General features: G+C 59.1%; 113 protein-coding genes and 3 pseudogenes (1 of these 116 only partly in view). 47 read left to right on the top strand and 69 right to left on the bottom strand.

The genetic code is table 11. From position 1 onward, the window contains the following. Nucleotides 1-237 precede the first annotated feature (237 nt). Together KGB25_RS08215 and KGB25_RS08220 are read left to right on the top strand one after the other, a co-directional pair. Entirely contained in the window at nt 238-1212 is a 975-nt protein-coding gene (locus KGB25_RS08215; RefSeq protein ID WP_008041788.1) for a 2-hydroxyacid dehydrogenase, read from the top strand. A 171-nt stretch (nt 1213-1383) separates the two neighbouring features. Next, nucleotides 1384-1893, top strand: coding sequence for a DUF2165 family protein (locus KGB25_RS08220; RefSeq protein WP_223434756.1), 510 nt, complete (start codon nt 1384-1386; stop codon nt 1891-1893). A gap of 28 nt (nt 1894-1921) precedes the next feature. Here the strand turns inward: KGB25_RS08220 and KGB25_RS08225 are convergent, their stop codons facing one another. Then, nucleotides 1922-2824 carry a DMT family transporter gene (locus tag KGB25_RS08225; protein ID WP_223434757.1) on the bottom strand — a complete coding sequence of 301 codons (903 nt, stop codon included), beginning with the start codon at nt 2822-2824 and terminating at the stop codon, nt 1922-1924. Nucleotides 2825-2960: 136 nt separating this feature from the next. On the opposite strand from KGB25_RS08225, the gene KGB25_RS08230 reads away from it, so the two are divergent. Continuing rightward, complete coding sequence (locus KGB25_RS08230) at nt 2961-3836, top strand: helix-turn-helix domain-containing protein (protein WP_207285247.1); 876 nt, start codon at nt 2961-2963, stop codon at nt 3834-3836. 126 nt (nt 3837-3962) lie between these two features. Here the strand turns inward: KGB25_RS08230 and KGB25_RS08235 are convergent, their stop codons facing one another. The 6 genes from KGB25_RS08235 to KGB25_RS08260 form a co-directional block, all read right to left on the bottom strand. Beyond that, the gene (locus KGB25_RS08235) at nt 3963-6392 is read right to left on the bottom strand and encodes a TonB-dependent siderophore receptor (RefSeq protein ID WP_192227769.1); all 2430 of its coding nucleotides are present in this window, start codon (nt 6390-6392) and stop codon (nt 3963-3965) included. 215 nt (nt 6393-6607) lie between these two features. Then, nucleotides 6608-7594 carry a FecR family protein gene (locus KGB25_RS08240; RefSeq protein WP_223434758.1) on the bottom strand — a complete coding sequence of 329 codons (987 nt, stop codon included), beginning with the start codon at nt 7592-7594 and terminating at the stop codon, nt 6608-6610. Beyond that, on the bottom strand, nt 7591-8154 hold the full coding sequence (locus tag KGB25_RS08245; protein ID WP_223434759.1) for an RNA polymerase sigma factor: 564 nt from the start codon (nt 8152-8154) through the stop codon (nt 7591-7593). Before KGB25_RS08245 ends, KGB25_RS08240 begins: the two co-directional genes overlap by 4 nt. A gap of 4 nt (nt 8155-8158) precedes the next feature. Further along, on the bottom strand, nt 8159-8485 hold the full coding sequence (locus KGB25_RS08250; RefSeq protein ID WP_119922357.1) for a DUF3325 domain-containing protein: 327 nt from the start codon (nt 8483-8485) through the stop codon (nt 8159-8161). Further along, on the bottom strand, nt 8486-10066 hold the full coding sequence (locus KGB25_RS08255; RefSeq protein WP_223434760.1) for a PepSY-associated TM helix domain-containing protein: 1581 nt from the start codon (nt 10064-10066) through the stop codon (nt 8486-8488). Next, nucleotides 10063-10356, bottom strand: coding sequence for a DUF3649 domain-containing protein (locus KGB25_RS08260; protein WP_008041811.1), 294 nt, complete (start codon nt 10354-10356; stop codon nt 10063-10065). The genes KGB25_RS08255 and KGB25_RS08260 overlap by 4 nt, the downstream gene beginning before the upstream one ends. Nucleotides 10357-10538: 182 nt before the next feature. Between KGB25_RS08260 and KGB25_RS08265 the strand changes: the two genes are divergently transcribed. The 3 genes from KGB25_RS08265 to fecA all read left to right on the top strand — a co-directional run bounded on the left by KGB25_RS08265 (nt 10539) and on the right by fecA (nt 14541). Continuing rightward, complete coding sequence (locus KGB25_RS08265; RefSeq protein ID WP_192227764.1) at nt 10539-11027, top strand: sigma-70 family RNA polymerase sigma factor; 489 nt, start codon at nt 10539-10541, stop codon at nt 11025-11027. Further along, nucleotides 11024-11962, top strand: coding sequence for a FecR domain-containing protein (locus KGB25_RS08270; protein ID WP_223434761.1), 939 nt, complete (start codon nt 11024-11026; stop codon nt 11960-11962). The genes KGB25_RS08265 and KGB25_RS08270 overlap by 4 nt, the downstream gene beginning before the upstream one ends. A gap of 245 nt (nt 11963-12207) precedes the next feature. Further along, nucleotides 12208-14541, top strand: coding sequence for a TonB-dependent Fe(3+) dicitrate receptor FecA (gene fecA / locus KGB25_RS08275; RefSeq protein ID WP_223434762.1), 2334 nt, complete (start codon nt 12208-12210; stop codon nt 14539-14541). Between the two features lie 211 nt (nt 14542-14752). Here the strand turns inward: fecA and KGB25_RS08280 are convergent, their stop codons facing one another. Further along, nucleotides 14753-15160: an HPF/RaiA family ribosome-associated protein gene (locus tag KGB25_RS08280; protein WP_008025327.1), complete on the bottom strand. Its 408-nt coding sequence runs from the start codon at nt 15158-15160 to the stop codon at nt 14753-14755. 213 nt (nt 15161-15373) lie between these two features. After that, nucleotides 15374-16321, bottom strand: coding sequence for a LysR substrate-binding domain-containing protein (locus tag KGB25_RS08285; protein ID WP_008025326.1), 948 nt, complete (start codon nt 16319-16321; stop codon nt 15374-15376). 135 nt (nt 16322-16456) lie between these two features. Here KGB25_RS08285 and KGB25_RS08290 point away from each other — a divergent pair, with 135 nt between their 5' ends. The 3 genes from KGB25_RS08290 (at nt 16457) to KGB25_RS08300 (ending at nt 19791) form a co-directional block, all read left to right on the top strand. Continuing rightward, nucleotides 16457-17833 (top strand): L-serine ammonia-lyase, encoded by a 1377-nt coding sequence (locus tag KGB25_RS08290; protein ID WP_223434763.1) that lies wholly within the window; start codon nt 16457-16459, stop codon nt 17831-17833. 63 nt (nt 17834-17896) lie between these two features. Then, nucleotides 17897-19198: an HAAAP family serine/threonine permease gene (locus KGB25_RS08295; protein ID WP_223434764.1), complete on the top strand. Its 1302-nt coding sequence runs from the start codon at nt 17897-17899 to the stop codon at nt 19196-19198. A gap of 275 nt (nt 19199-19473) precedes the next feature. After that, nucleotides 19474-19791 carry a DUF3509 domain-containing protein gene (locus KGB25_RS08300; protein ID WP_008025323.1) on the top strand — a complete coding sequence of 106 codons (318 nt, stop codon included), beginning with the start codon at nt 19474-19476 and terminating at the stop codon, nt 19789-19791. Here the strand turns inward: KGB25_RS08300 and KGB25_RS08305 are convergent. Then, a pseudogene (locus KGB25_RS08305) lies at nt 19788-20057 on the bottom strand (phosphate-starvation-inducible protein PsiE); the annotation flags it as partial. The gene KGB25_RS08300 and the pseudogene KGB25_RS08305 sit on opposite strands and share 4 nt — an antisense overlap. 155 nt (nt 20058-20212) lie before the next feature. Between KGB25_RS08305 and KGB25_RS08310 the strand changes: the two are divergent. From KGB25_RS08310 to KGB25_RS08320, 3 genes are all read left to right on the top strand, one after another. Then, nucleotides 20213-21409: a hypothetical protein gene (locus KGB25_RS08310; RefSeq protein WP_223434765.1), complete on the top strand. Its 1197-nt coding sequence runs from the start codon at nt 20213-20215 to the stop codon at nt 21407-21409. Nucleotides 21410-21537: 128 nt separating this feature from the next. After that, nucleotides 21538-21900 carry a hypothetical protein gene (locus tag KGB25_RS08315; protein WP_223434766.1) on the top strand — a complete coding sequence of 121 codons (363 nt, stop codon included), beginning with the start codon at nt 21538-21540 and terminating at the stop codon, nt 21898-21900. A 40-nt stretch (nt 21901-21940) separates the two neighbouring features. Beyond that, nucleotides 21941-22870, top strand: a complete 930-nt coding sequence (locus tag KGB25_RS08320; protein ID WP_223434767.1) for a hypothetical protein — start codon at nt 21941-21943, stop codon at nt 22868-22870. Between the two features lie 83 nt (nt 22871-22953). Here the strand turns inward: KGB25_RS08320 and KGB25_RS08325 are convergent, their stop codons facing one another. Together KGB25_RS08325 and KGB25_RS08330 are read right to left on the bottom strand one after the other, a co-directional pair. After that, complete coding sequence (locus KGB25_RS08325; protein ID WP_223434768.1) at nt 22954-23415, bottom strand: phosphate-starvation-inducible protein PsiE; 462 nt, start codon at nt 23413-23415, stop codon at nt 22954-22956. A 115-nt stretch (nt 23416-23530) separates the two neighbouring features. After that, nucleotides 23531-23779 (bottom strand): annotated as a pseudogene (locus tag KGB25_RS08330) (phosphate-starvation-inducible PsiE family protein); the annotation flags it as partial. A gap of 358 nt (nt 23780-24137) precedes the next feature. Here KGB25_RS08330 and KGB25_RS08335 point away from each other — a divergent pair. Further along, nucleotides 24138-24377: pseudogene (locus KGB25_RS08335) on the top strand (YebG family protein); the annotation flags it as partial. A 164-nt stretch (nt 24378-24541) separates the two neighbouring features. Here KGB25_RS08335 and KGB25_RS08340 read toward each other — a convergent pair. The 3 genes from KGB25_RS08340 to KGB25_RS08350 all read right to left on the bottom strand — a co-directional run bounded on the left by KGB25_RS08340 (nt 24542) and on the right by KGB25_RS08350 (nt 26922). Next, complete coding sequence (locus KGB25_RS08340) at nt 24542-24973, bottom strand: hypothetical protein (RefSeq protein WP_223434769.1); 432 nt, start codon at nt 24971-24973, stop codon at nt 24542-24544. Next, the gene (locus KGB25_RS08345) at nt 24970-25743 is read right to left on the bottom strand and encodes a hypothetical protein (protein WP_223434770.1); all 774 of its coding nucleotides are present in this window, start codon (nt 25741-25743) and stop codon (nt 24970-24972) included. Before KGB25_RS08345 ends, KGB25_RS08340 begins: the two co-directional genes overlap by 4 nt. Before the next feature lie 159 nt (nt 25744-25902). After that, nucleotides 25903-26922: a Glu/Leu/Phe/Val dehydrogenase family protein gene (locus KGB25_RS08350; protein ID WP_008025318.1), complete on the bottom strand. Its 1020-nt coding sequence runs from the start codon at nt 26920-26922 to the stop codon at nt 25903-25905. Between the two features lie 172 nt (nt 26923-27094). On the opposite strand from KGB25_RS08350, the gene KGB25_RS08355 reads away from it, so the two are divergent. Continuing rightward, nucleotides 27095-27898, top strand: a complete 804-nt coding sequence (locus KGB25_RS08355; RefSeq protein ID WP_008025317.1) for a SirB1 family protein — start codon at nt 27095-27097, stop codon at nt 27896-27898. Nucleotides 27899-28038: 140 nt separating this feature from the next. Here the strand turns inward: KGB25_RS08355 and KGB25_RS08360 are convergent, their stop codons facing one another. The 4 genes from KGB25_RS08360 to hmgA form a co-directional block, all read right to left on the bottom strand. Further along, complete coding sequence (locus KGB25_RS08360) at nt 28039-28200, bottom strand: hypothetical protein (protein ID WP_223434771.1); 162 nt, start codon at nt 28198-28200, stop codon at nt 28039-28041. Nucleotides 28201-28677: 477 nt separating this feature from the next. Next, the gene (maiA, locus tag KGB25_RS08365) at nt 28678-29313 is read right to left on the bottom strand and encodes a maleylacetoacetate isomerase (protein ID WP_223434772.1); all 636 of its coding nucleotides are present in this window, start codon (nt 29311-29313) and stop codon (nt 28678-28680) included. 12 nt (nt 29314-29325) lie between these two features. Continuing rightward, complete coding sequence (gene fahA / locus KGB25_RS08370; protein ID WP_008027000.1) at nt 29326-30630, bottom strand: fumarylacetoacetase; 1305 nt, start codon at nt 30628-30630, stop codon at nt 29326-29328. 3 nt (nt 30631-30633) lie between these two features. Next, nucleotides 30634-31938 (bottom strand): homogentisate 1,2-dioxygenase, encoded by a 1305-nt coding sequence (hmgA, locus tag KGB25_RS08375; RefSeq protein ID WP_008026999.1) that lies wholly within the window; start codon nt 31936-31938, stop codon nt 30634-30636. A 165-nt stretch (nt 31939-32103) separates the two neighbouring features. Between hmgA and KGB25_RS08380 the strand changes: the two genes are divergently transcribed. Beyond that, nucleotides 32104-32898 (top strand): IclR family transcriptional regulator, encoded by a 795-nt coding sequence (locus tag KGB25_RS08380; protein WP_008037322.1) that lies wholly within the window; start codon nt 32104-32106, stop codon nt 32896-32898. On the opposite strand, the gene KGB25_RS08385 is transcribed toward KGB25_RS08380, so the two are convergent. The 8 genes from KGB25_RS08385 to KGB25_RS08420 form a co-directional block, all read right to left on the bottom strand. Next, a complete protein-coding gene (locus KGB25_RS08385; RefSeq protein WP_223434773.1) occupies nt 32899-33261 on the bottom strand; it encodes a hypothetical protein in 363 nt (120 codons plus the stop codon). It abuts the gene before it with no gap. Nucleotides 33262-33401: 140 nt separating this feature from the next. Continuing rightward, a complete protein-coding gene (locus KGB25_RS08390; RefSeq protein ID WP_223434774.1) occupies nt 33402-35957 on the bottom strand; it encodes a LuxR C-terminal-related transcriptional regulator in 2556 nt (851 codons plus the stop codon). Between the two features lie 140 nt (nt 35958-36097). Further along, nucleotides 36098-37465 carry a DUF1329 domain-containing protein gene (locus tag KGB25_RS08395; RefSeq protein WP_223434775.1) on the bottom strand — a complete coding sequence of 456 codons (1368 nt, stop codon included), beginning with the start codon at nt 37463-37465 and terminating at the stop codon, nt 36098-36100. Between the two features lie 23 nt (nt 37466-37488). Continuing rightward, nucleotides 37489-39282 carry a DUF1302 domain-containing protein gene (locus KGB25_RS08400; RefSeq protein WP_223434776.1) on the bottom strand — a complete coding sequence of 598 codons (1794 nt, stop codon included), beginning with the start codon at nt 39280-39282 and terminating at the stop codon, nt 37489-37491. 494 nt (nt 39283-39776) lie between these two features. Beyond that, nucleotides 39777-40688 (bottom strand): SDR family oxidoreductase, encoded by a 912-nt coding sequence (locus tag KGB25_RS08405; RefSeq protein ID WP_008026988.1) that lies wholly within the window; start codon nt 40686-40688, stop codon nt 39777-39779. Nucleotides 40689-41088: 400 nt separating this feature from the next. Further along, complete coding sequence (locus KGB25_RS08410) at nt 41089-41991, bottom strand: alpha/beta fold hydrolase (protein WP_223434777.1); 903 nt, start codon at nt 41989-41991, stop codon at nt 41089-41091. Further along, complete coding sequence (locus KGB25_RS08415; RefSeq protein WP_207285263.1) at nt 41991-42773, bottom strand: class II aldolase/adducin family protein; 783 nt, start codon at nt 42771-42773, stop codon at nt 41991-41993. The genes KGB25_RS08410 and KGB25_RS08415 overlap by 1 nt, the downstream gene beginning before the upstream one ends. 223 nt (nt 42774-42996) lie before the next feature. Then, on the bottom strand, nt 42997-43452 hold the full coding sequence (locus KGB25_RS08420; RefSeq protein WP_008037332.1) for a flavodoxin: 456 nt from the start codon (nt 43450-43452) through the stop codon (nt 42997-42999). Between the two features lie 143 nt (nt 43453-43595). On the opposite strand from KGB25_RS08420, the gene KGB25_RS08425 reads away from it, so the two are divergent. Together KGB25_RS08425 and KGB25_RS08430 are read left to right on the top strand one after the other, a co-directional pair. Continuing rightward, nucleotides 43596-44072 carry a PAS domain-containing protein gene (locus KGB25_RS08425; RefSeq protein ID WP_008037334.1) on the top strand — a complete coding sequence of 159 codons (477 nt, stop codon included), beginning with the start codon at nt 43596-43598 and terminating at the stop codon, nt 44070-44072. 54 nt (nt 44073-44126) lie between these two features. Further along, nucleotides 44127-44732 (top strand): hypothetical protein, encoded by a 606-nt coding sequence (locus tag KGB25_RS08430; RefSeq protein WP_192227748.1) that lies wholly within the window; start codon nt 44127-44129, stop codon nt 44730-44732. 1 nt (nt 44733) lies between these two features. Here the strand turns inward: KGB25_RS08430 and KGB25_RS08435 are convergent, their stop codons facing one another. Continuing rightward, nucleotides 44734-45729 (bottom strand): MerR family transcriptional regulator, encoded by a 996-nt coding sequence (locus KGB25_RS08435; protein WP_207285264.1) that lies wholly within the window; start codon nt 45727-45729, stop codon nt 44734-44736. Nucleotides 45730-45904: 175 nt separating this feature from the next. Between KGB25_RS08435 and KGB25_RS08440 the strand changes: the two genes are divergently transcribed. From KGB25_RS08440 to KGB25_RS08470, 7 genes are all read left to right on the top strand, one after another. Further along, nucleotides 45905-46474 (top strand): antibiotic biosynthesis monooxygenase, encoded by a 570-nt coding sequence (locus KGB25_RS08440; RefSeq protein ID WP_223434779.1) that lies wholly within the window; start codon nt 45905-45907, stop codon nt 46472-46474. Nucleotides 46475-46643: 169 nt separating this feature from the next. Then, entirely contained in the window at nt 46644-47354 is a 711-nt protein-coding gene (gene folM / locus KGB25_RS08445; protein ID WP_223434780.1) for a dihydromonapterin reductase, read from the top strand. A gap of 21 nt (nt 47355-47375) precedes the next feature. Further along, entirely contained in the window at nt 47376-47951 is a 576-nt protein-coding gene (gene folE, locus KGB25_RS08450) for a GTP cyclohydrolase I FolE (protein WP_008026971.1), read from the top strand. A gap of 2 nt (nt 47952-47953) precedes the next feature. Further along, complete coding sequence (gene folX / locus KGB25_RS08455) at nt 47954-48325, top strand: dihydroneopterin triphosphate 2'-epimerase (protein ID WP_008026970.1); 372 nt, start codon at nt 47954-47956, stop codon at nt 48323-48325. Nucleotides 48326-48393: 68 nt separating this feature from the next. After that, nucleotides 48394-48690, top strand: coding sequence for a DUF1244 domain-containing protein (locus tag KGB25_RS08460; RefSeq protein ID WP_008026968.1), 297 nt, complete (start codon nt 48394-48396; stop codon nt 48688-48690). Next, entirely contained in the window at nt 48683-49021 is a 339-nt protein-coding gene (locus tag KGB25_RS08465) for a HopJ type III effector protein (protein WP_008037347.1), read from the top strand. The genes KGB25_RS08460 and KGB25_RS08465 overlap by 8 nt, the downstream gene beginning before the upstream one ends. A 256-nt stretch (nt 49022-49277) precedes the next feature. Further along, a complete protein-coding gene (locus KGB25_RS08470) occupies nt 49278-50528 on the top strand; it encodes an aspartate aminotransferase family protein (protein WP_223434781.1) in 1251 nt (416 codons plus the stop codon). Nucleotides 50529-50681: 153 nt separating this feature from the next. Here the strand turns inward: KGB25_RS08470 and trxB are convergent, their stop codons facing one another. Next, the gene (trxB, locus tag KGB25_RS08475) at nt 50682-51644 is read right to left on the bottom strand and encodes a thioredoxin-disulfide reductase (protein ID WP_008026963.1); all 963 of its coding nucleotides are present in this window, start codon (nt 51642-51644) and stop codon (nt 50682-50684) included. A gap of 315 nt (nt 51645-51959) precedes the next feature. Here trxB and cysZ point away from each other — a divergent pair, with 315 nt between their 5' ends. Then, nucleotides 51960-52715: a sulfate transporter CysZ gene (gene cysZ, locus KGB25_RS08480; protein ID WP_192230120.1), complete on the top strand. Its 756-nt coding sequence runs from the start codon at nt 51960-51962 to the stop codon at nt 52713-52715. Between the two features lie 17 nt (nt 52716-52732). On the opposite strand, the gene KGB25_RS08485 is transcribed toward cysZ, so the two are convergent. From KGB25_RS08485 to KGB25_RS08510, 6 genes are read right to left on the bottom strand one after another with little or no spacing between them, the layout of a single operon-like run. After that, nucleotides 52733-53107 carry an EamA family transporter gene (locus KGB25_RS08485; RefSeq protein ID WP_192227743.1) on the bottom strand — a complete coding sequence of 125 codons (375 nt, stop codon included), beginning with the start codon at nt 53105-53107 and terminating at the stop codon, nt 52733-52735. Next, entirely contained in the window at nt 53107-54030 is a 924-nt protein-coding gene (locus KGB25_RS08490) for a hypothetical protein (protein ID WP_008037351.1), read from the bottom strand. The genes KGB25_RS08485 and KGB25_RS08490 overlap by 1 nt, the downstream gene beginning before the upstream one ends. Further along, on the bottom strand, nt 54027-54692 hold the full coding sequence (locus KGB25_RS08495; RefSeq protein ID WP_008037353.1) for an acetyltransferase: 666 nt from the start codon (nt 54690-54692) through the stop codon (nt 54027-54029). Before KGB25_RS08495 ends, KGB25_RS08490 begins: the two co-directional genes overlap by 4 nt. Further along, nucleotides 54692-55324 carry a class I SAM-dependent methyltransferase gene (locus KGB25_RS08500; protein WP_192417362.1) on the bottom strand — a complete coding sequence of 211 codons (633 nt, stop codon included), beginning with the start codon at nt 55322-55324 and terminating at the stop codon, nt 54692-54694. Before KGB25_RS08500 ends, KGB25_RS08495 begins: the two co-directional genes overlap by 1 nt. Further along, on the bottom strand, nt 55305-56234 hold the full coding sequence (locus KGB25_RS08505) for a glycosyltransferase family 2 protein (protein ID WP_223434782.1): 930 nt from the start codon (nt 56232-56234) through the stop codon (nt 55305-55307). The genes KGB25_RS08500 and KGB25_RS08505 overlap by 20 nt, the downstream gene beginning before the upstream one ends. Continuing rightward, complete coding sequence (locus KGB25_RS08510; RefSeq protein ID WP_032832353.1) at nt 56231-56926, bottom strand: WbqC family protein; 696 nt, start codon at nt 56924-56926, stop codon at nt 56231-56233. The genes KGB25_RS08505 and KGB25_RS08510 overlap by 4 nt, the downstream gene beginning before the upstream one ends. Before the next feature lie 288 nt (nt 56927-57214). Between KGB25_RS08510 and KGB25_RS08515 the strand changes: the two genes are divergently transcribed. Continuing rightward, the gene (locus tag KGB25_RS08515; protein ID WP_223434783.1) at nt 57215-58414 is read left to right on the top strand and encodes a glycosyltransferase family 4 protein; all 1200 of its coding nucleotides are present in this window, start codon (nt 57215-57217) and stop codon (nt 58412-58414) included. A 99-nt stretch (nt 58415-58513) separates the two neighbouring features. On the opposite strand, the gene KGB25_RS08520 is transcribed toward KGB25_RS08515, so the two are convergent. From KGB25_RS08520 to KGB25_RS08530, 3 genes are all read right to left on the bottom strand, one after another. Further along, nucleotides 58514-59617 (bottom strand): NADH:flavin oxidoreductase, encoded by a 1104-nt coding sequence (locus tag KGB25_RS08520; protein WP_207285270.1) that lies wholly within the window; start codon nt 59615-59617, stop codon nt 58514-58516. Between the two features lie 220 nt (nt 59618-59837). After that, nucleotides 59838-60320: a glutathione peroxidase gene (locus KGB25_RS08525; protein ID WP_008037360.1), complete on the bottom strand. Its 483-nt coding sequence runs from the start codon at nt 60318-60320 to the stop codon at nt 59838-59840. Nucleotides 60321-60442: 122 nt separating this feature from the next. Next, nucleotides 60443-60928: a peptidylprolyl isomerase gene (locus tag KGB25_RS08530; RefSeq protein WP_008026954.1), complete on the bottom strand. Its 486-nt coding sequence runs from the start codon at nt 60926-60928 to the stop codon at nt 60443-60445. Between KGB25_RS08530 and KGB25_RS08535 the strand changes: the two genes are divergently transcribed. From KGB25_RS08535 to KGB25_RS08545, 3 genes are read left to right on the top strand one after another with little or no spacing between them, the layout of a single operon-like run. Further along, nucleotides 60897-61235, top strand: a complete 339-nt coding sequence (locus tag KGB25_RS08535) for a DUF3565 domain-containing protein (protein ID WP_081500182.1) — start codon at nt 60897-60899, stop codon at nt 61233-61235. The genes KGB25_RS08530 and KGB25_RS08535 overlap by 32 nt on opposite strands. 60 nt (nt 61236-61295) lie before the next feature. Then, a complete protein-coding gene (gene pta / locus KGB25_RS08540) occupies nt 61296-63395 on the top strand; it encodes a phosphate acetyltransferase (protein WP_008026952.1) in 2100 nt (699 codons plus the stop codon). Beyond that, on the top strand, nt 63396-64301 hold the full coding sequence (locus KGB25_RS08545) for an acyltransferase (RefSeq protein WP_008037361.1): 906 nt from the start codon (nt 63396-63398) through the stop codon (nt 64299-64301). It abuts the gene before it with no gap. Nucleotides 64302-64469: 168 nt separating this feature from the next. Here KGB25_RS08545 and cysN read toward each other — a convergent pair whose 3' ends face one another. The 3 genes from cysN to KGB25_RS08560 all read right to left on the bottom strand — a co-directional run bounded on the left by cysN (nt 64470) and on the right by KGB25_RS08560 (nt 68293). Continuing rightward, entirely contained in the window at nt 64470-66368 is a 1899-nt protein-coding gene (gene cysN, locus KGB25_RS08550; RefSeq protein WP_223415026.1) for a sulfate adenylyltransferase subunit CysN, read from the bottom strand. A 9-nt stretch (nt 66369-66377) separates the two neighbouring features. Next, nucleotides 66378-67295: a sulfate adenylyltransferase subunit CysD gene (cysD, locus tag KGB25_RS08555; RefSeq protein ID WP_008026947.1), complete on the bottom strand. Its 918-nt coding sequence runs from the start codon at nt 67293-67295 to the stop codon at nt 66378-66380. A gap of 239 nt (nt 67296-67534) precedes the next feature. Further along, entirely contained in the window at nt 67535-68293 is a 759-nt protein-coding gene (locus tag KGB25_RS08560; protein WP_008037366.1) for a Nif3-like dinuclear metal center hexameric protein, read from the bottom strand. A 102-nt stretch (nt 68294-68395) separates the two neighbouring features. Here KGB25_RS08560 and algW point away from each other — a divergent pair, with 102 nt between their 5' ends. Continuing rightward, nucleotides 68396-69556 carry a Do family serine endopeptidase AlgW gene (gene algW, locus KGB25_RS08565; RefSeq protein WP_008026944.1) on the top strand — a complete coding sequence of 387 codons (1161 nt, stop codon included), beginning with the start codon at nt 68396-68398 and terminating at the stop codon, nt 69554-69556. 124 nt (nt 69557-69680) lie between these two features. Here the strand turns inward: algW and hisC are convergent, their stop codons facing one another. From hisC to KGB25_RS08615, 10 genes are all read right to left on the bottom strand, one after another. Next, on the bottom strand, nt 69681-70733 hold the full coding sequence (gene hisC / locus KGB25_RS08570; RefSeq protein ID WP_207285272.1) for a histidinol-phosphate transaminase: 1053 nt from the start codon (nt 70731-70733) through the stop codon (nt 69681-69683). 1 nt (nt 70734) lies between these two features. Further along, a complete protein-coding gene (gene hisD, locus KGB25_RS08575; RefSeq protein ID WP_008026941.1) occupies nt 70735-72060 on the bottom strand; it encodes a histidinol dehydrogenase in 1326 nt (441 codons plus the stop codon). A gap of 125 nt (nt 72061-72185) precedes the next feature. After that, nucleotides 72186-72821 carry an ATP phosphoribosyltransferase gene (gene hisG, locus KGB25_RS08580; protein ID WP_008026940.1) on the bottom strand — a complete coding sequence of 212 codons (636 nt, stop codon included), beginning with the start codon at nt 72819-72821 and terminating at the stop codon, nt 72186-72188. A 127-nt stretch (nt 72822-72948) separates the two neighbouring features. Beyond that, on the bottom strand, nt 72949-74214 hold the full coding sequence (murA, locus tag KGB25_RS08585) for a UDP-N-acetylglucosamine 1-carboxyvinyltransferase (protein ID WP_008026938.1): 1266 nt from the start codon (nt 74212-74214) through the stop codon (nt 72949-72951). 22 nt (nt 74215-74236) lie between these two features. Further along, on the bottom strand, nt 74237-74476 hold the full coding sequence (locus KGB25_RS08590; RefSeq protein ID WP_007901566.1) for a BolA family protein: 240 nt from the start codon (nt 74474-74476) through the stop codon (nt 74237-74239). A 113-nt stretch (nt 74477-74589) separates the two neighbouring features. Beyond that, a complete protein-coding gene (locus KGB25_RS08595) occupies nt 74590-74895 on the bottom strand; it encodes a lipid asymmetry maintenance protein MlaB (RefSeq protein WP_008026936.1) in 306 nt (101 codons plus the stop codon). Next, complete coding sequence (locus KGB25_RS08600) at nt 74892-75548, bottom strand: phospholipid-binding protein MlaC (protein ID WP_192417373.1); 657 nt, start codon at nt 75546-75548, stop codon at nt 74892-74894. The genes KGB25_RS08595 and KGB25_RS08600 overlap by 4 nt, the downstream gene beginning before the upstream one ends. An 11-nt stretch (nt 75549-75559) precedes the next feature. Continuing rightward, nucleotides 75560-76027, bottom strand: coding sequence for an outer membrane lipid asymmetry maintenance protein MlaD (gene mlaD / locus KGB25_RS08605; protein ID WP_008026930.1), 468 nt, complete (start codon nt 76025-76027; stop codon nt 75560-75562). Continuing rightward, nucleotides 76027-76824 (bottom strand): lipid asymmetry maintenance ABC transporter permease subunit MlaE, encoded by a 798-nt coding sequence (mlaE, locus tag KGB25_RS08610; protein ID WP_008026928.1) that lies wholly within the window; start codon nt 76822-76824, stop codon nt 76027-76029. The genes mlaD and mlaE overlap by 1 nt, the downstream gene beginning before the upstream one ends. Further along, on the bottom strand, nt 76824-77633 hold the full coding sequence (locus KGB25_RS08615; protein WP_008026926.1) for an ATP-binding cassette domain-containing protein: 810 nt from the start codon (nt 77631-77633) through the stop codon (nt 76824-76826). Before KGB25_RS08615 ends, mlaE begins: the two co-directional genes overlap by 1 nt. A gap of 276 nt (nt 77634-77909) precedes the next feature. Between KGB25_RS08615 and KGB25_RS08620 the strand changes: the two genes are divergently transcribed. From KGB25_RS08620 to KGB25_RS08665, 10 genes are all read left to right on the top strand, one after another. Beyond that, nucleotides 77910-78884: a KpsF/GutQ family sugar-phosphate isomerase gene (locus tag KGB25_RS08620; protein WP_008026924.1), complete on the top strand. Its 975-nt coding sequence runs from the start codon at nt 77910-77912 to the stop codon at nt 78882-78884. Next, nucleotides 78884-79408, top strand: a complete 525-nt coding sequence (locus KGB25_RS08625) for a KdsC family phosphatase (RefSeq protein WP_008037377.1) — start codon at nt 78884-78886, stop codon at nt 79406-79408. The genes KGB25_RS08620 and KGB25_RS08625 overlap by 1 nt, the downstream gene beginning before the upstream one ends. Before the next feature lie 7 nt (nt 79409-79415). Beyond that, nucleotides 79416-79988: an LPS export ABC transporter periplasmic protein LptC gene (gene lptC / locus KGB25_RS08630; protein WP_008026921.1), complete on the top strand. Its 573-nt coding sequence runs from the start codon at nt 79416-79418 to the stop codon at nt 79986-79988. Continuing rightward, the gene (lptA, locus tag KGB25_RS08635; RefSeq protein ID WP_008026920.1) at nt 79975-80523 is read left to right on the top strand and encodes a lipopolysaccharide transport periplasmic protein LptA; all 549 of its coding nucleotides are present in this window, start codon (nt 79975-79977) and stop codon (nt 80521-80523) included. Before lptC ends, lptA begins: the two co-directional genes overlap by 14 nt. Continuing rightward, nucleotides 80523-81248, top strand: a complete 726-nt coding sequence (lptB, locus tag KGB25_RS08640; protein ID WP_008026918.1) for an LPS export ABC transporter ATP-binding protein — start codon at nt 80523-80525, stop codon at nt 81246-81248. Before lptA ends, lptB begins: the two co-directional genes overlap by 1 nt. A gap of 184 nt (nt 81249-81432) precedes the next feature. Next, on the top strand, nt 81433-82926 hold the full coding sequence (locus KGB25_RS08645) for an RNA polymerase factor sigma-54 (RefSeq protein WP_032828652.1): 1494 nt from the start codon (nt 81433-81435) through the stop codon (nt 82924-82926). A gap of 74 nt (nt 82927-83000) precedes the next feature. Further along, the gene (hpf, locus tag KGB25_RS08650; RefSeq protein WP_007941242.1) at nt 83001-83309 is read left to right on the top strand and encodes a ribosome hibernation-promoting factor, HPF/YfiA family; all 309 of its coding nucleotides are present in this window, start codon (nt 83001-83003) and stop codon (nt 83307-83309) included. 12 nt (nt 83310-83321) lie between these two features. Further along, nucleotides 83322-83786 (top strand): PTS IIA-like nitrogen regulatory protein PtsN, encoded by a 465-nt coding sequence (gene ptsN, locus KGB25_RS08655; protein ID WP_008026914.1) that lies wholly within the window; start codon nt 83322-83324, stop codon nt 83784-83786. 2 nt (nt 83787-83788) lie between these two features. After that, nucleotides 83789-84646: an RNase adapter RapZ gene (gene rapZ, locus KGB25_RS08660; RefSeq protein ID WP_008037390.1), complete on the top strand. Its 858-nt coding sequence runs from the start codon at nt 83789-83791 to the stop codon at nt 84644-84646. A gap of 15 nt (nt 84647-84661) precedes the next feature. Then, complete coding sequence (locus KGB25_RS08665; protein WP_008037392.1) at nt 84662-84937, top strand: HPr family phosphocarrier protein; 276 nt, start codon at nt 84662-84664, stop codon at nt 84935-84937. 7 nt (nt 84938-84944) lie between these two features. On the opposite strand, the gene KGB25_RS08670 is transcribed toward KGB25_RS08665, so the two are convergent. From KGB25_RS08670 to pmbA, 6 genes are all read right to left on the bottom strand, one after another. After that, on the bottom strand, nt 84945-85838 hold the full coding sequence (locus tag KGB25_RS08670) for a ZIP family metal transporter (RefSeq protein ID WP_223434784.1): 894 nt from the start codon (nt 85836-85838) through the stop codon (nt 84945-84947). 30 nt (nt 85839-85868) lie between these two features. Further along, nucleotides 85869-86480, bottom strand: a complete 612-nt coding sequence (locus KGB25_RS08675) for a superoxide dismutase (RefSeq protein WP_008026904.1) — start codon at nt 86478-86480, stop codon at nt 85869-85871. A 1-nt stretch (nt 86481) separates the two neighbouring features. Continuing rightward, nucleotides 86482-86913 (bottom strand): hypothetical protein, encoded by a 432-nt coding sequence (locus KGB25_RS08680; RefSeq protein ID WP_008037399.1) that lies wholly within the window; start codon nt 86911-86913, stop codon nt 86482-86484. Nucleotides 86914-86940: 27 nt separating this feature from the next. Further along, nucleotides 86941-88317, bottom strand: a complete 1377-nt coding sequence (locus KGB25_RS08685; RefSeq protein WP_223434785.1) for a class II fumarate hydratase — start codon at nt 88315-88317, stop codon at nt 86941-86943. Beyond that, nucleotides 88298-88705 (bottom strand): hypothetical protein, encoded by a 408-nt coding sequence (locus tag KGB25_RS08690; protein ID WP_008026896.1) that lies wholly within the window; start codon nt 88703-88705, stop codon nt 88298-88300. Before KGB25_RS08690 ends, KGB25_RS08685 begins: the two co-directional genes overlap by 20 nt. A 238-nt stretch (nt 88706-88943) precedes the next feature. After that, entirely contained in the window at nt 88944-90290 is a 1347-nt protein-coding gene (pmbA, locus tag KGB25_RS08695; protein WP_207285276.1) for a metalloprotease PmbA, read from the bottom strand. A 108-nt stretch (nt 90291-90398) separates the two neighbouring features. On the opposite strand from pmbA, the gene yjgA reads away from it, so the two are divergent. After that, nucleotides 90399-90923: a ribosome biogenesis factor YjgA gene (gene yjgA, locus KGB25_RS08700; RefSeq protein ID WP_192227729.1), complete on the top strand. Its 525-nt coding sequence runs from the start codon at nt 90399-90401 to the stop codon at nt 90921-90923. 48 nt (nt 90924-90971) lie between these two features. On the opposite strand, the gene tldD is transcribed toward yjgA, so the two are convergent. The 8 genes from tldD to mreB all read right to left on the bottom strand — a co-directional run bounded on the left by tldD (nt 90972) and on the right by mreB (nt 102330). Beyond that, entirely contained in the window at nt 90972-92414 is a 1443-nt protein-coding gene (gene tldD, locus KGB25_RS08705) for a metalloprotease TldD (RefSeq protein ID WP_008037402.1), read from the bottom strand. Nucleotides 92415-92432: 18 nt separating this feature from the next. Then, nucleotides 92433-93281 carry a carbon-nitrogen hydrolase family protein gene (locus tag KGB25_RS08710; RefSeq protein ID WP_008037403.1) on the bottom strand — a complete coding sequence of 283 codons (849 nt, stop codon included), beginning with the start codon at nt 93279-93281 and terminating at the stop codon, nt 92433-92435. A gap of 195 nt (nt 93282-93476) precedes the next feature. Continuing rightward, nucleotides 93477-97280, bottom strand: a complete 3804-nt coding sequence (locus KGB25_RS08715) for a YhdP family protein (protein ID WP_008037404.1) — start codon at nt 97278-97280, stop codon at nt 93477-93479. A gap of 75 nt (nt 97281-97355) precedes the next feature. Continuing rightward, on the bottom strand, nt 97356-98813 hold the full coding sequence (gene rng, locus KGB25_RS08720; RefSeq protein WP_008026884.1) for a ribonuclease G: 1458 nt from the start codon (nt 98811-98813) through the stop codon (nt 97356-97358). Nucleotides 98814-98870: 57 nt separating this feature from the next. Next, nucleotides 98871-99467, bottom strand: coding sequence for a Maf family protein (locus KGB25_RS08725; protein WP_008037408.1), 597 nt, complete (start codon nt 99465-99467; stop codon nt 98871-98873). 44 nt (nt 99468-99511) lie between these two features. Further along, nucleotides 99512-100003, bottom strand: a complete 492-nt coding sequence (gene mreD, locus KGB25_RS08730; protein WP_008037410.1) for a rod shape-determining protein MreD — start codon at nt 100001-100003, stop codon at nt 99512-99514. After that, nucleotides 100003-101154, bottom strand: a complete 1152-nt coding sequence (mreC, locus tag KGB25_RS08735; RefSeq protein ID WP_081500181.1) for a rod shape-determining protein MreC — start codon at nt 101152-101154, stop codon at nt 100003-100005. Before mreC ends, mreD begins: the two co-directional genes overlap by 1 nt. A 138-nt stretch (nt 101155-101292) precedes the next feature. Beyond that, nucleotides 101293-102330, bottom strand: a complete 1038-nt coding sequence (gene mreB / locus KGB25_RS08740; protein WP_002555108.1) for a rod shape-determining protein MreB — start codon at nt 102328-102330, stop codon at nt 101293-101295. Nucleotides 102331-102544: 214 nt separating this feature from the next. Between mreB and gatC the strand changes: the two genes are divergently transcribed. The 6 genes from gatC (at nt 102545) to KGB25_RS08770 (ending at nt 107759) form a co-directional block, all read left to right on the top strand. Next, the gene (gene gatC, locus KGB25_RS08745) at nt 102545-102832 is read left to right on the top strand and encodes an Asp-tRNA(Asn)/Glu-tRNA(Gln) amidotransferase subunit GatC (RefSeq protein ID WP_008026876.1); all 288 of its coding nucleotides are present in this window, start codon (nt 102545-102547) and stop codon (nt 102830-102832) included. A 16-nt stretch (nt 102833-102848) separates the two neighbouring features. Then, nucleotides 102849-104300: an Asp-tRNA(Asn)/Glu-tRNA(Gln) amidotransferase subunit GatA gene (gene gatA, locus KGB25_RS08750; protein WP_008026874.1), complete on the top strand. Its 1452-nt coding sequence runs from the start codon at nt 102849-102851 to the stop codon at nt 104298-104300. Nucleotides 104301-104310: 10 nt separating this feature from the next. Then, nucleotides 104311-105756: an Asp-tRNA(Asn)/Glu-tRNA(Gln) amidotransferase subunit GatB gene (gene gatB, locus KGB25_RS08755; RefSeq protein WP_008026871.1), complete on the top strand. Its 1446-nt coding sequence runs from the start codon at nt 104311-104313 to the stop codon at nt 105754-105756. A gap of 142 nt (nt 105757-105898) precedes the next feature. Continuing rightward, on the top strand, nt 105899-106270 hold the full coding sequence (locus KGB25_RS08760; protein WP_008026869.1) for a septal ring lytic transglycosylase RlpA family protein: 372 nt from the start codon (nt 105899-105901) through the stop codon (nt 106268-106270). A 50-nt stretch (nt 106271-106320) separates the two neighbouring features. Beyond that, nucleotides 106321-107382, top strand: coding sequence for a calcium/sodium antiporter (locus tag KGB25_RS08765; protein WP_008037426.1), 1062 nt, complete (start codon nt 106321-106323; stop codon nt 107380-107382). Further along, nucleotides 107379-107759 (top strand): carboxymuconolactone decarboxylase family protein, encoded by a 381-nt coding sequence (locus KGB25_RS08770; protein ID WP_008037429.1) that lies wholly within the window; start codon nt 107379-107381, stop codon nt 107757-107759. The genes KGB25_RS08765 and KGB25_RS08770 overlap by 4 nt, the downstream gene beginning before the upstream one ends. Nucleotides 107760-107882: 123 nt before the next feature. Here the strand turns inward: KGB25_RS08770 and KGB25_RS08775 are convergent, their stop codons facing one another. From KGB25_RS08775 to KGB25_RS08790, 4 genes are all read right to left on the bottom strand, one after another. After that, nucleotides 107883-108824: an AEC family transporter gene (locus KGB25_RS08775; RefSeq protein WP_008026863.1), complete on the bottom strand. Its 942-nt coding sequence runs from the start codon at nt 108822-108824 to the stop codon at nt 107883-107885. Nucleotides 108825-108983: 159 nt separating this feature from the next. Further along, nucleotides 108984-110537, bottom strand: coding sequence for a galactarate dehydratase (gene garD, locus KGB25_RS08780; RefSeq protein ID WP_008037432.1), 1554 nt, complete (start codon nt 110535-110537; stop codon nt 108984-108986). Between the two features lie 11 nt (nt 110538-110548). Then, entirely contained in the window at nt 110549-112009 is a 1461-nt protein-coding gene (locus tag KGB25_RS08785; protein WP_192227815.1) for an MFS transporter, read from the bottom strand. Nucleotides 112010-112069: 60 nt separating this feature from the next. Then, a protein-coding gene (locus KGB25_RS08790) for an aldehyde dehydrogenase family protein (protein WP_008026857.1) crosses the window boundary here: on the bottom strand, nt 112070-113163 show its 3' portion. The gene runs 352 nt beyond the window's last position; 1094 of the gene's 1446 nt are visible here — the last part of the coding sequence; the start codon falls outside the window, past its right edge — the gene reads right to left on this strand; its stop codon occupies nt 112070-112072.

The raw sequence follows: 113163 nt of genomic DNA on the forward strand, positions 1-113163 counted from the left end.
CCCATCACCTGTAGGAGCCGGCTTGCTGGCGATCCAGGCGACGCGGTGCATCAGGCGGACCGAGGTGCCTGGATCGCCAGCAAGCCGGCTCCTACAAATTTGCGTACGAAGTACCTTTTGCGCATCACCCATCCAACAGGGGAAATGCGTGCATCCGAACCATCCGGGCACTCGCACAAAAGCGCGGAAGAATGTTAGCGTGCTTGGCATTCTCCACGCCCGACGAGCCCGCCTCCCATGAAAAAGACCGTCCTCGCTTTCAGCCGCGTCACTCCCGCCATGATCGAACGCCTCCAGCAGGATTTCGACGTCATCGTGCCTGACCCGAAAAAAGGCGACATCAACGCCCAATTCAACGAGGCCCTGCCCCATGCCCACGGTTTGATTGGCGTGGGTCGCAAGCTCGGTCGCGCACAACTGGAGAACGCGAGCAGCCTGGAGGTGGTGTCCAGCGTCTCGGTGGGCTACGACAACTACGACGTCGCGTACTTCAACGAACGCGGGATCATGCTGACCAACACGCCGGATGTGCTGACCGAAAGCACCGCCGACCTGGCCTTCTCCCTGATCATGAGCAGCGCCCGCCGCGTCGCCGAACTCGATGCCTGGACCAAGGCCGGTCAATGGCAAGCCACTGTCGGCGCCCCGCTGTTCGGCACCGATGTCTATGGCAAGACCCTGGGCATCGTCGGCATGGGTAACATCGGCGCGGCCATCGCCCGGCGCGGTCGGCTCGGTTTCAACATGCCGATTATCTACAGTGGCAACAGCCGCAAAACTGCACTTGAGCAAGAGCTCGGTGCGCAGTTCCGTAGCCTCGATGAGTTGCTGGCCGAAGCCGATTTCGTCTGCCTGGTGGTGCCGCTCAGCGAAAAGACCAAACACCTGATCAGCCGCCGTGAACTGGCGCTGATGAAGTCGGACGCGATTCTGATCAACATCGCACGCGGCCCGGTGGTGGACGAGCCCGCGCTGATCGAAGCGCTGCAAAACAACCAGATCCGTGGCGCCGGGCTGGATGTCTACGAGAAAGAACCGCTGGCTGAATCGCCGCTGTTCCAACTGAAAAACGCAGTGACTTTGCCGCACATCGGCTCCGCCACCCATGAAACCCGTGAAGCGATGGCCAATCGCGCCTTGGCCAACCTGCGCAGCGCCTTGTTGGGTGAACGACCGCAGGACCTGGTGAACCCGCAAGTCTGGAAAGGCTGAAAAAAACGGGCAGGCGATTAAAGCGCCTGCCCGTCTACAACTAAACCTCACACGTTACAAAACAACAAATACACAACTTGTAATTTAGTCCACCCCTCAACAAATACACTTCGCTATAGACTCTCCTTACTTACCCGCTCTGACGGGAACCCGTTCTGGAGAACTATTACCTTGAACCACTTGACGACCGAGCAAACAATTAGAATCAGCAAAGCCACATTGATGCTATTTATAAGCTTCTTTGGTTTTTTAATGTTGTTTAGCAACTTCACCGACTACCCTTCCAACTACGAATACATCGCCCACATCCTCAGCATGGACACCACGCACGAGGGCGAGAAATACAGCTATCGCGCCATTACCTCCCCCATGGCCCATCACAGGATTTACTGGCTGATCATTACACTCGAAGTCCTCTTCACCGCCTTTTGCATGATGGGCACTTACCAACTATTCAAGAATATAAACACCAGCGCCAAAAAGTTTCACGAGGCAAAGAAATATGCACTGATTGGCTTACTGATTGCCGTATTTATCTACTACGTGTGTTTTCAGGTTGTGGGTGTCGAATGGTTCAACATGGATGAATCACAACAATGGAACTATAAAGACTGGGCCCGACATATCGTTGATTTCATCATGCCGTTAATGATCTATGTGGCCATCCGGATCGAGCGCTGAGTGCACACGCACCCGATCCGCAACATCTTCAAGCCAGCTTGCCGCTCCCCTGCACCATCGGTGCCTTGGGTTTGCGGAACACCAGCACGTTGCCCAGCATCACCAACACCAGGCCCATCAGCGCCGGTGCGGTCCATTGGTAGCCTTCGGCAAACGCCGAGACATTGAGCGCCACCACCGGGAACAGCACCGTGCAATAGGCTGCGCGCTCCGGGCCCATGCGCCCGACCAGCGTCAGGTAGGCGGTGAAGCCGATCACCGAACCCGGAATGACCAGGTACAGCAGCGAGCCGATGTAACGCGCATTCCATTCCATCTCGAACGGAATGCCTTTGACCAGGCACCACACCGACAGCATCGCCGCGCCATAGGCCATGCCCCAGGCATTGGTTGTCAGCGGCTTGAGCCCGGCCTTCTGTTGCAGGCTGGACAGCATGTTGCCCGCCGAGAAGCACAGCGTGCCCAACAAGGCCAGGCCCAGGCCCAGCAAGGTTTCCGGGCTGGCGGTGTGGCCGGCCAACTCCGGCCAGAACAGCAACCCCAGCCCGAACAAACCGAGCGCGCCACCCAACAGGACGTTGCGGGCGATTCTCTGGCCGAAGAACACCCGCGCATTCAGGGCATTCCACAGCGTGGCAGTGGAAAACACCACGGCTACCAGGCCACTGGGGATCCATTGGCTGGCCGTCAGGAAGCACATGAAGTTGATGCAAAACAGGCAAAGGCCCTGCGCCAGGCAGATCAGGTGTCCGCGACGGTTCATCACTTGCAGCTTGCGGCTGAGCAACAGCATCACGAACAGCACCAGCGCGGCGAGGCCGAAGCGATAGACGATCGACACCGGAATGGCCACCACGCCCAGTTGCCATTTCAAGGCAATCCAGGTGGTGCCCCAGATCAGCACGGTCAGCAAATACAGCGAAAGGTTCATGGTGAAGGCTCCTCAATAGGTGCCCAGTGTCCTGCGCCAAGCTTTTTCGCACTTGCATAAACTTGCGCTTTTGTCGGTGCAGAGGCTGGCAGGCCAACGTCTACGGAGTAGGATGCGAAGCGTTGGAGAAACGATCATGCCCGCACTGGAATCACTGCAAGTCTTTCAAGCCCTCAACCGCTCGCCCAATGCTCGCCTCGAGCACAGCGCCGAGCTCGGTGACGGCATGGCTGCAGCCCTGTGGAGCAATCATCACGACGCCCAGGACTACGAAGCGCCGAGCCATCACACGTTGTCCTGTTACATCGCGGGCGGCACCGGCACTTTTCGCCGCGATCAGCCCGGTACCAAGGGTGGTCCGGACAAACTGTGCATTCTGCCGGCCGACCATCAGTCAGGCTGGGTAATCAATGGCGACATTCGCCTGGCCCATCTGTATTTCAGCCCGGAACAATTCGCCCTCGGTTGCGTCACGCTGCTGGACCGCGAACCTCGCGAATTGCAGTTGCGTGAAGGGACTTTTCTCGACGACCCGCAGCAAGCCCGGCGCTTTCGCCAGATGCTCACGCTCAACTGGAATGAACCCGGCGAACGCCTGCTGACCAGCAGCCTGGCCCATGAAATGCTCAGCCACGTGTTACTCGGCCAGGTCGGCATGCGCGACGGCTTGCGGCTCAAGGGCGGATTGGCGGCGCACCAGCGGCGGCAACTGGTCGAGTTCATCGACAATCAGTTGGCCGAAGCCATCAGCCTCGGGCAGTTGGCGGGGTTGTGTGCGCTGTCGGAGTATCACTTTGCGCGGATGTTCCGGGAGAGCTTCGGCTTGCCGCCGCATCAGTATGTGTTGGCAAGGCGACTGAGTCGGGCGCGGGAGTTGTTGCGTTCGACATCGCAGCCGTTGGGGGAGATTGCATTGGCGTGTGGGTTTGCCAGTGCGAGTCACTTCACCAATCGGTTTCGGCAGGTTCTCGGTGGGACGCCTGGCGAGTATCGGCAGGCGTTTTTGCGCTGACCCGGAAGCCGCCTTCGCGGGCAAGCCTCGCTCCTACAGGGATGTGTGTTGATCGCGAAAATTGGACTCGACACGATTCCTGTAGGAGCGAGGCTTGCCCGCGAAGAACGATAACGCGGTCTGTGATCAGAACTCCAAGGTGCTGGACAACGAAACCTGCCGCGAATCCCCCATCGACACAAAGAACCGGCTCGCCGCCGAGGTGTAGTAAGTGCGGTCAAACAGGTTCTTCACGTTAAGCTGGAACTTGACCTTCTGCCCCTCGACCTTGGTGTCGTAGGTGGCGAATGCATCGGCCACGGTGTAGCTCGGCAGATCAAAATCGTTCACCGCGTTACCCGCCCGCTCACCGACATACCGCGCGCCCGCGCCGACCCGCAATTGATCGCCACCAACAATGGTGCCGAAGTCATAGACCGCCGACAGCGAGCCGGTGTTCTTCGCCACGTTTTGCAGTTTTTTGCCTTTGTAGTCCGGGTCTTCGGTGACTTCGGCATCGGTGTAGGCATAGCTGCCGATCATGCTCCAGCGATCGCTGAGCTGACCGCTCAGGTCCACTTCCAGACCACGGGAACGCACTTCGCCGGCGGCGCTGTAAAGGGTCACCGGACCTTCGGCATTGGCCACCAGCACGTTGCGTTTCTTGATGTCGAACAGGGCAACGTTACCCGTCACACGCCCCGGAATATCCAGCTTCGCGCCGACTTCCCAGGACTTGGCTTCTTCTGGCGCGATGCTGCCGTCGAGCACGGTGCTGCTGCCGCTCAACGGGGCGATGGTCGAGTTCGGTTTGAACGATTCGGTGTAGCTGCCGTAGAACGACAACGCGTCGGTGTACTTGTAGACCAGGCCGGCACGCGGCACCCATTTTTGCCCGTTGCTGTCGGTGTTGGCCTTGAACGGCACGCCTTTGCCGGCGTACTGGTCGTACTCCTGGAAACGGCCGCCGGCCACCAGAATCCACTGGTCGGTGAGGTGGATCGAGTCCTGCAGAAACAGCGAATCGCTGCGCAGCAGATCGGTCTGCGCGCTGTCCGCCGGGCTGACGGTGGTGCCGGCGACTTCACGGCCATAGACCGGGTTGAGGTAGCTGAAAGTGGTCAGGCTTTTCTGGCGGATCAGATCTTCGCGGTAGATCTTGCGGTACTCGTCATCGACGCCGAACACCAGGTCATGTTGCATGCCCAGCGCATTCACTTTGCCTTCGAGGCTGGCCGTGGTGAAGCGGTCGGTGCTGATCGCGTTTTGCGTGCCGTCCATGCTGCGGGTCAGCGTGCCTTTTTTGGTGTCGATGGCGGTAACGCGTACTTGGCTGGCGTCGTAGGTTTCACGGTTCCAGCTGTAGCCAAAGTGCGCTTTCCAGTTGTCGTTGAGCTCGTGGTCGGCCTCGAAGTGATAGAGGTCCGAGCGCCCTTCCATGTTGTTGAACGGCTCGTCCAGGCGACGCTCGCGGGAGATGTCCAGCGGATGGTTGTCCCGTGGGTCGATCAGCGTGCCACGGTCGAACGGGGTGAGGAATTCACGGTGTTCGTAGGCGAACAACAGCTTGGTGCTTTCACCGAACCAGGCCAGGGACGGCGCCACCAGAGTCTCGCGGTGGGTGCCGAAATTGCGCCAGTAATCTTCGTCTTCGTGGTCGAGCACCATGCGGTAGGCCAGCCCGGAATCACCGAGCGCGCCGGTGCTGTCGAAGCTGCCGCCGCTGCCGTTTTTGCCGTCGCCGTACGTCGAGCCACGCACGGTCAACGCGTTGTACTGTTCCAGTTCAGGTTTCTTGCTGACCATGTTGACCACGCCGCCCGGGTCCTGGATGCCGTAGAGCAACGAGGCCGGGCCCTTGAGCACTTCGACCCGATCGACCGTGGCGTTGAGGCCACGGCCCTGCACCACCGGCATGCCGTCGCGCATGATCGAGCCGTTGCGGTTGTCGCCGAAGCCGCGGGTCATCACCGAATCCTGGGTACTGCCCAGCGTGTTGCCCTGGGTGATGCCGCTGACGTTGGCCAGCGCGTCGTCGAGGTTGCGCGGTGCCTGATCGCGAATGACCTGGGCCGGGATGACGTTGACGGTCTGGGGGATTTCCTGGAGCAAGGCCGAAGAGCGCATCACCGAACTGGTCGGCGGCGGCTGGTAGCTCATGGATTGATCCATCACCGAGGTGATGGTGGTGGCGCCGAGGTTCAAGGCGCCTTCGGTGGGCTGCGGTTCCAGCGCCATGGTGTGCGCATCGGTGCGACGGAAGGTCAAACCGGAACCGCTGAGCAAACGCTGGATCGCCTGTTCGGCGCTCATCTGCCCGCTGACCGCTGGCGCGGTCATGCCGTACGGCGCTTCATCGGTGTAGACCACGCTGATGCCGGTGATCCGGCTGAAGTCGCTCAGGGCCTGGGGCAGCGGTTTGGCGGCCATCGCGAAGCTGAACTGCGTGCGCTGCTGCGTCGTGCCCGCTTCAGCGGCCAATGCCACGCTCAATGGCAGCAATGCCAATGCCGAAATGCTCAGCGCCGAAGCGCCCAACCACTGTTTGACCGAACCCGATTTTGCCCTGGACTTCATTGCTCATGACCTGTGTAGAACCGCTACGGATGCGAATGACTCGCAGTTTCAGTCACTACACGGATGGGGCTTGGGTTTACCTCATCATCATTTTGAAAATATTTTAATTTGGGGGATGTGTTGTTTGATAGGACGCCATCGCCGGCAAGCCGGCTCCTACAGGGGAATGCGTTTCAACTGTAGGAGCTGGCTTGCCGGCGAAGAGGCCGGACGCCTCAACGCAAAATAATCAAATGCCCCACAGCCTGCTGCTCAAACCCCATCACCCCCTGCAACGAACTCAACACCGCCTGCGGATCCTTGCTCGGGAAACTGCCACTGACCCGCCGCGCCGCCAGCTCATCGTTGAGCAGCACAATCCGCCCCGGGTAGTAACGTCGCAAATCCTGCACCACGTCAGCCAGTGGCGCCTTGTAGTAATTGAGCCAACCCTGACGCCACGCCAACTGCGCTTCGCTGTCCACGGCATGGAGTTTTTCCGCCGTGCCTTCGCCGTAAGCCACTTGCTGGCCGGCGGTCAGAATCTGCTGCTCGGCATGCTTGTCCGCCGTCACGCCAACCCGGCCGGACAACACCGTCACTTGCGCGCCGTGAGGTTGCAAACGCACTTCAAACTGCGTCCCCAGCACCCGCGCCTGGCCCTTTTCAGCCTCAACCACAAACGGCTCGCCGGTGTGCGTCACGCTGAAAAAACCAGCGCCACGACGCAACTGAATGTGACGCTCACCGCGACTGAAATCCACCGCGATGGCGCTGTCGGCATCCAGCGTGACCTGCGATTGATCCGCCAGCGTGACGGTGCGAACTTCCCCCGGCGCCGACACATAGTCAGCACCCAGATCATCCACCCAGCGCATCGGCTGCCAGCCTGAACCGAGGCTGACCATCAACAACAGGCACGCAGCCATTGCCAGCGCTCCGGACCAGCGCCGAACGCTGCTGCGCCGCGAGCGATTCATCGCATTGAGGTAACCCTGCAAGGCAAACGCGTCTTCGTTGGCCAGCGTCCGCGCCGGGCCTTCGCTCAGTTCCCACACCACTTGCGCCTGGGCATAGGCCTCGGCGTGCGCGGGATCGGCCTGCAGCCAATGGCTGAAAGTGGCCTGATCACCGCTGCTCGGCTGGTCATGCAGCAGACTCAGCCAGGCGAAAGCGGCCTGTTCCTGAGCGGGCGTCGGGGTGACGCGTTCGATGTGATTCACGGTGCTTTCCCTGGCGTGCGCGGTTCGGGGTCCCGCAGGCTGGCCTTGCAGGCTTCGAGGGCGCGCATCATATGTTTTTCCACGGCGCTTTGGGACAAACCCATGGCCTTGGCGATCTCGGCGTATTTGCGGCCATGGATGCGATTGAGCAAAAAGATCTGCCGCGTGCGCTCGGGCAACGCACGCAACGCCGCTTCGACATGGCGCAAATCGTTGCCGGCTTCCAGCGCGGCTTGCGGCTCACTGCCGCGGCTGTCCGGTTGATCCGGTTGCCAGCCTTCAGTGACCCGCACCCGCGTGCCTTCGCTGCGCAAGTGGTCAATGGCAATGTTGCCGGCGCAACGCAACAGGTAGGTGCTGAGCTCTTCGACCTGCACCAGCGGCCGACGCCAGAAGCGCAAAAACAAATCCTGCACCAGGTCCGCCGCCGTTGCCCGGCAGCCGACACGACGGTTCACCAGCGCTTCCATCTGCGAACGCTGGGACAGGAACACTTGCAGGAAATGCGCACGTGCTCCGCGAGGTTCGTCGTCATGGGAATCCGGAGGGCTAGTCATCATCGGGTCAGTACTGCGCAAACGCGGCAACGGGGCTGACGAGCAGGCTCAATGCAGCCATCGACAGCGCCAGGCGCGGGCGATACGGCATCAACAGCACCAGCAGCAACGCGCTGAGCATCAACACCGCACACCATTCCACCAGGCCAAGTCCCCAGCCGGTCGAAGACACCGCCGCCCACAGAGACAAGACCAGCAACAGCCAGCCACCCAGTTTCAATAAACGACGACGACGGGCCGTCGGCTTGCCGCCCAACAGTTCGGCGTGATGCCGATCCATCGATAAACACAGTGCGGTGAAACCGCCGTAACAGAGCAACAGCGACAGCAACATTCAGTTCGCCTCTCGCTCAAGGGTAATCGGTTGTGCATGCTGCCGGATGACGATCCTGGCCTGTCCCGAACGCTGCATTTTCCACGCAGCCCAGGCGAAAAACACACCGCTGCCCAGGCACGTCAGATCGAAACCGGCCATCGCCCAATCGCCCTGCGCCAACGTCACGCCCAAGTGATACGGCGTGGTCATGGCGTTCAGCAGCGGCATCGCGCCAAACAGCAATGCCACCAGTGCCAATTGCTCGATCCACGCCGTGCGGCCCCGGCGGACCATGGCATGCAGCACACTCAAACCCCAGACGATGAAGAAGCTGTTCACCTCCCAATCCGCACGTCCGGCCATGTCGACCGGCAACACCCGATTGGCCCAAAAGAACGCCGCCACCGCCACCATCAACCCGGACATGCTGGCGATATTCAGCACTTCCACCAGTCGCAATTCGAACGGCATCACGGCGCTTTTCGCGTGTTTGAGCTGACGCTTGCCGAGCCAGATCACCAGCCCGGTGCCAATCATCGCCGTGCCGGCCAACCCGCAAATGAAGTACAACCAGCGCAGCACGGGGCCGGCGAAATGGCCCATGTGCAAACCATAGAAACTGCCGGCAATCGCCCTCGGCAGCGATTGCTCCGGGGTCGTGCCGAGCAATTGCCCGGTCACGCCGTTGAAGGTCACCGCGCTGCCGAAGTCGTGAACTACACGGTCCGCGCCATCACGCACGAGCACCACCGAGGCATTCGCGTCGCCCGGATTGTTCACCGTCAGCCGCCCGACGCGCCCTCCCGACCACTGCTCGCGCGCCTTTTCCAGCAGCGGTGCCAGCGGCGCCAACTGCGCTGGTTTGTCCGCACGTTCCGGTGCCGTGGAGGCCGGGAACACCTCATCGTAAAACGCCCGCGCATCACCGTTGTACGCGGCAAGAATGCTCGCCGGCATCACCATCGACATGAAAATCACCAGGCTGCTGTAGGTGATCATCAGGTGAAACGGCAGCACCAGCACACCCACCGCATTGTGCCCGTCGAGCCAGGAACGCTGGCCCTTGCGCGGGCGGAAGGTGAAGAAGTCCTTGAAGATTTTCTTGTGGGTGATGATCCCGCTGATCAGCGCGACGAACATCACCATGGCGGCGATGGTCGACAACCAGCGGCCCCACGGATACGGCATTTGCAGCTGAAAGTGGAAGCGGTAGAAAAACTCGCCGCCGGTGGTTGCCCGGCCCTGCACTTCGGCGCCGGTTTGCGGGTCGAGGAGTTTTTCTGTGAACTGGCCGCGTTCGCCACGTTTGGCCGGGGTCTGCTGCCAGCGTACCGACAGGCCGGGTTCGCGGGCATCGGGCAGGTCGATGAGCCAGCGCGAGGCTCCCGGGGCGTGTTGCTGAAGGTAGTTTTGCGCCACGGTCAGGCTGGCTTCGGAAGTCACCGAACGCGCAGGGATTTCCGGCTGCATCCAGTGGCTGATCTCATCCTTGAAATACGCGAGTGTGCCGGTGAGGAAAATCGCAAACAGCAACCAGCCGAAGATCAACCCGGCCCAGGTGTGCAACCAGGCCATGGCCTGACGAAAACCCTCTTTCATGTGCGGCCCATCCAGTACGCGAGGCCCGAAATCGCCGCCAGCACCAGGCTTGGCACGATCAACCCGAGCCAGGCCCGCCATGCGCTGCGGCAGGCGAAGCACCAGATCACTGCGCCGAGGTAGGCCAGAAACGAGGTCATCATCCCGGTCACCACGGCGTCGGCACGGGCCATGGGCACCCACAGCGTCAGGCTGACACTCGCCAGCGCCGCAACGATGTAGCCACCCAGCACGGCGGCCAGCACCCGGGAGGTGACGGCCAATCGATAGGACACGGGGATTACTTTCATGTTTCGACCTTGAAACCGGTGAGGCCTGAGGAAAATCACGAGGCCAGGGTCGCAATATTAATGATAAATATTCTCATACGCAAAAGAGATACGATCAGCGCCGATTGCCGGAGCGGGTTCTCGCCTCTACAATGCGAACAATTCTTGTTCTCTAACGCATTAAACCGCGCTCGGAGTTACCGTTGCAGCCAGCCCACACCGTCGAAGTCCTCTATCACGCCCATCACAACTGGCTCACCGGTTGGTTGCGGCGCAAGCTCGGCTGCCCGGACAGCGCGGCAGATCTGGCCCAGGACACGTTCATGCGGGTGCTGACCGCACGAGACACGCCGCAGATCATCGAGCCGCGAGCGTTCCTCACCACCCTCGCCAAACGCGTGCTGTTCAATCATTACCGCCGTCAGGATCTGGAGCGCGCCTACCTCGACGCCCTGGCGCAGATGCCGGAAAGGGTCGCGCCGTCGGAAGAAGAACGGGCGATCATCCTGCAAACCCTGATGGAGTTGGACCAGTTGCTCGACGGTTTGCCGCGCCTGGTCAAGCGCGCATTTCTATTGGCCCAGGTCGATGGCCTGACGTATCCACAAATCGCCGCCGAGCTGGGGATTTCCATCGCCACGGTCAAGCGGCACCTGAATAAAGCGGCGATGCGCTGCTACTTCGCCCTATGAACGGCACCCCGGATTTTTCACCGCAAGTCGCCGAGCAGGCGGTGCAGTGGTTGATGAAAATGCAGCAAGGGCCGTTGAGCCCGCACCAGCAAAACGCCTGGCAGCAATGGCTCGATGCGCACAGCGAGCATCAACGGGCGTGGGAGCATATTCAGCGGGTCAACCAGCGCCTGCGTGGTTTGTCTTCGCCGCTGGCGCATGCGGCCCTGAATGCACCGACGTCCAGCAGCCGGCGTCAGGCGCTGAAGTTGTTGCTGATTCTTGGTGCCGGTTCGGCCGTCACCTGGGGCATGCGCGAGCACAACCTGCTGCCACCGTTGCTGGCCGACTACCGCAGTCCCATTGGCCAGCGGCGCAAGATCGCGCTCGCAGACGGCAGCCAATTGCAACTCAACACCGCGAGTTCGGCGGATGTGCAGGTCGAGGGTCAGCAACGGCTGATCCGTTTGCTTGAAGGCGAGATGCTGCTGACAACGTCCAAAGCGTTTCAAGTGCGCACGGCACAAGGCTTGTTGAAAACCGAAGGGGCGCGCCTGAACGTTCGGCAGTTTGCGGATCGCACTCAGGTCGCGGTGTTTGAAGGCCATGTCGAATTGACGCCTGATGGTGGTTCACCACGGATGCTGCAAAGCGCTCGACAGTTGAGTTTTGATGCTCGCGGAATCGGCAACCCTGTGCCTCTGGATGCCAACAGCGGTGCCTGGGCCGACGGCATGCTGGTGGCTGCGCACATGCGCCTCGCGGATTTCCTTGAGGAACTTGGCCGCTATCGTCGCGGGCAGTTGAACTGCGATGCGAAAGTTGCGGACTTGTTGATCTCCGGGACTTATCCACTGGACGACAGCGAGCGGATTCTGGATCTGCTGGAAATCAGTTTGCCGGTGAAGGTGAAGCGCTTTACGCGGTATTGGGTAACCGTCGAGGCGCGCGCCTGACTCTTGTAGGAGCCGGCTTGCTGCGGGCGGCGTTCCGACGATCGGCACGCCGCGGCCTGTCTGATACACCGCCTTCGCCGGCAAGCCAGGCTCCTACAGTTACGGTGTTTGTTCAGAAATCCTGTGGCAGTGGGGTTGCTTGCGAAAGCCCCAAAAAATATTCACACAACCGTGAGCCGTTTTTCAGATCTGGCGTGACAGAGAAGGAAAGCCACCTTGATTCCACCTTCTCAGGATCGTCCTCCATGCACCCCACCCGCCTCACCCCGCTGGCCCGCACCTTGCGCCAACTCTTGCTGGGCGCCAGCCTGAGCTTCGGCGCGCTGCCACTCGTCCACGCAGACGATGCCAAGCCGTACCACATCGCGCCATCGTCGCTGGAAAACGCCCTCAACCAGTTCGGCCGTGAAGCCGGCGTGTTGATTTCGTTTGGCTCGCAAGTCACCAGCGGTGTGCAGAGTCGTGGCCTGGAGGGCAACTACACCGCCGAACAGGGCTTGAACGCCTTGCTCGAAGGCACCGGCCTGCAAGCCCGCGCCGAAGGCAACAACGCGTTCAGCCTGCAACCGGTGGGCAATGCTGCGCTGGAGCTGGACACGTCCAAAGTGGTCGGCGACTGGCTCGGTGATGCGCAACAAATCAACGTCTTCGAGCATCCCGGCGCGCGTGACGTGATCCGTCGTGAGGAATTCGAACGCCAGGGCGCAACCCAGGCTAGGGACGTGCTCAACCGCATCCCCGGCGTCAACGCGCCGGACAACAACGGCACCGGCAGCCATGACATGGCGCTGAACTTCGGCATTCGTGGTCTCAATCCGCGCCTGGCGTCGCGCTCGACGGTGTTGATGGATGGCATCCCGGTGCCCTTCGCACCTTACGGTCAGCCACAGTTGTCGTTCGCGCCGATCAGCATGGGCAACATGGACGCGGTCGACGTGGTGCGCGGTGGCGGCGCGGTGCGTTACGGCCCGCAAAACGTCGGCGGCGTGGTCAACTTCGTGACCCGCGCGATTCCCGACGAGCCCACGGTGAAAGGCGGTTTCCAGACCGAAACCAGCCCCTCCTCCAGCCACGACGGTTTCAAGACCACCGGCAACCTGCTGGCCGGCGGCACTGGCGACAATGGCCTGGGCGGCGCGTTGTTGTATTCCGGCACACGCGGTGGCGACTGGCGTGAACACAGCGACACCGAGATCGACGACCTGATTCTCAAAGGCAAATACCAGCTCGACGACGCCAACAGCTTCAACGCCATGGCCCAATATTACGAAGGCAAGGCCGACATGCCCGGTGGCCTGAACGTTGCCGATTACGATGCCGATCCGTACCAGTCGACCCGCCCGAAAGATCAGTTCTGGGGCCGCCGGACGATGTTCAACTTCGGCTATCGCTACCAGGAAGATCGCCGCGAATTCACCGCCAACACCTTCTTCACCAAAACCCTGCGCAGCGGCTATCTGGATCAGGGCACGTTCCTGTCGCTGTCGCCACGCGAATACTGGGTACGTGGCCTGGAAACCCGCTTCGCCCAAGGCTTTGATGTTGGCCCGACCAGCCATGAAGTCGGTGTCGGCTATCGCTACATCAACGAAGCCGGCCACGAACTGCGCTATCGCACGCCGATTGCCAGTAACGAGTATCCGACCACCAACAGCCGCAACGACCGTGATACACGCGGCGGCACCGAGGCCAACGCGTTCTTCGTCGATGACCGGATCGACATCGGCAAATGGACAGTGACGCCGGGCATCCGCTACGAAATGATCGAATCGCAACAGACCAACAACCTGACGAACGAGAAGTACAAGGGCGATTACAACACCGCCCTGCCCGCATTGAACGTGCTCTATCACCTGACCGACAGCTGGAACCTCTACGCCAACACCGAAGGTTCGTTCGGCAGCGTGCAATACAGCCAGATGCCAAACCGCGTGACCAGCGGCGAAGTCAAACCGGAAAAAGCGCGCACCTGGGAACTGGGCACCCGCTACGACAACGGTGCGTTACGCGCGGAAATCGGCGCGTTCCTGATCAACTTCGACAATCAGTACGAAAGTAATCAGACCAACGATTCGGTGATCGCTCGGGGCGAGACTCGCCATCAAGGCATCGAAACCAGCGTCAATTACGCACTCGACGATTTGAGCCCGTCACTGGCCGGTTTCGATGTCTACGCCACGTACGCCTATGTGGACGCGACCATCCGCGAAGACGGGCCGAACAAGGGCAATCGTGTGCCGTTCTCCTCGAAACACAAGGGCACCGTGGGCGTCGGTTACACCGAAGGTGCGTGGAAGTTGAACCTGGACAGCAGCTATCAGAGCGACCAGTTTGCCGACAACGCCAATACGTCGAAAGAAAGTGCCGACGGCAGCACGGGCACGATTCCTGGCTACATGCTGTTCAGCAGCCGCGCGGCGTATGACTTCGGGCCGAAGTTGTCGGATTTGAATGTGGCGGTGGGGGTGAAAAACATCTTCAACCACCAGTACTTCACACGCTCGTTCGATGACAACAACAAGGGCAAGTACGTCGGGGAACCGCGGACGGTGTATGTGCAGACGTCGGTGGCGTTCTGATCTGAAACTGAACAGCCTCGCTGCAATTCACCCCTGTAGGAGCGAGGCTTGCCCGCGAAAGCACTATTTCGGCAGAAATCTATGTAACTGACACACCGCCTTCGCGGGCAAGCCACGCTCCTACAAGGAATCGCGGCGCTGCGATAATCGGCACAAACAACAACGGGCCTGCAATGCAGGCCCGTTTTTCGTTGGGACGTTAAATCAGGCGTCAGCCGTTTTGTGCAGCCTGTTCATTCTCGAGAAACTCGTCTTCCAGCAGCGCATCGGCTGCACGCCTCTCAAACGGCACCACAGCGGCACGTGGTTTGCCCCGCAGTTTGCCGAACAGATGTTCCAGTGCATGTTCGAGTTTTTCAGCCGCACCGTCGATCGCCAGTTCCAGGTTTTCGGCTTTATGGGTGACAGAAATCGGTTGGTGGCCTTTTGGCCGCGCTTCCAGCTGACAGCGCAAATCATGGGGACCGGGCTTGTCGCCGTTCTCGTCCCGCAGATGGACCTCGACGCGTGTCAGGTCCTCTTCATAACGTTCGAGCGTGCTCTCAATGGTAGTACGTACCCACTCCTCCAGTCGGATGCTGCTTTGAATATGGTTATCGCTGTTGACTTGGATTTGCATAGTTCATCCCTTATTTCAGCTAGCTCGCGAGAGGCCCCTCGGCTGGCCCTTGGGCGTCATCACCGTGACCTCTTGGTTACACAATCGGTCTGTACGACGAACAATTCAACCCCTGAAAAAAGATAAATTTTCATACGCAAAAAAAGCCGGACAAGGAGCAAAAGCGCTGTTAAGGTCGGGAGTTGGGTCGCTTCACTTCTTTGTCATAATTACTCACATCTGCCGCTCCGCCAGCGGGTGCAGGCTGCGAAAAACACCCGCCTCCTCTACCAGCCAGTCATGCACCGCGCGCACGCCCGGATGGCTCAGCGCCCCCGGCGCGTAAAGCAGCACATAACGTTTGTGATTGGGCACCGCCAACCCGAACGGCACAATCAACGTCCCGCGCTCCAGCTCATCGTTCAACAGCGTTCGCCGCGCAATCGCCACGCCCATGCCGGCAATCGCCGCTTCGATGGTCAGGTGATTGCGATTGAACGTGTGCCCGCGCCGCACGTCCGCGCCTTCGAAACCGATGGCGTTGAGGTAGAACTCCCACTCCGCGTACTCGTAGCTGCCGCGCCAGGCCGTAATGTCGTGCAACAGCGGAAAGTGCGACAGGTCTGCCGGGCCATGCAACGGCGGCCGTCCGCGCAACAGACTCGGCGCACAGACCGGGAAAATCTGTTCGTCGAGCAAGGTTGTGGATAACAAGCCAGGGTAGCTGCCGTCGTTCAGGTCGATGGCCAGGTCAAAGTCGCCCTCGTGCAACGGCACGCTGCTGTCCTCGGCCACCAGGCGTAACTGAATGTCCGGAAAACGCTGCTGCAAGCGCGGCAGACGCGGGGTCAGCCATTTGCTCAGGAACGATGGAATCGACCGCACCCGCAAAATCCCGCTGATCATTCCCGCATCCAGTCGTCGCAATTCCGCGTCGATGCTGCCGTAAGCCTCGTTGACCGTAATGGCCAGTCGCTGGCCTTGCGCGCTCAACTCCACGCCCCGGGCACGCCGGTGGAACAGTCGAAACCCCAGCCGTTCTTCCAGTTGTCGGATTTGCTGACTGACCGCCCCCGGCGTGATGTGCAGTTCTTCGGCGCAACGGGTGAAGGACAAGTGCCGCGCGGCACAGGAAAACACGTGCAGCCAGACGTAAGTCTGGGCGTGCAATTGGCGACTCATTGTTTAGTCCTGCTAAAGGCTGTCTTAGGAAGTTTCGTTGGTCACGTAGGACCGAGGTAGGCAGTATCGCCGACATTGCGCTTGTCCTACAAAAATGGCAGCGATTTCTCTTCCATTGCTTGTATAGGCTTTAGCATGGCTATCAGTGTTTTTGATCTTTTCAAAGTCGGCATCGGTCCGTCCAGTTCTCACACCGTCGGCCCGATGCGCGCCGCCGCGACCTTTGCCCAGGCACTGATTGACCAGCATTTGCTGGACGCCGTACGCCGAGTGGAAATCCGCCTGTACGGCTCCCTTTCCGCCACCGGCGTCGGCCACGCCACCGACCGCGCCTGCGTCATGGGCCTGATGGGCGAATGGCCAGACAGCATCGACCCGACCAGCATCGACAGCCGCATCAAAACGCTGCTCGATACCGGCGAACTGAATCTCGCCGGCAAAAAAACAATCGCCTTCAACTGGCAACGCGATCTCCTGCTGCTCGACGAGAGCCTGCCCTACCACCCCAACGCCATGTCGCTGACAGCCTTCGGCGACACTGGCGAATTGTCAGAACAAACGTATTACTCGATCGGCGGCGGTTTCATCATTGAAGCGGCCGAAGCCGAGTCCGGCATCGCGCCGACCAGCGACGTGGTGCTGCCGTATGATTTTTCCAGCGCCGCCGAATTGCTCAAGCTCTGCAATCAGCATGGCCTGCGGGTTTCCGAGTTGATGATGGCCAACGAACGGGCCTGGCGCAGCGAAGCCGAAATCCGTCAGGGCTTGCTGCACATCTGGTCGGTGATGCGCGAGTGCGTCGAGCAGGGTTTACGCCACGAAGGCATCCTGCCCGGCGGTCTGAATGTTCCGCGCCGCGCAGCGAAATTGCACCGCAGCCTGTTGGAAATCGGCAAGCCGAATGTCATCACTTCGACACTGTCGGCGATGGAATGGGTGAACCTGTTTGCCCTCGCCGTGAACGAAGAAAACGCCGCCGGCGGACGGATGGTCACCGCGCCTACCAACGGCGCGGCCGGGATCATTCCCGCCGTCCTGCACTACTACATGAAATTCAACCCGGACGCGTCGGACGACGACGTCGTTGCGTTCTTTTTGGGCGCCGCGGCCGTAGGCATTCTCTGTAAAAAAAACGCCTCGATCTCCGGCGCCGAAGTCGGCTGCCAGGGCGAAGTCGGTTCGGCGTGCGCCATGGCCGCCGCCGGTCTGGCCGACGTACTGGGCGCCACGCCCGAGCAACTGGAAAACGCCGCCGAAATCGGCCTGGAACACAACCTGGGCCTGACCTGCGACCCGGTCGGCGGCCTGGTGCAAGTGCCGTGTATCGAGCGCAACGCCATCGCGGCCGTGAAGGCGATCAACGCCACGCAAATGGCCCTGCGCGGCGACGGCAAACACTTCATTTCCCTGGACCGGGTGATCCGCACCATGCGCGATACAGGCGCCGACATGCACGACAAATACAAAGAGACTTCACGGGGCGGCCTGGCTGTCAGCTGGGTGGAGTGCTGAGGAGCATTCCCGACCGTCCGCAACACGTGAGCCCGAGCAAGAATAATAACGAGGCCAATAACGATGACCGATGTACGTACACCTGCTGCCGATAATCCTGCTGTAGACCTGACACGCAATACAGAAACAGCCCACAAGGGCTGGAGCAAACACGACACCACCTGGATGCTGGGCCTCTACGGCACGGCGATTGGCGCCGGCACGCTGTTCCTGCCGATCAACGCTGGCGTGGGTGGCTTCTGGCCGCTGCTGATCCTGGCGGTGCTGGCGTTTCCAATGACCTTCTTCGCCCACCGCGGCCTGACTCGCTTCGTGCTGTCGGGGCGCTCCGGGGACATCACTGAAGTGGTGGAAGAACACTTCGGCATCGGTGCCGGCAAGCTGATCACGCTGCTGTATTTTTTCGCGATCTTCCCGATTCTGCTGGTGTACAGCGTGGCGCTGACCAACACCCTCAGCAGTTTCATGGAGCACCAGTTGCACATCGCCCCGCCACCTCGGGCGGTGCTGTCTCTGGGGCTGATCCTTGGTTTGATGGCGATTGTGCGCTGCGGCCAGGGCGTCATCGTCAAATGCATGAGCGTGCTGGTTTACCCGTTCGTCGCGGCGTTGCTGCTGCTCGGCATCAGTCTGATTCCGAACTGGAACGGCGCGTTCTTCGCCACCGCCGGTGACGGCATGCCGATGCCGCTGTTCTTCAAAACGCTGTGGCTGGCGATCCCGGTGATGGTGTTTTCGTTCAACCATTCGCCGATCATCTCCGCCTTCGCTGTCGATCAGAAGCAGCGGTACGGCGAGCAGGCCGAGCGCAAGAGCAGCGGCATCCTCGCCATTGCCCACGGGATGATGGTGGTGACCGTGATGTTCTTCTGTTTCAGCTGCGTGTTGGCCCTGTCCCCGGCTGATCTGGCGGCGGCGAAGGCACAGAACATCTCGATCCTGTCGTACCTGGCCAACCACTTCCAGACCCCGGTCATTGCCTACGCCGCGCCGCTGATTGCGCTGGTGGCGATCACCAAATCCTTCCTCGGCCATTACATCGGCGCCAGCGAAGGCTTTCAGGGCCTGATCGTGAAAAGCCTGCGTGGCCGTGGCCGGGTGATGTCGGCGAGCTGGCTGAACCGCATCACTGCGCTGTTCATGATCCTCAGCTGCTGGGCCGTGGCCACTTTCAACCCGAGCATCCTCGGCATGATCGAAACCCTCGGCGGGCCGATCATTGCGTGCCTGTTGTTCCTGATGCCGATGTACGCCATCCGTCGCGTGCCGGCTTTGCGCCAGTATTCGGGCCAGGCGTCGAACGTGTTCGTGGTGTTGATCGGTCTGATTGCACTGTCTGCGATCATCTACTCATTCATGCCCTGAAACGGGCAAAGTTCTTGTAGGAGCGAGCCTGCTCGCGATGGTCTCGAGAGCGCCACGTTTACCCGGTAAACACGCGTTATCGTTGACGACCATCGCGAGCAAGCTCGCTCCTACATTGTTCGACAATCTTTCCGGCATGCCCCTTGCTACATCCCTGACGAGGCAAAAAGGATGTTTGAAAACCTCAGCGAGCGACAGGCCGATGGTCCGGTGTTGCGAACCAACCCGATCATGGCCGGTCAACTACTGCACGTTCAATCAGGCGGTGACGCATCATGGACAACCCTTTTCAGCTCATCACCGATGCCTTTGCACCGGATTACCAGATCAACCTGAGCATTCAGGGGCTGGACGGCAGCATCATGCTGACCCTCTCCAACAGCGGCCGCGTCGTGGCCAAGCGAATGATCAGCGCCGAACAACGCAATGACCCCAAGCGCCTCAAACGCCTGGTGCAAAGTATTCAATTCGGCATCGCCATCGAGCAGGGTCACAGCGCAATGACCATCCTCGAAGCCATGACCGACAGCGACAATCGCACCCCGCCGCCGCCATCGACTAAAGCCCACCCGCGCCCCGCCATGCGGTTTTAAATCTCGCCCTTCTCCACTTCGGGATGCTCACTGGAACCCGCACCGGTCTTGCGTTGCGGGTGTTCGATCTTCACCGAAGGGAATTGCGACGAGGCGTAACGCACCACCAGAATCGCAAACGCCAGCAGCAGAATCCCGCCGCACAGGTAAATGATGCCCAGGTCCGGCGGATTGTGGTGCGAGACGTTGGAGATCAACAACCGCGTCAGCGCGGTGATCGCCACGTAGATCAGGAAACGCACCGGCATGTGATTGGTCTTGAAGTATTGTCTAGCCCATTCATGAATACTTAGAGTCCGCTCCCCCGCTTTCGGCTGATTGACATTCCCCTGCTTGCACCTATCATGGCACAGAGCCACCAATCAAATGCCAGCCCGCAAACTAGAGCTTGCAGAAATAACGATCATGCAGAGAGAAATGGATGTCAGCTATAAAAAAAGATACAAACTACGGCTATTTGAATTTCTTTGAAATCATAGAAAGCGGCCTTTATCGAACTCAGAAAAAAACCGACGGTGAAATAAAGTCAAAAAGCTTTGGATTGGAAACATCCCTAGTCCTTAGAAGTATCAAAGCATGGGTTAACTCTAGACGTTTTAAAGAAACTTCACCTTGGGCAGAGCATGGTGAATCTGGCGAAGCATCCATAATGTGTTATTGCAGAGAGATTCACGAATTTGAAAATGGTGATTTCCTTCTAACATTGTGGAAGCATGACCCAAGCGATTCCAAAAGTTATCGAGGACTCCGACTAAATGAAAAAGGAGAGCCAATTGGGTACATAAGCAACAATTCGATGGATACCGGGGATGATGTCGTCTGGGGACACCCTTGCTATTACTGGATAATTCCTGACTCAAATCTAGTAATTTCAGTAAAATTCGAAGACTCAAAATGCGACTCTGACTTAATGCAAAAATGGATCAACTATTGCGTTAGATATCGTTTGAAAATAGACAACCACAACAAACGCCAGCCTAGCGATTCAGCAACTACAATCTACTTCAGCTCAGAAAGTGCTCCAGAAGACTACAGCCTTCTATATCGATTTTCTAAAAAAATAAAAGAATTTAAAACCAGCGAAGCTTATCTCAAGAAAATTTGCGAAACGACAAAGCATGTCCTTCTCAGAAATGAAGTCGTAGTGAGTTCTGAGATTATCCAACAAGAAAATAAAAAATCTCAAAAAACAATGCTAACCTTGGATAAAGCTAACAATGAAATATTTGATTTCATCCAAAGAATGATGGGCCAGTTTTTTGGTCCAGAAACCCATGACGAGGATAGCGACCTCGGTAAAAGAAGAGTTGAGGTAAAGCTCGAGGCCACACCAACCTACGAGCAAATGCAAGATTTCATGAAATATTCTTCCGACTTCCCAGAAGACGGTTGGGCAGACGTAATATTCATTGATGAGAACGAGAACAAAACCTCTATTAAAAAACATAGACTAGTCGAGCGAGTCATGTTACCTAAAAGCGGAGAAACCTATTCCGCAGTCTTGCTATACAACACACTGGCAGGAAACCGCTCCAACTATTTACAAACAATTTCTAGCATCAATAAAAAACCATCAACAAATGAAGAAATCGAACCATCAGATGTAGCGATGGCCTAATGATTATTATATTACTTTGCCTTTTACCATCCATAGCATCAATACTCTGTGGGTGGCATCTGAAATTTGAAACAGTATCATCCACTCTAGGCCTCCTTGTGGGAGTGTCAGGGGCGGTATTCACCATAATGAGCATATGGATTGCCTTTCTATACCCTAACGTTCTTAGAACTTTGAAGGGGGATAACCTTGTTAATGCTGACTTCAGCTCTAGTGGTGGAGACACTACAAGGCTGAAAATCATTGTCGGAGTAATCGTTCAATCCGCTTTATCTATGGCCTTTGCCCTAATTGGAATGCTATTTGTTAGCTTCTACGAAGGATTCGGACTAAAAACGCAAGAAATCACCCTAACTGTAATGCAATTCCTTCTTGTTTTTTTCAGCGGACTACAAATATCCGCAATACTAAGTGTTATCCACATCAACTCTAGCTTTATAAAAAACCTTGAAGGAAAAAATAAAGCTAGAGCACGCGACTGGGACACCTAACCGACAAGACAACAGCCTGCTAACAACTAGGAACTCAATAATGTTGCACAGTTACATTCCAACCCTTGAAGCACCAACAGCAGAGTCCCCAGACTGGTATAAGTCCTACCACAGTTCATTCTACATGTCACAACTTGTAAATAACGTCTTGCTATCCTATTTAACCAGCTTCATTGAAATAGTACAAAAAAATGGCATGCTAGAAAGCCTGCACGAAGAGTTGCTAGAAGAAAAAATAATCACCCCTTCTGAGCTAAACCAAGGCCACTATACGATTAACCATGAAAAGCTATATTCGAAAGATATAAAAAATTTTATAAACGAAATAATTGATAATTTCAAAAAACAAGCCGAAAAAATTAATCACATGCTTATATGCAGTGGCGTTAACACTGGCGGCTATCTCGAAAGAAATATCGAAATCAACCTAGATGAAATATCCAAAACTGCAGACACTGAGGATTGGTATGACATCGTGAAGGGTTTTTTAAACGTATGGGAGTTCATGTTTTTATTTAGCATTACAGAAAGCACCTTAAAAGATATATTATCCAAACCTAAAGCATACACATCAAATTTAATAAAAGAGCTGAATGAGCAACATCCAGAAATCGCCAAAACAATGGCTGAAGATCACAAAATAGACATAAATCTTTCCGATTCAATTTGGAGACTTTTCGCATCAATACGGAACACTTACTCTCACACGCACGGAATGATCGCAACAAAAAACAAAACAGAGCTAACGAGAGATTCAGAAATATTTAAAAAGCACTTCAGAGAAGCATTCCACACCCCCAACGACCCATCATCACTTATACTTAGCTCCGTTATGATCGACACAGATCAGCTTTTTGATGGTAAAAAAATTAAACTTGGTAAGTTTTTCTTCATCTCGGATCTAGAGCTTAATATTTTCAGAAACTTTGTATCCGAGTACATCAACACAGCCAGCAAACTAAAAAACTAAAATTACACCCCCTATTATGACCCTTTTACCAAAGGCGGTGATATCAGGGGGAAAATCCTTAAATACCATCCCCTACCAAGACCTTAAATTTCTTTCCCACTTGAATCTATCGCTTTTGTCGAGGGGTATTTAAAGGATGCAAAACGGACAACAAAAATCGAAAAGGCAAGTAATAAAATCCCACCACAAACATACAAAAGTCCAGCATCTGGATCTTTATGGTGTGACACATCACCAATCAACAATCTTGTTAAAGCAGTAATAGCAACATAAAGAAGAAACCTGATTGGCATATGATTTGTTTTAAAATAAATACCTACCATCGCCCCTAACTCTAGGTAAATGAATAGCAAAAGGATGTCGTCAACGCTAACACTGCCTTCGCTTAGCATCCTAATAAAGGTGACAACGGCAGCGTAGGCGGTGATAGCTCCAATACCAAACAGGGCTAGATAATGGAAAGCCTCAACACACAGATTCCCCAGAGAATCAGCCGAGCAATGAAGGTTTTTGCGGAGCTTGTCAGCCCAATTCAGGTTATCCATTTTCCACCGCTCCAATCAGATGCAACACCAAGACGAAGAAACGCAAAGCACAGGGTCAGGCAGCCAGAAGCCCGTTTTGGCTGGGTTTTGATTTTATTTCGAGTGTTAGTAACGTGTGATTGGTCTTGAAGTAAATCCCGACCATCGCGCCCAATTCGAGGTAGATGAACAGCAGCAAGATGTCGTCGATCTTGATGTGCCCCGCTTCGATCATCCCCAGAAACTCCATCACCGCCGCCCACGCGGTTACCGCACCGATGGCGAACAACGCCAGGTAGTGGAAGGTCTCGACGAACAGATTGCCCAGGGATTCGGCCAGTTGGTGCACGTTCTGCCGCAGGTTCTCGGCCCAGTTGATTTTCACGATGATTCTTCCTTAGCTCGGTTCGAGCGGATGATGCCGGTTGGACGTGACGGTTGTTCTGCATGCAGAAAAAAGGCCAGAGGTTGATGGGTAAGATGGCAATGGGCTGTTATTGGACACTTTTGTGGTGTCTGGACGGGCGCCTTCGCGGGCAAGCCTCGCTCCTACAGGGTCGGTATTATCTGTAGGAGCGAGGCTTGCCCGCGAAGGGAACGCCACGATTCAACTGAACAAACGCTGATTTCGGTCTACATTAAAAAGCCACTACCCAAAGCGCAGGGATTCGCTTATCCTTTTCGCTGTATAAAAACACAGTGGTCGAAACAGACAACTATCGTGAAGGCATGTGAGGTGGTGAATGGCCGTCGAAGTGGTATACCGCAGCAGCCGAGATCTGGAGCGCTTGTTCATGGATAAAGCCGAAGCTGACCGTCATGACAAAATGCTCGAACTGGCCGAATTGCTGGCTGAAGTGTTGCAAAAAGCCGTTCCGTCCCTGACCGAGCAGCAAGTGGAAGAAGCCGGGATCTACATGGCGAAGAATCGCGATGTGTTCGCCAAGGCGTTCAAGAGCCAGCCGGATGCGTTGTCCGAGCTGCTGAGCGCGCCTGTTGAAGTCGCAGAACAGGTTGAAGTGGCAGAAACAGCTGAGCCGACCAAGCCAGCCAAAGCCGCTAAAACGCCGAAGTAAGCAACAGCCGAATTGAACAGGCCCTGAGTCGAATGACTCAGGGCCTTTTTCATGCCTGCGAAAAACGCGGCTCAAACCGTTCGCGGCGTTCGCTCGTCTGCAGCTGTCGAGCTTCCACGTATTGACGCACCCCATGGCGACTGCGGAGAAAGTCCCTGGATGACGTAGAGATACGTTTCTTGCGCAGCGTAGTCGAGCACACTGATCAAACCGCCGACATAGCTACCGTTGTAAAGGAAACCATCAAAGTTATAGGTCACCGTGAAGGTGATCTGTGCCTCGGCACTTTTGCCCGAGGCCTCGATGATCGTGCCCGCCAACGTTGCTGGCGATACGGTGCTTCCCTCGTACGGGATCGGATCCTGGTAGAAATCCGGTAGCGCCAATGCGCCCGTCACCGAATCGGTGTCGAACGTCAACGTGCCGCTCTGCCAAACCTGCAACCCGTTCGGGTTGGCGCTCGCGTCGAACAGGCTGACGGAGAAGGTGTAAGAAGTGCTCATGATTTCACCCATGGCCGTTCAACGACGTTCAACAGGTAGACCTCTTCACTGTCAGGCGTCAGTGAAAACAGGTAGCCATTGTTGAGGAAGTCCTCGTGATCGCTGACATCGATGGGCCAACCGGGGTACTGATTACCGTCGGCGTCCAGCACCCACATGAACTTGACGTTGTAGTCTGTCGGGGTGGCCGATTTGTAGACACCGCCGGCGACCTGCGTCCCGTCGTCAAACCGCGCCCATGCCATGACGACCGGCGAGCCAACACTGATTTCGTCGGGCACCGGGGTATTGCCCTGCATGATCAGCGTCCACGCCTCTTTGCCGCCGGCAGGCAGCATCATTCGCGCAACGTGTTGCGGCGTCGGCGATCCTGCTGCCTGTCCCGTAACGGCGCCCTGACCAACGCCCGTGCCCTGCGCGACATTGAGGGTATAACCAAACGTGTTTTCACCGGGTTGCTGCACCGGGCCGGTGATGGTGCAGATCAGGCCATTTTGCTGGGCGACCTCCACGTAGGGGTCCCAGGTACCGGGCGTCGATCCCGAATTGATAACGCAGTTGATGGCCGGGTTTTCAGACTGGTAGAGGGTGAAGAAGACGTTGCCGTCGTTGTCCCATAAACCGGTGCTCACCGGACCTGCGGTGCCGGGGGTGAAAATAGTGATCTGCCCGCCGTAATTGGCGCCGTTATCGTCGCTGACAAACGACACGCCAATATCAAGGCTGGAGTTGATCGTGAAATTGCAGGTGAGAGAAGAACTGGAAGACATGATTCGCTCCTTGAAATCACGAAAAAGCAGTGCGCCAGTCATGATTGCCCCAGACGCTGGCAGGCCCTCATCAACCGGGCGGGTGGCGTTGCGCCATCCCGCTTGCAGCGTAGTCAGGTCTTTAGAATTTGCCAGCGAAGTGAAGGGCGCGGCGAGCCTTCACCGGTACAAGACTTTCTCTGCCAACTCGTCCGCCACACGGGCGGGGGAACGTTTCTCAGCCTGGGCATGGGCGAACACTTCGGTCAGCCGTGAGCTGATTTTCGACAAGTGCGCGGTGATGGTCGTCAGCTCTTCGCCACGGTGTTTGAGCGACACGTAGATCAGCCCGCCGGCATTGATCACATAATCCGGCGCATAAAGAATGCCTCGCCGTTCCAGTTGATCCGCGACATCCAGATGAGTCAGTTGGTTATTCGCCGAACCGGCCACCGCCGAGCATCGCAGTTGCGTGACGGTATTGCTGTTGAGCACACCGCCGAGGCCGCACGGCGCGAGAATGTCGCAAGGCGTGCTGAGCAACGCCTCGTTGGCAATCGGGTGAGCGCCGAGTTGCTCCATCGCCAATTGCACCTTGCCGTGATCGATGTCGCTGACCAGCAGTTCGGCACCGGCAGCGTGTAACTGCTCGGCCAAGGCATAACCGACATTGCCCAGGCCTTGAATGGCCACGCGCAGGCCTTCGAGGTTGTCGCTGCCCAGGCGAGCCATGGCGGTGGCACGAATGCCGGTGAATACGCCCATCGCCGCGTGAGGCGCCGGGTCGCCCGCCGAAGTGGTGCTGGTGACGTGCTGGGTCTGTTGGGCGATGCAATCCATGTCCGCCACTGAGGTGCCGCTGTCGATGGCCGTGATGTAGCGCCCGTCGAGCTGATTGATGCAGCGCCCGAACGCTTCGAACAACGCGGCGCGGTTTTCCACATGGACCGGTCGAACAATCACCGCCACGCCGCCACCCTGAGCCAGGCCGGCCAGTGCCGCCTTGTAACTCATGCCTTGAGCCAGGCGAATGGCATCCTCGACCGCGGACTCGTCGCTTGGATAGGCAAGGTAACGACACCCGCCCAGGGCAGGCCCCAGACGGCTGTTATGAATAGCAATGACCGCCTTCAACCCGGTGACCGAGTCGACGCTCAGATGCAGCGATTCAAGGCGAGTGCTTTGCATGAGAGCGAACATCGTAAGGGCTCCCGAATCACTTCTTGTAGTCGCCAGTATAGGCTTGCGCCCAAAATTTGCAGAAGCGCACCGGAATAAGCGGCGCCGCCATTCAGGCTTTCGGACATAACCTGCGCGGCACTGGACGAATGCCGCAGGGGAGGCTAAAACGAGGCATGTCCCGGAGATTTTGATGACGCCCCGCCAACGCTTTTTCGACTGCCTGCAACGATCACCGCCCGCGCTGTTCGAAGCGGCGCTGTGGATTGCCGTCGAGCACGATAAAGAGGTGGATCCGCAGGCGGTACTGGCAAATTTCAAGGACCTGCAACAACGCGTCAGTTACGGCTTGCCGATGTTGCCGGTCAGCGAGCTGGCCCAGCCGCTGTTGCGACGCCTGAATGATCTGGGATACGCCCAGGACGATTTCACGCCATTGCGACCGCAAGTGGCCTTGCTCGACAAAGTGCTGGAGCGCCGACGTGGCCAGCCATTGGCCCTGGGCCTGATTGCGCTGGAACTGGCCAGAGGCCTGGAAATTCCCTTGGTCGGGGTCAACTTCCCAGGGCATTTCCTGCTGCGGGTTCCGGGGGCCGATCACCTGCTGGACCCTTGCGGCGGTCGACGGTTGTACCCCAACGATTGCCGGGAACTGCTGCAACGCCAGTACGGTCCGAACATGAAACTCAGCGCCGAACATTTGCTGACGGCCGAGCCGGTGCAAATGCTCCAGCGGTTGTCACGCAACCTGCGCCAGTTGCACCTTTCCCACGATGACTACATTGGCGCGTTGATCGACGCCGAACGCGTGCTGGAACTGGGCAACGCCAGCGCCTCCGATTACCTGGCCCGGGCCAGCCTTTACCAGCGGCTGGACTGCCCGAACGCCGAGCGTTTCGATCTGGAGCATGCGCTGCTGCTCAGCGACGACCCTATCCAGCGGATCCGCCTGACCGAACGACTCGGCCACCTGCCCCCCAACTCAATCGTCCACTGAACACCTGTAGGAGCCGGCTTGCTGGCGATTCAAACGCCACGGTCAGTCAGGAATACCGCGTTATCGTTCATCGCCGGCAAGCCGGCTCCTACAAAAAACTGTGCGGTATTTGCCCCTGTAGGAGCCGGCTTGCTGGCGATTCAAACGCCACGGTCAGTCAGGAATACCGCGTTATCGTTCATCGCCGGCAAGCCGGCTCCTACAAAAAACTGCGCGGTATTTGACCCTGTAGGAGCCAGCTTGCTGGCGATTGATACGCCGCGGTCCATCAGGAACACCGCGTTATCGTTCTTCGCGAGCAAGCTTCGCTCCTACAGGGAATTGTGCGGTATTTGAACCTGTAGGAGCCGGCTTGCTGGCGATTCAAACGCCGCGGTCCGTCAGGAACACCGCGTTATCGTTCATCGCCGGCAAGCCGGCTCCTACAAAAAACTGTGCGGTAATTGAACCTGTAGGAGCCAGCTTGCTGGCGATTCAAACGCCGCGGTCCGTCAGGAACACCGCGTTATCGTTCATCGCCGGCAAGCCGGCTCCTACAAAAAACTGCGCGGTATTTGACCCTGTAGGAGCCAGCTTGCTGGCGATTCAAACGCCGCGGTCCATCAGGAACAACGCGTTATAGTTCTTCGCGAGCAAGCTTCGCTCCTACAGGGAATTGTGCGGTATTTGAACCTGTAGGAGCCGGCTTGCTGGCGATTGAGACGCCGCGGTCAGTCAGGAACACCGCGTTATCGTTCATCGCGAGCAAGCTTGCTCCTACAGGGGGCGGTGTGATGTTTTCAAGGAGTGTCTGGCTGATTGGCCGGGTGCGCTTTCATGAACGCTGGATGCGTCGCGGCCAGCGTCGCCACTCGACGAATCCGTGGGTATGCCTCCAGCGAAATGTTGAAACGTTCAGCCGCGTACAGCTGCGGAATCAGGTACACATCCGCCAGCCCCGGTTCAGCGCCGAAGCAATAACCTTCATCACCAATCAACTGTTCCACCGTCGCCAGCCCTTGGCTGATCCAGTGCCCGATCCACTCGACCACCTGCGGTTCATCGTGGCCCAACTGCCGCAGCCTGTTGAGCACGCTGACGTTGTGCAGCGGATGCACGTCGCAGCCAATCACCGCCGCCACACCGCGTTCATGCGCGCGAGCGGCGAGGTCTTTGGACAGCAGCGGCACCTGTGGATAACGTTCCTCCAGGTACTCGATGATCGCCGGTGACTGGATCAGCAACTCGCCTTCGTCGGTGCGCAAGGCCGGCACCCGGCCTTGCGGATTGATCGCCAGATACGCTGGCTGGCGATGCTCACCGCCCGGCGGCGCGATCAGGTTGATCGGCAACGCCCGGTAATCCAGGCCCTTCAACGCCAAGGCGATACGCACCCGGTAAGACGAGGTCGAACGGTAGTAGGTATAGAGTTCCATGACCCGTTCCTCTTAACGCGCCGGCAGCACTTTGCCGCGGCATTCGCCGAAACCGATGGAGGCAAAACCGTCGCGGCTGCAACGGGCGCGCAGGATGATTTCGTCGCCGTCCTCAAGGAATTTACGCACTTCGCCGGAGGCCAGTTCGATCGGCTTTTTACCGCCCTCGGTGATTTCCAGCAGGCTGCCGAACTGACCGTTTTCCGGCCCTGACAAAGTGCCCGAACCGAACAGATCGCCGGCCTGCAACTGGCAGCCGTTGACGCTGTGGTGCGCGACCATTTGCGCCACGGTCCAGTACATGTGTCGGGTGTTGCTCAGGGTCAGTCGATGGGCCGGCAGGTTCTGCTCGCGCATGCCTTCGGTCAGCAGCAGCACTTCCAGTTCGATGTCGAAGGCACCCGCGGCCTGGTCACGTTTGTCGAACAGGTAAGGCAGCGGCTGCGGATCGCCTTCCGGACGCGCCGGTTGCGCACGACGGAACGGTTCCAGCGCCTCGGCCGTCACCACCCATGGCGAGATACTGGTAATGAAACTCTTCGACAGGAACGGCCCCAGAGGCTGGTATTCCCACGCCTGGATATCCCGCGCCGACCAGTCGTTGAGCAGGCAGAAACCGGCGATGTGATCGGCGGCGTCGCCGATGGCAATCGAGTCGCCCATGTCGTTGCCCTGGCCGATCCAGATGCCCAGTTCCAGTTCGTAGTCCAGCCGTGCACACGGGCCGAAGGTCGGTTCGGTCTGACCGGCCGGCAGGGTCTGGCCTTTCGGACGGCGAACGTCGGTGCCGGACGGGCGAATGGTCGATGCGCGGCCGTGGTAACCGATCGGAACGTACTTGTAGTTCGGCAGCAGCGGGTTGTCGGGACGGAACAGTTTGCCGACGTTTTGCGCGTGCTCGATGCCGACGTAGAAGTCGGTGTAATCGTTGATTTTCGCCGGCAGGTGCATCTCGCAGTTCGCCGCCAGCGGCAGCAGTTTTGCACCTTGGGCTTCGATCTTGCCGTGCAGGGTGCTGCCTTCCTTGAACAGTTCGATCAAGCGCTCACGCAGGGCAACACGAGCCTCGCGGCCGAGTTCGAAAAACGCATTGAGCTGACCGCCACGGGTGGCTTCGACCGCCGCTTTTGCAGCACCGTCGAACAGGCCGGCGTCGAGTGCCGCTTGCAGATCAAAGATGTGTTCGCCAATCGCCACGCCACTGCGCGGCGCAGAACCCTTCACGCTGAACACGCCCAGCGGCAGGTTTTGCAGCGGGAAGTCGACATGGCCGTTGGCGGAGGCAACCCAGCTACGAGTGATGGAAGTCTGAGTCATGGGTTATCTCCGGGTCGGGTCGAAAGTAGCGGGCAGCGTGGCCCAGCAGGCATCGTAATGGGGTTGCAGTTGTGGGCAATCGAGGGCGAAGCGACTCGGGCGCAGCACCTGACTGGTCTCGAACATGAAGGCCATGGTGTTGTCGATTTTCGCTGGTGCGAGTTCTGCGTTGATTGCCTTGGTGCAGGTTTCGCCGTCCGGGCCGTGGGCGCTCATGCAACTGTGCAGCGACGCACCGCCGGGCACGAAGCCTTCGGCCTTGGCGTCGTACTCGCCCTTGATCAGGCCCATGAATTCGTTCATCAGGTTGCGGTGGAACCACGGTGGACGGAAGGTTTTTTCGGCGACCATCCAGCGTGGCGGGAAGATCACGAAGTCGAGATTGGCCAGGCCATGGACGCTGGTCGGCGAAGTCAGGACGGTGAAAATCGAAGGATCCGGATGATCGAAGCTGACCGTACCAATGGTGTTGAAACGGCGCAGGTCATATTTGTACGGCACGTTATTACCGTGCCAGGCGACCACGTTCAGCGGCGAATGATCAAGCTCGCAACCCCACAACTGGCCGAGGAATTTCTGCACCAGGGTGGTCGGCTGCTTGAGATTTTCGTAATGAGCGACCGGGGTCAGGAAGTCCCGTGGATTGGCCAGACCGTTGCTGCCAATCGGTCCGAGGTCCGGCAGGCGCAATGGCGCGCCGTGGTTTTCCGCAATGTAGCCACGCGCCTGCGGGTCGAGCAGTTCGACGCGAAATTTCAGACCGCGCGGCAGCACGGCGATTTCCAGCGGCTCGAGTTCCAGCACGCCCAGCTCGGTGGCAATGCGCAGGCGGCCCAGCTCCGGCACCAGCAGCAGTTCGCCATCCGCGTTGAAGAACACGCGCTCCATGGAGCGGTTGGCACGGTAATGGTAAATGCTGATTCCGGCCGGTTTTTCCGCCGCCGAATTGGCAACCATGCTCACCAGCCCGTCAATGAAATCGGTGGGCTCGGTCGGGATGTCCAACGGGTTCCAGCGCAGGCGATTGGGGGTCACTTCACCCAACGGTCCGCCGGCCAGTTGCCGATCCAGTTTGACGAACGCCGGGTGATTGGCCGACGGCTGAATGCGGTACATCCAGGTCCGCCGCGCTTCGGCGCGAACCATGGTGAACGCGGTGCCGGAGAACAGCTCAGTGTAGAGGCCGTATGGGGCTTTTTGCGGGGAGTTCTGGCCGACGGGCAGTGCGCCGGGCAACGCTTCACTGCTGAACTCATTGCCGAAACCGGACTGATAAGCCAGCGCGGGCGCCGTTGAATCGAGGTTCATGGAGCCTCCTGAACAGGGAGTAGGCAATGGCCTGTCACTCTGTTGCAGAGGTCTCGGCACGCCTGGGTTATTTTTATCGTAATTCAATTACGCATAACGTAATTTGATTGGTATTGACCGTCAAGCTATAAAGACGCCCATTCGTCCCGGGATCAGACTGCCTCCATGGAAACGCCGCGCAACAACGACAAACAGAAAGTCCGCTCGGCCGAGGTCGGCACCGACATCCTCAAGGCACTGGCCGAGTTGTCGCCATCGACTTCACTGTCGCGCCTGGCCGAGCATGTGCAGATGCCGGCAAGCAAGGTTCACCGCTATCTACAGGCGTTGATCGCCAGCGGTTTTGCCGAACAGAACACCGCCACCAACCATTACGGCCTGGGCCGCGAAGCGCTGCGCGTGGGGTTGGCCGCACTTAACAGTATGGACGTGCTGAAAGTCGCCGCCCTGCCCTTGGCCGAACTGCGCGATGAATTGAATGAAACGTGTTTTTTGGCGGTGTGGGGCAATCAGGGCGCAACCGTGGTGCATATCGAACCGGCGGTGCGCGCGGTGACCGTGGTGACGCAATTGGGCTCTGTGTTGCCGTTGCTCAGTTCATCCACGGGATTGGTGTTTGGCGCTTATCTGCCCAAGCGTGAAACGGTGGATTTGCGCGAGCAGGAAGTGCTGGCAAACAGTTCCCATACGCTGGCGGACGATCAGGCTTATGTGACCTTGTGTGAACAGATCCGCGAGCGCGGCCTGCACCATGTGCATGGATTGTTGATGCCCGGCGTCGATGCGTTGTCGGCCCCGGTATTCAACGCGGTGGGAAATGTGGTGGCCGTCATGACCATCGTTGGCCCGGCGTCACTGTTTCACGCCGACGAAAACGGCCCGGCGGCGCAGCGATTGCTGGCGGCGACGCGGGCCGTTAGTTGGCGAATGGGATATGAGCCATCCGTTGTCACTGGTTAATTAAGCTGACAGGCTACTGTTGCGCTTAATTGCTTCTCGGTAGGACTCAACCACAATACGACCTGCAGTATTAAGATCAATGCTGTCCAAATAGGCAACGCGATCGGCTTTATCAAAAGTCCATCGCTTTGAAAAAATACCCGCGTATTCAGTATTGAACCTGGGCAACTCATCCGCCTGCACTTGCTCCATGATAGCCCAGCTCAAACTCTCGGAGTAATCAACCACCTGCTTTCCCTCGTCGTTGATCACTACCGAGTTCAGGTAAGTTTCATCAACATTAATGGCATACCCTAAAACACCGAACGCACCAGTCAACTTTTTACTTACTTCTTCCAGCAAATTATTACTCACAAATAGCATCCTTACTAATAATGGAAGTCGGCCAAAACACATTCAAAAAATATAAACACTGATTGACGGGCCGACGCCCACTTTATAAACAACCCAACTAATTTAGTACACCCCAAAACTTGTATGTAGACGTAAACACACCGAACACTTCAAACAACAATCCCCAGAACTTTGGCTTTGGCCACAGCCTGAGTCCTCCGCTCTACACCCAACTTTCCATTGATCCGCCGCGCGTGGGTTTTAACGGTATGTAACGATATGAACAACTGATCAGCTATCTGTTGATTGGAGTTACCCAGGGCGACTAACTCAAGCACTTCTATTTCACGCTGACTCAAGCGGTTCTGGACCGAAGCCAGCGGTTCAGCAGGGTTACCCGACTCGGTACGCCCGATCGCCTCCGGCAAGCGTGGCTGGCGCAATTGCAGATCGCGCAGGGCCTGTTGAAGATTGCAGCGCTCGACCAGTGCCAAACCTTCCTGCATCGCCTCGCGAGCGGCAGGCGTGTCGCCCGTCAGCCAGGCCACTTCTGCCAGCGCCAGGTGCAATTGCGCTTGCAGCCCCGCCATTCCCCGTTGACGCGCCCAGTGCAACTGAGCCTCGAGCTGCACCAGAGGGTTTGGCGCCTGCCCTCGATACACTTCGGTCAGCACCAGCAGGTATTCAAGGCCGGGAATCAGCTCCAGCGTCGCCGGCGGCGCCTGACGAGCATGGACTCCGTGATAGTGACGCAGCACCCGGGTCAGGGCTTCATGGGCCAAATCCGGACGGCCCTGCTGCAACCAGAAATGGCAGCTGTATTGCAGCAGAACACTGCGGTAGACCGTGTCTGGAATCCGCCGCTGTTGCATCAATCGTTCGGCGTCACGCAGCAGGACAAAAGCCTGGGCGTAGTCCTGGCGATTGGCGGCCAATTGCGCGAGGCCGAGGAAACCGTAAAGCACGCGTTTGTCCTGGCTGCGCAGGCAGATTTGCAGGCCGCTCTCGAAGTACGCGGCCGCCTGCGTCTCTCGTCCCTGACACAGGCTCAAGCGTCCGCGCTGCAAGGCAATCCGCCCCAGCAGCGGTTGGGCCAGCGGTTGCTGCTGGACGAGCAAGCCATGCATGTTGGCCAGCAGGGTTTCAGCCCGGCCGGACGCACCACGCTGCTCGAGCAATTGCGCATGATCGAGTTCCAGCAGCCCCTCGAACACCAGCGAACCTTGCGCTCGCGCCAGGCACAACGCCTCACGGTTGGTCGCCTGCGCCACGTCGAGCTCGCCCCTGAGCAAGGCTTGCTGGGTCAGCGCTGACAGGCACATCAGCCGAGCCGTCCAGAGCGAGGGATCGAGTTCGTCGAGTGCCTCAAGCAAATGCGCGCGCGAAGGCTCCATGCGCCCCTGCAAATGCAACAGCCAACCCTGCATCGCCTGCCAACGCGCCATCAGCTGCCGTTGATGCAACGCCGACGGCTGAGGGGCGAAGCGTGACAAATACCCGATGCACTCACCCGCCTGCTCGAACCGCCCGGCAAACAGCAACGCCGCGGTGATCAGCCCCACCAGTTGCGGCGAGCCAAGCATCAACTCGTCGCCTTTGTGTTCATGCAGACGCAACAACAGCACAACGGTCTGCTCTTCGAACAGGTGCTCGAAACTGAAATGCTGCAACAGGCTGACCGCGACCTCGAACTCTTCGGCCAGCAAGGCTTGTTCAAACGCAGCTTTCCAGTCCAGTTCGGCGGCGAACCACTGACAAGCGCGGCGATGCCAGGAACGTCCCGCCGGCCATTGCTCTTCGCGCATCAATTGCGTGAGGGGGGTGAAAATCTGCAGCCAGTCGGTCGAGTCCTGCCAGGGCTCGATGAAGCAGCCCAACGCCTGCAACGTGCTCAGGCATTGGGCGCCCTCGCCTGCACCGAACAGGTGGTCGCACAACCGCGCATTGAATCGCTGCAAATGGGCCAGCACCCGCCAGGCTTCCGCCAGCTCCGGGGTCAGCATGCCGAACAATTCGTGTTCGAGGTAATCGTGCAGGGTGTCCGGCCGACCGTGCAGCGACTCGTTGCGCGACCAGTCGCATTTTTGCAGCAGCGCTATCCGCACACCCGCGCACCAGCCACCGCTGAGTTCGATGATCCTGCCGGCACGTTTCGCCGCCTGCTCCGGCTCCAGGTGATGCAGCAGTCGGGCAATTTCCGTTTGAGTGAAGGCCAGAGTGGCGCGCTCGCAGTCGTACAGCTCATCGGCGAGCAACAAGCGTGGCCAATTGCATTGCGGGCGGCGGCGACCACTGAGCCACCAGGTAATCATCGGACTGCTGATAGCCAGCAACCGGTCGAGCAGCAAGTCCAGCTCCGGGTTGGGCGTGCGGCAATAGTCATCGAGGCACAGCCAGGTCGGCGTCTGCCATTGAGCCAGCGATGACAGCAATGCGGATTCGTCCGCCGCGACCAATCCCAATGCGTGGGCCAGCCGCTGCCGAAAATCGGCAGCCTCCATCGGCTCCCCCGCCAACGGCAACCAACAGACCCGGCACTGCTCGGGCGCCTGCAACAGGCATTCGATCAGCAGCGCACTCTTGCCACTGCCCGCCGGCGCACAGAGCAATTTCACGCGTGCGGTCGAGGCCAGTAACGGCTCGATCAGCCGCTCGCGAGACTGGTGATGGGAAGACAAACGGGGCAGAAGTCCAGGACGGTCCAGACACGGGGCCATGGCGGTCATAGTGGTGCGCCTTTTTATAATTGTGGCGCCACCCTAGCCCTCTCTACACGGCTTGTTGAAGAAGTATTCAACACACTTATCGACACCTATAAAAAAGGTGACCGCAAAGTCACCTTTTTCTGTAGAGCCTGTAGGAATGATTACCTCACCCCTGTACTCCGCAGCGCTGCTGGCGTGTAGTCACCTGCTTTGGCATCGATGCCGAATTCGAAGCTGTGCTTCTCCTCGTTCTTCATCCCCAGTGCGATGTAGCGACCGGCGATCAAGTCGTACAGCGCTTCAACGGTGTAGGCCGGAACCTGGTGATCGTAGTAGAACTGGGCATGACCTTCGGCCACACGCCACAGCTGACCGCGACCGTCATAGTGATCGGCCAGTGCCACCTGCCAGCTGTCTTCGTCGATGTACATGTGACGCTTGGCGTACACGTGCCGTTCGTTGGGCTTGACCGTGGCGACCACCTCCCAGACCCGGTGCAACTCGTAGCGTGTGAGGTCCTGATTGATATGCCCGGCCTTGATCACATCGGTGTACTTGAGATTCGGCGAGTCGAGCTTGTAGCTGTTGTAAGGGATGTACATTTCCTTCTTGCCGATCAGCTTCCAGTCATAGCGATCCGGTGCGCCGGAAAACATGTCGAAGTTGTCGGTGGTGCGCAACCCGTCGGACGAGGTGCCGACGCCATCATAGGCCACCTGCGGCGCACGCCGCACGCGACGTTGACCGGCGTTGTAGATCCAGGCCTTGCGCGGTTCCTTGACCTGGTCGAGGGTCTCGTGAACCAGCAACACGTTGCCGGCCAACCGCGCCGGCGCCGTGACTTCCTGCTTGAAGTAGCTGAGCACGTTGTCGTCGCTGCCGGGTTTCAAGTCCCCCAGCAGCGAAGGCACGGCGACTTCATCCTTGAAGCGGATCACCGTGAAATCGCCATTGGACTGCGGCGTGGCCTGGGTGATGGTGCGACGCAAATTGCCGCCGTGATAACGGGTGACGTGGTTCCAGATCACCTCAACGCCGTTCTTCGGAATCGGAAACGCGTAGTAGCGATTGCCGGTGAAATTGGCCAGGCCATTGCCGTCGTTGATCGGCGTTACATTCAGCGCGCTGCGCTTGGCCGACTCGTAGATGTCCGCTGGCAAGGCCACTGTACGGTGGGTCGGATAGACCGGGATCTTGTAGGTCTCCGGGTAGCGTTTGAACATCGCGATCTGGCCGTCGGAGAGCTTGTCCTTGTACTTGTCGACGGTTGCCGCCGTGATGGTAAACAGCGGCTTTTCATTGGCGAACGGGTCGGCAAGGAACCCTTTGCTGTCCACCGCGCCGGCGTTTTTCGGGATGCCGCCGGTCCAGGCCGGAATCGAGCCATCGGCATTACCCGCCTTCTCGGCGCCCAACGGCGTCAGGCTGGTGCCGAGTTTATTGGCTTCTTCCGGCGACACCGCGGCCATTACATCGACGGCCAACAGGCTCAGGGCCAGAACGCTGCATTGCAGAATCATTTTGCGCATTGAAATCATCCTTCTCAGCCAGATCAGAAGTTCACGCCAAAGCTCAGCGCCAGGAAGTCGCGATCTTCCAGGGTGTTGTAGTCACCGCCGAAGAAATCGGTGTAACTCAAGCTCGCGGTATAGGTGTTGCGATAGTCCGCATCGACGCCGACGCTGATGGCCTTGGCGCCTTCGTTGAACAGCCCGTTGGGGCCGTAACCGGCGACGTCATGGGACCACGACAGGTTGGGTTTGAAATTGATTCCGGCGATGACGTTGTTGTAATCAAGGATCGCGCGGGCACGGTAGCCCCAGGATGTCGAGGTGACGAAACCGTCGGTATCACCACGGAAACCGTACTGTCCGTAGACCGAGTCGCGGCCGTAACGCAGCTTGCTTTTGTCTTCCAGCCCGCCGACGTGAACAACGGCCGCCTCACCCACCAGGGTCAAACGGTCCGCGCCGGCGATCTGATCGATGAAGTGCGTCAGGGTGCTCTGGATCTGCGTCACTTCCTTGCGGCGATAGCCTTTGTTATCCGCGCCTGGCCGGGTGGCGATTGGCGAAGCAGCGCCGCCGGCAATCGGGTTGAGCAAGGCCAGTGTCAGGTCGGTGCTGTTGACCTGCACCGGTGCGTTGGGGCGATAGCTGATCTCGCCGGTCCATGCGGTGCCGGTCGGCAAGGTGGTGGAGAAGCTCGCGCCGTAGAGGCGGATGTCTTCCGGGTATTCGAGATAGTACTGGCCGCGACCGAGCATCACGCTCTGGGCCAAGGCCGAACCGGTGCCGGGTGCGATGGCGTTCGCGGTAGAAACGATGGCCGGTATCCGTGCCAGCGTCCCCGCCCCGGCAGTGGTGGTGCCAACATTCGGGGTGCGGCTGTGGTAGTTCATGAAGTACAGGCCGTACTCGGTGTCATCACCCAACCAGCGCAACGCCGTGCCCCATTGCCCGGAGTCGCGGGCGTCGCGGTCGCCACCACGGGGCACAATCACCCCTTCCTTGCCGACCTGGAAGCCTTGGCCAAAAGCGGCAGCGATCGGTTGCAACGGTGCAATCGCCGGGCTGGCGACTGTGTATCCCGTGTTGCAGCCATCTGCCGCCACGTCCCCGCCGAAGAAGGTGCCGCAGTTGTCGAGAACGGTCTGGTCCCACTCCAGTTGATAGAAACCTTCCACGGTAAGTTTGTCGGTCAGGCCCTGAGAGGCGAACAGCATGTTCACCGGAATCAGGCCTTCCTTGATTTCCGCGCCAGGACGACGGAACGCTGAAACGTCGACCGGGTTGATGCTGTTGATCGAGTTGCCGATGAAGGTACTTTCGCCCCAACTGACCACCTGTTTACCCGCGCGCAAGGTGCCCGGCAGATCGGCGATGGAGTAGTTGTGATAGACGAACGCATCGAGGATCTGCGCGCCGGCAGACTTGGAACCCTCTTTGCGATTGTGATCGCTGATCGGCTTGAACTCGCGGTCTTCGTCCTTAAGTTCGAAGTCGTACCAATACTTGCCACGGACGAACACGCCGGTGTCGCCGTACTTCAGTTCGAGGTCGTGAATGCCCTTGAAGATCTTGGAGTAGGTTTCGCCCTTCTTGAAGTTCAGACGCCCGTCGTCACCGGTCGACGCCTGGCCGGTCCCGCCGTTGACGATGCCCACCAGCGATTTATCGGCATCGCGCATGCCCCAACTCGCGCCGACGGACAGCGAGGAGTCGAATGTTCCCTCGATTTCGCCAATGTTGAATGAAACGGCCTGCGCCTGGGCACAGCAACCCAAGGCAACCGCAGCGGCCAGCGCCTGCGGTGTGAAGATGGCGCGCATTGTTGTTTTTGTCATGCGTCTTCCCCGGTGAGTGACAGAAGGCCACACCCTACTGCCGCAGGTCGGGAGCGATAAGCGCACCAAGGAGGTATTCGTTGTGTAGCTCTAAAGGATGAATGGCCTTGCGGCGCGGGGAGTTGCGCGAGGTATGGATGAAGTGGATGGAGGTTCATCAGCCGGATGCATGAGCGCGAGACTGTTGCCCAGGCTGCAATACTGCATGTCTGGAATCGCTATTTTTCCTTTGGACTCAAGCGCTTATTCTTGTCGGGCTTTCACGGCAACAGCCTGACAGCACACCGCGATGGCGTGTGATCAGTCCGCGCCATTGGCGACAGATTTCAGATGTGTCGAAGGTTTCGACTCATCACCCCATGTTCACTGACGTTGATTTGTAGCTCCTTGATCCAACGTCTTACTTTGGCCGCTGCGTTTGCAGCGGCCTTTTTTATGGGCGATGGTTTTGCGCGGAGGCAGGACTCAGGCAAGCCCTGCGCGAGGCGAAGGAATCAGAGGGAATACTTCTGCAAATTGCCCATCATTTCCTTCAACGCTTCGATGTTGTCCTTTGGATGTGCTGCGCCTTCGAAGTCGCAGATCTGCTGCCAGTGCGCCGCCACATCTTCCGGTGAAAACCCGACCCGTGGATCGAACCCGGCGCCGAGGCTGCGCTCCCAACGCACCTTGCCCATCCAGCCGCCACCGACCTCAAACAGCCCCGAGGTTTCCTGGCAGTTTTCGCTGGCGAGGTACACCACCAGCGGGCTGACCAGTTCCGGCTTGAGTTGTTCGAACACTTGCGGCGGGATCAGGCCTTCGGTCATGCGGGTGCCGCCGGTTGGGGCGATGGCGTTGACCAGGATGTTGTTTTTGCGGCCTTCTATGGCCAGGGTACGCGTCAAGCCGTAGAGGCCGAGCTTGGCCATGCCGTAGTTGGACTGGCCGAAGTTGCCGTAGATGCCCGAGGTGGATGCGGTGAAGATCACGCGACCATAATTTTGCTCGCGCATGTGCGGCCAGGCGGCGCGGGTGACTTTGTAGGCGCCTTCGACGTGGACGCGATAGACCAGGTCCCAATCGGCATCGTCCATTTTGTGGAAAGTCTTGTCCCGCAGGATCCCGGCGTTGTTGACCACTACGTCGACCCGGCCGAAAACGTCGAGGGCGTTCTGGACGATTTTGTCGCCGTCGGTGACGGAGTCATGGTTGGCCTCGGCAGTGCCGCCGGCCTCACGGATTTCCGCTACTACGCGGTCTGCTGCCGAAGCGTTTGCACCTTCACCTTGCGCCGAGCCACCGAGATCGTTGACCAGCACCCTGGCGCCCTGTTTCGCGAACAACAGCGCATGAGCGCGGCCCAGGCCACCACCGGCTCCGGTGATGATCACGACTTTATCTTCGAAGCGCACAGGCTCATTCATTAGGGGGGACTCCAGCAGGCCGAGGGACAATAAGTCCGAGTCTCAGGCAAGGCGCTGCCGGTCACAATGAACACGGGGTAGGCTGAATGGTGCTCGATAAGGCGGGGGGATGATGAGCGCGTGGACCGAGTCACGGCCCATCGCCAGCAAGCCGGCTCCTACAGGACCGGGGTGCCCCAAACTCATCAAACACCACAAAAACACTGTAGGAGCCGGCTTGCCGGCGATGGCAATCCGACAGGCACCACAAGCCTCGAGGACGCATTCGCCGGCAAGGATTGGGGTGAACACCACCTCACCAAACACCACAAAACCTGTAGGAGCCGGCTTGCTGGCGATGGCAATCCGACAAGCACCACAACCCTCAAGGACGCATTAGCCGGCAAGGTTGCGGTGATGCCTACGAACAGGCCACTTTCAGCGGCGTTGAAATCAGCCGGTCGCGAAACGCCAGATAATGCTTGAGCACCTGAGCCGGTGCTTCGGTTTGCGGGTAATGGCCGATGCCGGGCAGCAGGACCGTGTCCGGGTTCGGGATCAGCTCCCGATAGCGCTCGACCATGTGCCCGCCGGAGATCGGATCGACCTCGCCATCGATCACCCGCAACGGCACTTCGCCGCGCTGCATGGCACTCACCCAACGCTCGCGCTGAACCCGACGCTCGGGGATGTAGGCAATCAACTTGTGCATGATCCGTGGCCCGTGATTGCTGTCGATCAGGCTCCAGAAATCATCCATCTCACTCTCGGTAGGACGGCTCTGCGGTCCGAAGATATGGCGAAAACTCTTCACCAGCGCATCACGGGAAAACGCGCGGCCGATCATCCAGCCCAACGGGCTGAGCAACAGTTTTTGCATCAGCACCGGGCGATGGGTTTCAGGAAACAGCCCCCCATTGAGGAACACGCAACTGGCGAGGTGAATGCGTGCCTCGTAATGCCGGGCCAACAGTTCCTGAGCCACGCTGTCGCCATAATCGTGGGCAAGCACGTGCACCGGTTGCTCGACGTTCAAATGTTCCAGCAACGCCTGTTGCAGATCGGCCTGCTCCAAGAGGCTGTATTCATGATCCACCGGTTTGGCTGAATCGCCGAAACCGAGCATGTCGCAGGCAATCACCCGATAACGCTGGGCCAGCGGCTGCCACAGGTAGTGCCAGTCCCAACTGGCGGTCGGGAAGCCGTGAATGAGCAACAGCGGCTCACCCTGCCCTGCCGTCCAGTAACGCACCGTCTGATCACGAAAGTCGAACGTCTGGCTGCGCTTGCGCCAGACACACAGGGGGATCTCGGCGAGAGGCATCAGAGTTTATATCCCGCGTCTTGTTTATCGAGTTTGCGCAGCAGCGCCGGCCAGGCCAGCGCGCCGCCCATCCCTTGTGCACTTTTGGTGACGCCGGCGATCATCGCCTTGGCGCCCGCCAGAATCTGCGGTTCGATGGCGATGAGTTCCGCGCCACCGTTCTGTGCCAGCACCTGGATATCGCAGGCGCGCTGGAAGGTGAACATCATCAGGAACGTGTCGGCGATGGTGCCGCCGCAGGTCAGCAACCCATGGTTGTGCAGCATCAGGAAATTGTTTTCACCGAGGTCGGCCTGCAGCCGCGCCTTCTCTTCGTGGTTCAGCGCAACGCCTTCATAGGCGTGATACGCCAGGCTCGACAGAACAAACAGCGACTGTTGGCTGATCGGCAAAACGCCTTGCTTCTGCGCCGACACCGCAACGCCGGCCGCCGTGTGCGTGTGCAATACACAGACGACATCGTGCCGCACTTCGTGCACGGCACTGTGGATGGTGTAGCCCGCCGGGTTGATCTCGTAAGGGCTGTCCATCAGCTTGTTGCCGGCCTGATCGACTTTGACCAGGCTCGAAGCGGTAATTTCGTGGAACATCAACCCGAACGGGTTGATCAGGAAATCTTCAGTGCCTGGCACCTTGGCGGAGATGTGCGTGAAGATCAGATCATCCCAGCCATGCAGGGCGACCAGACGATAACAGGCGGCCAGATCGACGCGGGTCTGCCACTCGGCGGCACTGACCTGGTCTTTGACACTGTGGGGCGATTGGACGGGGGCTACGCTCACGACAAGGAACTCCTGTTCTTATTGTTTTGCTCACGTTTAGCAGTCTAGTCAGCCCCCGGGGTTCATGTAGTTGCATTGGCAGCCAGCTTGATGACCTAGCGAGTCACTGCGCCAGACAGCTTGGATCCATGTCAAAGTACTGCCGCCAACAAGGGGTCCGCGAACCGGTTCCGCAGCCCCGAATCGGCACAATCCTGGCTTGCCTTGCTTCGCGAATGGCCAGTCAGCCCTGCAGAGCGGTGACGAGTTCCGCCAGCCAGGGTTCGGCATCGGTTTCCGGGGTGACGCTTTCGCTGGCATCCAGGCGCAGCATCGGCAGCACTTCGCGGATGCCCAGTTCGCCGAACAGCTCGCGCATCAACTCACCGCCGCCGCAGAACGTATCGCCGTAGCTCGCATCGCCCAGGCCGATCACCGCGCCCGGCAAACCACGCCAGGCGGCCGGCAATTGGTCACGAATGGCGAAATACAACGGTTGCAGGTTGTCCGGCAGTTCGCCCATGCCCGTGGTCGAAGTCACTGCCAGAAAGGCTTGCGGGCCAAACGCCTGTACATCGGCAAGGCTGGCGCGCGGGTTGTGAAAGGTTTCGAAGCCCGCGGTTTTCAAAATATTCGCAGCGTGGCGAGCGACTTCTTCAGCCGTGCCGTACACCGAGCCCGAAAAGATGGCGACTTTCATCAATCTGATCCTGAAGCTGAGTAAAAAGATGAGGGATATTAACAGCCACAGCAAAAAAGCTGCGATTAGCTCTCATTAAGCATTGAAGGCCGCTAGAGTTCTTTTAGAATGCTGCGCTCAATCAATCTGGAAAGGATTCTCCGATGATCAACGCACAACTGCTGCAAATGGTGATTGACGCGTCCAACGACGGCATCGTGATTGCCGAAAAAGAAGGTGAACACGACAACATCCTGATTTACGTCAACCCGGCGTTCGAACGGTTGACCGGTTACACCAGCGAAGAAATCCTCTACCAGGATTGCCGCTTTCTGCAATCAGGTGACCGCGACCAGGAAGCGCTGCCCTTGATTCGCAATGCGTTGAGCAGTGGCGGCTCCTGCCGGGAAATCCTGCGCAACTACCGCAAGGACGGCACGCCCTTCTGGAATGAGCTGTCGCTTTCTACGGTGAAAAACCCGAGTGACGGTCAGACGTATTTTGTCGGCGTGCAAAAGGACGTCACCGTGCAGGTCAAGGCGCAGCAGCGGGTAGCGCAGCTTGAAGCGCAAGTGGCAGAGCTTCAGGCCGAGCTCGCCGCGCTCAAACCGACGAACGGCGCAAACAAAACCGAGAATTGATTGTCATTAACTACAATCACCGATGACTTTGTTACTTTTCCTTTCGAGCCCATCATGCAGCGCGACGCACTCCTGACCCAGGATGAGCTGGATTTTATCCAGACCATGCAACACAACCCGCAACTCAATGTGCGGGATGCGACGTCGAGTCTGCTTGTAAATGGTGGTTCGCAAATCCGTGACCTGCTCACGCGCCTTGCTGCTCATGAGCAAGTCACGATCCAGGCCAACTTCGAAAATCAGCAAATGACCTTCCCGCTGCATCTGGTGGAAGACGAATTTCACGCGCTGCATTTACGCCTCGGCGTCCCCAGCATTTATGAAGACGGACCGTTGGTCCGGCCATGGCGCCTGCTCCTCGAAGAACCGGTCGCCCTGGAAAATGCCGCCGGCCATCCCGGCACGATGTGGGTGCATGAAGTGTCGTTCAAAGGGGTTTTGCTGGAAGTTCGCAACAAGACCAAACCGCCCAAGCATTTCGCGTTGTGGTTCAGCCCGTCAGGCTACGAACGTATCGCGTTGCGCGGCACCTTCGAGAGAGAAACCGAGAACGGCTTCTTTGCCTATCAGTTGAGTCAGAGCGACAAGGATGAAACCGAGCGCCTTCGCCAGTACATCCTTCAGCAGCATCGACTGACCCACCCGACCCTGCATCTGTGATTCAGGTATCCAGGTTGCCTGCCAGGAACTGTTTCAGGCGCTGACGCATCACCACTCCTTCGTTACCCAGGCAGCCAATGGACGATCCGTCCAGGCTCTCCTGCGACAGTTCCGACGCGTCACCGGCCAGCATCAACTGGCAATCCAGGCTCATCGCCAGACGATTCAAACGTCGCGGCAAATCGCTGGTGGGCGCGTGATTGGAAAACAGCACCAACGCCTGGGGCTTGACCCTTTCGCAGACCAGCGCCAGTTCATCAAAGGGCTGACCAACCGCCAGCAATTGAATGGCCGAATCGACACTGCTCAAAAACAACGCCGTGACCAACAGTTCGAGTTCACGACATTGATCGTTCAGGGGACAGACAATCACGCGCCGTGGCTGCATGACGCGCACCAGCAGCAGCCGCTGTAATACCCGGGAACGCAAAAAACCGTCCAGGAATAGCCACTCGCTGGCCTGGCCGAACACTTCCTGACGTTGCAGGAATTGCTTCCAGAGTGGCATCAGAATGTCCTGAAACGCCACGGTCAGGGGGTAACTGGAAAAGATCTGCCCATAGACCTGCTCCAGTTGCACCTCATCGAACACGCTCACCGCCGCTTTGACTTGTTCCTGCCACTGCGCGTAGTCAGCCTGCACCAGTTCGTTGGGGATGATGTGCGACAACGCTTGAAGCGGGGCAGTCTTGGCCAGTATCTTGCCGACCTTGCTGACGGCGACGCCACGTTCGATCCAGCCCAGGATGCTGCGGACCCGCTCGATATCGGTCATTGCGTACAAGCGATGCCCGCTTTCGGTGCGCATTGGCTGAATCAGACCATAACGTCGCTCCCACGCCCGCAAGGTGACCGGATTGACGCCCGTCAGCCGTGACACTTCACGGATCGGAAACAGTTCTTCCTTTTCTATGGAAAGAGCACGCGGCAAACCAGCGACATCTTCAGTCAAGACAGGCATAGGGCAGTCAACGTCCGCGTATAAATTGGATCCCATTCTACCTCTCTTGCCCCATCACCATTCAATACATTGATGAACGACGATTGTCGCTGCCATAACCTGTAGAATCCGGACCAATCCTTGCTTGTTCCGAGACGCAGCCCACCACCCCGGCGCTGCGCCTGGCGAAACTCCTATCCGGAGTAACGCGATTGTCATACGGAGATACATAATGTCTACCTCCCCCGTCACGCTGATGGTTGCGCGCCGCGTCGCCGATGGGCGTTATCAGGACCTGATGACCTGGTTGCGCGAAGGCGAACAACTGGCCACCGACTTCCAGGGTTATCTCGGCTCAGGCGTGCTCGCCCCGCCGCCCGACGATGACGAATTCCAGATCATTTTCCGCTTCGCCAACGCGCAGACCATGCACGCCTGGGAGCATTCGGCCTCGCGTACCGCCTGGCTCGCGCGCGGCAGCGACTTGTTTGCACATAAGACGGAACATCGCGTGAGCGGCATCGAAGGCTGGTTCGGTGCTGCCGGCGCACGTCCGCCTCGCTGGAAACAGGCCGTGGCAATCTGGTTGGCGTTCTTCCCGGTATCGTTGTTGTTCAACTTCGTACTGGGGCCGTTGCTCGGCGAAATGAGCCTGTTGCCTCGGGTGTTCATCAGCACGCTGTGTCTGACGCCGTTGATGGTCTACTTCTTTATTCCGCTGTCGACCCGTTTGTTGGCAGGTTGGTTGAACAGCGCGCCGACACGCCGATTACCTGTTGAACCCTCCCCTCAAAACCGATGAGACCTATGTAGGAGCGAGCCTGCTCGCGATGGACGCCCAAGCGCCGCGGGGTATCAGGCCCCCAGTGTTATCGTTCACGACCATCGCGAGCAGGCTCGCTCCTACAGGTCATAGGTGAACGTCGCGTTGCGCTGGTATAGTTTTGCTCTTACCGCGACGCGAGCCGTTCATGACCTCTTCATCCGCCCCGATCCTCATCACCGGTGCCGGCCAGCGTGTCGGCCTGCACTGCGCGCAGCGATTGCTCGAAGACGGCCATGCGCTGATCTTCAGCTATCGCACTGAACGCCCCGGCGTACAGGCATTGCGCGATCTGGGGGCGACGGCAATCCTCGCCGACTTTTCCAGCGAGGCCGGGATTCTCGCCTTCATCAGCGAACTGAAAACCCACACCGACTGCCTGCGGGCGATCATTCACAACGCATCCGAATGGCTGGCCGAAACGCCGGACACCGACGCCGCAGCGTTTACCCGCATGTTCAGCGTGCACATGCTGGCGCCCTACCTGATCAACCTGCACTGTGCCGACTTGTTGCAACGCTCGACCCCGGCGGACATCGTGCACATCAGCGATGACGTCACGCGCAAGGGCAGCAGCAAGCACATCGGCTACTGCGCCAGCAAAGCCGGGCTCGACAGCCTGACCCTGTCCTTCGCGGCGAAGTACGCGCCTGACATCAAGGTCAACGGCATCGCCCCTGCCCTGCTACTGTTCAACCCTGACGACGACGCGGCGTACCGCGCCAAGGCTCTGGCCAAATCCGCATTGGGTATCGAACCCGGTAGCGACGTGATCTACCAAAGCCTGCGTTATTTGCTCGACAACCCTTATGTCACCGGCACGACCCTGACCGTCAACGGCGGGCGGCACCTCAAGTAAGTTGCCCCGCGAGGATATTTCATGACGTTATCCCGGCCCCAGAACGCCCTGTCCCAGAACTACCGCGAGATCCTCATCGGTCTCGGTGAAAATCCCGACCGCGAAGGCCTGCTCGATACGCCGGCGCGCGCAGCCAAAGCCATGCAGTACCTGTGTCATGGTTACGAGCAATGTGTCGAAGAAATCGTCAACGGCGCGTTGTTCGCCTCCGACAACGATGAAATGATCATTGTCGACAACATCGAGCTGTATTCACTCTGTGAACATCACCTGCTGCCCTTCATCGGCAAGGCGCATGTGGCTTATATTCCAACGGGTAAAGTGCTGGGCCTGTCGAAGATTGCGCGGCTGGTGGACATGTTTGCCCGTCGCCTGCAAATCCAGGAAAACCTCACCCGGCAAATCGCCGACGCAGTGCAACAAGTGACCGGTGCCGCCGGTGTCGCGGTGGTCATCGAGGCACAGCACATGTGCATGATGATGCGCGGCGTCGAGAAACAGAATTCGACCATGAACACCTCGGTGATGCTCGGCGCCTTCCGCGAGTCGAGCAACACCCGTCAGGAGTTCCTGCAATTGATTGGACGGAGCAAGTAGCAATGCCACAACTTCAACCAGGAATGGCACGCATCCGGGTCAAAGACCTGTGCCTGCGGACGTTCATCGGGATCAACGAGGATGAAATCCTCAACAAGCAGGACGTGCTGATCAACCTGACGATCCTGTATGCAGCCCAGGAAGCGGTGCGTGACAACGACATCGATCACGCGCTGAATTACCGGACCATCACCAAAGCGATCATCGCTCACGTGGAAGGCAATCGCTTTGCCCTGCTCGAACGCCTGACCCAGGAAATTCTCGATCTGGTCATGGCCAATGAGTCGGTGCTGTACGCCGAAGTCGAAGTCGACAAGCCCCACGCCCTGCGTTTCGCCGAGTCAGTGTCGATCACCCTGGCCGCGAGCCGCTGACCGCGTCTGGCGCATTGCTCGCCAGACTTTTATTATCTCGCGCACGACTGAGTAACACAGAGCCCATCATGACTGACCAACAACGCCTCGAACTTGAAGCCGCCGCCTTCCGCCGGCTGGTCGCGCACCTGGACAGCCGCAAGGATGTGCAGAACATCGACCTGATGAACCTCTCGGGTTTCTGCCGCAACTGCCTGTCCAAATGGTACAAGGCCGCGGCTGACGAACGTCAGATCGAGGTCAGCCTCGACGACGCCCGTGAAGTCGTCTACGGCATGCCGTACGCCGAGTGGAAAGCCCAATATCAGCAAGAAGCCAGCGCCGAGCAACAAGCAGCGTTCGCCAAAGGAAAACCCAATGAGTGATTTGAACACCCTGCGCGCCAGCCTCAAGAGCGGCGAACACGTTTTTGCCGACACCCTGGCCTTCATCGCCGCCGGTTATGACTACCAGCCACAGGCGTTCAACAACGGCGGCGTGGAAAACGCCGCCGGGCAAAACGAAGGTTCGTGCAAGACCCTGGGCCTGGCGCTGCTGGAAGGGTTGAGCGATGAAGAAGCGCTGTTGGCATTCGGCGAGCATTACCGCTCCGTCGTAGCCACCCCAGAAGGCAGCGATCACGGCAACATCCGCGCGTTGATTGCCCATGGCCTGGCCGGTGTGAAGTTCACCCAGCAACCCCTGACCCGCCGCTGATTTCTGAGCAACACCTCCCACTGTAGGAGCCGGCTTGCCGGCGATGGGTCCCTCGAGTCGTGCATCGCCTTCGAAGACGCCATCGCCGGCAAGCCGGCTCCTACAAGGGTTCTGCGTTGTTTTGATTGATTTTGCACAACGCTCAAACCACATCCCGACTTTTAAGATTGACCCGGCAACTTTATTTCGTTTGCCCGGCACCACTGCTCGCGGCTTAGATAAAAGAAGAGCCTCCCTTCTTCAGAGTCGGTCATCCATGAGCAGCGAAACCATCAGCCGGTCGATCAACATCGTGCACCCTGTCACGCTCAGCCACGGCAAAAATGCCGAGGTCTGGGACACCGAGGGCAAACGCTACATCGACTTTGTCGGCGGCATCGGCGTGTTGAACCTCGGCCATTGCCACCCGCGCATCGTCGAGGCCATTCGCGAACAAGCCACCCGGTTGACGCACTACGCGTTCAACGCCGCCCCGCACGTGCCTTACCTCGAACTCATGGAGCGTCTGGCCGCGTTCATCCCGGTGGATTACCCGGTCAGCGGCATGCTCAGCAACAGCGGCGCGGAAGCAGCGGAAAACGCCCTGAAGATCGTTCGGGGTGCGACCGGTCGCACGGCCGTCATCGCTTTCGACGGCGCCTTCCACGGGCGCACCCTCGCCACTCTCAACCTCAATGGCAAAGTCGCGCCCTACAAACAGAAGGTCGGCGTGTTGCCCGGTCCGGTGTTCCATTTGCCCTACCCGAGCAAGGACAACGGCGTGACCTGCGCCGAAGCGTTGAAGGCGATGGATCGGCTGTTCAGCGTCGAGATCGATGTCGACGACGTGGCGTGCTTTATCGTCGAGCCTGTGCAGGGTGAAGCCGGTTTCCTGGCGATGGATGTCGAGTTCGCTCAGGCCTTGCGCAAGTTCTGTGATGAAAAGAACATCCTGCTGATCGCCGATGAAATTCAGTCCGGCTTCGGCCGCACCGGCCAGCGGTTTGCGTTCTCGCGACTGGGCATCAAGCCGGACCTGATCCTGCTGGCCAAAAGCATTGCCGGCGGCGTGCCGCTGGGGGCGGTGGTCGGGCGCAAGTCGCTGCTCGACACTTTGCCCAAGGGCGGACTGGGCGGCACTTATTCGGGCAATCCGATCGCCTGCGCCGCTGCGTTGGCGACGCTGGATGAAATGACCGACGCCAACCTGCACGCCTGGGGTTCGCAGCAGGAAGAAGCAATCGTCAGCCGCTACGAAGCCTGGCGAGCCAACAAGGTTTCCCCTTATCTCGGACGCCTGACCGGTGTCGGCGCCATGCGCGGCATCGAACTGGCCAACGCCGACGGCACACCCGCCCCGGCGCAGCTGACACAACTGTTGGCCCTGGCCCGTGAAGCGGGGTTGCTGCTGATGCCTAGCGGCAAGTCGCGGCACATCATCCGGCTGCTGGCGCCGTTGACCACGGAGGCGGCGGTGCTGGAAGAAGGCCTCGACATCCTGGAAGCGTGCCTGAAAAAGCTGACCTGATCCCTGTAGGAGCCGGCTTGCTGGCGATCCAGTCGACTCGGTATGACAGGAGCACCGCGCCGCCTGCATCGCCAGCAAGCCGGCTCCTACAGGACAAGCAAAATGAGCGGCACAAAAAAACCGGCCGAAGCCGGTTTTTTCAGTTCAACGGAATCAGAACGAAGCGTTCTGCAGACCGTCGAGGTAACGCTCGGTGTCCAGTGCCGCCATGCAACCAGCGCCGGCCGAGGTGATCGCTTGACGGTAAACGTGGTCAGCCACGTCACCGGCAGCAAAGATGCCTTCAACGTTGGTCGCGGTCGCATTGCCTTCACGGCCGCCGTGCACCACCAGGTAACCGTCTTTCAATGTCAGCTGGCCTTCGAACAGCGAGGTGTTCGGGGTGTGGCCGATGGCGATGAACACGCCGTCGACTTTCAGCTCGTCGAAGCTGCCGTCGTTGTTCTTCAGGCGAGCACCGGTCACGCCCATGTTGTCGCCCAGGACTTCGTCCAGGTTCGAGTTCAACTTCAGGATGATCTTGCCTTCGGCAACGCGAGCATTGAGCTTGTCGATCAGGATCTTCTCGGCGCGGAAGGTTTCGCGACGGTGGATCAGGGTCACGGTGCTGGCGATGTTGGCCAGGTACAAGGCTTCTTCGACAGCGGTGTTACCGCCACCAACCACGGCCACTGGCTTGTTGCGGTAGAAGAAACCGTCGCACGTCGCGCAGGCCGAAACGCCTTTGCCCATGAACGCTTCTTCCGATGGCAGGCCCAGGTAGCGAGCGCTGGCGCCGGTGGCGATGATCAGGGCGTCGCAGGTGTAAGTCGCGCTGTCGCCGGTCAGGGTGTAAGGCTTGGCGGCGAAGTCCACGGCATTGATGTGATCGAAAACGATCTCGGTTTCAAAGCGCTCGGCGTGCTCACGCATCCGCTCCATCAACGCAGGGCCGGTCAGACCGTGGACATCGCCCGGCCAGTTGTCGACTTCGGTGGTGGTGGTCAGTTGACCGCCGGCTTGCATACCGGTGATCAGCAGTGGCTTGAGGTTGGCACGGGCGGCATAGACCGCGGCGCTGTAACCGGCAGGGCCGGAACCGAGAATAATCACTCGCGAATGACGGACTTCAGACATGACCTGCTCCTGTTGACCGGCCCGGAATACCTGGCGCGGAACGCCGGGTTGCCGGCGGGAATAAAAAAGGACCGTTGAAAGCACTTGGGGAAGGCTTGAACTCGACAGTCCTGTAAAAAGATTGGGTGCAGCGTATCGAGGGGGCGAAGATTAAGGAAATACGGTTTAACAATCCAGCTCATAGGCGGTCTCTATCCCGTCACGGCCAATATATAGACGCCTTTGTTACTGTTGATGTCGATGCTGCGACCGCGCTTTCGCCCGTAAGGCAAAGCCGGTAAGGTCGGCGCGTTTCCCTTCTGCTCGGAGCTCGATATGCCCGCCCCTGTTCTGTCCGGCCCGCAATACCTGCGCGAAGGCCTCAAGCTGGTCCTCAGCCCCAGCCTGCGTTTATTCGTGTTGCTGCCGCTGGCAATCAATCTGGTGCTGTTCGTCGGATTGATCTATCTGGCCGGCCATCAATTCAGTCTGTGGGTCGATACGCTGATGCCGTCCCTGCCCGACTGGCTTAGTTTTCTCAGCTACATCCTCTGGCCGATTTTCGTGGTGCTGGTGGTGTTGATGGTGTTCTTCACCTTCACCATGCTCGCCAACGTCATCGCTGCGCCGTTCAACGGTTTTCTCGCGGAGAAAGTCGAAGTGGTGGTGCGCGGCACCGACGACTTCCCGGCTTTCAGCTGGGGTGAACTGATCGCCATGATCCCGCGCACCCTCGCCCGGGAAATGCGCAAACTCGGCTACTTCCTGCCGCGGGCGATCGGGCTGTTCATCCTCTCGTTCATCCCGGTGGTGAACATCATCGCCGCACCGCTGTGGCTACTGTTCGGCGTATGGATGATGGCGATCCAGTACATCGACTACCCGGCGGACAACCACAAGCTGGGCTGGAACGAGATGCTCGCCTGGCTGCGTGAGAAGCGCTGGCAGAGCATGAGCTTCGGCGGGAGTGTTTACCTGGTGCTGCTGATTCCGGTGGTCAATATCCTGATGATGCCGGCGGCAGTGGCCGGCGCGACATTATTCTGGGTGCGAGAGCGTGGAGTAGAAAACCTCACCGCCAAACTTCGTTAGGTACTTGCTTTTCGTTGTTATCCACGCGCGGCAATAACTGTGCCCAGAATAATCAGGCCAACGCCCATTGATTTCTGGAGTGTCATTGGCTCACTTAGAATCCAACCACTTAAAAGCAAAACGACAACGAAGTTCAAGCTCATAAATGGATAGGCGTGACTAAGATCAAACTTGGTCATCGCCGCCATCCAGGCTAACGATGCTAAAAATCCCGCTGCGAACCCTGAAACAATCGCCGGATCCAAAAACAGCAAAAAAAGAAATTTAATTTTTTGAGTTGTGTCAGAGGGGAATGCACCGTAGTGAGAGATTCGCCATTTAAGAATAAGTTGCCCATAGACGGTCAGCAGGATGGTTGCAAATATATACACATAATCGAATATACGAGCCATCAGCCTCTCTCCAGCACAGCCAGGCCGAAGCCGGTTTTACCATAGCCATTACCGTTATAAAGCATGTACCGACTTCCCTTATGATCAAACACAAACGGGTATTCGATCATCTCGCTATCCCAGCCTTCCGATGAAACATCGATAGCGGCTTCCTCCAGCGCCAATCGCCATTGCTTGCCTTCGTCAGTGGTTGCGTAGCCGATACGATAGGTTTCCCCGGCTCCGCTGCGATAGGAGAACCACATCTCCAATCCACCCAGATGGTTTTTTGCGACGGTTGGGCGCGAAAACGCTTGAGCGACTCCAAGTTCGAAGGGGATTGCCAAGCCGTTACGCTTCCAGTTCTCGCCATCAAGGGAATGCGCCGAGTTGATCACATGAATCATTTCTCCGTTACCCGAATCCCAAGTACGGGTCGATCCATACCACATGTCATACCCGCCGTTTCCGTCTTCACGCACCCACGGGTAAGAAAGGCTTATAGGATCGTCTTTATCAGCGCTCATGAACGGATTTTTGCTATCAAGCGTCAGCGTAGTATCCGCATTGACAACTAACCTGCCGACATCCCCCCTCCAATGCTGATCAATTGGCGCCTGCCAACCCATGAAAAGCATGTATTGCACGCCATCCACCGTGTAGCAGTTACCAATGCTTATACCATCAGCGTAAAAACTGCCTTTCGGTCCGTGTTCCATGAAAGGTGAAGGGTGTTCTTTGATGACTTTTCGTTTTTCAATATCGATATCCACAGCCCCAACGGAGGAGCGGTTATCAGAATCCCGACCACTGAAAAATACCCGAAAGACATCATCGTGCAGATGTACCGGTAACGGGTTGGCGGCATGAGATAATAACTTGGGATGACGCGCATCACCCTCGACAAAAAATAATTGCCCGAGCTTTTTCCATGTCGACTTCATAGTTTTCTCAGCTTGCTGCTGGGAACTTTAGAGCGCTCAGTCGCCGTGCCGATAAAGACACCCTCCTGTTCAGCGTTTGCTAACAGCAGTGCACCTGCACCAACGACGCACTTGTCCTCGACCGTTATATGATCACGAAGAGTCGCATTGACCCCGATAAAACACTGCTCGCCGATATGCACACCACCAGAAATCACTACATGGGATGCGATAAACGTATGATCCTGAATCGTAGAGTGGTGACCAATATGGTTACCGCTCCACAAAGTAATATTATTGCCAATATTAACGAATGGCTGAATGGTATTGTCTTCAAGAATAAAACAATTGTCGCCAATCCGGCCTTCATTGAGCACCGTGGCATGACTGCTTATGTAACTGGCAAGCGTGTAGCCGAGCGCCTTGGCTGCAAGATATTTTTCTTTGCGCACTGCATTGAGCTTCGAGTAGCTCAGGGCAATAAACAGCTCGTGACTGTGCGTTGGGTAGTGCTCGGCTACGTCTTCGAATGCAACGACTGGTAGACCACAGAAAGTAGGCGCCTCGATATAACTACCGTCCACAGTGAAAGCAACAATCTCATAAGCGGAGTCTGTACTAAAATAAAAGTGGGCCAGCTGCGCAATATCGCCAGAGCCGAAAATCACTAATTTTTTTTTCATCACATTTTCCTTACAAGAATAGTGAATTCGTACAACCCATAATCGTGCAGAAGGGCTACATGACGAGAGTAACGCCGCTTGCATATATCAAATAACAGGCAAGGATCGGCGTAGTACAGATCATCTCGCTTCTTATCTTCGTCAGAGTAGGAGGTGAGGCAATTAAAAGAGAACCCCAGACGACTTGTTCGATCCAGAACATCCAGTGTTTTTTCAAGATAGCTCAGCCACTCGTCGTCTGAACGACCCAGGCGAACATTAAAAATACCACTGGCAACGCCATAGTCAGCGACAGAGTCGGGCTCGGACCCGGCAATGAATCGAATACCGGACAGTTTTGCGTAACGCTGTTCGGCGGCCTGAATCATCTCTTTTGAAACATCTATACCAAGATATGAAAATTTCTGAGGCTTGTTATTTAAGTAGTCAACCAGCGCACCGTAGCCACATCCCAGATCATTGACAGTACAGTCCTGCGGGCCATCGATTACTTTGCAGAGTTGCTCGAAACGCAGCGCCTGGCCCTGTTCACCATTCCAGTCCACCCCATTCGGTGTCTCGCCATGCAGTGCAAGCTTGCTCGAGTAATAGCTCGCTACTTCATCAAGGAGCTCAGTTTTGTCGCTGTGCATAAATCTGCCTCACGATAGTGTAGGGGCGCTGTTTTGACTCGGAAAATATCTTGGAAAGATAGATCCCCACGACACCGATAAACGAAATTATCATGCCGCCAAGTAGCCAGATAGAGGCCATGACCGACGTCCAGCCGCTCATTGGCTTTGCGAGAAACATCCAGTGCGCCGTCAAATAAACAATATAAAGTAGTGCAAAAAACGAAATAGACACACCTATATAAAAAATACCAATCAATGGCGCATTGCTGAACGATGTTACCGAATTCACCAATATAGACATTTTTCTTCTGAGTGTATAAGTCGTCTGACTGGTATTGCTCTTTTTGACCGTCTGCGGCTGCTGTTCAAACCCGGTAATATGCCAAAGACCGGCAATAAATACCTCTCGTTCCTTATGGCGCAGTAAAGCGTCCACGTAGCGACGAGTCATTAATCTTGCAGTGACAATATTCTCTGGCAGGGCGAGTCCAGTCAGGGCTTGAAAGAAACGATAGAACCACCGGCCGCTCCATCGCTCAAACCAGCCGCCTTTGCGCTGCTCCTGCACTCCGTAAACAACATCACAGGCGGTCTGATTGATTTGCTGGTCAAAGCTGAGCAAGCACTCCGGCTCTTCTTCCAGATCGCTGTCAATCAGGAATATTTTTTCGCCTTTTGCGTGGGAGAGCCCCGTCATCATGGCCTTATGATGGCCGAAATTACGGGAGAGATCGATAAGTACGACATGATGGTCTCGTTCAGTGAGCGAGATAGCGATATCAAGACTGTTATCGGGAGATCCATCATTCACCAGCAGGATCTCATAATCATCCCCTGCAAGCGTCATCGCGACAGCACTCACGCGCGAATGAAACTCCTCTATGTAAGAGGCTGACTGATAAAGAGTGGCTACGATTGAGAGCTTCATGGAGCAACATGCCTCATTTGGCGATGAGCGTCTTTTCCACAATTAAAAAGCAGGTCAAGGACCGTGACGCCATGGGTAAACTCGCCCCATAACTGCGAATACTCCGGATAACCTGAGTAATCGAACCAGGTTAACTTTATATTCATCGCTTCAAATACAGCTTCATCAACGTAGTCCTTGGCAGATGGCCCGGAGACGTACTCGCTCCCCCCAGCCTGTGCACAAAGATTGGCAAGGCGTTCCGTCTTACCGTCGACCAACTCATAATCCGATGAACGACTAATAACTGTCTTGATTTCCAGGTAATCGCAAATAGCCTGAATAAATCGCTGATTAAGCTCTGAAATATGAGTATAACTTTCATTCAGATAAAGCGGCTCAAGCCATTTTGCAATTTCATTGAAGTGCGGAGCGCGACTGTAATTTTGAACCAGAGACTTCCAATGTGAAGCGGCCCAGTCAACACCATCTATCTCAGTTTCTCTGATCTTCTGATGATATTTTCCTTTCACTAAAACTGGCACGGTCAACCATTGCACACCTTGCGGGGTTTTAATCTGATTACGATTTCGCCAATCACGCCGAGTATATTGCATGTCATCATAGAGAATGAACTCATCCACTGATGCGATCATGTCAAAATACCCTTTCCAAGGGATGTAGTTGGATTGAAGTATCGCGACTTTTTTCAACGCACTGTTCCCTGGCGACGGTGAATCTTCATTGAGAAATGTAATTGTGAAGTAGAACGAGCACTTAGACGCACAGCAATATCACTACACAATTTTTAAGGCTGTCATATTAATCTGCAATGGGGGGAAGCGTCACCCTTTTCATGGTTTTTTGCCTCAGCAAACGCTCGAACGAGTTAACGTTTTGTGGACGCGACGCTAGCCCACGCCCATCCTCAGTCGCCCGGCCAAATGACATTCAATGCTCGCGCGGTCACAAATCCATCATCAAAACGCCACAACGACGACATGGCCTCAGCCGACACTGAGGTCATGACGACAGCTCTGCATATCACCCTGATCACCGAAACCTTCCCTCCCGAAATCAACGGCGTGGCCAATACCCTTGGCCGCTTGTGCGACGGTTTGCGCGCGCGCGGGCATCAGGTTGAACTGGTGCGGCCACGCCAGGGTTGCGATCAGCAGCTGGGCAGCGACGATGAATTGCTGCTGTGCCGGGGCTGGCCGCTGCCGGGGTATCCGGGTTTGCAATGGGGTCAGTCGTCGATGCACAAGCTGCTGCGACGCTGGAAGCGCCAGCGCCCGGACGTGCTGTACATCGCCACGGAAGGACCGCTGGGCTTGTCCGCGTTGCGCGCGGCACGGCGCCTGGGGATTTCGGTGGTCAGCGGTTTTCACACCAACTTCCAGCAGTACTCCAATCAGTACGGGCTCGGATTGCTCACGCGCCTGCTGACCCACTACCTGCGCTGGTTTCACAATCGCTCGACCCTGACGCTGGTGCCGAGTGTCAGCCAGCGACTGGAGTTGGAGCGCCGGCATTTCGAGCGGCTGGCATTGCTGTCCCGCGGGGTCGACAGTCAGTTGTTCCACCCGACCAAACGGCTGCAATCGTTGCGTGAGCAATGGGGCCTTGGCGAGAAGGACATCGCCGTCATCCACGTAGGACGCCTGGCACCGGAGAAGAACCTTGGTTTGCTCAAGCGCTGTTTCGACACGTTGAAAGCGACTTATCCACAGCGAAACCTAAAGCTGATCATCGTCGGTGACGGTCCGCAACGGGTGGCTCTGGAACAGGAACTGCCCGAAGCGATTTTCTGCGGCACTCAGCGCGGCGAGGTCCTGGCCAGCCACTATGCGTCAGGGGATGTGTTTTTGTTTCCGAGCATGACCGAAACCTTCGGCAATGTGGTGCTTGAGGCACTCGCGTCAGGGTTGGGCGTGGTGGCCTACGATCAGGCTGCGGCGGCGCAGCATATTCGCCATGGCTACAACGGCGTGCTGGCGATGCCGGGGGATGAGGAGGCGTTCAGCGATGCCGCGGTGTGGCTGCTGGAGAAGCGCGAAACCTTGCGATGCGTAAGGTTGAATGCGCGCCAGCATGCGAGTCGGCAGGGTTGGGCAGCGATTATCGAGCAGTTCGAGGGGCAGTTACGGGGGGCTTGCTCGCAGGAACAGGTTTTGCCTGATGTGGCTTTGTTGCCTTAAAAGCTTCGCGGGCAAGCCTCGCTCCTACAGGGACTTGCGTTCCGGCACATACCCTGTAGGAGCGAGGCTTGCCCGCGAAGAGGCCTTTCCAGTCGCTACTTAAACCAGCGTCATCAACGCCTCACGGCTGAACGGCAGGATGTCTCCCTCACGACCGTCACGCACTTTCTGCGCCCAGTCCGGGTCCACCAGCAGCGCACGCCCCACTGCCACCAGATCGAACTCGTCGTTGTTCAAACGCTCCAGCAGTTTTTCCAGACTGGCCGGCTGCGCGATCTTGTCGGTGTTGACCATGAATTGCAGGAACTCGCCATCCAGACCAACGCTGCCCACGGTGATGGTCGGCTTGCCGGTCAGTTTGCGCGTCCAGCCTGCCAGGTTCAGCTCGGAACCGTCGAACTCCGGCTCCCAGAAACGGCGCGTCGAGCAGTGGAAAATGTCCACGCCGGCGTCGGACAACGGCTTGAGGAACTCGCCCAGCGCTTCCGGAGTTTGCACCAGACGCGCGGTGTAATCCTGCTGCTTCCACTGAGAGAAACGGAAGATGATCGGGAAGCCTTCACCGACTGCCGCACGCACCGCCTGAATCAGTTCGATGGCGAAACGCGAACGGTTCGCCAGGTCGCCACCGTATTCATCGGTGCGCTGATTGGTGCCTTCCCAGAAGAACTGGTCCACCAGATAGCCATGGGCGCCGTGGATTTCCACGCCGTCCATGCCGATGCTTTGCGCGTCTTTGGCAGCTTGAGCGAACGCGGCGATCACGTCCTGGATATCCTGTTTAGTCATGCCGTGAACCACGACCTGACCGTCCTTCAGCTTTTCCGATGGGCCGTAACCCGGCACGCTGGCGTCAGGCTCGGTGCCGATGCGACGCACGCTGCCGACATGCCAAAGCTGCGGAACGATCTTGCCGCCTTCGGCATGCACTGCGTCGACGACTTTCTTCCAGCCGGCCAGCGCGGCTTCACCGTAGAAATGCGGCACGTTCGGGTAGCCGTTGGAGGCCTTGTGGCCGACGGTGGTGCCTTCAGTGATGATCAAACCCACGCCGGCGGCGGCGCGACGACGGTAGTACTCGATCACTTTGGAGTTGGGTACGCCACCCGGCGAAAACGAGCGGGTCATCGGCGCCATGACGACACGGGTCGGCAGTTCGAGGGTGCCGAGGTGGAACGGTTTGAACAGGGCTTTGACAGGCATGGGACGCTCCACGGGAATAGACTTTATGACGGCGATAATATGGAGTTGGGAACGCCTTGAATAGCACTATTGATTTTGGTGATTAAGGAATAAAAGGTGGAAAGCATCGTAGGAGCGAGCGGGCGGCGCTCCGACTTGCCCGCGAAGTCGGTCGGTCAGTCGACATCATTACTGACTGACCTGACGCCTTCGCGGGCAAGCCTCGCTCCTACAGGGGGAATCAGCTCAGGGCTTTTTCGATTGCCTGAATGACAGTGGGATCATCCGGCGCCGTACGCGGTGAGAACCGTGCCAGTACGCGACCGTCCTTGCCGAGCAGGAATTTTTCGAAATTCCAGGTGATATCACCCGGGAATTCAGCCCCCTCGCCCGCCAGCAGGCGGTACAACTGATGACGCTCATGACCGTTGACTTCCAGCTTGCTGGACAACGGAAAGGTCACGCCATAGTTGAGGCTGCAGAACTCCTGGATCTCTTTCTCGGTACCCGGTTCCTGCCCGGCAAACTGGTTGCACGGCAAGCCCAGCACGCTGAAGCCTTTACCTTTGTATTGCTGGTAAAGGTTTTCCAGCGCCGCGTATTGTGGGGTCAAGCCACATTTGGAGGCGACGTTGACCACCAGCACGACATGCCCCTTGAAGGGCGCCAGAGGTAGCTCCTGACCATCCAGGCCTGTCAAATTAAGGTCGTGAAAAGCACTCATGACGTACTCCAGATTCCCGTGTTCTTCTCGAAACAGCCTCTTGGTGAGGCCACCAAGGACAGCCGCGGACTAAAAAGGCGCCCTCGGGCGCCTCTCCAGTTCTCTGAGCTTAGCGCAGAAAATCAGTGGTGATGGCCACCTTCGCCATGGACGTGACCATGAGCGATTTCTTCCTGGCTGGCGTCACGGATGGCGATGATCTTGACCTGGAAGTTCAGGCGCTGACCGGCCAACGGGTGGTTGCCGTCGACGGTGACATCGTCGCCGTCCAGATCGCGAATGGTTACGATCTGCATTTGGCCGTCCGGTGCGGAAGCGTGGAACTGCATGCCCACTTCCAGCTCGTCGACGCCTTCGAACATGCTGCGGCTCAGCGTGCTGACCAGTTCGGCAGCGTATTCGCCGTAAGCGTCTTCAGGTTCAACGGCCACGGTCAGCTCGTCGCCGACTGCTTTGCCTTCCAGAGCCTTTTCCAGGCCCGGAATGATGTTGCCTGCGCCTTGCAGGTAGACCAGCGGCGCGCCGCCGGCGGAGCTGTCGATGACCTCACCAGCGTCGTTGGTCAGGGTATAGTCGATGGAGACAGCCTTATTGGCGGCGATCAGCATGGGGCGAGACCTTTTGCATAAGAATTTAGAAAGGCCAAGTTTAGCGAAGCAATCGTCCGAAAGCGAACACAACCCGGACAGACGGAATGCGGCGCCAGGCTCGACGGTCACAGGTTTTCATCAGGACGAGGACGGGCATTGGGTGGCCGAGCTGTCCTGTGGCCACACGCAGCACCTGCGCCACCAGCCGCCGTGGCAATCGCGCGCCTGGGTCATGGACCCGGCGCAACGTATTGAAAAAATAGGCCAGCCCTTTGAATGCGGTTGGTGCGCACAAGGCTCGGTTAGCGATAACCTTGGCGACTGAATTTCGGTAGATCGTCAGCTATAGATGATCACCTTTGTCATGCTCCCTTAGAGAATCCGCATGCAAACTTTTTTTATCGCACCCACCGATTTTGGTGTGGGTCTGACCTCCATCAGCCTCGGGCTGGTGCGCACCCTCGAGCGGGCCGGCCTCAAGGTCGGCTTTTTCAAACCGATTGCCCAGCCGCATCCGGGTGATACCGGGCCGGAGCGCTCCACCGAACTGGTGGCGCGAACCCACGGTTTGAAACCGCCGCAACCGCTGGGCCTGGCGCACGTCGAGCGCATGCTCGGCGACGGCCAGCTCGATGAGCTGCTCGAAGAAATCATCACGCTCTATCAGCAAGCGGCCATCGGCAAGGACGTGCTGATCGTCGAAGGCATGGTCCCGACCCGCAGCGCCAGTTACGCCGCGCGGGTCAATCTGCATTTGGCCAAGAGTCTGGATGCCGACGTGATTCTGGTTTCGGCACCGGAAAACGAAGTGCTGACCGAGCTCTCCGGTCGCGTGGAGTTGCAGGCGCAATTGTTCGGCGGGCCGAAAGACCCGAAAGTCCTCGGCGTGATCCTCAACAAGGTCAAGACCGACGAGAGCATGGAGGCCTTCGCCTCGCGCCTCAAGGAGCATTCGCCGTTGCTGCGCAGCGGTGATTTCCGCTTGCTCGGTTGCATCCCGTACCAGCCGGAACTGAACGCGCCGCGCACCCGCGACGTGGCCGATCTGATGGGCGCGCAAATCCTCAATGCCGGCGACTACGAAACCCGGCGCATGACCAAAATCATCATTTGTGCGCGCACCATGCGCAACACCGTGGAGCTGCTCAAGCCCGGCGTGCTGGTGGTGACACCCGGCGATCGCGACGACATCATCCTCGCCGTCAGCCTCGCAGCCATGAACGGTGTGCCGCTGGCCGGCCTGCTGCTGACCAGCGACACCCTGCCCGACCCGCGCATCATGGACCTGTGCCGTGGCGCCTTGCAGGCCGGTTTGCCGGTGTTGTCGGTGAGCACCGGCTCCTACGACACCGCGAACCAGCTGAACGGTTTGAACAAGGAAATCCCGATCGACGACCGCGAGCGAGCGGAGATCATCACCGACTTCGTCGCCAGCCACCTCGACGCCAACTGGCTGCACCAGCGTTGCGGCACGCCACGGGAGATGCGCCTGTCGCCTGCGGTGTTCCGTTATCAATTGATCCAGCGCGCCCAGGCCGCCAACAAGCGCATCGTGCTGCCCGAGGGTAGTGAGCCACTGACCGTGCAAGCCGCCGCAATCTGCCAAGCGCGCGGCATTGCCCGCTGTGTGTTGCTGGCGAAACCGGCGGACGTCGAAGCCGTGGCGCGTGCCCACGATATCGAACTGCCGCCAGGCCTGGAGATTCTCGACCCGGACCTGATTCGCGAACGTTACGTCGAGCCGATGGTTGCGTTGCGCAAGACCAAAAGCCTCAACGCGCCGATGGCCGAGCAGCAACTGGAAGACACCGTGGTGATTGGCACCATGATGCTGGCGCTGGATGAAGTCGACGGCCTGGTGTCCGGTGTCATTCACTCCACCGCCAACACCATCCGCCCGGCCTTGCAGCTGATCAAGACCGCGCCGGGCTGCACCCTGGTGTCGTCAGTGTTCTTCATGCTGTTCCCCGAAGAGGTGCTGGTCTACGGCGACTGCGTGATGAACCCGCACCCGAGCGCCACGGAACTGGCCGAGATCGCCCTGCAAAGTGCGGACTCGGCAGCAGCGTTCGGCATTACGCCGCGCGTGGCGATGATCAGCTATTCCAGCGGTGAATCGGCCAGCGGCGAAGAGGTCGAGAAGGTCCGCGAGGCGACGTTGCTCGCCCACGAACAACAACATTCGCTGCTGATCGACGGTCCGTTGCAGTACGACGCCGCCGCCAACGAAACCGTTGCCCGGCAACTGGCGCCGAACAGTCAGGTCGCCGGCCGCGCCACGGTGTTCGTGTTCCCCGACCTGAATACCGGCAACACCACGCACAAAGCCGTGCAGCGCAGCGCCGACTGCGTCAGCCTCGGCCCGATGCTGCAAGGCCTGCGCAAACCGGTGAACGACCTGCCGCGTGGCGCGCAAGTCGACGACATCGTGTACACCATCGCGTTGACCGCGATTCAAGCTGCCAACCGACCTCTGGATGTTTAAATGCTGGATTTCCTGCCTGCCGCCGCACGCGGCGTGATTGCATCGTTGTTGCTGGCACTGAATACGATTCTGCTCTGCTCGTTTCTGTTCTGCGTGGCGATTTTCAAGGTGTTGCCGTTCGCCCTCACCCAGCGTTTCACGCGCTGGCTGATGAACCATACCCATGAAGCCTGGATCAGCAACAACAAGGCCTGGATGAACCTGGTCCGCCGCACCCGCTGGCACCTCAGCGGCCTTGAAGGGCTGGACTATCAGCACTCGTACCTGATCACCAGCAACCACCAGAGCTGGGTCGACATCATGGTGTTGCAGTACGTGCTCAACCGTCGTATCCAGCCGCTGAAATTCTTTCTCAAGCAAGAGCTGATCTGGGTGCCGGTGATTGGCCTGGCCTGGTGGACGCTGGGCTTTCCGTTCATGAAGCGCTATTCCAAGGCTTACCTGGAAAAGCACCCGGAGAAGAAAGGAAAAGACCTGGAAACCACGCGCAAGACTTGCGCGAAGTTTCGTGATAACCCGGTGGGGATTTTCAATTTCGTCGAAGGCACGCGCTTCACCGAAGGCAAGCATGCGCAGCAGAAATCACCGTTCAAGTATTTGCTCAAACCTAAGGCCGGTGGCATTGCGTTTGTGCTGGACGCCATGGGTGAGCAGCTGGAGTCGATCGTCAACGTGACGATTCACTATCCGGGCGGGCGTCCGGGGTATTGGGATTTGCTCTGCGGGAACGTTGAAGATGTTGTGGTGCACTTTCAGGAGTTGAAGATTCCGCCGCAGTTTATTGGCAAGAACTACGACCAGGATGGGGAGTATCGGTTGCAGTTTCAGGGGTGGATCAATCAGCTTTGGTTAGACAAGGATGCGTTGTTGACGCAGATGCATCGCGAGTATCCCGCCAAACACTGACCTACTGTGGGAGCCAGCCTGCTGGCGATAGCGGGTTCACATTCAGCAGATTTATTGCCTGATTCACCGCAATCGCTAGCAGGCTAGCTCCCACAGTTGACCGAGTTGACCCACAAAAAAAACCGCCGATGATCACTCATCGGCGGGTTTTTCATTAGCAGCTAACGCTTAGATCGCGCCATGCTTGCGCAGCAGATCCAGCACTTGCTTGACGCTTTCTTCCAGCGACAGCGACTGGGTGTCGACCACGAGGTCGGCGTCCAGCGGCACGTCGTACGGGAAGGAATCACCCGGAATGTTATCCCCGGCCGCCGCGTACAAGCCTTGCGGATCACGCTCGGCACAAACCGTCGGCGAGGCCTGGACGTAGACCGTCAGCAGGCGCTCCTTGCCGATCAGGTCCTTGGCCTGCTCACGCCCTTCTGCACTCGGCGCAACAAACGCAGCGAGGGTCAGCAGACCAGCTTCGTTGAACTGACGCGCAACGTGCGCGGCACGACGCCAGTTTTCGGTGCGTCCGGCGCGATCCTGCGGCAGACCCTTGTTCAGGTCGTGACGCAGGTTCTGGCCATCGAGCACAAACACCGCACGGCCCAGGTCGAACAACTTGCGTTCAACCGCATACGCCAGAGTGCTTTTGCCCGCGCCCGACAAGCCGCTGAACAACACGGTGGCCGGCTGTTGGCCGAAACGCTGAGCGCGTTCTTCGGTGGCAACGTGCGCCAGTTTGCCGTGGTGCGTGCTGCTGCCATGCGCCAACGGCTGAGCGATGATCATGCCGGCGGCAACGGTGCCGTTGGTCAAACGGTCGATGACAATGAACGAACCGGTGGTGCGGTTGCTCGCGTAACCGTCCAGCGCGATGGCGGCGTCGAGGCTGATCTTGACGCGACCGATCTCGTTCAACTGCAACGCGCTGGCAGGGCCTTCTTCCAGGGTGTTCACGTCAACGCGGTTGACGATGCTGGTGATCGAACCCGGCACGTACGTCGTGGCGCGCTTGATGTCGTATTTCTTGCCCGGCAGCATCGGTTCTTCGGCCATCCACACCAGCATGGCGTCGAAGGCGTCAGTCACTTGCGGCAGGTTGTCGGCGTGCACCAGCAAGTCGCCGCGAGAGATATCGATCTCGTCTTCCATGGTCAGCGTCACCGCTTGACCCGGACCGGCATGTTCCAGCTCACCTTCGAAGGTGACGATGGATTTCACGCGGCTGCTCTTGCCCGACGGCAGCACAACGACTTCATCGCCCTTGTGCACGATGCCGCTGGCCAGGGTGCCGGCGAAACCACGGAAGTTCAGGTTCGGACGGTTGACGTACTGCACCGGGAAACGCAGGTCGGTGTAGTTGCGGTCGCTGGCGATTTCGACGGTTTCGAGAATTTCCATCAGCGACTGGCCGGTGTACCACGGCGAGCGCTCGGACTTGTTCACCACGTTGTCGCCCTTCAGCGCCGACATCGGCACGAAGGCCATGGTGGTCGGCTTGAACGCGATGCCTTCGGCGAACTTCAGGTAATCGGCCTTGATCGACTCGAACACGCTTTCGTCGAAGCCGTTGAGGTCCATCTTGTTGATGGCGACCACGATGTGCTTGATGCCCAGCAACGAGGCGATGAAGCTGTGGCGACGGGTCTGGGTCTGCACGCCGTAGCGCGCGTCGACCAGGATGATCGCCAGGTCACAGGTGGATGCACCGGTGGCCATGTTGCGGGTGTACTGCTCATGGCCAGGGGTATCGGCGATGATGAATTTGCGCTTGGCGGTGGAGAAGTAGCGGTAGGCGACATCGATGGTGATGCCCTGCTCACGCTCGGCCTGCAGGCCGTCGACCAGCAATGCCAGGTCGATGTCTTCGCCGGTGGTGCCGACTTTTTTCGAGTCGCGGGTAATGGCTTCCAGGTGATCTTCGTAGATCATCTTGGAGTCGTGCAGCAGGCGCCCGATCAGGGTGCTCTTGCCGTCGTCGACGTTGCCACAGGTCAGAAAGCGCAGCATTTCCTTGCGTTCGTGCTGGCCCAGGTAGGCGAGGATGTCCTCGCTGATCAAATCAGATGCGTGCGACATGACAACCCCTTAGAAATAACCCTGACGTTTCTTTTCTTCCATCGAGCCTGCGCCATCGTGATCGATGACCCGGCCCTGGCGTTCGGAAGTTCGCGTCAGGAGCATTTCCTGAATGATGTCGGTCAGGCTGGTGGCCTCGGACTCGACCGCACCGGTCAGCGGGTAGTCACCCAATGTACGGAAACGGACTTTCTTCTTGACGATGCGCGCCTTGTCTTCGTCGCTCAGGTGATTGAGCAGGCGTTCGTCGTCGATCATGATCCAGGTGCCATTCATCTCGATGACGTCGCGCTCGGCGGCGAAATACAGCGGCACAATCGGGATGCCTTCGAGGTAGATGTACTGCCAGATGTCCAGTTCGGTCCAGTTCGACAATGGGAAAACGCGGATCGATTCGCCCTTGTTGACGTTGCCGTTGTAGACGTTCCACAGCTCTGGACGCTGGTTTTTCGGGTCCCAGCGGTGCTTGGTGTCGCGGAAGGAATACACGCGCTCTTTGGCGCGGGACTTCTCTTCGTCGCGGCGAGCGCCACCGAAAGCGGCGTCGAAACCGTACTTGTCGAGCGCCTGTTTCAGGCCCTCGGTTTTCATGATGTCGGTATGCTTGGCGCTACCGTGGGTCAGCGGGTTGATGCCCTGGGCCACGCCATCGGGGTTCACGTGCACCAGCAGGTCCAGGCCGAGTTCTTCGACCATACGGTCGCGGAATTCGTACATTTCCTTGAACTTCCACCGGGTGTCGACGTGCATCACCGGGAACGGCAATTTGCCCGGGAAGAATGCCTTGCGCGCAAGGTGCAGCATCACGGCGGAATCTTTACCGACGGAGTACAGCATCACCGGGTTATCGAACTCGGCGGCGACCTCGCGGATGATGTGGATGCTTTCGGCCTCCAGCTGTTTCAGATGCGTCAGTTTGTCGACCATGGCTACTCACGAAAACGATCTTATGGACGGCCAGCGGGCCGTGTTCGAGCGGGGAATCCTAGCACAGCGACCTCTTCTAATCAGGACGCGAGCTAGATCGAAAGGGTATATGAATATACCCCCTCGTTTGGGCCCAGGGACCTTGTAGGAGCGAGGCTTGCCCGCGAAGAACGATAACGCGGTGTGCCTGATGTACTGCGTTATCGTTTTTCGCGGGCAAGCCTCGCTCCTACATGAAACTAGATCGGATTCGGGCAATCGATGAAGATGTGCTCCAGCGCAAACCGTCGCGCCAGGTAATCCCCCAGCGCCTGCACACCATAACGCTCGGTGGCGTGGTGACCGGCGGCGATGAAGCTGATGTCGTTTTCCCGGGCGCTGTGGAAGGTTTGCTCGGACGCCTCGCCGCTGAGGTACAGATCGACGCCCGCCAAGACCGCCTGATCGATATACCCCTGGCCGCCACCGGTGCACCAGCCGACCCGACGAATCATCTCGCTGCCTTCAATCAGCAGCGGCTCGCGGCCCATGACTTCCTGCACGCGGCGAGCGAAATCACGCGGCGTCACCGGTTCGTTCAACGAGCCGACCAGACCGACAATCTTCAGGTTATCCGGGTCCAGCGGCCCTTCGACGGTGATGTCCAACTGACGGGCGAGCTGCACGTTGTTACCGACTTCCGGGTGCAGGTCCAGCGGCAAGTGATAGGACAGCAGGCTGATGTCGTGCTTGAGCAGGGTTTTCAACCGACGCTGCTTCATGCCGGTGATGCACGGGTTCTCGCCCTTCCAGAAGTAACCGTGATGCACCAGCACCAGATCGGCCTGCGCTTCGACGGCTGCATCCAGCAACGCCTGACTGGCCGTGACGCCACTGACGATGCGCATCACCTGCGGCCGGCCTTCGACCTGTAACCCGTTGGGGCAATAATCGGCAATCTTTGCACTGTTCAGATAACGGTCGGCTTCTTCGACCAGGGTGCTCAGGGCGACGGCCATAAAAGACTCCTAAATATCCCGTTCAGAGGCGCGCGCGGCCTCGTATAATGCGCGACATTATGGGCGGTCTCTAACCGCCTGCAACCTCTCAGGACGTGCTTAATGCTCAAGGCGCTGCGTTTTTCCGGCTGGCCGCTGTTGGCCGGCGTGCTTATCGCTCTATTGATCATCCAGCGTTACCCGCAGTGGGTCGGGCTTCCAAGCCTCGACGTCAACCTGCAGCAAGCCCCGCAAACCACCACCATGCAACAGGGGCCGGTGTCCTATGCCGACGCCGTCACCACCGCTGCGCCGTCGGTGGTGAACCTGTACACCACCAAAGTCATCAACAAGCCGAACCATCCGCTGTTCGAAGACCCGCAGTTCCGCCGCTTCTTCGGCGACAACGCGCCCAAGCAGAAACGCATGGAATCGAGCCTCGGCTCCGGCGTGATCATGAGCCCGGAAGGCTACCTGCTGACCAACAACCACGTGACCAGCGGCGCCGACCAGATTGTCGTCGCGCTGAAGGACGGGCGTGAAACCCTGGCCCGCGTCATCGGCAGCGACCCGGAAACCGACCTCGCGGTCCTGAAGATCGATCTGAAAAACCTGCCGTCGATCACCGTCGGCCGCTCCGACAACATCCGCATCGGCGACGTCGCCCTCGCCATCGGCAACCCGTTCGGCGTCGGCCAGACCGTGACCATGGGCATCATCAGCGCCACCGGCCGTAACCAGCTGGGCCTGAACAACTACGAAGATTTCATCCAGACCGACGCCGCGATCAACCCCGGCAACTCCGGCGGTGCGCTGGTGGATGCCAATGGCAACCTGACCGGGATCAACACGGCGATCTTCTCCAAGTCCGGCGGTTCGCAAGGCATCGGTTTCGCGATCCCGGTCAAACTGGCAATGGAAGTGATGAAGTCGATCATCGAACACGGCCAGGTGATTCGCGGCTGGCTCGGTATCGAAGTGCAGCCGTTGAGCCAGGAGCTGGCGGAGTCGTATGGCCTGTCGGGACGTCCGGGCATTGTGGTCGCAGGGATTTTCCGTGACGGCCCGGCGCAGAAGGCCGGCCTGCAATTGGGCGACGTGATTCTCACCATCGACGGCGAACCGGCCGGTGATGGTCGCCGTTCGATGAACCAGGTCGCACGGATCAAACCGACCGACAAAGTCACGGTTCAGGTGATGCGCAACGGCAAGGAACTGAAGCTCACCGCTGAAATCGGCTTGCGCCCGCCACCGGCGCCGGTCAAAGAGAAAGAAGAACAGTAAGCACTCCCCACAAAACCAATGTGGGAGCGGGCTTGCTCGCGAAAGCGGTTGATCAGCCAACATCTCTGCTGAATGGAAAACCGTATTCGCGAGCAAGCCCGCTCCCACAGGATTGGTGGATGTTTTAGAGGTCGCCGAGGCCGTCGATCAGTGCCTGATTCTGTTCAGGTGTGCCAATCGAAATCCGCAGGAACTGGGCAATCCGCTCCTGCTTGAAGTGCCGGACGATCACGCCTTGCTCGCGCAACTTCGCCGCCAGCCCCGCCGCATCGTGCTGCGGATGCCGGGCGAAGATGAAGTTCGCCGCTGAAGGCAGCACTTCAAAGCCCTTGGCTTGCAGTTGCGCAACGACCTTCTCGCGATTCTCGATGACCAACCCGCAGGTCTTGTCGAAGTACTCGCGGTCTTCGAACGCGGCGGCTGCACCGACGTTCGCCAGGCGGTCCAGCGGGTAAGAGTTGAAGCTGTTCTTGATCCGCTCCAGCGCCTCGATCAGGTCCGGATGCCCCACCGCCAGACCGACCCGCAGGCCAGCCAGGGAACGGGACTTGGACAACGTCTGAGTCACCAGCAAATTCGGATAACGGTCCACCAGGCTGATCGCCGTCTCGCCACCGAAGTCGATGTAAGCCTCATCCACAACGACCACCGAATCCGGGCTGGCCTTGAGGATTTGCTCAACCGCGTCCAGCGCCAGCAGGCAACCGGTAGGGGCGTTCGGATTCGGGAAGATGATCCCGCCGTTTGGCTTGGCGTAATCCGCCGGGTTGATCTGGAACTGTTCGTCCAGCGGCACCGCGTCGAACGTGATGCCATACAACCCGCAGTAGACCGGGTAGAAGCTGTAGCTGATGTCCGGGAACAGCACCGGCTGATCGTGTTGCAGCAAACCGTGAAAGATGTGCGCCAGGACTTCATCGGAACCGTTGCCGAGGAACACCTGATTGCTTTGCACGCCGTAGTAATGGGCGACAGCGTTCTTCAACAGGTCGCTGTTCGGGTCCGGGTACAAACGCAGGTTGTCGTTGAGCTCGGTCTGCATCGCCGCCAGGGCTTTTGGCGATGGGCCGTACGGGTTTTCGTTGGTGTTGAGCTTCACCAGTTTCGCCAGTTTCGGCTGCTCGCCCGGCACGTAAGGCACCAGATTCTTGACGAACGGGCTCCAGAATTTACTCATCTCAGTTCCCCTGTTTGTCGTCGATGATGCGGTATTCGGCGCTGCGGGCGTGGGCGGTCAGCGACTCGCCACGGGCCAGCACGGAAGCGGTCTTGCCCAGTTCCGACGCACCCTGCTCGGAGCAGAAGATGATCGACGAGCGTTTCTGGAAGTCGTACACGCCCAGCGGCGACGAGAAACGAGCAGTGCCGGAGGTCGGCAGCACGTGGTTCGGGCCGGCGCAGTAGTCGCCCAAGGCTTCGGAGGTGTGACGGCCCATGAAGATTGCGCCGGCGTGACGGATCTGCGGCAACCACGCTTGTGGATCGGCGACCGACAACTCCAGGTGCTCCGGTGCGATGCGGTTGGCCACTTCGATGGCTTGTTCCATATCGCGAACCTGGATCAGCGCCCCACGACCATTGATCGAGGTTTCGATGATCTCGGCGCGTTCCATGGTCGGCAGCAGTTTGGCGATGCTGGCGGCGACCTTGTCGAGGAACCCGGCGTCCGGGCTGACCAGAATCGCCTGGGCGTCTTCGTCGTGCTCGGCCTGGGAGAACAGGTCCATGGCGATCCAGTCCGGATCGGTCTGGCCGTCGCACACAACGAGGATTTCCGACGGGCCGGCGATCATGTCAATGCCGACCTGGCCGAACACGTGACGCTTGGCGGTGGCGACATAGATATTGCCCGGGCCGACCACCTTGTCGACCTTCGGCACGCTTTCGGTGCCATAAGCCAACGCGGCAACGGCTTGGGCGCCACCGATGGTGAACACACGATCGACGCCAGCGATGCACGCTGCGGCCAATACCAGTTCGTTGATTTCACCGCGCGGTGTCGGCACCACCATGACCACTTCGGTCACGCCCGCCACTTTGGCCGGGATCGCATTCATCAGTACGGACGACGGGTACGACGCTTTGCCGCCCGGGACATAAAGACCGGCGCGATCCAGCGGCGTGACCTTCTGGCCCAGCACGGTGCCATCGGCCTCGGTATAGCTCCAGGAATCCTGTTTCTGCTTTTCGTGGTAGCTGCGCACGCGGGCCGCGGCTTTTTCCAGTGCTTCACGCTGCGGCACGGTGATTCGGGTCAGGGCCAGTTCCAGGCGCTCGCGCGGCAGGATCAGGTCGGCCATCGAGGCGACTTCCAGGCCGTCGAACTTCTGGGTGAATTCCACCAGCGCCGCATCGCCACGCTCGCGCACGGCCTTGATGATGTCCAGCACCCGCTGATTGACCGAGTCGTCAGACACACTTTCCCAGCTCAGCAGATGATCCAGATGATGTGCGAAATCCGGGTCAGCAGCGTTGAGTCGGCGAATTGCAGTCGGTGCGGTCATAGCGAGAGCCTCATAGGAATGGCAAAAACTCAGGCGCCCTAACTTAGCAGTCGTTTCCGCTTGGGCACCTGAGATTCTGGCTATGAGGCGGATAGACGGGCGCGACTCAAGGTCGCGCAGGTGAATCAGCCGCGGTGTCGAGACTCCACTGCCTTGCGCAGGGTGTCGATCAACGCCTGGATACGGGCGTGCTGCATTTTCATCGAAGCTTTGTTGACGATCAGCCGGGAGCTGATGTCGGCAATGAAATCCTGAGGTTCCAGGCCATTGGCACGCAGGGTGTTACCGGTGTCGACCACGTCGATGATCTTGTCCGCCAGACCGATCAGCGGCGCCAGTTCCATCGAGCCGTACAGCTTGATGATGTCGACCTGACGACCCTGTTCGGCGTAGTAACGCTTGGCAACGTTGACGAACTTGGTCGCCACCCGCAAACGGCCCTTGGGCTCGACGTCGCCGACACGGCCAGCGGTCATCAGCTTGCAGAGGGCGATGCGCAGGTCCAGTGGCTCGTACAAGCCCTGGCCGCCATATTCCATCAACACATCTTTACCGGCGACGCCCAGGTCAGCGGCACCATGCTCGACATAGGTCGGCACATCGGTGGCGCGCACGATCAGCAGGCGTACATCTTCCTGGGTCGTGGGGATGATCAGCTTGCGGCTCTTGTCCGGATTCTCGGTCGGCACGATGCCCGCTTCAGCCAGAAGCGGCAGGGTGTCGTCAAGGATGCGGCCCTTGGACAGTGCGATGGTCAACATGGGAAACGTCAGTCCTTATCAAGGTACGTGCCCGATCACAAACGGCGCCGGACACACATCGTGGGTGAAGTACCCTCGACTTGAAACGAATTCAACGGGCACATCCTTATGCCCATGCAGCAAAAAACTAGCCCGGTACGCGGCGGATCTTGGCGCCGAGCATCTGCAGTTTCTCTTCGATGCACTCGTAACCACGGTCGATGTGGTAGATGCGGTCGATCAGGGTGTCGCCTTCAGCGATCAGCGCCGAGATCACCAGGCTGGCCGAAGCACGCAGGTCGGTGGCCATGACTGGCGCGCCTTTCAGCTTCTCGGTACCGGTGACAATGGCGGTGTTGCCTTCGACCTGGATCTTGGCGCCCATGCGGTGCAGTTCGTAAACGTGCATGAAGCGGTTTTCGAAGATCGTCTCGATCACGGCACCGGTGCCTTCGGCAATGGCGTTGAGCGAGATGAACTGCGCCTGCATGTCAGTCGGGAACGCCGGGTATGGAGCAGTGCGCACGTTGACGGCTTTTGGCCGCTTGCCGTGCATGTTCAGCTCGATCCAGTCTTCGCCGCAGTTGATTTCGGCACCCGACTCACGGAGTTTTTCCAGGACGGCTTCGAGGATGGTCGGATCGGTGTCCTTGACCTTCACACGACCGCCGGTCACGGCGGCGGCAACCAGGTAGGTACCGGTTTCGATACGGTCCGGCATCACTTTGTAAGTGGTGGTGTGCAGACGCTCGACGCCATCGATGGTGATGGTGTCGGTGCCGGCGCCAGAGATCTTGGCGCCCATGGCGATCAGGAAGTTCGCCAGGTCGACCACTTCAGGCTCGCGCGCGGCGTTGGCCAGCACGCTGCGGCCCTTGGCCAGGGCAGCGGCCATCATGATGTTTTCGGTACCGGTCACACTGACGGTGTCGAAGAAGAAGTGCGCGCCACGCAGGCCGCCTTCAGGCGCCTTGGCCTTGATGTAGCCGCCTTCGACATCGATGACCGCGCCCATGGCTTCAAGACCACGGATGTGCAGGTCCACCGGACGCGAACCGATGGCGCAACCGCCAGGCAGTGCGACTTCGGCTTCACCGAAACGGGCAACCATCGGGCCCAGTACCAGGATCGACGCACGCATGGTTTTCACCAGTTCGTACGGAGCGATCAGGGTCTTGATGGTACGCGGGTCGATTTCGACGCTGAGTTTCTCGTCGATCACCGGCTCGATGCCCATGCGACCGAACAGCTCGATCATGGTGGTGATGTCGTGCAGGTGCGGCAGGTTGGCAACGGTAACCGGGCCATCGCACAGCAAAGTTGCAGCCAGGATCGGCAGGGCAGAGTTCTTTGCCCCGGAAATGCGGATCTCGCCATCAAGACGAGCGCCACCGGTAATAATCAATTTATCCATAAGAATCTCGACGCCCTTGGGCTCAGGTGCGCTCGGCCCAGGCCGCGCTGCTGAAAAATTTCATAGTGACCGCATGGATGCTGCCATCGGTGATCCATGGGTTCAAATGGGCATAGACCTGCTGCTGACGCTTCACCGGGCTCAACGCCGCCAGTTCATCGCTAATCACATTCAGCTGGAAATTGCAGCCTTCGCCTTCAACTTCCACCTTGGTGTTTGGCAGCTTTCCTTCAAGGAAGCTCTTCACTTCTACGGCCTGCATGCTCAACCTCAATCGGCGCCCTGTGCGCGCGGGTCGGACATCATACAAAAAAGCCCCGCGCCTGCGAACCCCGCGAAGCAGGACTCTGACGGGGGGCTTCTCTGTCGATGCGGTTAGGGATGCGCCAACAGCTCGGTCATTTCGCTGACCTGAGCGATTTCGCGCATGTCTTCGGGCATCGCGCGGATGCTCAGCGACTTGCCGGCCTCGTGCGCATCCCGCATGAAACACAGCAGCAACGACAAGCCGACGCTGCTGGATTTCAACACCGCCGAACAGTCCACCACCAGTGCGGTCGCCTTGCTGGCCTTGATCAGCGCCTGGCCCTGCTTGCGCAGGCCCGGACCGGTGAGGTAGTCCAGCATGCCGCTGAGCATCAGCTCACCGGATTCATTCATGCGAATGGCCGATACACTCATTGGGTCTGCTGCTCGGTGGATTGCTTCTGGCTGGCTTCCTTGGCCTTGGCGACTTCACCGGCCCAACCATTGATGGTCTTGTCCAGGTCGTTGCCATTGCGCTGCATCGCATCGGCGAACTGATCGCGGAACAGCTTGCCAATGTTGATGCCATTGATGATCACGTTACGCAGCTTCCACTCGCCGTTGATCTTCTCGAGCGTGTAAGACACGGGATAGATCGCGCCGTTGCTGCCTTTGACCGTCATGCCAACGCTGGTGCGGTCTCCCGACTCATCCTTGGCAGGGTCGACGACGATGCCCTGGTTGTTGTACTCGAGCAAGGCGTTGCCATAGAACTGGAACAGGCCTTTCTTGAAGTTTTCTTCAAAGGTCTTCATTTGCGCCGGCGTGGCCTTGCGCGAATATTTGACCGTCATGATGCTCTTGGAGATGCCCTCGGCATCTACCACAGGCCCGACGATGGTGTTCAGCGCCGTGTAAAAGTCCTGCGGGTCCTGTTTGTACTTCTCTTTGTTGGCCGACAGATCCGCCAGCAACCGGGTCGTGGTGTCTTGTACCAGTTCGTGCGCGGAAGGCGCCGCCACGGCGTTAGCCATCAACGGCAGGGCCGCGAGTAATACCAACAGGCCACGTCGCAAGGTAGAGATCATTCAAAAGCTCCTCATTTGGCGTCTTTGCTAACGGTATTGAGCAGGAATTTACCGATCAGGTCCTCGAGCACCAGCGACGACTGGGTGTCATGGATGGTTCCACCATCCTTGAGCAGGGCTTCTTCGCCGCCCACGCTGATACCGATGTACTTCTCGCCCAACAGGCCAGCAGTCAGGATAGATGCAGTGGAGTCATTCGGCAGGTTATCTACGCGCTTTTCCAGCTGCATCGTCACTCGACCGGTGAAACTGTCGCGGTCCAGATCGATCGCCGTGACCTTGCCGATGGTCACACCGGCCATGGTCACTTTAGCTCTGACCGTCAAACCGGCGATATTGTCGAAATACGCATAAAGTTTATAAGTATCGTTGGTTGCGCTCGGGGACAGGCCACTCACCCGCAACGCCAGCAACAGCAAAGCCAGGATGCCAGCCAGCAAGAAAAGGCCGACACCGATTTCCAGGGTGCGGTTTTGCATCAGAAATCTCCAAACATCAAGGCGGTCAGAATAAAGTCCAGGCCGAGTACCGCCAACGAGGCGTATACAACGGTCTTGGTAGTGGCACGACTGATCCCCTCGGATGTGGGCTCGCAGTCATAGCCTTGGAATACGGCGATCCAGGTCACGACAAAAGCGAAGACAATGCTTTTGATGATGCCGTTCAGCACATCGTCGGCAAAGGTCACGCTGTTTTGCATGTTCGACCAGTAGGAACCTTCATAGACACCCAGCCAGTCGACGGCCACCCACGAACCGCCCCAGATACCCACCACGCTGAAAATCATCGCCAGCACCGGCAGGGAAATGAAGCCGGCCCACAGGCGCGGGGCAATGATGTACTTGAGCGGGTCGACACCAATCATTTCCAGACTGGACAACTGCTCGGTGGACTTCATGTTGCCGATTTCAGCCGTCAGGGCCGAACCGGCGCGCCCGGCGAACAACAACGCCGTGACCACGGGGCCCAGTTCACGCAGCAACGTCAGCGCAACCATCTGCCCGACCGCCTGCTCCGAACCATAGCTGGACAGGATGTTGAACCCCTGCAGTGCCAGCACCATGCCGATGAACACCCCGGAGACCACGATGATCACCAGGGACATTACGCCCACCGAATGCAATTGCTTGATCAGCAGCCCGAACCCGCCGCCGATACCGCCACGGCCGAGCAAGGCATGAAACAGGAAGATCGTCGAACGGCCGAACACCGCCAGCACATCGATGCCGGAGTGGCCGAACCGGCGCACGCGCTCCAATAGTGAAATCTTGCGCATCAACGCTTCCCCAGAAGATCTGCGCGGTAATCCGTCGCTGGAAAGTGGTATGCCACCGGGCCGTCGGGTTCGCCGGTCATGAATTGGCGAATTCGCGGCTCCTGCGAGTTCATCAGCTCCTCGGGCGTGCCCTGCCCCAACACCTGGCCTTCGCCGACCACATAGATGTAGTCGGCGATGCTCGCTGTCTCGGCCAGATCGTGGGAGACCACGATGCTGGTGATGCCCAGCGCGTCGTTGAGCAGGCGGATCAGGCGCACCAGGACGCCCATGGCGATCGGGTCCTGACCGACGAAGGGTTCGTCATACATGAGAATCTGCGGATCGAGAGCAATTGCCCGGGCCAGCGCCACACGACGCTTCATGCCGCCGGACAGTTCCTCGGGCATCAGGTCGATGGCACCACGCAGGCCCACGGCCTGCAATTTGAGCAGGACGATGTCCCGGATCATTTCTTCCGGAAGCTCGGTATGAACGCGAAGCGGAAAGGCGACGTTCTCGAACACATCGAGATCGGTAAACAGTGCGCCGCTCTGAAACAGCACGCCCATGTGCTTGCGAGCGTCGAACAAATCGCTGCGCGACAGCTTCGGCAGGTTTTGACCGTTGACCCAGACTTCGCCCTTGGTGGGACGCAGCTGTGCGCCCATCAAACGCAGCAATGTGGTCTTGCCACACCCGGAAGGCCCCATGATGCCGGTGACCTTGCCGCGTGGAATACGGATATCGACGTTATTGAAAATGCTGCGCGAACCGCGCTTGAAGGTCAGTCCCTTCAGCTCGACCGCGTAGGCGTTATCGGCACTCATCTAAACTCCTTGCGATGCAGCCTCTCACTCGGACGCCTGACTTTCTGACGAAAGCACATACCTCCCGGGCAGGCCGAACTGGCGGCGAACTATATCACTGCAAAGGCCAAGCGCCCAAGCGCCAAGCCGGGCCATGTTCAGCAACATGACAGGCAAAAAGCTTTCACTCGGAGGGTTTCGGTAACAGGGAATGACAAAGCGCGACGAACTTGCGTGAGGGTTTCGATCATTACCGCTATAATCGCCGCCTTTTCATCAGGCTATACGATTTCTGACATGAGCCAATCCAGCGACCTGATTCAATCAGCACAACGCACCATCCGCCTCGAACTGGAAGCCGTAGAAGGCTTGCTGCCCCACATCGACGCAGATTTCGTACGCGCTTGCGAGATGATTCTGGCCAGCAAAGGCCGCGTAGTCGTGGTCGGCATGGGCAAATCAGGGCACATCGGCAACAAGATCGCGGCCACCCTGGCCAGCACCGGCACCACGGCGTTTTTCGTGCACCCGGCCGAAGCCAGTCACGGCGACATGGGCATGATCACCCGCGACGACATCATCCTGGCCCTGTCGAACTCCGGTTCCACCAACGAAATCGTGACCCTGCTGCCGCTGATCAAGCGCCTGGGCATCAAACTGATCAGCGTGACCGGCAACCCCGACTCACCGCTGGCCAAGGCTGCCGAGGTCAACCTCAACGTGCACGTCGAGCATGAAGCCTGCCCGCTGAACCTGGCGCCGACATCGTCGACCACCGCGGCGCTGGTCATGGGCGACGCCCTGGCCGTTGCGCTGCTGGAAGCCCGCGGCTTTACTGCTGAAGACTTCGCCTTTTCCCACCCGGGTGGCGCGCTGGGCCGACGCCTGCTGTTGAAAGTGGAAAACGTCATGCACGCCGGGCAGGAGCTGCCGCAAGTCCAGCGCGGCACCTTGCTCAAGGACGCGCTGATGGAAATGACCCGAAAGGGTCTGGGCATGACCGTGATCCTGGAAGCCGACGGCAAACTCGCCGGGATCTTCACCGACGGCGATTTGCGCCGCACCCTGGATCGCAGCATCGACATCCACAGCGCGACGATCGACCAGGTCATGACCGCTCACGGCAAGACCGCCCGCGCCGAGATGCTCGCGGCCGAGGCCCTGAAAATCATGGAAGACCATAAAATCAACGCGCTGGTCGTGGTCGATAGCGAAGACCGCCCGGTCGGCGCCTTGAACATGCACGATTTGCTGCGTGCGGGAGTAATGTAATGAGCACGGACCTGCTGCAACGCGGCAAACAGATCAAACTGGCGGTATTCGACGTCGACGGCGTCCTGACCGACGGACGCCTGTACTTCCTTGAAGACGGCAGCGAATTCAAGACATTCAATACGCTCGACGGCCAGGGCATCAAGATGTTGATGGCAGCGGGCGTGCAGACGGCTATCATCAGCGGCCGCAAGACCCCGGTGGTCGAGCGACGGGCGAAGAACCTCGGTATTCCCCACCTTTATCAGGGCCGTGAAGATAAACTGGTGGTGCTTGACGAGCTTCTCGCACAGCTCAATCTAAGCTATGAACAAGTCGCCTACCTCGGCGACGACCTGCCAGACCTGCCGGTGATCCGCCGCGTTGGCCTGGGCATGGCGGTGGCCAATGCCGCCAGCTTCGTGCGTGAACACGCCCACGGCATCACCCAGGCCCGTGGTGGCGAGGGTGCCGCTCGCGAATTCTGCGAATTGATCCTGCGCGCCCAGGGCCGCCTCGATGCGGCCAACGCCGCGTACCTGTGAGCCAACTATGCTGAGCAAGAAATTTCGCAACATCCTGATGTTCGGTTGCATCGCAGCGATATTTGCTGCGGTCGGCTACTGGAACATCAGCCCGGAGCGCTTCCTCGACAAGCCTGTGGCAAAGGTCGATGAAAGCGAAATCGACTACTACGCGATCAACGCGCACAGCGTCCAGTTCCTGCCGGATGGCAAACTGCAATACGAAATGACGTCCGACAAGGTTGAACACCTGAAGGCGACCGAAGTGACGCTGCTGACCAACCCGGACCTGAACCTGTTCCGCGGCACCCAGTTCCCTTGGCATGTCCAGAGCGAACACGGCGAGGTCAACCCGGACGGCACCCAGGTCGAACTGATCGACTCGGTGCGCATCACGCGTTTCGACGAGAAAAACCGCAAGACCCTGATTACCACCACCCGTATGACCGTGTTCCCGCAACAGCAATATGCGCAGACCGAGCAACCCGTTAGAATCGACGGCGCTGGCGGTGTATCGACTGGCAAGGGAATGAAAGCGTATTTGAAAGAAAGCAGGATACACCTGCTATCGAACGTAAGAGGACAGTATGAGGCTCGTTAAAACTCTCCCTATTTTGCTCGGTCTGAGCGCAGCACTGGGAAGCGTGAGCGCCTGGGCTCTGCCGAACGATCAACAGCAGCCGATCCGCATCCAGGCCGACGACGCCCAACTGGACGACAAGAACGGTATTGCCACCTATAAAGGTGACGTGATCATCACCCAAGGTTCGATGATCGTTAAAGGCAATACTGTGACCATGACCCGCACCCCTGCGGGCGACATCGACGTGGTGACTTCGGTGGGCAACCTTGCCTATTTCGAACAGCTGCAAACGGCGGGCGACACCAAGCCGGTTCAGGGCTGGGGCGTCACCATCCAGTACCACGCCTCGCAAGACCGCGTTGTGCTGATCGATCGCGCCAAAGTTGTCGATAAGGACGGTAACGTCACCCAAGGCGAGAAAATCGTCTACGACACCAACAAAAAGCTTGCCAGCGCAGGCCGTGCCACGGGCACCAATGTGACCGAGTCGCGTCCGCGTATCGACATGGTTATCCAGCCGAAAAAGAAAACCGACGAGCAAAAGGCCCCGTAATGGCAACTCTGAAAGCTCAGCATTTGGCCAAGAGCTACAAGAGCCGTCAGGTCGTGCGCGACGTCAGCCTGTCTATCGACAGCGGTCAGATCGTCGGCCTGCTTGGCCCTAACGGCGCCGGTAAAACCACCTGTTTCTACATGATTGTCGGCCTGGTTCAGGCGGATCAGGGTCGCGTACTGATCGATGATCTGGACGTCAGCCACCAGCCGATGCACGGTCGTGCGAAGGCCGGTATCGGCTATCTTCCGCAAGAAGCGTCGATCTTCCGCAAACTCTCGGTCGCCGACAACATCATGGCGATCCTTGAGACCCGCAAGGAACTCGACAAGGCCGATCGCCGCAAGGAACTGGAAAGCCTGCTGCAGGAATTCCACATCAGCCACATCCGCGACAGCCTCGGCATGAGCCTGTCCGGTGGCGAGCGCCGCCGCGTGGAAATCGCCCGGGCACTGGCCACCAACCCGAAATTCATCCTCCTCGACGAACCGTTCGCCGGCGTGGACCCGATTTCGGTGGGCGACATCAAACAGATCATCTACCACCTCAAGGCCAAGGGCATTGGCGTGCTGATCACCGACCACAACGTCCGTGAGACGCTGGATATCTGCGAAACCGCCTACATCGTCAACGATGGCCAACTGATCGCCGAAGGTGATTCGGCCACCATCCTGGCCAACGACCTCGTGAAAGAAGTCTATCTGGGCCATGAGTTCCGCCTGTAAGCACTAAGGTGTCTGGCTGGCTGCCCGAGCGCTTGTCTCGATAAAAAATCAATACTTTTTTATTGTTACAGCGCTCTAGGCAAACGCTACGGTTTCGGGCATATAATTTGCTTATGTTTGGCGCTTCGGCGCCCTGTAGTGGATGGCGCATGTGCGCCGGCGAATAAGGTGTTTAGCCCCTGCCATGAAACCATCGCTAGTCTTGAGAATGGGCCAGCAGCTGACGATGACACCGCAGCTGCAACAGGCCATCCGCCTGCTCCAATTGTCGACCCTGGACCTGCAACAGGAAATCCAGGAGGCCCTGGAGTCCAATCCGATGCTCGAACGCCAGGAAGAAGGCGACGACTTCGATAACGCCGACCCCTTGGCCGACAAAGCCGAACAGCAACCCAACGCCGACGTTTCAGAACCCTCCTATCAGGAAACCGCCCCGACGGTGGACAACCTCGAGGAAGGTGACTGGAACGAGCGCATTCCCAACGAACTGCCCGTCGACACCGCCTGGGAAGACGTCTACCAGACCAGCGCCAGCAGCCTGCCGAGCAACGATGACGACGAGTGGGATTTCACCACCCGTACATCCGCCGGTGAGAGCCTGCAAAGCCACCTGTTGTGGCAACTGAACCTGGCGCCGATGTCCGACACCGATCGCCTGATCGCCGTGACCCTGATCGATTGCATCAACAATCAGGGTTACCTGGACGAAACCCTCGAGGAAATCCTCGAAGCCTTCGATCCGGAACTCGACATCGAACTGGACGAGATCGAAGCCGTCCTGCATCGCATCCAGCAATTCGAACCCGCCGGCATCGGCGCCCGCAACCTGGGTGAATGCCTGCTGCTGCAATTGCGCCAACTCCCTGCCAAGACACCTTGGCTGGCCGAGGCCAAGCGCCTGGTCACCGATTACATCGACCTGCTCGGCAGCCGCGACTACAGCCAGCTGATGCGCCGCATGAAGCTCAAGGAAGATGAACTGCGCCAGGTGATCGAACTGGTTCAGAGCCTCAACCCGCGCCCCGGCTCGCAGATCGAATCCAGCGAAGCCGAGTACGTCGTCCCCGACGTGATCGTGCGCAAGGACAACGAGCGCTGGCTGGTCGAGCTGAACCAGGAATCGGTGCCACGGCTGCGGGTCAACGCCCAATACGCCGGTTTTGTGCGCCGCGCCGACACCAGTGCCGACAACACCTTCATGCGCAATCAGTTGCAAGAGGCCCGCTGGTTCATCAAGAGCCTGCAAAGCCGCAACGAAACCCTGATGAAAGTTGCCACCCAGATCGTCGAGCATCAGCGTGGTTTTCTGGAATACGGCGACGAAGCGATGAAACCGCTGGTGCTGCATGACATCGCCGAAGCGGTGGGCATGCACGAGTCGACGATTTCCCGCGTAACCACACAAAAATTCATGCATACCCCCCGGGGCATATATGAGCTGAAATACTTTTTCTCCAGCCACGTCAGCACCTCCGAAGGCGGTGAATGCTCGTCCACGGCGATCCGCGCGATCATCAAAAAACTGGTTGCCGCGGAAAATCAGAAAAAGCCGTTGAGTGACAGCAAGATCGCTGGTTTACTGGAGGCACAAGGCATTCAGGTGGCTCGCCGCACCGTCGCCAAGTACCGCGAATCCCTCGGGATCGCGCCTTCGAGCGAACGCAAGCGGTTGATGTAGAGCCACGCCACAGCGTTCCAGTGGTAGATCATCTGGTCTACCGCTTTATGCACTGGCAACGAAGGAGAAGCTGTATGCAAGTCAACATCAGTGGACACCAACTGGAAGTGACCGAACCTCTTCGCACCTACATCGGCGAAAAACTCGAACGGTTAGAGAGGCATTTCGACAAGATCACCAACGTGCAGGTCACGATGACGGTCGAAAAGCTGAAGCAGAAAATCGAAGCCACGCTGCATATTCCCGGCAATGAAGTGGTCGCCAACGCGGAACATACCGATATGTACGCGGCGATCGACGCATTGACCGACAAGCTGGATAAACAACTCAAAAAGCATAAGGAAAAGACCCAGAGCCTCCTCCAGGGCGCGACCGGTCGTTAACACTCCCAACCCATGATCCGACTTGAAAGCATCCTGACCCCCGGCCGTTCCCTCGTGAACGTGCCGGGCGGCAGCAAAAAGAAAGCCCTCGAGCAAATTGCCAACCTGATCGCCCGGGAAGTGCCGGATCTGGAGATGCAAGATGTCTTCGAGGCGTTGATTGCCCGTGAAAAACTCGGCTCGACCGGTTTTGGCAACGGCATCGCTATCCCTCACTGCCGGCTGAAAGGTTGCACCTCGCCCATCAGCGCCTTGATGCACCTGGACGCCCCCATCGATTTCGACGCCATCGACGGTGCTCCGGTTGACCTGCTGTTCGTCTTGCTGGTCCCCGAAGCCGCTACCGATGCGCACCTTGAATTGCTCCGCCAGATCGCCAGCATGCTCGATCGCAAGGAAGTCCGCGATCGCCTGCGTAGCGCCCCGAGCAATGAAGCCTTGTATCAGGTTGTCCTGGACGAGCAAAACGGGCACTAATCATGCGCTTGATCATCGTCAGTGGCCGTTCCGGCTCAGGTAAAAGCACCGCGCTCGATGTTCTCGAGGACAACGGCTATTACTGCATCGACAACCTGCCCGCCGGGTTGTTGCCGGAACTGGCCGAACGCGCGCTGGTCCACACCGAACTGCCACAGCCGCTGGTTGCCGTCTCTATTGATGCGCGCAACCTGCCGAGCCACCTGAGCCGGTTTCCGGAACTGCTCGAAGAAGTTCGCAGCCGGCATATCCAGTGCGACGTCCTGTACCTGGACGCCGACGAAGAAACCTTGCTGAAGCGTTTTTCGGAAACTCGCCGTCGTCACCCGCTGAGCAGCGCCAACCGCTCGCTGGCCGAGGCAATCAACGACGAAACCAGCCTGCTCGGGCCGATTGCCGACCTCGCCGATCTCAAGGTCATCACCACCAACCTGAACCTGTACCAGCTGCGCGATACCATCAAGTTGCGCCTGCTGAACCAGCCGGAACCCGGTACTGCGTTTTTGGTGGAGTCGTTCGGATTCAAGCGCGGCATGCCGGTGGACGCCGATCTGGTGTTCGACGTGCGCTGCCTGCCGAACCCCTATTGGAAACCCGAGCTACGTGATCAGTCCGGGCTTGATGAACCGGTTGCCACGTACCTGGCCGCCCAACCGGACGTCGAAGAGATGTTCCAGGACATTTCCACGTACCTGCTCAAATGGCTGCCGCGCTTTGCCGCCAGCAACCGCGCTTATGTCACCATTGCCATCGGCTGCACCGGCGGGCATCACCGCTCCGTCTATCTGACCGAACGTCTGGGTCAGGCCCTGCAAAAAACCCTGAAGAACGTCCAGGTCCGCCACCGCGACCTCAGCTAAAGGATTCACATCGCGATGCCTGCTCTGGAAATCGAAATCATCAACAAGCTGGGTCTGCATGCCCGTGCTTCCGCCAAATTCGTTGGTGTCGCCGGCGAGTTCAAAGACTGCACGATCAGAGTCGGACGAACGCCGGAATCAACGGTCGACGGCAAAAGCATCATGGCAATGATGATGCTCGCTGCGGGCAAAGGCACCAAAATCTATATCAGCACCGAAGGCGAAGACGAGCAAAGAGCGCTGGATGCGCTGACAGACTTGATCAACCGCTACTTCGACGAAGGCGAATAACGCTCGCCTAGGCGAGCGCTGTATCCATCACCATCATCAAACAAAACCCGATCAGCAGCCCAAGGCTGGCCAGCTTGTCGTGACCATGGCGGCGCGACTCGGGAATGACTTCGTGCGTGACCACCAGCAACATGGCCCCGGCCGCGAGCGCCAGGCCCAACGGCAACAGCAATTCGGCCAGGCTCACCAGCCAGGCGCACAACAGTGCGAAGACCGGCTCGACCAAGCCTGATGCCGCCCCGATCAGGAACGCCTTGACCCGCGACATCCCTGCCCCGGCCAACACCAACGCAATGACCAATCCTTCCGGCACATCCTGCAAGGCGATGCCCATGGCCAGGCTGTCGGCGTCGGGCATGCCGCCACCCGCCGAGACACCGACCGCCATGCCTTCGGGAATGTTGTGGGCAATGATGGCAAACACGAACAACCAGATCCGTGGCGCAATGACCGGCCGCTTCAGCGTGCCGACGAGCATTTCCGGTGAAGCGCCGGAAACCTTTCGATCCACCAGATACAGCCCGAACGCGCCAAGCATGATGCCGAAACTGATCAAACCGCTGGCCGCCCAGGGTGTCAGCCCCAGGCTTTCAGCGGCGGCAATGCCTGGCACGATCAGCGAAAACGCCGTCGCCGCGAGCATCACCCCGGCACCGAAGCCGAGCAGCGTATCGCTGACCGCCTGGGGCATGCGTCGAATCACCAGCACCGGCACCGCGCCCAAGGCTGTGCCCAAGGCGCAAATGGCCCCGCCCTGCAACGCACGCAGCAGTTTCGGCTCAAGATCCAGCCACGCGAGCCCATGCGCAACCAACAGGCTCATGCCCGCCAGTAGTAACAGCGACCCAAACGCGTAACGAAACATTCGTCCACTTCCGATCGCCAGTGTTTCAGTGCCCATAGCCCGCCCAGGATTGTTTTTATAGAAGACTTAAACCAGTGCAGCCTGATAGCGCGCAGCGACTTCGGGCCAATTGATCACGTTGTAAAAAGCGTTGATGTATTCCGGCCGGCGGTTTTGATACTGCAGGTAATAGGCATGCTCCCAGACATCCAGCCCCAGAATCGGCGTATTGCCATTCATCAAGGGACTGTCCTGGTTGCCGCTGCTTTCAACGACCAGCGTCTTTTGCGGCGTCACACTCAGCCAGGCCCAGCCACTGCCGAAACGGGTCAGCGCGGCTTTGGTGAAGGCCTCCTTGAAACGATCGAGGCCGCCCAACTGGTCTTCGATGGCCTTGGCCAGTTCACCGTCCGGCTGACCGCCGCCGTTGGGCACCATCACTTCCCAGAACAGCGAGTGGTTGGCGTGACCGCCGCCCTGATTGATCACCGCCGCGCGGAGCTTTTCCGGCAGTTGCTGGACTGCTGCCACCAGTTTTTCCACCGGCCACTCGGCGAACTCGGTGCCTTCGACAGCCGCGTTGAGGTTATTGATGTAAGTCTGGTGATGCTTGGTGTAGTGGATTTCCATGGTCTGCGCATCGATGTGCGGTTCCAGGGCATCGTAGGCGTACGGCAAGGCAGGCAAGCTAAAAGCCATTTCAGTGGACTCCATGATGTAGAGACGCAGGGGGCGACGCGGCATCGACGTGCAGCAAACGATGAGTGCGCGGGTATTCGCCATGCTCGCTGATGAAATTCAGCAGTTCGACGTAGGTTTTGCTGCTCTGACGCAGTGCGGCTTCACGCAATGCGGGCGCCAGTCGCGGGTCCTGCATGGTCTTCAACAAGCGCTGGTGGATGGCGCACAGGTATTCGGCACTCTCCTCCGGCTGGTTCAGACGCAAATGCAGGTCCGCGAGGTTGTGATGGGAAATGACGCAGGCCGCCACCGCTTCGTCGGCATCCGCCCAGCGCTCGAACAACACCTGGGCCAGGGCCAATGCCTGCAAGTAAGCCTCGCGGGCATCGACGTATTCGCCCAGCATGAAACAACGGTTTGCCCTTTCGATCGTGCGTTTCCAGTGCTCCATGGTGAGCCTCCAAAGCGGTTGCGGTGATTACACGCCGCCTGCGGTGAGCTTTTCCGGATTGAGCAACTCTTCCAGTTGGCTGCGCGACAGTTCGGTGTGCTCCAGAGCGACATCGATCACCGGCCGGCCTTGCTGATAAGCCTTCTTGGCGATCTCCGCAGCTTTTTGGTAACCAATGATCGGGTTGAGTGCCGTGACCAGAATCGGGTTGCGCGACAGCGCTTCCTTGAGCCTGGCTTCGTTGACCTTGAAACTGGCGATAGCCTTTTCACCCAAGAGGTGGCTGGAGTTGGCCAGCAATTCGATGCTGCTCAACAGGTTCTGAGCGATGATCGGCAGCATCACGTTCAGCTCGAAATTGCCCGACTGACCGGCGATGGTGATCACCGTGTCATTGCCGATCACCTGGGCGGCGACCATCGCGGTGGCTTCCGGGATCACCGGGTTGACCTTGCCGGGCATGATCGACGAGCCTGGCTGCAAGGCTTCGAGTTCGATTTCACCGAGGCCGGCCAGCGGGCCGGAGTTCATCCAGCGCAGGTCGTTGGCGATTTTCATCAGCGAGACAGCGGTGGTTTTCAGCTGCCCGGAGACCGCAACGGCGGTGTCCTGAGAGCCGATCAGTGCAAACAGATCGGTGCCCGGCGTGAATTGCACCTGAGTCAACTTGCTCAGTTGCTGGCTGAAAAGCCCGGCAAATTGAGGGTGCGCATTGATACCGGTTCCCACCGCCGTGCCACCCTGAGCCAGGGATTGCAGGCTCGGCAGCAGATCCTGCAGATGGCCGATGTTGGCTTTGAGCTGTTGCGCCCAACCGTTGAGCACCTGGCTCATGCGCACCGGCATCGCATCCATCAAGTGGGTGCGACCGGTTTTGACGTGGTGGTGAACCTCTTCAGCCTTTTGCTCGATCACCTGCACCAAGCGCACCAATGCCGGCAGCAATTGCTCATGCAATGCCAGCGCAGCGCTGACGTGGATGGTGGTCGGGATGATGTCGTTGCTGCTCTGCCCGCAATTGACGTGATCGTTGGGGTTCACCGGCTCGCCAAGCAGTCGGCTCGCCACCGTGGCAATCACTTCGTTGGCGTTCATGTTGGAACTGGTGCCGGAACCGGTCTGAAAGATATCCACCGGGAAGTGCTGCATGAAGTCGTCCTTGAGCAAACCCAACGCCGCTTCGACGATGGCATTGCCCTGGGATTCGCTGATCTGCTTGAGTTCGATATTGGCCCGAGCGGCAGCGGCCTTGGCTAGGATCAGCGCACGGATGAACTGCACGGGCATCGGCTTGCCGCTGATCGGGAAGTTATTCACCGCACGCTGGGTCTGTGCGCCGTAGAGGGCGTCCACCGGGACCTGAAGCTCGCCCATGCTGTCGCGCTCAATACGTGTCTTGGTCATCAGAAAATCCTTGCACCAGTTCTATGAGAGGAATCGAAGGCTGCAACTCGCAGGTCGCCAGTTGCCAGGTGTAGCTTTGCCAGCGCTTGAGGCGGCATTTGCACAGAGAGAGGCGTTCGAGTTCGCGCAACGGGCGCCATGCCTGGTCCAGGCAATAGGTTCGCCAGTGCCAGGGCAGCGCGACGTCTGCGGCGGTGTCGAGCAATAAACGGAAAGAGGTTTCAGCGATGGTCCAGGGTGAAGTCGCCGTGCAACACGCCAGATACCTGCCTTCGGCCAGGTAGTGGTCGATCAGGCGCGGCTCGTCAGGGTCCATCCCGCAACGGATCTGGCGACTCATCCAGCGCCAGCTTTCGAGGTAAGGCTGCTCGTGCAAGGCAGAACTCATGATCCGGGGCTCATTCGGTAATGAGATTTATTATTAGATGATAATGAGAACCAACACAAGCCCGAGCATGGTCCCTTGTAGGAGCCGGCTTGCTGGCGATTGCGATCTGGCATTCAACATCGATGTCGACTGATTGACCGCAATCGCCAGCAAGCCGGCTCCTACAGGTGTGTTATGCGGGCACAAAAAAAGGCGCGCCACCCGATGGGTGGCGCGCCTTTTGTGTAACGGTCGCGGGTTAGCTGCCGGCGACTGTCATCCGCTCGATCAGCACCGAACCCGTGCGAATGTTGCTGCGCAATTCCAGGTCGTTACCCACCGCAATGATCTGTTTGAACATGTCACGCATGTTGCCGGCGATGGTCACTTCCTGGACGGCGAACTGGATTTCGCCATTCTCGACCCAGTAACCCGCCGCGCCACGGGAGTAATCGCCCGTGACCATGTTCAGGCCCTGGCCCATCAGCTCGGTGACCAGCAAGCCACGGCCCATGCGGCGCAGCAACGCCGCCTGATCTTCATCGCCATGGGTGACGAACAGGTTGTGCACGCCGCCGGCGTTGGCCGTGCTCGGCATGCCGAGTTTGCGACCGGAATAGGTGCCGAGGATGTAGGACACCAACTCGCCTTTTTCGACGAACGGTTTGGCGTAGGTCGCCAGGCCATCGCCGTCAAACGCCGAGCTGCCCATTGCACGCATCAAATGCGGACGCTCATCGATGGTCAGCCATTCCGGGAACAGCTTCTGACCCAAGGTCCCTTCAAGGAACGACGATTTGCGATACAGACTGCCGCCGGAAATCGCCGAAAGGAAACTGCCGAACAAGCCACCGGCCAGCTCAGCGGAAAACAATACCGGTACTTCACAGGTCGGCACCGGACGCGCGCCCAGTCGGCTCGCCGCCCGCTGCGCGGCACGCTGGCCGATGCTCGCCGGGTCAGCCAGCAAGTTGCCCTGGCGATTGACGTCGTACCAGTAATCACGCTGCATCTGGCCGTCGGCTTCGGCGATCATGACGCAGCTCAAGCTATGACGAGTCGATGCATAGCCGCCGATAAAACCGTGGCTGTTGCCGTAAACGCGGCAGCCCTGATGCGTGCTGAGGGTGGTGCCGTCGGCGTTCTTGATCCGGCTGTCGGTGGCAAATGCCGCAGCTTCACAGCTCAGGGCCATCTCGATGGCTTGTTCCGGTGTGATGTCCCACTGATGGAACAGGTCGAAATCCTGCAGATCCTTGGCCATCAGCGCGGCATCCGCCAGGCCGGCGGCTTCGTCTTCGGAGGTGTGTTTAGCGATGGCCAGCGCCGCAGCGACGGTTTCACGAATCGCTTCAGGACCACTGGCCGACGTGCTGGCCGAGCCCTTGCGCTGCCCGACGTACAAGGTGATGCCAAAGCCCTGATCGCGGTTGAATTCGACGGTTTCGACCTCGCGCTGACGCACCGATGTGGACAGGCCCTGCTCCAGGGACACCGCCACTTCACAGGCACTGGCGCCCTGACGCTTGGCTTCAGCGATGATCTGCTCGACTTGTTCTTGCAGTGCCGGCAACGCTTGTGGGCCGACGCTTTCAACTGCACTCATGCTGTTCTCCACTCAAATTCTGCTTTCGGTAAAGGCCTTCGAGCGACCGGGCCGGACAAGCGGCCCCCGACTGGTTATCATGGCGGCGTTTCTTTGCGGACGGCCACCATGGTTGATTCTTACGACGACTCCCTCGATACGGGAGAAAAAAGCAAATCCCAGGTTAAACGCGAGCTGCATGCTCTGGTTGACCTCGGCGAACGCCTTACAACGCTCAAGCCTGACTTGCTGGCAAAACTCCCGTTGACCGACGCTCTGCGCCGGGCTCTGGGCGATGCGCCCAAGCACACCGCGAATATCGCGCGTAAACGGCACCTTATGTTCATCGGCAAACTGATGCGCGATCAGGACACTGACGCCATTCTGACTTTGCTCGATCAACTCGATGCCTCCACCCGGCAGTACAACGAACGTTTCCATGGCCTGGAACGCTGGCGCGATCGCTTGATCGCGGGCGACGATGCAGTCCTGGAGAAGTTCGTGTTCGACTACCCGGAGGCTGATCGCCAGCAGTTGCGCTCCCTGATCCGTCAGGCCCAGCACGAACTGGCGACCAACAAGCCACCGGCATCGAGCCGTAAAATCTTCAAGTACATCCGTGAGCTGGACGAGACTCAACGCGGTCTGCGTTGAATCTCTTCTCGGGTGAGTCGCCACGCGGCTCACCCGAAGCTCCATCCCTTACGATCCTGTACCACCCACAGTGATCGCATCGATTTTCAGCGTTGGCTGGCCGACACCCACCGGCACCGACTGCCCATCCTTGCCGCACGTGCCCACGCCGCTGTCCAGCGCCAGGTCATTACCGACCATCGACACCTTGCTCATCGCTTCAGGCCCGTTGCCGATCAACGTCGCGCCTTTGACCGGCGCCGTAATCTTGCCGTCTTCGATCAGGTACGCCTCGCTGGTGGAGAACACGAACTTGCCGCTGGTGATGTCCACCTGACCGCCGCCAAGGTTGGCGCAGTAGATGCCGCGCTTCACCGAGGCGATGATTTCCGCCGGATCGCTTTCGCCCGCCAGCATGTAGGTATTGGTCATGCGCGGCATTGGCAGGTGCGCGTAGGACTCACGGCGACCGTTGCCGGTGCGGGCGACGCCCATCAGGCGCGCGTTGAGTTTGTCTTGCATGTAGCCTTTGAGTACGCCGTTTTCGATCAGCGTGGTGCACTCGGTCGGGGTGCCTTCGTCGTCGACGCTCAACGAACCGCGACGACCGGCCAGCGTGCCGTCATCGACGATGGTGCAGAGCTTGGACGCAACCATCTCGCCCATACGGCCACTGTAAGCGGAGCTGCCCTTGCGGTTGAAATCGCCTTCCAGACCGTGACCGACCGCTTCGTGCAACAGCACACCGGACCAGCCCGAACCCAACACCACCGGCAACGTACCGGCCGGTGCCGGAATGGCTTCGAGGTTGACCAGCGCCTGACGCAACGCTTCACGGGCGTAGCCCATGGCGCGGTCGTCGCTGAGGAAATAACGGTAATCGGTACGTCCGCCGCCGCCATGGCCGCCGCGCTCGCGGCGACCGTTCTGCTCGACGATGACGCTGACGTTGAAGCGCACCAGCGGCCGCACATCCGCCGCCAGGCTGCCGTCGGTGGAGGCCACCAGAATGCGCTCCCAGACGCCGGCCATGCTCACCGTGACTTGCTGAATACGCGGGTCGAGAGCGCGAGTCGCGACATCGATGCGTTTGAGCAGTTCGACTTTCTCGGCGCGGGTCATCACTTCCAGCGGGTTGTCCGGCCCGTACAACTGGGCGACGTCCTGGGTGGTGAAGGCCTGCACCGTGCCGTTCTGCCCGGCGCGGGAGATCGAGCGCGCAGCACGGGCCGCAGCGCCAAGGGCTTCGAGGGTAATGGCATTGCTGTAGGCAAAACCGGTTTTCTCACCCGATTGCGCGCGCACGCCAACGCCCTGGTCAAGGTTGAAACTGCCTTCCTTGACGATGCCGTCTTCCAGGGCCCAGGACTCGGAAATCTGCCCCTGGAAATACAGGTCGGCGGCATCGATGCCCGGGCCGGCCAGATCGCCGAGCACACCTTGCAGGCTTTCGATGGTAACGCCGCCGGGCGCCAGGAGGTGTTCACTGACTGAGGACAACAACTCGCTCATATGCTTTACGCCTTAAATTCATCGTTCTGAGGCAGGTCGCCGGGCGCCCTGCGAGAAAAAGCGCCGGTGACTGGACACCGGCATCCGCGCCCGGATGGACGCCTGTTCGCTGCTATCGCGTTCGGCCAGCAGCACGGCCTCGCCTTGATCCTGTTGCGCCAGCACTCGACCCCACGGGTCGACAATTGCGGCATGCCCCCAGGTTTCTCGCGGCCCCGGATGCGTTCCACCCTGGGCAGCCGCGAGCACATAACACTGGGTCTCAATGGCCCGCGCGCGAATCAGTACATCCCAATGCGCCGCACCGGTCACCGCAGTAAAGGCCGACGGCGCGGTAATCAACTCCGCCCCGGCAGCGCGTAATTCGCTGTACAGCTCCGGGAAGCGCAGGTCGTAACAGACCGTCAGGCCGACTCGACCGACGGGCGTGTCCACGACCACCACGTCACTGCCATAAGCATAGTCATCGGACTCACGATAACGCCCACGGTTGTCCGCCACGTCCACGTCGAACAAGTGCAGCTTGTCGTAGCGTGCCACCGTTTCGCCCTGATCATTGACCAGCAGCGAGCAGGCATGCACTTTCGCCGCTGGCTGATCCGCCGGCGGCAACGGCAATGTGCCGGCCACTATCCATAACTTGAGGTCGCGGGCGGTCTGTTTCAACCAGGGCAGGATCGGACCTTCGCCCAACGCTTCGGCGCGGCCGATGTCAGCGATGTCGCGTCGGCCCATGGCGGCGAAGTTTTCCGGCAGCACGGCAAGCTTTGCGCCCCCGACGGCCGCTTGCTCGAGCAGCCGACGGGCCTGGGCCAGATTGGCCAGCACGTCGCTCTGGCTGACCATTTGAATCACCGCTACAGACATGGCCTTCCCTTTACCTGGAAATCAATAGATACCCCGTAGGAGCGAGGCTTGCCCGCGAAAGCGTCGTTCCTGACACACCTCGGTGGGTCGGTTCGCGGGCAAGTCGGGTCGCCGCATCGCTCGCTCCTACAGAGATTAGCGTCGGAGCATTAGAGCCTAGGGCCATGCTACTCCATAGGCTTGGGGAGTGGCTTTTCAAAAAGGTTTGTCGAAGGTGATTTTCGGCTCTTTCCACGGGCCTTTGACGGTGTATTTCACGCTGGCGAAACGTGCCACGCGGTCACCGATCAGCTTGTCGATCAGGAACAGCGCCCCACCGATGGCCGGTGCACCGACAATCAGCGCGGCAATCGGCAAGTTGTTGGTAACCGGCAAGGTCACCAGCAGTTTCGCATCGATCTGATCACCCACCAGGTCCAGCGTGCCATTGAGCTCGACATTGCTCGACGGACCGGTCAGCAGAATCGGCTCACGGGTCACGTAAACGCCGTTGGTCCCGACCAGCAAGCCTTTGACCCGGTCGTAACTCAAGCCTTTGCCAAACAGATCGGAGAAGTCCAGCCGCAAGCGCCGGCCGATGGAGTTGAAGTTGAGCAGACCAAATACCCGCAACGCCTGAGCGCCACCCTCGACTTCAACGAACTGGCCTTTATTCAGCGACGCATCAAGCGTCCCGGAGAAGCGCTTGGTGGCCAGCCAGGCCGGTGAACCGGGCCAGCGACCGTCGACATCCATATGAAACTCTTCGCTGGTGACACTGGGCGCAAAGCCCCAGCCTTTCAGCACATCCGCCAGATTTTTGCCGCTGACCCGGCCCTTGTACCAACTGGTGGAAGCACCAGGCGCGCCTTCCCAGCCGCCGCTGCCCTGCAACAGAAGGCCCTTGAGGCCCAGATCCAGCGTATTGAGCGCGATGCCTTTGGCGGTCGGACGCACTTTCAGCGACCAGCCCCCGACCAGATCCTGCCCCTGGAACAGTTGATTGATGGTGATATCCAGCGCCGGGATCTTCGTCGGATCCACGGAGGCCAATGGATCCGGCGAATTTTCATCGGCCAAAACCGTTGGGTCCGGTGCCGGCAAACGCACGTATTGCAGATTGATCGCAATCGGTGCGCCTTTCGCATCGGGGATACCGGCGGTGCCCTTGACCTGTTGGCTGTCGAGTTGCAGGGCCCACGCACTCGGCTTGCGGTTCAACTGCACCGAGGCCTGATCAAGCGTGGTACCGATGCCGCTGAGCTTGCCGACCTTGAAATCCGCACCGCTGAGCAACTGCTTGGCGCTGCCGCCCGGATCCTGGCCGGCATACTTGTCCACCAGATCCTTCCACGGGCCGACATCCAGCTCCGACAGCACGCCGCGCACCCGCAGGCCTTTGCCGCCTGGCAATACGGCATCGCCACCACCGAGGAACAGTTCACCGCGACCGTCGGCAAAACTGCCGGCCGGCGCTGCAAACGTGAAGCTGGCCAATTCGCCGTACTTGACCCAGTAACGCCGTTCCGGCCCTTGCAGGGTCATGCGGAACGTCGTGTCACGCCCCACATCGGCCGCCATGCCGAACGGGGCCGGCAAATCGACGGCCACACCTTTGAGGCTGGAATTGACCATCAACTGGCTGTCTGCGCCATCCAGGTTCAGTTGCAACTGATACGGGATCAAACCAGAGACCGGCAACGGCTGCGTGACACTCAGCCAATCAGTCAGCTTTTTGACCTCGACCTGGCCGGAAGCGGTGACGCGCGTCTTGATGTCGCCTGGACTGCCATCGGCGAAAATCTGTGCGGTGACGGGTTTGTCAAAGGCACGAGCGGTGATGTTCTGCCCACTCAAGCCTTTGGTGCTGTCGAAGCGGAAATCGCCCTTCAACTGAGTCAGTTCAAGGACTGGCTCGGCCAGTTTCAAGCGCGCCTTGGCGGTCTTGAAGTCGACGAGGATATTCGGCTGTTCGCCTTTGGCCAGCGGAATATCCAGTTTCAGCTTTCCCTTCAGCTCGCCCTCGCCTTCCCATCCGGCGAAGGTGGCGGCGGTGCCGATCGGCGCTTCCTGGAGAATTTTCAGGCCATCGCCCAACCCGCCAGCGAAAGCGCCATCGAGCAACAGGTGAGGGTTTTGCCCGGCGGGCGCGTGGGGAATATTGACGTAAATATCGCTGACTTGTGTGTCGAGCAACTGACCTTTGCTGGCCAGAATCCGCACGCCACTGTCTTCGATGAACACGTCGCCAGTGACCTTGCTGACATGCGGCCAACCCGGCTGGAACGCCAGCTCGGCATCGTGAACCTTGAAGAACAGGCTGATGCTGCGCGCGGTGTCGGCGGCGCCATGGTTCAGCGAGCCTTGATACTGGAAGAAGCCCTGGTCCACCGCGCCCTTGAGAATCGCCGTACGCAACCATTCGTCCAGCGCCGGGCTGAGCACTTCGGGCAGGTACTTGGCGGTGTACTTGCCATCGCCCTCCACCAGGCCGACCCGCAGGTCCATGTAGTCTTCCTGGGTGTGATCGAAATGCAGGCGGATCAGGAAGTCGCCGGCAATCTTGCCCTCTTCGCCCAGCACCTTCAGGTACGGCGCGATCAGGGTGAAACCTTCTTTGTCGAGCTTCCAGGTCAAACGGGCGTTGGCCTGAATGTATTGCCATGGCTTGGCGAATATCGGGTCCAGGTGCAGGGAAAAATCCTTGCTGTCCATGCGCAGTTCGCCGTGACCCAGATCACCGCTGATGCTGCCGCTGACATTCCGTGCTGCCGGGGCACCGTGATAGGCATCAAAGCCGACCCGGTCGAGGTTGGCGGCAAAACTGACCTTGCTGTCGTCGGTGGCGTTGGGCCGGATGTCGACCAGCACGTTACGCAAACCACCCGTCACCTTGAGCCGCTCGACGGCGGTGGCGAGGCCTTCGGGCAATGGCCCCAAGGCATTCAGCAGCGGAGTCAGCGGGGTGAGGTCGAGGCGGTCGGCTTGCAGATGCCAGAGCTCTTCGGTCGTGTCGGTGGCCAGGCTCTGTTTGAGTTGCAGGTGCGATTCCCAGCGGGTCTCACCGAAGTTCATGGACAGCGAGTCCACCGTCACCAGAAAGCCTTCAGCACTGCGCTGGAAATAACTGTTGAGCGCCAGGTTGTTGATCTGGATCGGCTTGCGCTCGGCGTAGGCGCCCTTGAGTTGCGGCGCGTTCAAGCGGATCGCGGCGCTTTGCAGAGCGCCCTTATCCCAGTTGACCCAGAGTTCGCCACCGGCCTTGATCTCGGAAAAATTCCATTGCTGGGTCACACGCTCGGGCAGCCATTTCGACCAGTCGCTTTGCGGCAGGCTCAGGTACGCATCCGCTGCACCGTCCTGCCACTGACTGGCGCTAATGCGGGTGCGCACGCTCATGGCGACCGGCTGGCCGTCGGGCAGGGTCAGCCGTGCGTCGAGTCGCTGCCGGGAGACGCCGGTTTTCAGATTCAGGCCAACGTAGGTCAAGGTCAGCGGCGGGTGATCCAGTGGCTGCAAGGTCACTTGGCTGTCGAGCACCGACAACTGCTGGACCATCTGCATGCGATTGAGCAGTTGTTCCGGATCCAGCGGCTGATCCTGCTGCACCGGCAAGCCTTCCAGCGCCCAATGACCGTCCTCGCCTTCCTTGAGGCTGATCTTCAGACCGTTGAGTTCCAGATGAGCGATGCGCAGTTCACGGGCCGCCAGGCTGGCCCAGAGGTCCGGCACCGCGCGCACCTGATCCAGACGCAGGGCATTGGCGCCCTCGCCGACCATCACGTCGTGAGCCAGCAGAATCGGCGCGAAGCCACTCCAGTTGCCTTCCAGCTCACCTATATGCAGCGGCATGCCCAGGGCAGCGCCGGCTTTGGTTTCGACTTCGGCCCGGTACTCGGCCACCAGCGGCGCCAGCTCGCGACCGAGACTGACGTAAAGCGCCATCATCACCAAAGCCAACGCGCACAGGCCCAGACCCCAGCGGGTCAGTGCGGCCAAAATGCGTGTCAGACGGTCCATGTCAGTTGGCTCCCATGGCAAAATTACTGCAAAAAGCTGAGGCCAGCTGTTCTAGTCGGGTTGAAACACAGCGATTCAGAGCAGCACCACGTCGTATTGTTCCTGGGAATACATGGTTTCCACCTGGAACCGAATGGTGCGTCCGATAAATCCTTCCAGCTCGGCGACGTTGCCCGACTCTTCATCGAGCAAGCGGTCGACGACTTTTTGGTTCGCCAATACACGATAGCCTTCCGCTTGATAGGCGCGAGCCTCACGGAGGATTTCGCGGAAAATTTCGTAGCAGACCGTTTCCGGTGTCTTGAGCTTGCCGCGCCCCTGGCAACTGTTGCACGGCTCGCACAGTACTTGTTCGAGACTTTCGCGGGTGCGCTTGCGGGTCATCTGCACCAGGCCCAACTCGGTGATGCCGATAATGTTGGTCTTGGCGTGGTCGCGCTCCAGTTGTTTCTCCAGCGTGCGCAGCACCTGACGCTGATGCTCTTCGTCTTCCATGTCGATGAAGTCGATGATGATGATCCCGCCCAGGTTGCGCAGGCGCAGCTGGCGAGCAATGGCGGTCGCGGCTTCGAGGTTGGTCTTGAAGATGGTTTCTTCAAGGTTGCGATGACCGACGAACGCCCCGGTATTGACGTCAATGGTGCTCATGGCTTCCGCCGGGTCCACCACCAGGTAACCGCCAGACTTCAGCGGGACTTTGCGCTCGAGGGCTTTCTGGATTTCGTCTTCGACACCGTACAGGTCGAAGATCGGCCGCTCGCCGGGATAATGCTCCAGGCGATCAGCGATTTCCGGCATCAGTTCGGCCACGAACTGCGTGGTTTTCTGGAAGGTTTCCCGGGAGTCGATGCGGATCTTCTCGATCTTCGGGCTGACCAGGTCGCGCAAAGTGCGCAATGCCAGGCCAAGGTCTTCGTAAATCACGCTCGGCGCGCTGATGGTTTTGATCTGCTCGTTGATCTGATCCCAGAGCCGGCGCAGGTAGCGGATGTCCATGAGGATCTCATCGGCCCCGGCGCCTTCGGCGGCGGTACGCAGGATGAAACCACCGGCTTCCTTGATGCCTTCCGTGGCCACGCAATCGGTGACCACTTGCTTGAGGCGCTCGCGCTCGGCTTCGTCTTCGATCTTCAGGGAAATGCCGACATGCGCGGTACGCGGCATGTACACCAGATAACGCGAAGGTATTGATAGTTGTGTGGTCAGGCGTGCGCCTTTGGAACCGATCGGGTCCTTGGTGACTTGCACGACCAGGCTTTGGCCTTCATGAACCAGGGAGCTGATGCTTTCGACCGCAGGGCCTTCGCGCAGGGAAATTTCCGAGGCATGAATGAACGCAGCGCGGTCCAGACCGATGTCGACGAACGCCGCCTGCATGCCCGGCAACACCCGCACGACCTTGCCTTTATAGATGTTGCCGACGATACCGCGTTTTTGCGTGCGTTCGACGTGGACCTCTTGCAGGACACCGTTTTCAACCACCGCCACGCGCGATTCCATCGGCGTGATGTTGATCAGGATCTCTTCACTCATGGCAGGGTCTCGTTCAGGCATGTTCACGATAATGGCCGCATCTTGTCAGTACGACGCTCAGCGCGCGTTAAGGGTTTGCCAACAGGGTATGCCGAAATGGCCAAGCAGCTCAGCGGTTTCGCACAGCGGCAGCCCGACCACCGCCGAGTAGCTGCCATTGAGCCCGGCGACAAACACCGCGCCCAGTCCTTGAATGCCATAGCCACCCGCCTTGTCCCGAGGTTCGCCGCTGGCCCAGTAGGCTGCCGCTTCATTGAGATCAATGGGGCGAAAACGCACCAGGCTGCGCACAACACGAGACTCGCAGCGCTCACCGTCAAGCACGGCAATGGCGGTCAGCACTTCATGTTCTTGTCCTGCCAACATCATAAGCATGGCGCACGCGTCGGCTTCGTCCACCGGTTTGCCGAGAATTTTGCCGTTGAGCACTACGGCGGTATCAGCGCCCAGCACGCAAAAATCGGCGTCGGACACGACCGCACCACGCCCGGCTTCAGCCTTGCCGCGCGCAAGGCGCTCGACATAGGCCGACGGCGATTCATGGTTCAAAGGGGTTTCATCGATGTCCGCGCTGATGGCGGAGAACGGCACGCCGATCTGCGTAAGCAGCTCACGCCGACGCGGCGAGCCTGAGGCGAGGAATAGCTGTTTCATCAAGACATCTCCCTTGTCATGGTGTGGGCAAATGCCTGACCGAATCAGTTAATTTTGTAACGTCGACGCAGACCGCGCAAACCGAAGCTGATCCACGGCCAGAGCAACGCGCTGACCAGTGCCGGCAAGACCAGCGCCAGCGTTGGCTGACGATTGCCGGTCAGGGCGCTGAGCCACAGCTGAACAAGCTGCGCGAGGCCGAAGATCACCAGGATCACCAGGCTCTGTTGCCACATCGGGAACATCCGCAGCCGCTGTTGCAGCGACAGCACCAGGAACGTGATGAGCGTCAGGATCAACGCGTTCTGGCCCAGCAGCGTGCCGTAAAGCACATCTTCGGCCAGGCCCAGGCACCACGCGGTGACCATGCCGACTTTCTGCGGCAGGGCCAACGCCCAGAACGCCAGCAGCAAGGCGAGCCATAGCGGGCGAAGGATTTCCATGAATTGCGGCAGCGGCGAAACGCTGAGCAACATGCCGATGGCGAACGTCAGCCAGATCATCCAGCCATTTCGGGAGGCGGTAGCACCGACCATTATTCTCTTCCCCCAGTGGTAGCCGGTGCAGAGACAGGCGGTTTGGCAGCGGGCTTAACGACAGCGGGTTGTGTCGCCGGTGGTTTGGCGGCGGGTGCAGTCGCGGGCGGCTTGGCGGCGGCAGGGTGTGCGGCAGCGGGTTTGACCGGGGTTGTGGCAGCAGGCTTGGCCGGGGTCGCAGCAGGTGCAGTCGCTGGAACGGCGGCGGCAGCAGCAGGTGCAATCACCGCAGCAGGTTTCGGCACGGTGGCGGGAATGATTGGCCCGCCGCCTTGCGCATCGAGGTTTTCCTGAGCCTGAGCGGCGTCATTTGCACGCTCTTCCGGTGTACGCGTATCGCTGAACACCAGCAACAGGTAACGGCTACGGTTCAAGGCAGCGGTCGGCACGGCGCGGACAATGGCAAATGGCTGGCCGGAATCGTGAATCACTTCCTTGACCGTCGCCACCGGGTAACCCGCCGGGAATCGCTGGCCGAGACCGGAGCTGACCAGCAAGTCGCCTTCCTTGATGTCCGCCGTGTCGGCCACGTGACGCAGTTCCAGACGTTCCGGGTTGCCGGTGCCGCTGGCAATCGCTCGCAGTCCGTTACGGTTCACTTGCACCGGGATGCTGTGGGTGGTGTCGGTGAGCAACAGCACACGGGAGGTGTACGGCATCAACTCGACCACCTGGCCCATCAGGCCACGGGCATCGAGCACCGGCTGACCGAGGACCACACCGTCGCGCTCACCTTTATTGATGATGATGCGATGGGTGAAGGGGTTGGGGTCCATGCCGATCAACTCGGCCACTTCGACCTTCTCGTTGACCAGCGCGGAGGAATTGAGCAACTCGCGCAGCCGAACGTTCTGCTCGGTGAGGGCGGCAAGCTTTTGCATGCGACCCTGCAGCAGCAGGTTTTCGGTCTTGAGTTTTTCGTTTTCGGCGACCAGCTCGGTACGGCTGCCAAACTGGCTGGCCACACCTTGCCATAGCCGCTGCGGCAGGTCGGTGATCCAGTAAGACTGCATCAGCACCAGCGACATCTGGCTACGCACTGGCTTGAGCAGTGTGAAGCGGGCATCGACCACCATCAGCGCGACCGATAGCACGACCAGCACCAACAAGCGCACGCCCAGTGAAGGCCCTTTGGTGAAAAGCGGTTTAATAAGCCGCTCCTCCCAGGCAAATGTTTTCTTTATTCATACGGCAGACCGGCCTGGATACAGACTGACAGAAGGTAAACGCAAACAGGCAGCACTGCAAAGTGCCGCCTGCGCGCTCAACAGCATAGTTGCATCGGGCGATCACTCGCTCGACAGCAGATCCATGGTGTGTTTATCCATCATTTCCAATGCGCGGCCACCGCCGCGAGCAACGCAGGTCAGCGGGTCTTCGGCAACGATCACCGGCAGACCGGTTTCCTGGGCCAGCAACTTGTCGAGGTCACGCAGCAAGGCGCCACCACCGGTCAGTACCAGGCCACGCTCGGCGATGTCGGAAGCCAGCTCCGGAGGCGATTGCTCCAGTGCGCTTTTAACAGCCTGAACGATAGTAGCCAGGGACTCTTGCAGAGCTTCCAGCACTTCATTGGAGTTCAGGGTGAATGCGCGTGGAACGCCTTCGGCCAGGTTACGGCCGCGAACGTCGACTTCGCGAACTTCGCCGCCCGGGTAGGCAGTACCGATTTCCTGTTTGATGCGCTCGGCGGTGGATTCGCCGATCAGGCTGCCGTAGTTGCGACGCACGTAGGTGATGATCGCTTCGTCGAAGCGGTCGCCGCCAACCCGTACGGATTCGGCGTAAACCACACCGTTCAGGGAGATCAGTGCGATTTCAGTGGTACCACCACCGATATCGACCACCATCGAACCGCGTGCTTCTTCAACCGGCAGGCCGGCACCGATCGCAGCCGCCATCGGCTCTTCGATCAGGAACACTTCACGTGCGCCGGCACCAAGGGCCGACTCACGGATGGCACGACGCTCAACCTGAGTGGATTTGCACGGAACGCAGATCAGCACACGAGGGCTAGGCTGCAGGAAGCTGTTTTCGTGAACCTTGTTGATAAAGTATTGCAGCATCTTTTCGCAGACGCTGAAGTCGGCAATGACGCCATCCTTCATCGGACGAATGGCGGCAATGTTGCCCGGCGTACGGCCGAGCATGCGCTTGGCCTCGGTGCCGACAGCAACGACACTTTTCTGGTTACCGTGTGTCCGAATAGCCACAACCGATGGCTCATTCAGGACGATTCCGCGCTCGCGCACGTAAATAAGGGTGTTGGCAGTGCCCAGGTCAATGGAAAGATCGCTGGAAAACATGCCACGCAGTTTCTTGAACATGGGAAAGGGACCCTAGGCAACGCGTGGGTAAAAAAGTGCGGCAAACTCTAACAACGACAGGGATTTTGGGCAAGGCGCCAATATGTTAAATTGGCCGCTTTTCTGTGCACCAACCCCCACAATCGCGGCCTTATGACCGTAGAAATGCGGTAGTGTTCCGACAATCTAACACACGGATAGCATCCGTTCTGTTTTCCTTCCACTGGAGAATCCCATGACGCTTGAACGCTCCGACGTGGAAAAAATCGCTCATCTGGCCTGTCTGGGCCTCAATGATGCCGATCTTCCACACATCACTTCGGCCCTGAACAGCATTCTGGGACTGGTCGACGAAATGCAGGCGGTCAATACCGACGGTATCGAGCCGCTCGCCCACCCACTGGAAGCCAGCCAGCGCCTGCGTGCAGACGTCGTGACCGAGACCAATCATCGCGAGGCCTATCAGTCCATCGCACCAGCGGTCGAAAACGGCCTGTACCTGGTTCCGAAAGTCATCGACTAAAGGGAAAGAGCCTGCAATGCATCAATTGACTCTGGCCGAGATCGCCCGCGGACTCGCCGATAAAAAGTTTTCTTCCGAAGAGCTGACCAAAGTCCTGCTGGCGCGCATCGCCCAGCTCGATCCACAGCTCAACAGCTTCATCAGCCTCACCGAAGACCTGGCGCTCCAGCAGGCGAAAGCCGCTGACGCACGCCGCGCCAATGGTGAGAGCGGCGCCCTGCTCGGCGCGCCGATCGCCCATAAAGACCTGTTCTGCACCCAGGGCGTGCGCACCAGCTGCGGCTCGAAGATGCTCGACAACTTCAAGGCACCGTACGACGCCACCGTCGTCGCCAAACTGGCAGCCGCCGGTGCAGTGACCCTGGGCAAGACCAACATGGACGAATTCGCCATGGGTTCGGCCAACGAGTCGAGCTACTACGGCGCGGTGAAAAACCCGTGGAACCTGGAACACGTGCCGGGCGGTTCGTCCGGTGGTTCGGCGGCGGCCGTTGCCGCTCGTCTGTTGCCAGCCGCGACCGCCACCGACACCGGCGGCTCGATCCGCCAGCCGGCCGCGTTCACCAACCTCACCGGCCTGAAACCGACCTACGGTCGCGTTTCGCGCTGGGGCATGATCGCTTACGCGTCTAGCCTCGATCAGGGCGGCCCGCTGGCGCGCACTGCCGAAGACTGCGCGATCCTGCTGCAAGGCATGGCCGGTTTCGACAGCAATGACTCCACCAGCATCGACGAGCCCGTGCCGGATTACAGCGCCAGCCTCAACGATTCGCTGAAAGGCCTGCGCATCGGTGTGCCGAAGGAATACTTCAGCGCCGGTCTCGACCCGCGTATCGCCGAGTTGATCCAGAACAGCATCAAGGAGCTGGAAAAGCTCGGTGCCGTGATCAAGGAAATCAGCCTGCCGAACATGCAGCACGCGATTCCTGCGTACTACGTGATCGCCCCGGCAGAAGCGTCTTCCAACCTGTCGCGTTTCGACGGCGTGCGTTTCGGCTATCGCTGCGAAGACCCGAAAAACCTGGAAGATCTGTACAAGCGTTCCCGTGGCGAAGGTTTCGGGGCAGAAGTGCAGCGCCGGATCATGGTCGGCGCCTACGCGCTGTCGGCCGGTTACTACGACGCCTACTACCTGAAGGCGCAGAAGATTCGTCGTTTGGTGAAGAACGACTTCATGGCGGCTTTCAATGAAGTCGACATCATCCTCGGCCCAACCACGCCGAACCCGGCCTGGAAGCTTGGCGCCAAGAGCAGCGACCCGGTCGCTGCCTATCTGGAAGACGTCTACACCATCACCGCCAACCTCGCCGGCCTGCCGGGCTTGTCCATGCCCGCCGGTTTCGTCGATGGCCTGCCGGTCGGCGTGCAACTGCTCGCCCCGTATTTCCAGGAAGGTCGCCTGTTGAACGTTGCCCATCAGTATCAGTTGAACACTGACTGGCACACCCGCACCCCAACCGGCTTCTGAGGAGAAACACATGCAATGGGAAGTCGTGATCGGGCTGGAGATTCATACCCAGCTCACCACCCGGTCGAAAATCTTTTCCGGTAGCTCCACCACTTTCGGTTCCGAGCCGAACACCCAGGCCAGCCTGGTTGACCTCGGCATGCCTGGCGTCTTGCCAGTGCTGAACCAGGAAGCGGTGCGCATGGCCGTGATGTTCGGCCTCGCTATCGATGCCGAGATCGGCCAGCACAACGTGTTCGCCCGTAAAAACTATTTCTACCCGGACCTGCCCAAGGGCTACCAGATCAGCCAGATGGAATTGCCGATTGTCGGCAAGGGCCACCTGGACATCGCCCTTGAAGACGGTACGGTCAAACGCGTTGGCATCACCCGCGCGCACCTGGAAGAAGACGCCGGTAAAAGCCTGCACGAAGAGTTCAACGGTGCCACCGGCATCGACCTGAACCGCGCCGGCACGCCGCTGCTGGAAATCGTTTCCGAGCCGGACATGCGCAGCGCCAAGGAAGCCGTGGCTTACGTCAAGGCTGTCCACGCGCTGGTGCGCTACCTGGGCATCTGCGACGGCAACATGGCCGAAGGTTCGCTGCGTTGCGACTGCAACGTGTCGATCCGTCCGAAAGGCCAGGCTGAGTTCGGCACGCGTTGCGAGATCAAGAACGTCAACTCGTTCCGCTTCATCGAGAAGGCGATCAACACCGAAGTGCAGCGTCAGATCGAACTGATCGAAGACGGCGGCAAGGTGATCCAGCAGACTCGCCTGTACGACCCGAACAAGGACGAAACCCGTCCGATGCGCAGCAAAGAGGAAGCCAACGACTACCGTTACTTCCCCGATCCGGACCTGCTGCCGGTGGTCATCGAGAACTCGTTCCTCGACGATGTGCGCGCCACCCTGCCGGAATTGCCACCGCAGAAACGCGAGCGCTTCCAGGAGCAGTTCGGTCTGTCGGTCTATGACGCCAGCGTCCTGGCCACCAGCCGCGAGCAAGCCGATTACTTCGAGAAAGTCGCGAGCATTGGCGGCGACGCCAAACTGGCGGCCAACTGGGTCATGGTTGAACTGGGCAGCCTGTTGAACAAACAAGGCCTGGACATCGATCAGTCACCGGTTTCGGCCGAGCAACTGGGCGGCATGCTGTTGCGCATCAAGGACAACACCATCTCCGGCAAGATCGCCAAAGTGGTGTTTGAAGCGATGGCCAACGGCGAAGGCAGCGCGGACGAGATCATCGACAAGCGCGGCTTGAAGCAAGTGACCGACACCGGCGCGATCTCGGCGGTGCTGGACGAAATGCTCGCGGCCAACGCCGAGCAAGTCGAACAATACCGCGCGGCAGACGAAGCCAAACGCGGCAAGATGTTCGGCTTCTTCGTCGGCCAGGCCATGAAAGCCTCCAAAGGCAAGGCCAACCCGCAACAGGTCAACGAACTGCTGAAAAGCAAGCTCGAAGGCTGATGAGCATGGAGCCAGATGTTACGCCTGGCTCAAATCCTTGTAGGAGCAAGCTTGCTCGCGATGGTGTGTCAGTCGACATTGATGTAGCTGACACACCATCGCGAGCAGGCTCGCTCCTACAGTTGTTTGTGGGAGCTTTACAATGAAACGTCTACTGGGGGCCTGCGCCCTGTTGTCTTTACTGGCCGGTTGCGCCAGCACCGATGCCGTCGATCCTCACGGTTACGACCAGACAGGCGTGGCGTCCTACTACGGCGCCAAACACCAGGGCAAACGCACCGCCAGCGGTGAACGTTTCGACAAAAATTCCATGACCGCCGCCCACCGCCAACTACCCTTTGGTACGCGGGTGAAGGTCACCAATCTGAAAAACGACAAATCCTGTGTGGTCCGCATCAATGATCGCGGGCCGCACACTCGCGGGCGCCTGATCGACTTGTCTCACGAAGCCGCCGAGCAACTGGGCATGATCAAAAGCGGCACCGCACGGGTTCGCGTGCAAGCCCTCGACTGACTCACGGAGCCCCGACCATTTTCGGACTTGCCGACTTACCCCTGCTCAGCGTGATTGAACTGCTCAGCGGCCTGGTTCTACTGATCGCCGGCGCCGAACTGATGGTGCGCGCCGCCGTGCGCGTGGCTGCGCGGCTGCACGTTCGACCGTTGATCATCGGCCTGACCATCGTCGCCCTCGGCAGCAGCGCACCGCAGATGGCCGTCAGCCTGCAAGCCACGCTGGCGCAGAACGCCGACATCGCCGTCGGCAGCGTGATCGGCAGCAGCATCTTCAACATCCTCGTCACCCTCGGGCTTTCGGCGCTGATCATCCCGCTGCGGGTCTCGCGGCAACTGGTGCGCCTGGATATTCCACTGATGATCGGCGCCAGCCTGCTGGTGTTCGTCCTGGCATGGAATGAAGAACTGACCCGGGTCGACGGCGTCCTGCTATTGGCGGCGCTGATGGTGTATCTGGGCCTGCTGCTGCGCCAGTCGCGGCATTCGGCGCGCCCACAAACGAGCCCGCATGAAGGCCCTGAAGTTCCGTGGTTCAGCAGCCTGCTGATGATCGTCGCGGGCCTGGCGATGCTGATCTACGCCGGGCATTTGCTGCTGGGCGCCGCGGTGTCGGTCGCCACGGACCTGGGGCTGTCGGAACGGATCATCGGCCTGACCATCGTCGCCGTCAGCACCTCCCTGCCGGAGCTCGCCACCTCGTTGATCGCGGCATTGCGTGGCCAGCGCGACATCGCCGTAGGCAACGTGATCGGCAGCAACCTGTTCAACCTGTTGGGCGTGCTGGGCGTTACCGCACTGATCGCGCCGTCGCCGCTGTCGGTCTCGCCAAACGCGCTGGATTTCGACTTGCCGGTGATGCTCGGCGTCGCGGCGCTGTGCCTGCCGGTGTTCTATTCCGGCTACCGGGTGACCCGCGCCGAAGGTCTGCTGTTTTTGGGTTTGTACCTGGCTTACGGTCTGCACGTGGTGTCGTTCACCACCGGCATGCCGCTGGCCGGCAAGCTTGAACACCTGATGCTGTTTTTCGTCCTGCCGGCGCTGTTGGCATTTTTGCTGTTCACGTCGCTGCGCGCCTGGCGTCGCCAACACCACAAGAAGGAATTGCCATGACCGACAATAAAAAAACCGGCGTTGAAGTCCGCCGCCAAGTGATGGGCGACGCGTTCGTCGATCGCGCATTGGGCAATGCCACCGAGTTCACCCAGCCGTTGCAGGATTTCGTCAATGAACACGCCTGGGGCAGTGTGTGGAGTCGCGAAGGGTTGCCGCTGAAAACCCGCAGCCTGATCACCCTCGCCGCGCTGACCGCGTTGAAGTGCCCACAGGAATTGAAAGGCCACGTGCGCGGCGCGCTGAACAATGGCTGCACCGTGGAAGAGATTCGCGAGGCACTGCTGCATTGCGCGGTGTATGCCGGTGTGCCGGCGGCGATCGATGCGTTTCGGGCGGCGCAGGAAGTGATCGATACCTACCAGAAGCCGGAGTAAGCAGGTCCGCCGCTTTCGCGGGCAAGTCGGGTCGCCGCACCGCTCGCTCCTACAGAAGATCACCGAACCTGTAGGAGCGAGGCTTGCCCGCGAATGGATCTAAAGCGCACAGAGAATCTGAAGCTAGATCCACCCACCCCACTGCAACAAAAAGATCCCGATATTGGTGGTCACCGCCGCCATCAGCGTGGTGATCACAATGATCGCCGCCGCCAGCTCATGATTGCCATCGGCCTGACGCGCCATGACAAAACTGGCCGCCGCGGTCGGGCTGCCGAAGTACAGGAACAGAATCCCCAACTCCGCCCCGCGAAAACCCCAGAGCCATGCGCCCAGCGTCGCCAGCACCGGCAGGCCGATCATCTTCACCAGGCTGGAGCTGAGCGCCATGTTGCCGCTTTTGCGCATCGCCGCCAGCGACAGCGTGCCGCCGATGCAGATCAACGCCAAGGGCAACGTGGTTTGCGCCAGGTACTGCCCGGACTTCTCCAGCCAGCCCGGCAAGGCAATATTGAAATACGCGAACGGCGCCGCCGCAAACACGCTGATGATCAGCGGGTTGTTCATCACGCTTTTGCAGATACTCCACGGGTCGGACTTGATCACCGGGCTGTACACCGCCAGCACAATGGTCGACAGCGTGTTGTAAAACAGGATCACCAGTGCCGCGAGAATCGCGCCGAGGGAAATTCCGTAATCGCCGTACATGCTCGCTGCCAGCGCGAGGCCGATAACGCCGTTGTTGCCGCGAAACGCACCCTGGGTGTAAATCCCGCGGTCTTCACGCGGGCACTTCCAGATCGCCCAGCCCCAGGCGATGGCGAAGCTGACCAGCGTGGCAATCGAAAAATAGATCAGCAACGACGGTTGCAGCGCGGCGTGCAAGTCGGCATGCAGGATGCCCAGAAACAGCAACGCCGGCATGGTGACGTTGAACACCAGAGCCGACGCAGTGTGGATGAAATTGTCGTTGATCCAGTTGATGCGCTTGAGCAGCACGCCCAGAAACAGCATGGCAAACACCGGCGCGGTGATGTTCAGGGTTTCGAGGAAGATAGCCAGCATGCCGGGGGTCACCTTGGGTGGGCGTCGTTAGGGGGCTAATGATAAGCCACCCAGGGCGTTGGCGTCTGGTGGAAAGCCTTCGCGGGCAAGCCTCGCTCCTACAGGTTCGGTGATCTTCTGTAGGAGCGAGGCTTGCCCGCGAAGAACGATGACGCGGTCTTACGTGATAGGCGCCGGGTTGAACAGGGTAATGTCGTTATGCAGCTTGTGCCGCTCCGACCACGTCTGTTTCTTCCCGCTGGCCACATCCAGGTAGTAGTGAAACAACTCCCAGCCGAGATCCTCGATCGACGCGCGTCCGGTCGCAATCCGCCCGGCATCGATGTCGATCAGGTCCGGCCAGCGCTGCGCCAGTTCGGTCCGGGTCGACACCTTCACCACCGGCGCCATCGCCAGGCCATACGGCGTGCCACGCCCGGTGGTGAACACGTGCAGGTTCATCCCGGCCGCCAGTTGCAACGTCCCGCAGACAAAATCGCTGGCCGGGGTCGCACAGAAAATCAGGCCTTTGCGCTTGAAGCGCTCGCCAGGGCCCAGCACGCCGTTGATCGCGCTGCTGCCGGATTTGACGATCGACCCAAGGGATTTCTCGACAATGTTCGACAACCCGCCCTTCTTGTTGCCCGGCGTGGTGTTGGCGCTGCGATCCGCTTCGCCCTTGGCCAGGTAACGGTCGTACCAGTCCATTTCCCGCACCAGTTCCTGAGCGACTTCCTCGGTTTCGGCGCGGGACGTCAGCAGGTAAATCGCGTCGCGCACTTCGGTGACTTCGGAAAACATCACCGTCGCACCAGCGCGCAGCAACAGGTCAGAGGCGTAACCCAGCGCCGGGTTGGCGGTGATGCCGGAGAACGCATCGCTGCCACCACACTGCATGCCGAGAATCAGTTCGGACGCCGGCACGGTTTCCCGGCGACGTTGATCGAGCTTCTTCAAACGGGTCTCGGCCAGGGCCATGATCTGCTCGATCATTTCGGTGAAACCGTGACTCGAATCCTGCAAGCGATACAGCCACGGATCGCTCAAATCCACCGAGCTGTCGTTCTCGTGCATCACCTGCCCGGCCTGCAATTTCTCGCAGCCCAGGCTGATCACCAGCGCTTCGCCGCCCAGGTTCGGGTTGCGCGCCAGGTTACGCACGGTGCGGATCGGGATGTACGCATCCGTCGCGGTGATTGCCACGCCGCAGCCGTAGCTGTGAGTCAACGCGACCACGTCATCGACGTTCGGGTACTTGGGCAGCAACTCGTCCTTGATGCGCTTGACCGCATGATCCAGAACGCCGGTGACACACTGCACCGTGGTGGTAATCCCGAGAATGTTGCGCGTGCCGACGGTCCCGTCGGCGTTGCGATAACCCTCGAACGTAAAGCCTTCCAGCGGTGCCTGCGCCGCCGGCACCTCGGTGGACAGCGGCAAGCTGTCCAGCGGTGGCGCGGTGGGCATGCGCAGTTGATCTTCCTTGACCCAACTGCCGCGCGGAATCGGCTGCAACGCGTAGCCAATGGTCTGGCCGTAACGAATCACCTGGCCGCCCTCGGGAATGTCCTCGAGGGTGACCTTGTGGCTCTGCGGCACGAAGTCCACGGTGACCAGGCCATCGGGAAACTCGGTGCCCGCCGGCACGCCCTGATCGTTGACCACGATCACGACGTTGTCTCGCTCGTGCAGACGGATGTAGCGCGGCGAGTCGGAATGTTCAATCAACTGCATGACGCCGCTCCTCAGGAATGCGCTTGTGACAATTTGTTGTTTGTTTCAGGGCCGCTGACCGGTGGCTCTTTAAGCACCACACGTTTGATCGGGCCAACGATCACCAGGTAGCTGAACACTGCAACCAGTGCGTTGCAACCGACAAACACCAGCGCCCACTTGAACGAACCGGTGGAGCTGATGATGTAGCCGATGACGATCGGCGTGGTAATCGACGCGATGTTGCCGAAGGTGTTGAACAGGCCACCGCTGAGACCGGCGATCTGTTTTGGCGAGGTGTCGGACACCACGGCCCAACCCAGTGCACCCACGCCTTTGCCGAAGAATGCCAAGGCCATGAAGCCCACGACCATCCATTCAACATCGACATAGTTGCAAGCCACGATGCTGCTGGAGACCAGCAGGCCCGCGATGATCGGCGCCTTGCGAGCGAAGGTCAGTGAATGGCCCTTGCGCAGCAGGTAGTCGGAAATCACCCCGCCGAGCACACCACCGATGAAGCCGCAGATCGCCGGCAACGAGGCGATGAAACCGGCCTTGAGGATGGTCATGCCGCGTTCTTGCACCAGGTACACCGGGAACCAGGTCAGGAAGAAGTAGGTGATGCCGTTGATGCAGTATTGGCCCAGGTACACGCCGAGCATCATGCGGTTGGTCAGCAACTGGCGGATGTAATCCCACTTCGGACCGTCGCTTTTTTTGCCTTTGCCTTTGTCCTGGTCCATATCGACCATGCCGCCGTTGTCGGCGATGTGTTTGAACTCGGCGTCGTTGATCATCGGGTGCTGGCGCGGGCTGTAGATCACCTTCAGCCAGATGCCCGAGAAGATGATGCCGATCACGCCCATCACGATGAACACGTGCTGCCAGCCGAAGCTGTAGACGATCCAGCCCATCAGCGGCGCGAACAACACGGTGGCAAAGTATTGCGCCGAGTTGAAGATCGCCGAGGCGGTGCCGCGTTCAGCGGTCGGGAACCAGGCGGCCACGATGCGTGCGTTACCGGGGAAGGACGGCGCTTCGGCCAGGCCCACCAGGAAGCGCAGCATGAACAGCGCAACCACTGCCGTGGACATGCCGAACTCGCCGACATAGCCCTGCAGCACGGTGAACAATGACCAGGTGAAAATGCTCAGCGCGTAGATTTTTTTCGAGCCGAAACGGTCCAGCAGCCAGCCACCGGGAATTTGCCCGGCCACGTAGGCCCAACCGAATGCGGAGAAGATGTAACCGAGGGTGACCGCGTCGATGCCGAGGTCTTTTTGCAGGCTGGAGCCGGCGATTGCGATGGTTGCCCGGTCGGCGTAGTTGATCGTGGTCACCAGAAAAAGCATGAGCAAAATCAAATAGCGGACGTGGGTCGGCTTGGTCGCTTGCATGTAGATGTACTCCCACTGATTATTTTTATGCGGGTAATAACGGTTTTGTTTTTTGTGGGAGCTGGCCTGCCAGCGATGCGGACACTTCGGTATGTCAGTCACACCGCGGTGATGCCATCGCTGGCAGGCCAGCTCCCACAGGTATTGCGTGAATCAGGAACCGATGTAGGAGGTCTTCACAACCGTGTAGAACTCTTGCGCGTAGCGACCTTGCTCGCGGGAACCATAGGATGAACCTTTACGCCCACCGAATGGAACGTGGTAATCCACGCCCGCCGTCGGCAGGTTGACCATCACCATCCCGGCCTGGGAGTGGCGTTTGAAGTGGTTGGCGTACTTCAGCGACGTGGTGGCGATGCCCGCCGACAGACCGAATTCGGTGTCGTTGGCCATGGCCAGTGCAGCGTCGTAATCCGCCACGCGAACGATGTTGGCCACCGGGCCGAAGATCTCTTCGCGGCTGATACGCATCGCAGCTTCGCTGTCGGCAAACAGCGTAGGCGCGAGGTAGTAGCCTTCGGTGTCGCAGGTCACCAGACCGCCGCCGCTGACCAGACGTGCACCTTCGGACTGGCCGATGTCGATGTACTTCATGTCCTGTTCAAGCTGAGCTTGCGAGACCACCGGACCGATGTCGGTGCCGGTTTTCAGCGCGTGGCCAACCTTGATCGACTTCATGCGCTCGGCCATGGCTTCGACGAACTTGTCGTGGATGCCGGCAGTGACGATGAAGCGGCTGGAAGCGGTGCAACGCTGGCCGGTGGAGTAGAACGCGCTCTGTACCGACAGTTCGACCGCTTGCTTGAGGTCGGCGTCGTCGAGAATGATCTGCGGGTTCTTGCCACCCATTTCCAGCTGAACCTTGGCCTGGCGCGACACGCAGCTGACGGCGATCTGACGACCGACACCGACGGAACCGGTGAAGCTGATGCCATCGACTTTCGGGCTCTGAACCATTGCATCGCCAACCACGCGACCGCTGCCCATCACCAGGTTGAACACGCCGGCCGGGAAGCCTGCGCGGGAGATGATTTCAGCCAGCGCCCAGGCGCACCCCGGCACCAGATCCGCCGGTTTCAGCACGACGCAGTTGCCGTAGGCCAGGGCCGGGGCGATTTTCCACGCAGGGATGGCGATCGGGAAGTTCCACGGGGTGATCAGGCCAACCACGCCCAAGGCTTCGCGAGTGACTTCGACATTGACGCCCGGACGTACCGACGGCAAGTAGTCGCCGGACAGACGCAGGG

The organism is Pseudomonas sp. BF-RE-21, assembly GCF_019947305.1.
GTDB lineage: Bacteria > Pseudomonadota > Gammaproteobacteria > Pseudomonadales > Pseudomonadaceae > Aquipseudomonas > Aquipseudomonas migulae.

Excerpts from the sequence above, each read along its gene's own strand:
- KGB25_RS08225 (WP_223434757.1), bottom strand. The coding sequence starts at position 2,824 with ATGAACCTTTCGCTGTATTTGCTGACCGTGCTGATCTGGGGCACCACC.
- KGB25_RS08485 (WP_192227743.1), bottom strand. The coding sequence starts at position 53,107 with ATGGCTCGTATATTCGATTATGTGTATATATTTGCAACCATCCTGCTG.
- gatB (WP_008026871.1), top strand. The coding sequence starts at position 104,311 with ATGCAATGGGAAGTCGTGATCGGGCTGGAGATTCATACCCAGCTCACC.
- KGB25_RS08255 (WP_223434760.1), bottom strand. The coding sequence starts at position 10,066 with ATGAAAGAGGGTTTTCGTCAGGCCATGGCCTGGTTGCACACCTGGGCC.
- KGB25_RS08290 (WP_223434763.1), top strand. The coding sequence starts at position 16,457 with ATGGCTATCAGTGTTTTTGATCTTTTCAAAGTCGGCATCGGTCCGTCC.
- cysN (WP_223415026.1), bottom strand. The coding sequence starts at position 66,368 with ATGTCGCACGCATCTGATTTGATCAGCGAGGACATCCTCGCCTACCTG.
- KGB25_RS08670 (WP_223434784.1), bottom strand. The coding sequence starts at position 85,838 with ATGGGCACTGAAACACTGGCGATCGGAAGTGGACGAATGTTTCGTTAC.
- KGB25_RS08600 (WP_192417373.1), bottom strand. The coding sequence starts at position 75,548 with ATGATCTCTACCTTGCGACGTGGCCTGTTGGTATTACTCGCGGCCCTG.
- KGB25_RS08350 (WP_008025318.1), bottom strand. The coding sequence starts at position 26,922 with ATGTTCGCTCTCATGCAAAGCACTCGCCTTGAATCGCTGCATCTGAGC.
- KGB25_RS08675 (WP_008026904.1), bottom strand. The coding sequence starts at position 86,480 with ATGGCTTTTAGCTTGCCTGCCTTGCCGTACGCCTACGATGCCCTGGAA.
- KGB25_RS08410 (WP_223434777.1), bottom strand. The coding sequence starts at position 41,991 with ATGCCTCTCGCCGAGATCCCCCTGTGTGTCTGGCGCAAGCGCAGCCAG.
- KGB25_RS08320 (WP_223434767.1), top strand. The coding sequence starts at position 21,941 with ATGTTGCACAGTTACATTCCAACCCTTGAAGCACCAACAGCAGAGTCC.
- KGB25_RS08430 (WP_192227748.1), top strand. The coding sequence starts at position 44,127 with ATGCAGCGCGACGCACTCCTGACCCAGGATGAGCTGGATTTTATCCAG.
- KGB25_RS08680 (WP_008037399.1), bottom strand. The coding sequence starts at position 86,913 with ATGGAGCACTGGAAACGCACGATCGAAAGGGCAAACCGTTGTTTCATG.
- fecA (WP_223434762.1), top strand. The coding sequence starts at position 12,208 with ATGCACCCCACCCGCCTCACCCCGCTGGCCCGCACCTTGCGCCAACTC.
- KGB25_RS08340 (WP_223434769.1), bottom strand. The coding sequence starts at position 24,973 with ATGAGCACTTCTTACACCTTCTCCGTCAGCCTGTTCGACGCGAGCGCC.
- KGB25_RS08295 (WP_223434764.1), top strand. The coding sequence starts at position 17,897 with ATGACCGATGTACGTACACCTGCTGCCGATAATCCTGCTGTAGACCTG.
- KGB25_RS08495 (WP_008037353.1), bottom strand. The coding sequence starts at position 54,692 with ATGAAAAAAAAATTAGTGATTTTCGGCTCTGGCGATATTGCGCAGCTG.
- hmgA (WP_008026999.1), bottom strand. The coding sequence starts at position 31,938 with ATGAACCTCGATTCAACGGCGCCCGCGCTGGCTTATCAGTCCGGTTTC.
- KGB25_RS08530 (WP_008026954.1), bottom strand. The coding sequence starts at position 60,928 with ATGCTGATCGCCGCCAATAAGGCTGTCTCCATCGACTATACCCTGACC.
- maiA (WP_223434772.1), bottom strand. The coding sequence starts at position 29,313 with ATGGAACTCTATACCTACTACCGTTCGACCTCGTCTTACCGGGTGCGT.
- KGB25_RS08520 (WP_207285270.1), bottom strand. The coding sequence starts at position 59,617 with ATGCCTGTCAAAGCCCTGTTCAAACCGTTCCACCTCGGCACCCTCGAA.
- hisD (WP_008026941.1), bottom strand. The coding sequence starts at position 72,060 with ATGACCGCACCGACTGCAATTCGCCGACTCAACGCTGCTGACCCGGAT.
- KGB25_RS08440 (WP_223434779.1), top strand. The coding sequence starts at position 45,905 with ATGTCTACCTCCCCCGTCACGCTGATGGTTGCGCGCCGCGTCGCCGAT.
- KGB25_RS08310 (WP_223434765.1), top strand. The coding sequence starts at position 20,213 with ATGTCAGCTATAAAAAAAGATACAAACTACGGCTATTTGAATTTCTTT.
- lptC (WP_008026921.1), top strand. The coding sequence starts at position 79,416 with ATGCTGAGCAAGAAATTTCGCAACATCCTGATGTTCGGTTGCATCGCA.
- KGB25_RS08775 (WP_008026863.1), bottom strand. The coding sequence starts at position 108,824 with ATGCTGGCTATCTTCCTCGAAACCCTGAACATCACCGCGCCGGTGTTT.
- KGB25_RS08725 (WP_008037408.1), bottom strand. The coding sequence starts at position 99,467 with ATGAAACAGCTATTCCTCGCCTCAGGCTCGCCGCGTCGGCGTGAGCTG.
- gatC (WP_008026876.1), top strand. The coding sequence starts at position 102,545 with ATGACGCTTGAACGCTCCGACGTGGAAAAAATCGCTCATCTGGCCTGT.
- KGB25_RS08260 (WP_008041811.1), bottom strand. The coding sequence starts at position 10,356 with ATGAAAGTAATCCCCGTGTCCTATCGATTGGCCGTCACCTCCCGGGTG.
- KGB25_RS08280 (WP_008025327.1), bottom strand. The coding sequence starts at position 15,160 with ATGCAAATCCAAGTCAACAGCGATAACCATATTCAAAGCAGCATCCGA.
- lptB (WP_008026918.1), top strand. The coding sequence starts at position 80,523 with ATGGCAACTCTGAAAGCTCAGCATTTGGCCAAGAGCTACAAGAGCCGT.
- hisC (WP_207285272.1), bottom strand. The coding sequence starts at position 70,733 with ATGAGTAAATTCTGGAGCCCGTTCGTCAAGAATCTGGTGCCTTACGTG.
- KGB25_RS08315 (WP_223434766.1), top strand. The coding sequence starts at position 21,538 with ATGAGCATATGGATTGCCTTTCTATACCCTAACGTTCTTAGAACTTTG.
- KGB25_RS08460 (WP_008026968.1), top strand. The coding sequence starts at position 48,394 with ATGACTGACCAACAACGCCTCGAACTTGAAGCCGCCGCCTTCCGCCGG.
- KGB25_RS08625 (WP_008037377.1), top strand. The coding sequence starts at position 78,884 with ATGAGCACGGACCTGCTGCAACGCGGCAAACAGATCAAACTGGCGGTA.
- KGB25_RS08645 (WP_032828652.1), top strand. The coding sequence starts at position 81,433 with ATGAAACCATCGCTAGTCTTGAGAATGGGCCAGCAGCTGACGATGACA.
- cysZ (WP_192230120.1), top strand. The coding sequence starts at position 51,960 with ATGCCCGCCCCTGTTCTGTCCGGCCCGCAATACCTGCGCGAAGGCCTC.
- KGB25_RS08685 (WP_223434785.1), bottom strand. The coding sequence starts at position 88,317 with ATGACCAAGACACGTATTGAGCGCGACAGCATGGGCGAGCTTCAGGTC.
- cysD (WP_008026947.1), bottom strand. The coding sequence starts at position 67,295 with ATGGTCGACAAACTGACGCATCTGAAACAGCTGGAGGCCGAAAGCATC.
- KGB25_RS08400 (WP_223434776.1), bottom strand. The coding sequence starts at position 39,282 with ATGACAAAAACAACAATGCGCGCCATCTTCACACCGCAGGCGCTGGCC.
- KGB25_RS08345 (WP_223434770.1), bottom strand. The coding sequence starts at position 25,743 with ATGTCTTCCAGTTCTTCTCTCACCTGCAATTTCACGATCAACTCCAGC.
- KGB25_RS08535 (WP_081500182.1), top strand. The coding sequence starts at position 60,897 with ATGGAGACAGCCTTATTGGCGGCGATCAGCATGGGGCGAGACCTTTTG.
- rapZ (WP_008037390.1), top strand. The coding sequence starts at position 83,789 with ATGCGCTTGATCATCGTCAGTGGCCGTTCCGGCTCAGGTAAAAGCACC.
- KGB25_RS08560 (WP_008037366.1), bottom strand. The coding sequence starts at position 68,293 with ATGGCCGTCGCCCTGAGCACCCTGGTCGAAGAAGCCGACCGTTATCTG.
- KGB25_RS08325 (WP_223434768.1), bottom strand. The coding sequence starts at position 23,415 with ATGGATAACCTGAATTGGGCTGACAAGCTCCGCAAAAACCTTCATTGC.
- KGB25_RS08595 (WP_008026936.1), bottom strand. The coding sequence starts at position 74,895 with ATGAGTGTATCGGCCATTCGCATGAATGAATCCGGTGAGCTGATGCTC.
- pta (WP_008026952.1), top strand. The coding sequence starts at position 61,296 with ATGCAAACTTTTTTTATCGCACCCACCGATTTTGGTGTGGGTCTGACC.
- KGB25_RS08300 (WP_008025323.1), top strand. The coding sequence starts at position 19,474 with ATGGACAACCCTTTTCAGCTCATCACCGATGCCTTTGCACCGGATTAC.
- yjgA (WP_192227729.1), top strand. The coding sequence starts at position 90,399 with ATGGTTGATTCTTACGACGACTCCCTCGATACGGGAGAAAAAAGCAAA.
- mreD (WP_008037410.1), bottom strand. The coding sequence starts at position 100,003 with ATGGTCGGTGCTACCGCCTCCCGAAATGGCTGGATGATCTGGCTGACG.
- algW (WP_008026944.1), top strand. The coding sequence starts at position 68,396 with ATGCTCAAGGCGCTGCGTTTTTCCGGCTGGCCGCTGTTGGCCGGCGTG.
- gatA (WP_008026874.1), top strand. The coding sequence starts at position 102,849 with ATGCATCAATTGACTCTGGCCGAGATCGCCCGCGGACTCGCCGATAAA.
- KGB25_RS08230 (WP_207285247.1), top strand. The coding sequence starts at position 2,961 with ATGCCCGCACTGGAATCACTGCAAGTCTTTCAAGCCCTCAACCGCTCG.
- KGB25_RS08715 (WP_008037404.1), bottom strand. The coding sequence starts at position 97,280 with ATGGACCGTCTGACACGCATTTTGGCCGCACTGACCCGCTGGGGTCTG.
- mreB (WP_002555108.1), bottom strand. The coding sequence starts at position 102,330 with ATGTTCAAGAAACTGCGTGGCATGTTTTCCAGCGATCTTTCCATTGAC.
- KGB25_RS08385 (WP_223434773.1), bottom strand. The coding sequence starts at position 33,261 with ATGCTATTTGTGAGTAATAATTTGCTGGAAGAAGTAAGTAAAAAGTTG.
- fahA (WP_008027000.1), bottom strand. The coding sequence starts at position 30,630 with ATGACTCAGACTTCCATCACTCGTAGCTGGGTTGCCTCCGCCAACGGC.
- folM (WP_223434780.1), top strand. The coding sequence starts at position 46,644 with ATGACCTCTTCATCCGCCCCGATCCTCATCACCGGTGCCGGCCAGCGT.
- KGB25_RS08615 (WP_008026926.1), bottom strand. The coding sequence starts at position 77,633 with ATGAGTGCCGATAACGCCTACGCGGTCGAGCTGAAGGGACTGACCTTC.
- KGB25_RS08395 (WP_223434775.1), bottom strand. The coding sequence starts at position 37,465 with ATGCGCAAAATGATTCTGCAATGCAGCGTTCTGGCCCTGAGCCTGTTG.
- KGB25_RS08525 (WP_008037360.1), bottom strand. The coding sequence starts at position 60,320 with ATGAGTGCTTTTCACGACCTTAATTTGACAGGCCTGGATGGTCAGGAG.
- KGB25_RS08490 (WP_008037351.1), bottom strand. The coding sequence starts at position 54,030 with ATGAAGTCGACATGGAAAAAGCTCGGGCAATTATTTTTTGTCGAGGGT.
- KGB25_RS08235 (WP_192227769.1), bottom strand. The coding sequence starts at position 6,392 with ATGAAGTCCAGGGCAAAATCGGGTTCGGTCAAACAGTGGTTGGGCGCT.
- pmbA (WP_207285276.1), bottom strand. The coding sequence starts at position 90,290 with ATGAGTGCAGTTGAAAGCGTCGGCCCACAAGCGTTGCCGGCACTGCAA.
- KGB25_RS08355 (WP_008025317.1), top strand. The coding sequence starts at position 27,095 with ATGACGCCCCGCCAACGCTTTTTCGACTGCCTGCAACGATCACCGCCC.
- KGB25_RS08545 (WP_008037361.1), top strand. The coding sequence starts at position 63,396 with ATGCTGGATTTCCTGCCTGCCGCCGCACGCGGCGTGATTGCATCGTTG.
- hpf (WP_007941242.1), top strand. The coding sequence starts at position 83,001 with ATGCAAGTCAACATCAGTGGACACCAACTGGAAGTGACCGAACCTCTT.
- KGB25_RS08270 (WP_223434761.1), top strand. The coding sequence starts at position 11,024 with ATGAACGGCACCCCGGATTTTTCACCGCAAGTCGCCGAGCAGGCGGTG.
- trxB (WP_008026963.1), bottom strand. The coding sequence starts at position 51,644 with ATGTCTGAAGTCCGTCATTCGCGAGTGATTATTCTCGGTTCCGGCCCT.
- KGB25_RS08690 (WP_008026896.1), bottom strand. The coding sequence starts at position 88,705 with ATGAGTTCTGCCTTGCACGAGCAGCCTTACCTCGAAAGCTGGCGCTGG.
- folE (WP_008026971.1), top strand. The coding sequence starts at position 47,376 with ATGACGTTATCCCGGCCCCAGAACGCCCTGTCCCAGAACTACCGCGAG.
- KGB25_RS08435 (WP_207285264.1), bottom strand. The coding sequence starts at position 45,729 with ATGGGATCCAATTTATACGCGGACGTTGACTGCCCTATGCCTGTCTTG.
- garD (WP_008037432.1), bottom strand. The coding sequence starts at position 110,537 with ATGCAGTTGATTGAACATTCCGACTCGCCGCGCTACATCCGTCTGCAC.
- KGB25_RS08590 (WP_007901566.1), bottom strand. The coding sequence starts at position 74,476 with ATGCAGGCCGTAGAAGTGAAGAGCTTCCTTGAAGGAAAGCTGCCAAAC.
- lptA (WP_008026920.1), top strand. The coding sequence starts at position 79,975 with ATGAGGCTCGTTAAAACTCTCCCTATTTTGCTCGGTCTGAGCGCAGCA.
- KGB25_RS08465 (WP_008037347.1), top strand. The coding sequence starts at position 48,683 with ATGAGTGATTTGAACACCCTGCGCGCCAGCCTCAAGAGCGGCGAACAC.
- KGB25_RS08390 (WP_223434774.1), bottom strand. The coding sequence starts at position 35,957 with ATGACCGCCATGGCCCCGTGTCTGGACCGTCCTGGACTTCTGCCCCGT.
- KGB25_RS08770 (WP_008037429.1), top strand. The coding sequence starts at position 107,379 with ATGACCGACAATAAAAAAACCGGCGTTGAAGTCCGCCGCCAAGTGATG.
- KGB25_RS08245 (WP_223434759.1), bottom strand. The coding sequence starts at position 8,154 with ATGATGACTAGCCCTCCGGATTCCCATGACGACGAACCTCGCGGAGCA.
- tldD (WP_008037402.1), bottom strand. The coding sequence starts at position 92,414 with ATGAGCGAGTTGTTGTCCTCAGTCAGTGAACACCTCCTGGCGCCCGGC.
- KGB25_RS08380 (WP_008037322.1), top strand. The coding sequence starts at position 32,104 with ATGGAAACGCCGCGCAACAACGACAAACAGAAAGTCCGCTCGGCCGAG.
- KGB25_RS08420 (WP_008037332.1), bottom strand. The coding sequence starts at position 43,452 with ATGAAAGTCGCCATCTTTTCGGGCTCGGTGTACGGCACGGCTGAAGAA.
- ptsN (WP_008026914.1), top strand. The coding sequence starts at position 83,322 with ATGATCCGACTTGAAAGCATCCTGACCCCCGGCCGTTCCCTCGTGAAC.
- KGB25_RS08215 (WP_008041788.1), top strand. The coding sequence starts at position 238 with ATGAAAAAGACCGTCCTCGCTTTCAGCCGCGTCACTCCCGCCATGATC.
- mlaD (WP_008026930.1), bottom strand. The coding sequence starts at position 76,027 with ATGCAAAACCGCACCCTGGAAATCGGTGTCGGCCTTTTCTTGCTGGCT.
- rng (WP_008026884.1), bottom strand. The coding sequence starts at position 98,813 with ATGAGTGAAGAGATCCTGATCAACATCACGCCGATGGAATCGCGCGTG.
- KGB25_RS08515 (WP_223434783.1), top strand. The coding sequence starts at position 57,215 with ATGGCCTCAGCCGACACTGAGGTCATGACGACAGCTCTGCATATCACC.
- KGB25_RS08470 (WP_223434781.1), top strand. The coding sequence starts at position 49,278 with ATGAGCAGCGAAACCATCAGCCGGTCGATCAACATCGTGCACCCTGTC.
- folX (WP_008026970.1), top strand. The coding sequence starts at position 47,954 with ATGCCACAACTTCAACCAGGAATGGCACGCATCCGGGTCAAAGACCTG.
- KGB25_RS08425 (WP_008037334.1), top strand. The coding sequence starts at position 43,596 with ATGATCAACGCACAACTGCTGCAAATGGTGATTGACGCGTCCAACGAC.
- hisG (WP_008026940.1), bottom strand. The coding sequence starts at position 72,821 with ATGTTGACCATCGCACTGTCCAAGGGCCGCATCCTTGACGACACCCTG.
- KGB25_RS08285 (WP_008025326.1), bottom strand. The coding sequence starts at position 16,321 with ATGAGTCGCCAATTGCACGCCCAGACTTACGTCTGGCTGCACGTGTTT.
- murA (WP_008026938.1), bottom strand. The coding sequence starts at position 74,214 with ATGGATAAATTGATTATTACCGGTGGCGCTCGTCTTGATGGCGAGATC.
- KGB25_RS08710 (WP_008037403.1), bottom strand. The coding sequence starts at position 93,281 with ATGTCTGTAGCGGTGATTCAAATGGTCAGCCAGAGCGACGTGCTGGCC.
- KGB25_RS08760 (WP_008026869.1), top strand. The coding sequence starts at position 105,899 with ATGAAACGTCTACTGGGGGCCTGCGCCCTGTTGTCTTTACTGGCCGGT.
- KGB25_RS08405 (WP_008026988.1), bottom strand. The coding sequence starts at position 40,688 with ATGAATGAGCCTGTGCGCTTCGAAGATAAAGTCGTGATCATCACCGGA.
- mlaE (WP_008026928.1), bottom strand. The coding sequence starts at position 76,824 with ATGCGCAAGATTTCACTATTGGAGCGCGTGCGCCGGTTCGGCCACTCC.
- KGB25_RS08665 (WP_008037392.1), top strand. The coding sequence starts at position 84,662 with ATGCCTGCTCTGGAAATCGAAATCATCAACAAGCTGGGTCTGCATGCC.
- KGB25_RS08620 (WP_008026924.1), top strand. The coding sequence starts at position 77,910 with ATGAGCCAATCCAGCGACCTGATTCAATCAGCACAACGCACCATCCGC.
- KGB25_RS08250 (WP_119922357.1), bottom strand. The coding sequence starts at position 8,485 with ATGTTGCTGTCGCTGTTGCTCTGTTACGGCGGTTTCACCGCACTGTGT.
- KGB25_RS08505 (WP_223434782.1), bottom strand. The coding sequence starts at position 56,234 with ATGAAGCTCTCAATCGTAGCCACTCTTTATCAGTCAGCCTCTTACATA.
- KGB25_RS08500 (WP_192417362.1), bottom strand. The coding sequence starts at position 55,324 with ATGCACAGCGACAAAACTGAGCTCCTTGATGAAGTAGCGAGCTATTAC.